104 protein-coding genes, 2 tRNA genes, 3 pseudogenes and 1 riboswitch (2 of these 110 cut by a window edge) are annotated in these 115,343 nt (G+C 67.3%); of the genes and pseudogenes, 48 read left to right on the top strand and 61 right to left on the bottom strand.

The window, feature by feature from the left end; translation table 11 throughout:
• Window positions 1–610: the 3' portion of a universal stress protein gene (locus ABZ909_RS01615; RefSeq protein WP_356995668.1), read on the top strand. Its footprint begins 236 nt before the window's first position; the window shows 610 of its 846 coding nt (coding positions 237–846); the start codon falls outside the window, past its left edge; its stop codon occupies window positions 608–610.
• 58 nt (window positions 611–668) lie between these two features.
• Window positions 669–742, top strand: a tRNA-Leu gene (locus ABZ909_RS01610).
• A 178-nt stretch (window positions 743–920) separates the two neighbouring features.
• Here ABZ909_RS01610 and ABZ909_RS01605 read toward each other — a convergent pair.
• From ABZ909_RS01605 to ABZ909_RS01590, 4 genes and pseudogenes are all read right to left on the bottom strand, one after another.
• Window positions 921–1,088: pseudogene (locus ABZ909_RS01605) on the bottom strand (site-specific integrase); the annotation flags it as partial.
• A gap of 65 nt (window positions 1,089–1,153) precedes the next feature.
• A complete protein-coding gene (locus tag ABZ909_RS01600) occupies window positions 1,154–1,564 on the bottom strand; it encodes a hypothetical protein (RefSeq protein ID WP_356995667.1) in 411 nt (136 codons plus the stop codon).
• Window positions 1,565–1,799: 235 nt separating this feature from the next.
• Complete coding sequence (locus ABZ909_RS01595; protein ID WP_356995666.1) at window positions 1,800–2,984, bottom strand: acyl-CoA dehydrogenase family protein; 1,185 nt, start codon at window positions 2,982–2,984, stop codon at window positions 1,800–1,802.
• Window positions 2,975–4,006, bottom strand: a complete 1,032-nt coding sequence (locus ABZ909_RS01590) for an acyl-CoA dehydrogenase family protein (RefSeq protein WP_356995665.1) — start codon at window positions 4,004–4,006, stop codon at window positions 2,975–2,977. The genes ABZ909_RS01595 and ABZ909_RS01590 overlap by 10 nt, the downstream gene beginning before the upstream one ends.
• A 605-nt stretch (window positions 4,007–4,611) precedes the next feature.
• Between ABZ909_RS01590 and ABZ909_RS01585 the strand changes: the two genes are divergently transcribed.
• Entirely contained in the window at window positions 4,612–5,793 is a 1,182-nt protein-coding gene (locus ABZ909_RS01585) for an acyl-CoA dehydrogenase family protein (protein WP_356995664.1), read from the top strand.
• A gap of 16 nt (window positions 5,794–5,809) precedes the next feature.
• A complete protein-coding gene (locus ABZ909_RS01580) occupies window positions 5,810–6,892 on the top strand; it encodes an acyl-CoA dehydrogenase family protein (RefSeq protein ID WP_356995663.1) in 1,083 nt (360 codons plus the stop codon).
• A gap of 63 nt (window positions 6,893–6,955) precedes the next feature.
• Here ABZ909_RS01580 and ABZ909_RS01575 read toward each other — a convergent pair whose 3' ends face one another.
• The 3 genes from ABZ909_RS01575 to ABZ909_RS01565 all read right to left on the bottom strand — a co-directional run bounded on the left by ABZ909_RS01575 (window position 6,956) and on the right by ABZ909_RS01565 (window position 9,703).
• Window positions 6,956–7,369: a secondary thiamine-phosphate synthase enzyme YjbQ gene (locus ABZ909_RS01575; protein WP_356995662.1), complete on the bottom strand. Its 414-nt coding sequence runs from the start codon at window positions 7,367–7,369 to the stop codon at window positions 6,956–6,958.
• A gap of 31 nt (window positions 7,370–7,400) precedes the next feature.
• Window positions 7,401–8,315 (bottom strand): NAD-dependent epimerase/dehydratase family protein, encoded by a 915-nt coding sequence (locus tag ABZ909_RS01570; protein WP_356995661.1) that lies wholly within the window; start codon window positions 8,313–8,315, stop codon window positions 7,401–7,403.
• 143 nt (window positions 8,316–8,458) lie between these two features.
• Entirely contained in the window at window positions 8,459–9,703 is a 1,245-nt protein-coding gene (locus tag ABZ909_RS01565; protein ID WP_356995660.1) for a M24 family metallopeptidase, read from the bottom strand.
• A gap of 121 nt (window positions 9,704–9,824) precedes the next feature.
• On the opposite strand from ABZ909_RS01565, the gene ABZ909_RS01560 reads away from it, so the two are divergent.
• On the top strand, window positions 9,825–12,560 hold the full coding sequence (locus ABZ909_RS01560) for an AAA family ATPase (protein WP_356995659.1): 2,736 nt from the start codon (window positions 9,825–9,827) through the stop codon (window positions 12,558–12,560).
• 14 nt (window positions 12,561–12,574) lie between these two features.
• On the opposite strand, the gene ABZ909_RS01555 is transcribed toward ABZ909_RS01560, so the two are convergent.
• The 8 genes from ABZ909_RS01555 to ABZ909_RS01520 form a co-directional block, all read right to left on the bottom strand.
• Window positions 12,575–13,387: a class I SAM-dependent methyltransferase gene (locus ABZ909_RS01555; protein WP_356995900.1), complete on the bottom strand. Its 813-nt coding sequence runs from the start codon at window positions 13,385–13,387 to the stop codon at window positions 12,575–12,577.
• Window positions 13,388–13,492: 105 nt separating this feature from the next.
• Window positions 13,493–14,485, bottom strand: a complete 993-nt coding sequence (locus ABZ909_RS01550; RefSeq protein ID WP_356995658.1) for an MBL fold metallo-hydrolase — start codon at window positions 14,483–14,485, stop codon at window positions 13,493–13,495.
• A gap of 161 nt (window positions 14,486–14,646) precedes the next feature.
• Entirely contained in the window at window positions 14,647–15,681 is a 1,035-nt protein-coding gene (locus ABZ909_RS01545; RefSeq protein ID WP_356995657.1) for an alpha/beta hydrolase, read from the bottom strand.
• A 46-nt stretch (window positions 15,682–15,727) separates the two neighbouring features.
• A complete protein-coding gene (locus ABZ909_RS01540; protein ID WP_356995656.1) occupies window positions 15,728–17,506 on the bottom strand; it encodes a long-chain fatty acid--CoA ligase in 1,779 nt (592 codons plus the stop codon).
• Window positions 17,507–17,604: 98 nt separating this feature from the next.
• Window positions 17,605–19,761, bottom strand: coding sequence for a 3-hydroxyacyl-CoA dehydrogenase NAD-binding domain-containing protein (locus ABZ909_RS01535; RefSeq protein ID WP_356995655.1), 2,157 nt, complete (start codon window positions 19,759–19,761; stop codon window positions 17,605–17,607).
• A gap of 5 nt (window positions 19,762–19,766) precedes the next feature.
• The gene (locus ABZ909_RS01530; RefSeq protein ID WP_356995654.1) at window positions 19,767–20,981 is read right to left on the bottom strand and encodes an acetyl-CoA C-acetyltransferase; all 1,215 of its coding nucleotides are present in this window, start codon (window positions 20,979–20,981) and stop codon (window positions 19,767–19,769) included.
• 103 nt (window positions 20,982–21,084) lie between these two features.
• Window positions 21,085–21,939: an SDR family oxidoreductase gene (locus ABZ909_RS01525; RefSeq protein ID WP_356995653.1), complete on the bottom strand. Its 855-nt coding sequence runs from the start codon at window positions 21,937–21,939 to the stop codon at window positions 21,085–21,087.
• 133 nt (window positions 21,940–22,072) lie between these two features.
• Window positions 22,073–23,071 carry an AraC family transcriptional regulator gene (locus tag ABZ909_RS01520; protein ID WP_356995652.1) on the bottom strand — a complete coding sequence of 333 codons (999 nt, stop codon included), beginning with the start codon at window positions 23,069–23,071 and terminating at the stop codon, window positions 22,073–22,075.
• A gap of 277 nt (window positions 23,072–23,348) precedes the next feature.
• Between ABZ909_RS01520 and ABZ909_RS01515 the strand changes: the two genes are divergently transcribed.
• From ABZ909_RS01515 to ABZ909_RS01505, 3 genes are all read left to right on the top strand, one after another.
• Window positions 23,349–23,762 carry a hypothetical protein gene (locus tag ABZ909_RS01515; RefSeq protein WP_356995651.1) on the top strand — a complete coding sequence of 138 codons (414 nt, stop codon included), beginning with the start codon at window positions 23,349–23,351 and terminating at the stop codon, window positions 23,760–23,762.
• Window positions 23,763–24,190: 428 nt separating this feature from the next.
• Window positions 24,191–24,985, top strand: a complete 795-nt coding sequence (locus tag ABZ909_RS01510) for a GntR family transcriptional regulator (protein ID WP_356995650.1) — start codon at window positions 24,191–24,193, stop codon at window positions 24,983–24,985.
• Window positions 24,986–24,996: 11 nt separating this feature from the next.
• Window positions 24,997–25,665, top strand: coding sequence for a YdcF family protein (locus tag ABZ909_RS01505; protein WP_356995649.1), 669 nt, complete (start codon window positions 24,997–24,999; stop codon window positions 25,663–25,665).
• 148 nt (window positions 25,666–25,813) lie between these two features.
• Here the strand turns inward: ABZ909_RS01505 and ABZ909_RS01500 are convergent, their stop codons facing one another.
• From ABZ909_RS01500 to ABZ909_RS01485, 4 genes are all read right to left on the bottom strand, one after another.
• Window positions 25,814–26,446 carry a YcnI family protein gene (locus ABZ909_RS01500; protein ID WP_356995648.1) on the bottom strand — a complete coding sequence of 211 codons (633 nt, stop codon included), beginning with the start codon at window positions 26,444–26,446 and terminating at the stop codon, window positions 25,814–25,816.
• 77 nt (window positions 26,447–26,523) lie between these two features.
• A complete protein-coding gene (locus ABZ909_RS01495) occupies window positions 26,524–27,228 on the bottom strand; it encodes a hypothetical protein (RefSeq protein WP_356995647.1) in 705 nt (234 codons plus the stop codon).
• Between the two features lie 63 nt (window positions 27,229–27,291).
• The gene (locus tag ABZ909_RS01490) at window positions 27,292–27,723 is read right to left on the bottom strand and encodes a copper resistance CopC family protein (RefSeq protein WP_356995646.1); all 432 of its coding nucleotides are present in this window, start codon (window positions 27,721–27,723) and stop codon (window positions 27,292–27,294) included.
• A gap of 286 nt (window positions 27,724–28,009) precedes the next feature.
• Window positions 28,010–28,573, bottom strand: coding sequence for a hypothetical protein (locus tag ABZ909_RS01485; RefSeq protein ID WP_356995645.1), 564 nt, complete (start codon window positions 28,571–28,573; stop codon window positions 28,010–28,012).
• Between the two features lie 270 nt (window positions 28,574–28,843).
• Here ABZ909_RS01485 and ABZ909_RS01480 point away from each other — a divergent pair, with 270 nt between their 5' ends.
• Window positions 28,844–29,503, top strand: coding sequence for a YcnI family protein (locus ABZ909_RS01480; protein WP_356995644.1), 660 nt, complete (start codon window positions 28,844–28,846; stop codon window positions 29,501–29,503).
• 73 nt (window positions 29,504–29,576) lie between these two features.
• On the opposite strand, the gene ABZ909_RS01475 is transcribed toward ABZ909_RS01480, so the two are convergent.
• From ABZ909_RS01475 to ABZ909_RS01460, 4 genes and pseudogenes are all read right to left on the bottom strand, one after another.
• Entirely contained in the window at window positions 29,577–29,735 is a 159-nt protein-coding gene (locus ABZ909_RS01475) for a hypothetical protein (protein WP_356995643.1), read from the bottom strand.
• 38 nt (window positions 29,736–29,773) lie between these two features.
• Window positions 29,774–30,028: pseudogene (locus ABZ909_RS01470) on the bottom strand (MspA family porin); the annotation flags it as partial.
• A gap of 96 nt (window positions 30,029–30,124) precedes the next feature.
• Window positions 30,125–31,771 (bottom strand): class I adenylate-forming enzyme family protein, encoded by a 1,647-nt coding sequence (locus tag ABZ909_RS01465; RefSeq protein WP_356995642.1) that lies wholly within the window; start codon window positions 31,769–31,771, stop codon window positions 30,125–30,127.
• Window positions 31,768–33,435, bottom strand: a complete 1,668-nt coding sequence (locus ABZ909_RS01460) for a CoA transferase (protein WP_356995641.1) — start codon at window positions 33,433–33,435, stop codon at window positions 31,768–31,770. The genes ABZ909_RS01465 and ABZ909_RS01460 overlap by 4 nt, the downstream gene beginning before the upstream one ends.
• Window positions 33,436–33,520: 85 nt before the next feature.
• Here ABZ909_RS01460 and ABZ909_RS01455 point away from each other — a divergent pair, with 85 nt between their 5' ends.
• The 4 genes from ABZ909_RS01455 (at window position 33,521) to ABZ909_RS01440 (ending at window position 37,249) form a co-directional block, all read left to right on the top strand.
• Window positions 33,521–34,705 (top strand): acyl-CoA dehydrogenase family protein, encoded by a 1,185-nt coding sequence (locus ABZ909_RS01455; RefSeq protein WP_356995640.1) that lies wholly within the window; start codon window positions 33,521–33,523, stop codon window positions 34,703–34,705.
• A 338-nt stretch (window positions 34,706–35,043) separates the two neighbouring features.
• On the top strand, window positions 35,044–35,640 hold the full coding sequence (locus ABZ909_RS01450) for an ATP-binding cassette domain-containing protein (protein ID WP_356995639.1): 597 nt from the start codon (window positions 35,044–35,046) through the stop codon (window positions 35,638–35,640).
• A complete protein-coding gene (locus ABZ909_RS01445; protein WP_356995638.1) occupies window positions 35,637–36,515 on the top strand; it encodes a metal ABC transporter permease in 879 nt (292 codons plus the stop codon). Before ABZ909_RS01450 ends, ABZ909_RS01445 begins: the two co-directional genes overlap by 4 nt.
• Entirely contained in the window at window positions 36,458–37,249 is a 792-nt protein-coding gene (locus ABZ909_RS01440) for an ABC transporter substrate-binding protein (protein WP_356995637.1), read from the top strand. The genes ABZ909_RS01445 and ABZ909_RS01440 overlap by 58 nt, the downstream gene beginning before the upstream one ends.
• Before the next feature lie 39 nt (window positions 37,250–37,288).
• On the opposite strand, the gene ABZ909_RS01435 is transcribed toward ABZ909_RS01440, so the two are convergent.
• The gene (locus ABZ909_RS01435; protein WP_356995636.1) at window positions 37,289–38,497 is read right to left on the bottom strand and encodes an MFS transporter; all 1,209 of its coding nucleotides are present in this window, start codon (window positions 38,495–38,497) and stop codon (window positions 37,289–37,291) included.
• Window positions 38,498–38,609: 112 nt separating this feature from the next.
• Here ABZ909_RS01435 and ABZ909_RS01430 point away from each other — a divergent pair, with 112 nt between their 5' ends.
• The gene (locus tag ABZ909_RS01430; RefSeq protein WP_356995635.1) at window positions 38,610–38,849 is read left to right on the top strand and encodes a zf-HC2 domain-containing protein; all 240 of its coding nucleotides are present in this window, start codon (window positions 38,610–38,612) and stop codon (window positions 38,847–38,849) included.
• Here ABZ909_RS01430 and ABZ909_RS01425 read toward each other — a convergent pair.
• The 3 genes from ABZ909_RS01425 to ABZ909_RS01415 form a co-directional block, all read right to left on the bottom strand.
• On the bottom strand, window positions 38,833–39,477 hold the full coding sequence (locus ABZ909_RS01425; RefSeq protein ID WP_356995634.1) for a sigma-70 family RNA polymerase sigma factor: 645 nt from the start codon (window positions 39,475–39,477) through the stop codon (window positions 38,833–38,835). The genes ABZ909_RS01430 and ABZ909_RS01425 overlap by 17 nt on opposite strands.
• A gap of 129 nt (window positions 39,478–39,606) precedes the next feature.
• Window positions 39,607–40,188: a hypothetical protein gene (locus ABZ909_RS01420; RefSeq protein ID WP_356995633.1), complete on the bottom strand. Its 582-nt coding sequence runs from the start codon at window positions 40,186–40,188 to the stop codon at window positions 39,607–39,609.
• A 168-nt stretch (window positions 40,189–40,356) separates the two neighbouring features.
• On the bottom strand, window positions 40,357–41,478 hold the full coding sequence (locus tag ABZ909_RS01415; protein WP_356995632.1) for a HoxN/HupN/NixA family nickel/cobalt transporter: 1,122 nt from the start codon (window positions 41,476–41,478) through the stop codon (window positions 40,357–40,359).
• 38 nt (window positions 41,479–41,516) lie between these two features.
• Window positions 41,517–41,648: riboswitch (cobalamin riboswitch) on the bottom strand.
• Between the two features lie 190 nt (window positions 41,649–41,838).
• On the opposite strand from ABZ909_RS01415, the gene ABZ909_RS01410 reads away from it, so the two are divergent.
• Window positions 41,839–42,207, top strand: a complete 369-nt coding sequence (locus tag ABZ909_RS01410) for a nuclear transport factor 2 family protein (protein WP_356995631.1) — start codon at window positions 41,839–41,841, stop codon at window positions 42,205–42,207.
• Window positions 42,208–42,361: 154 nt separating this feature from the next.
• Here the strand turns inward: ABZ909_RS01410 and ABZ909_RS01405 are convergent, their stop codons facing one another.
• The 3 genes from ABZ909_RS01405 to ABZ909_RS01395 all read right to left on the bottom strand — a co-directional run bounded on the left by ABZ909_RS01405 (window position 42,362) and on the right by ABZ909_RS01395 (window position 45,471).
• A complete protein-coding gene (locus ABZ909_RS01405) occupies window positions 42,362–43,228 on the bottom strand; it encodes an NAD-dependent epimerase/dehydratase family protein (RefSeq protein WP_356995630.1) in 867 nt (288 codons plus the stop codon).
• 110 nt (window positions 43,229–43,338) lie between these two features.
• Entirely contained in the window at window positions 43,339–43,755 is a 417-nt protein-coding gene (locus ABZ909_RS01400) for a nuclear transport factor 2 family protein (RefSeq protein WP_356995629.1), read from the bottom strand.
• 147 nt (window positions 43,756–43,902) lie between these two features.
• Entirely contained in the window at window positions 43,903–45,471 is a 1,569-nt protein-coding gene (locus ABZ909_RS01395; protein WP_356995628.1) for an MDR family MFS transporter, read from the bottom strand.
• A gap of 356 nt (window positions 45,472–45,827) precedes the next feature.
• On the opposite strand from ABZ909_RS01395, the gene ABZ909_RS01390 reads away from it, so the two are divergent.
• Complete coding sequence (locus ABZ909_RS01390; RefSeq protein ID WP_356995627.1) at window positions 45,828–48,560, top strand: AAA family ATPase; 2,733 nt, start codon at window positions 45,828–45,830, stop codon at window positions 48,558–48,560.
• Window positions 48,561–49,003: 443 nt separating this feature from the next.
• Window positions 49,004–49,315: a YciI family protein gene (locus tag ABZ909_RS01385; RefSeq protein WP_356995626.1), complete on the top strand. Its 312-nt coding sequence runs from the start codon at window positions 49,004–49,006 to the stop codon at window positions 49,313–49,315.
• Window positions 49,316–49,324: 9 nt separating this feature from the next.
• Here the strand turns inward: ABZ909_RS01385 and ABZ909_RS01380 are convergent, their stop codons facing one another.
• From ABZ909_RS01380 to ABZ909_RS01355, 6 genes are all read right to left on the bottom strand, one after another.
• Window positions 49,325–50,791: a peptide MFS transporter gene (locus ABZ909_RS01380; RefSeq protein WP_356995625.1), complete on the bottom strand. Its 1,467-nt coding sequence runs from the start codon at window positions 50,789–50,791 to the stop codon at window positions 49,325–49,327.
• Between the two features lie 134 nt (window positions 50,792–50,925).
• A complete protein-coding gene (locus ABZ909_RS01375) occupies window positions 50,926–51,930 on the bottom strand; it encodes a Ppx/GppA phosphatase family protein (RefSeq protein WP_356995624.1) in 1,005 nt (334 codons plus the stop codon).
• 104 nt (window positions 51,931–52,034) lie between these two features.
• Window positions 52,035–52,583 carry a DUF501 domain-containing protein gene (locus tag ABZ909_RS01370; RefSeq protein ID WP_356995623.1) on the bottom strand — a complete coding sequence of 183 codons (549 nt, stop codon included), beginning with the start codon at window positions 52,581–52,583 and terminating at the stop codon, window positions 52,035–52,037.
• Window positions 52,580–53,098: a septum formation initiator family protein gene (locus tag ABZ909_RS01365; RefSeq protein WP_356995622.1), complete on the bottom strand. Its 519-nt coding sequence runs from the start codon at window positions 53,096–53,098 to the stop codon at window positions 52,580–52,582. The genes ABZ909_RS01370 and ABZ909_RS01365 overlap by 4 nt, the downstream gene beginning before the upstream one ends.
• 243 nt (window positions 53,099–53,341) lie before the next feature.
• Window positions 53,342–54,628, bottom strand: coding sequence for a phosphopyruvate hydratase (gene eno, locus ABZ909_RS01360; protein WP_356995621.1), 1,287 nt, complete (start codon window positions 54,626–54,628; stop codon window positions 53,342–53,344).
• 324 nt (window positions 54,629–54,952) lie between these two features.
• Complete coding sequence (locus tag ABZ909_RS01355; RefSeq protein ID WP_356995620.1) at window positions 54,953–55,684, bottom strand: lytic murein transglycosylase; 732 nt, start codon at window positions 55,682–55,684, stop codon at window positions 54,953–54,955.
• Window positions 55,685–55,928: 244 nt separating this feature from the next.
• Here ABZ909_RS01355 and ABZ909_RS01350 point away from each other — a divergent pair, with 244 nt between their 5' ends.
• The 6 genes from ABZ909_RS01350 (at window position 55,929) to ABZ909_RS01325 (ending at window position 63,588) form a co-directional block, all read left to right on the top strand.
• The gene (locus tag ABZ909_RS01350; protein WP_356995619.1) at window positions 55,929–57,005 is read left to right on the top strand and encodes a TauD/TfdA family dioxygenase; all 1,077 of its coding nucleotides are present in this window, start codon (window positions 55,929–55,931) and stop codon (window positions 57,003–57,005) included.
• Window positions 57,002–57,991 (top strand): ornithine cyclodeaminase family protein, encoded by a 990-nt coding sequence (locus tag ABZ909_RS01345; RefSeq protein WP_356995618.1) that lies wholly within the window; start codon window positions 57,002–57,004, stop codon window positions 57,989–57,991. Before ABZ909_RS01350 ends, ABZ909_RS01345 begins: the two co-directional genes overlap by 4 nt.
• Before the next feature lie 270 nt (window positions 57,992–58,261).
• The gene (locus tag ABZ909_RS01340; RefSeq protein ID WP_356995617.1) at window positions 58,262–59,638 is read left to right on the top strand and encodes an alanine racemase; all 1,377 of its coding nucleotides are present in this window, start codon (window positions 58,262–58,264) and stop codon (window positions 59,636–59,638) included.
• On the top strand, window positions 59,541–61,067 hold the full coding sequence (locus tag ABZ909_RS01335; RefSeq protein WP_356995616.1) for a cysteine synthase family protein: 1,527 nt from the start codon (window positions 59,541–59,543) through the stop codon (window positions 61,065–61,067). The genes ABZ909_RS01340 and ABZ909_RS01335 overlap by 98 nt, the downstream gene beginning before the upstream one ends.
• The gene (locus ABZ909_RS01330; protein ID WP_356995615.1) at window positions 61,064–62,461 is read left to right on the top strand and encodes an MATE family efflux transporter; all 1,398 of its coding nucleotides are present in this window, start codon (window positions 61,064–61,066) and stop codon (window positions 62,459–62,461) included. Before ABZ909_RS01335 ends, ABZ909_RS01330 begins: the two co-directional genes overlap by 4 nt.
• Window positions 62,462–62,619: 158 nt before the next feature.
• Window positions 62,620–63,588: a phosphodiesterase gene (locus tag ABZ909_RS01325; protein WP_356995614.1), complete on the top strand. Its 969-nt coding sequence runs from the start codon at window positions 62,620–62,622 to the stop codon at window positions 63,586–63,588.
• A 514-nt stretch (window positions 63,589–64,102) separates the two neighbouring features.
• Here the strand turns inward: ABZ909_RS01325 and ABZ909_RS01320 are convergent.
• The 4 genes from ABZ909_RS01320 to ABZ909_RS01305 form a co-directional block, all read right to left on the bottom strand.
• Window positions 64,103–64,540 (bottom strand): hypothetical protein, encoded by a 438-nt coding sequence (locus ABZ909_RS01320; RefSeq protein ID WP_356995613.1) that lies wholly within the window; start codon window positions 64,538–64,540, stop codon window positions 64,103–64,105.
• Window positions 64,541–64,955: 415 nt separating this feature from the next.
• On the bottom strand, window positions 64,956–66,215 hold the full coding sequence (locus ABZ909_RS01315) for an MFS transporter (RefSeq protein ID WP_356995612.1): 1,260 nt from the start codon (window positions 66,213–66,215) through the stop codon (window positions 64,956–64,958).
• A 71-nt stretch (window positions 66,216–66,286) separates the two neighbouring features.
• On the bottom strand, window positions 66,287–67,462 hold the full coding sequence (locus ABZ909_RS01310; protein WP_356995611.1) for an FAD/NAD(P)-binding oxidoreductase: 1,176 nt from the start codon (window positions 67,460–67,462) through the stop codon (window positions 66,287–66,289).
• 26 nt (window positions 67,463–67,488) lie between these two features.
• Complete coding sequence (locus tag ABZ909_RS01305) at window positions 67,489–67,836, bottom strand: DsrE family protein (protein WP_356995610.1); 348 nt, start codon at window positions 67,834–67,836, stop codon at window positions 67,489–67,491.
• Between the two features lie 128 nt (window positions 67,837–67,964).
• Here ABZ909_RS01305 and ABZ909_RS01300 point away from each other — a divergent pair, with 128 nt between their 5' ends.
• Window positions 67,965–68,636: a metalloregulator ArsR/SmtB family transcription factor gene (locus tag ABZ909_RS01300; RefSeq protein ID WP_356995609.1), complete on the top strand. Its 672-nt coding sequence runs from the start codon at window positions 67,965–67,967 to the stop codon at window positions 68,634–68,636.
• Window positions 68,637–68,660: 24 nt separating this feature from the next.
• On the opposite strand, the gene ABZ909_RS01295 is transcribed toward ABZ909_RS01300, so the two are convergent.
• Window positions 68,661–69,149 (bottom strand): MarR family transcriptional regulator, encoded by a 489-nt coding sequence (locus tag ABZ909_RS01295; RefSeq protein WP_356995608.1) that lies wholly within the window; start codon window positions 69,147–69,149, stop codon window positions 68,661–68,663.
• 103 nt (window positions 69,150–69,252) lie between these two features.
• On the opposite strand from ABZ909_RS01295, the gene ABZ909_RS01290 reads away from it, so the two are divergent.
• From ABZ909_RS01290 to ABZ909_RS01270, 5 genes are all read left to right on the top strand, one after another.
• The gene (locus ABZ909_RS01290) at window positions 69,253–70,134 is read left to right on the top strand and encodes an NmrA/HSCARG family protein (protein WP_356995607.1); all 882 of its coding nucleotides are present in this window, start codon (window positions 69,253–69,255) and stop codon (window positions 70,132–70,134) included.
• Between the two features lie 54 nt (window positions 70,135–70,188).
• Window positions 70,189–70,599 carry a hypothetical protein gene (locus tag ABZ909_RS01285; protein ID WP_356995606.1) on the top strand — a complete coding sequence of 137 codons (411 nt, stop codon included), beginning with the start codon at window positions 70,189–70,191 and terminating at the stop codon, window positions 70,597–70,599.
• 628 nt (window positions 70,600–71,227) lie between these two features.
• Complete coding sequence (locus ABZ909_RS01280) at window positions 71,228–72,514, top strand: MFS transporter (RefSeq protein WP_356995605.1); 1,287 nt, start codon at window positions 71,228–71,230, stop codon at window positions 72,512–72,514.
• A gap of 115 nt (window positions 72,515–72,629) precedes the next feature.
• On the top strand, window positions 72,630–73,097 hold the full coding sequence (locus ABZ909_RS01275; RefSeq protein WP_356995604.1) for a hypothetical protein: 468 nt from the start codon (window positions 72,630–72,632) through the stop codon (window positions 73,095–73,097).
• Window positions 73,085–73,390 carry a transcriptional regulator gene (locus ABZ909_RS01270; RefSeq protein ID WP_356995603.1) on the top strand — a complete coding sequence of 102 codons (306 nt, stop codon included), beginning with the start codon at window positions 73,085–73,087 and terminating at the stop codon, window positions 73,388–73,390. The genes ABZ909_RS01275 and ABZ909_RS01270 overlap by 13 nt, the downstream gene beginning before the upstream one ends.
• 83 nt (window positions 73,391–73,473) lie before the next feature.
• Here ABZ909_RS01270 and ABZ909_RS01265 read toward each other — a convergent pair whose 3' ends face one another.
• Both ABZ909_RS01265 and ABZ909_RS01260 read right to left on the bottom strand, forming a co-directional pair.
• Window positions 73,474–74,430, bottom strand: coding sequence for a helix-turn-helix domain-containing protein (locus tag ABZ909_RS01265; RefSeq protein WP_356995602.1), 957 nt, complete (start codon window positions 74,428–74,430; stop codon window positions 73,474–73,476).
• Window positions 74,431–75,307: 877 nt separating this feature from the next.
• Window positions 75,308–76,171 (bottom strand): NAD(P)-dependent oxidoreductase, encoded by an 864-nt coding sequence (locus ABZ909_RS01260; RefSeq protein ID WP_356995601.1) that lies wholly within the window; start codon window positions 76,169–76,171, stop codon window positions 75,308–75,310.
• A 117-nt stretch (window positions 76,172–76,288) separates the two neighbouring features.
• On the opposite strand from ABZ909_RS01260, the gene ABZ909_RS01255 reads away from it, so the two are divergent.
• A complete protein-coding gene (locus tag ABZ909_RS01255; protein ID WP_356995600.1) occupies window positions 76,289–76,900 on the top strand; it encodes an ABATE domain-containing protein in 612 nt (203 codons plus the stop codon).
• Window positions 76,901–77,502: 602 nt separating this feature from the next.
• Here the strand turns inward: ABZ909_RS01255 and ABZ909_RS01250 are convergent.
• A complete protein-coding gene (locus tag ABZ909_RS01250; protein WP_356995599.1) occupies window positions 77,503–78,378 on the bottom strand; it encodes an NmrA/HSCARG family protein in 876 nt (291 codons plus the stop codon).
• A 106-nt stretch (window positions 78,379–78,484) separates the two neighbouring features.
• On the opposite strand from ABZ909_RS01250, the gene ABZ909_RS01245 reads away from it, so the two are divergent.
• The 3 genes from ABZ909_RS01245 to ABZ909_RS01235 all read left to right on the top strand — a co-directional run bounded on the left by ABZ909_RS01245 (window position 78,485) and on the right by ABZ909_RS01235 (window position 81,971).
• On the top strand, window positions 78,485–79,066 hold the full coding sequence (locus tag ABZ909_RS01245) for a TetR/AcrR family transcriptional regulator (RefSeq protein WP_356995598.1): 582 nt from the start codon (window positions 78,485–78,487) through the stop codon (window positions 79,064–79,066).
• A 421-nt stretch (window positions 79,067–79,487) separates the two neighbouring features.
• Window positions 79,488–80,939: an amidase gene (locus ABZ909_RS01240; protein ID WP_356995597.1), complete on the top strand. Its 1,452-nt coding sequence runs from the start codon at window positions 79,488–79,490 to the stop codon at window positions 80,937–80,939.
• 681 nt (window positions 80,940–81,620) lie between these two features.
• Window positions 81,621–81,971 carry a hypothetical protein gene (locus ABZ909_RS01235; RefSeq protein ID WP_356995596.1) on the top strand — a complete coding sequence of 117 codons (351 nt, stop codon included), beginning with the start codon at window positions 81,621–81,623 and terminating at the stop codon, window positions 81,969–81,971.
• Between the two features lie 475 nt (window positions 81,972–82,446).
• On the opposite strand, the gene ABZ909_RS01230 is transcribed toward ABZ909_RS01235, so the two are convergent.
• Window positions 82,447–82,911, bottom strand: a complete 465-nt coding sequence (locus ABZ909_RS01230) for a DUF6194 family protein (RefSeq protein ID WP_356995595.1) — start codon at window positions 82,909–82,911, stop codon at window positions 82,447–82,449.
• 63 nt (window positions 82,912–82,974) lie between these two features.
• Between ABZ909_RS01230 and ABZ909_RS01225 the strand changes: the two genes are divergently transcribed.
• On the top strand, window positions 82,975–83,715 hold the full coding sequence (locus ABZ909_RS01225; protein ID WP_356995594.1) for a MerR family transcriptional regulator: 741 nt from the start codon (window positions 82,975–82,977) through the stop codon (window positions 83,713–83,715).
• 135 nt (window positions 83,716–83,850) lie between these two features.
• Here ABZ909_RS01225 and ABZ909_RS01220 read toward each other — a convergent pair whose 3' ends face one another.
• Both ABZ909_RS01220 and ABZ909_RS01215 read right to left on the bottom strand, forming a co-directional pair.
• Window positions 83,851–84,198 carry a DUF397 domain-containing protein gene (locus ABZ909_RS01220; RefSeq protein WP_356995593.1) on the bottom strand — a complete coding sequence of 116 codons (348 nt, stop codon included), beginning with the start codon at window positions 84,196–84,198 and terminating at the stop codon, window positions 83,851–83,853.
• Entirely contained in the window at window positions 84,188–85,093 is a 906-nt protein-coding gene (locus ABZ909_RS01215) for a helix-turn-helix transcriptional regulator (protein WP_356995592.1), read from the bottom strand. The genes ABZ909_RS01220 and ABZ909_RS01215 overlap by 11 nt, the downstream gene beginning before the upstream one ends.
• Window positions 85,094–85,504: 411 nt before the next feature.
• Between ABZ909_RS01215 and ABZ909_RS01210 the strand changes: the two genes are divergently transcribed.
• Window positions 85,505–85,741 (top strand): hypothetical protein, encoded by a 237-nt coding sequence (locus ABZ909_RS01210; RefSeq protein ID WP_356995591.1) that lies wholly within the window; start codon window positions 85,505–85,507, stop codon window positions 85,739–85,741.
• 388 nt (window positions 85,742–86,129) lie between these two features.
• Here ABZ909_RS01210 and ABZ909_RS01205 read toward each other — a convergent pair whose 3' ends face one another.
• Window positions 86,130–86,510 carry a hypothetical protein gene (locus ABZ909_RS01205; RefSeq protein ID WP_356995590.1) on the bottom strand — a complete coding sequence of 127 codons (381 nt, stop codon included), beginning with the start codon at window positions 86,508–86,510 and terminating at the stop codon, window positions 86,130–86,132.
• A gap of 273 nt (window positions 86,511–86,783) precedes the next feature.
• Here ABZ909_RS01205 and ABZ909_RS01200 point away from each other — a divergent pair, with 273 nt between their 5' ends.
• Window positions 86,784–87,884: an alpha/beta fold hydrolase gene (locus ABZ909_RS01200; RefSeq protein WP_356995589.1), complete on the top strand. Its 1,101-nt coding sequence runs from the start codon at window positions 86,784–86,786 to the stop codon at window positions 87,882–87,884.
• 97 nt (window positions 87,885–87,981) lie between these two features.
• Here the strand turns inward: ABZ909_RS01200 and ABZ909_RS01195 are convergent, their stop codons facing one another.
• A complete protein-coding gene (locus tag ABZ909_RS01195) occupies window positions 87,982–89,412 on the bottom strand; it encodes a stealth family protein (protein WP_356995899.1) in 1,431 nt (476 codons plus the stop codon).
• Window positions 89,413–90,019: 607 nt separating this feature from the next.
• Between ABZ909_RS01195 and ABZ909_RS01190 the strand changes: the two genes are divergently transcribed.
• The 3 genes from ABZ909_RS01190 to ABZ909_RS01180 are packed head-to-tail and all read left to right on the top strand — an operon-like array spanning window position 90,020 to window position 91,385.
• The gene (locus ABZ909_RS01190) at window positions 90,020–90,499 is read left to right on the top strand and encodes a hypothetical protein (RefSeq protein ID WP_356995588.1); all 480 of its coding nucleotides are present in this window, start codon (window positions 90,020–90,022) and stop codon (window positions 90,497–90,499) included.
• A gap of 17 nt (window positions 90,500–90,516) precedes the next feature.
• Window positions 90,517–91,092: a TerD family protein gene (locus ABZ909_RS01185; RefSeq protein WP_356995587.1), complete on the top strand. Its 576-nt coding sequence runs from the start codon at window positions 90,517–90,519 to the stop codon at window positions 91,090–91,092.
• Window positions 91,089–91,385 (top strand): MTH1187 family thiamine-binding protein, encoded by a 297-nt coding sequence (locus ABZ909_RS01180; RefSeq protein WP_356995586.1) that lies wholly within the window; start codon window positions 91,089–91,091, stop codon window positions 91,383–91,385. The genes ABZ909_RS01185 and ABZ909_RS01180 overlap by 4 nt, the downstream gene beginning before the upstream one ends.
• Window positions 91,386–91,545: 160 nt before the next feature.
• Here the strand turns inward: ABZ909_RS01180 and ABZ909_RS01175 are convergent, their stop codons facing one another.
• The 5 genes from ABZ909_RS01175 to ABZ909_RS01155 form a co-directional block, all read right to left on the bottom strand.
• Entirely contained in the window at window positions 91,546–92,529 is a 984-nt protein-coding gene (locus ABZ909_RS01175) for a hypothetical protein (protein ID WP_356995585.1), read from the bottom strand.
• Between the two features lie 98 nt (window positions 92,530–92,627).
• On the bottom strand, window positions 92,628–93,314 hold the full coding sequence (locus ABZ909_RS01170) for a MazG family protein (RefSeq protein WP_356995898.1): 687 nt from the start codon (window positions 93,312–93,314) through the stop codon (window positions 92,628–92,630).
• Between the two features lie 229 nt (window positions 93,315–93,543).
• Window positions 93,544–97,161: a transcription-repair coupling factor gene (gene mfd / locus ABZ909_RS01165; protein ID WP_356995584.1), complete on the bottom strand. Its 3,618-nt coding sequence runs from the start codon at window positions 97,159–97,161 to the stop codon at window positions 93,544–93,546.
• Window positions 97,162–97,528: 367 nt separating this feature from the next.
• Window positions 97,529–98,176, bottom strand: coding sequence for a TetR/AcrR family transcriptional regulator (locus ABZ909_RS01160; RefSeq protein ID WP_356995583.1), 648 nt, complete (start codon window positions 98,174–98,176; stop codon window positions 97,529–97,531).
• A 229-nt stretch (window positions 98,177–98,405) separates the two neighbouring features.
• Window positions 98,406–99,020: a TetR/AcrR family transcriptional regulator gene (locus tag ABZ909_RS01155; RefSeq protein WP_354836545.1), complete on the bottom strand. Its 615-nt coding sequence runs from the start codon at window positions 99,018–99,020 to the stop codon at window positions 98,406–98,408.
• Window positions 99,021–99,349: 329 nt separating this feature from the next.
• On the opposite strand from ABZ909_RS01155, the gene ABZ909_RS01150 reads away from it, so the two are divergent.
• The 6 genes from ABZ909_RS01150 (at window position 99,350) to ABZ909_RS01125 (ending at window position 104,083) form a co-directional block, all read left to right on the top strand.
• Window positions 99,350–99,420: transfer RNA gene (locus tag ABZ909_RS01150), tRNA-Gln, on the top strand.
• A gap of 123 nt (window positions 99,421–99,543) precedes the next feature.
• Entirely contained in the window at window positions 99,544–101,046 is a 1,503-nt protein-coding gene (gene glmU / locus ABZ909_RS01145) for a bifunctional UDP-N-acetylglucosamine diphosphorylase/glucosamine-1-phosphate N-acetyltransferase GlmU (RefSeq protein WP_356995582.1), read from the top strand.
• A complete protein-coding gene (locus ABZ909_RS01140) occupies window positions 101,043–102,023 on the top strand; it encodes a ribose-phosphate diphosphokinase (protein WP_356995581.1) in 981 nt (326 codons plus the stop codon). Before glmU ends, ABZ909_RS01140 begins: the two co-directional genes overlap by 4 nt.
• Window positions 102,024–102,290: 267 nt before the next feature.
• Window positions 102,291–102,623 carry a hypothetical protein gene (locus tag ABZ909_RS01135; protein ID WP_356995580.1) on the top strand — a complete coding sequence of 111 codons (333 nt, stop codon included), beginning with the start codon at window positions 102,291–102,293 and terminating at the stop codon, window positions 102,621–102,623.
• 70 nt (window positions 102,624–102,693) lie between these two features.
• Entirely contained in the window at window positions 102,694–103,443 is a 750-nt protein-coding gene (locus ABZ909_RS01130) for a DUF4190 domain-containing protein (RefSeq protein ID WP_356995579.1), read from the top strand.
• A 1-nt stretch (window position 103,444) separates the two neighbouring features.
• Complete coding sequence (locus tag ABZ909_RS01125) at window positions 103,445–104,083, top strand: DUF2461 domain-containing protein (protein WP_356995578.1); 639 nt, start codon at window positions 103,445–103,447, stop codon at window positions 104,081–104,083.
• An 18-nt stretch (window positions 104,084–104,101) separates the two neighbouring features.
• Here ABZ909_RS01125 and egtD read toward each other — a convergent pair whose 3' ends face one another.
• The 5 genes and pseudogenes from egtD to ABZ909_RS01100 form a co-directional block, all read right to left on the bottom strand.
• Complete coding sequence (gene egtD, locus ABZ909_RS01120; RefSeq protein WP_356995577.1) at window positions 104,102–105,073, bottom strand: L-histidine N(alpha)-methyltransferase; 972 nt, start codon at window positions 105,071–105,073, stop codon at window positions 104,102–104,104.
• Between the two features lie 485 nt (window positions 105,074–105,558).
• Window positions 105,559–106,140: pseudogene (locus tag ABZ909_RS01115) on the bottom strand (hypothetical protein); the annotation flags it as partial.
• A complete protein-coding gene (gene egtB, locus ABZ909_RS01110; RefSeq protein WP_356995576.1) occupies window positions 106,140–107,483 on the bottom strand; it encodes an ergothioneine biosynthesis protein EgtB in 1,344 nt (447 codons plus the stop codon). The pseudogene ABZ909_RS01115 and the gene egtB, both read right to left, overlap by 1 nt.
• Window positions 107,480–108,772 (bottom strand): ergothioneine biosynthesis glutamate--cysteine ligase EgtA, encoded by a 1,293-nt coding sequence (gene egtA / locus ABZ909_RS01105; protein ID WP_356995575.1) that lies wholly within the window; start codon window positions 108,770–108,772, stop codon window positions 107,480–107,482. The genes egtB and egtA overlap by 4 nt, the downstream gene beginning before the upstream one ends.
• 135 nt (window positions 108,773–108,907) lie before the next feature.
• Entirely contained in the window at window positions 108,908–109,882 is a 975-nt protein-coding gene (locus ABZ909_RS01100) for a zinc-binding dehydrogenase (RefSeq protein WP_356995574.1), read from the bottom strand.
• Window positions 109,883–110,024: 142 nt separating this feature from the next.
• Between ABZ909_RS01100 and ABZ909_RS01095 the strand changes: the two genes are divergently transcribed.
• The 3 genes from ABZ909_RS01095 (at window position 110,025) to ABZ909_RS01085 (ending at window position 113,536) form a co-directional block, all read left to right on the top strand.
• Window positions 110,025–110,567 (top strand): TetR/AcrR family transcriptional regulator, encoded by a 543-nt coding sequence (locus tag ABZ909_RS01095; RefSeq protein ID WP_356995573.1) that lies wholly within the window; start codon window positions 110,025–110,027, stop codon window positions 110,565–110,567.
• A 46-nt stretch (window positions 110,568–110,613) separates the two neighbouring features.
• Complete coding sequence (locus ABZ909_RS01090; RefSeq protein WP_356995572.1) at window positions 110,614–111,801, top strand: aminotransferase class V-fold PLP-dependent enzyme; 1,188 nt, start codon at window positions 110,614–110,616, stop codon at window positions 111,799–111,801.
• An 88-nt stretch (window positions 111,802–111,889) separates the two neighbouring features.
• On the top strand, window positions 111,890–113,536 hold the full coding sequence (locus ABZ909_RS01085) for a fatty acyl-AMP ligase (protein WP_356995571.1): 1,647 nt from the start codon (window positions 111,890–111,892) through the stop codon (window positions 113,534–113,536).
• 28 nt (window positions 113,537–113,564) lie between these two features.
• Here ABZ909_RS01085 and ABZ909_RS01080 read toward each other — a convergent pair whose 3' ends face one another.
• Together ABZ909_RS01080 and ABZ909_RS01075 are read right to left on the bottom strand one after the other, a co-directional pair.
• Window positions 113,565–115,184 carry a peptide chain release factor 3 gene (locus ABZ909_RS01080; protein WP_356995570.1) on the bottom strand — a complete coding sequence of 540 codons (1,620 nt, stop codon included), beginning with the start codon at window positions 115,182–115,184 and terminating at the stop codon, window positions 113,565–113,567.
• Window positions 115,185–115,281: 97 nt separating this feature from the next.
• Window positions 115,282–115,343, bottom strand: partial view of a TetR/AcrR family transcriptional regulator gene (locus tag ABZ909_RS01075; RefSeq protein ID WP_356995569.1) — the 3' end only. Its footprint extends 508 nt past the window's final position; the window shows 62 of its 570 coding nt (coding positions 509–570); its start codon lies off the right edge, out of view; it ends in the stop codon at window positions 115,282–115,284.

Raw genomic sequence — 115,343 nt, 5'->3', positions numbered from 1 at the left:
CTCCCCCGGCCTCAGGGTCACCACCGAATTGGGCACCGGCGCCGTGGTCCCCACCCTCCTCGAACGCACCCATGACGCCCGCATGGTCGTGGCCGGCGCCCGCGGCGGCGGCACCCTGCGCCGCGCCCTGCTCGGCTCGGTCAGCTCCGTCCTCGCTCGCCGCTCCCATTGCCCGTTCGTCGTGGTCCGAGACGGCGTCCCCCTACCCCCAGACCTGCCCACCCGCCCCATCCTGGTCGGCGTCGACGGCACCAAGATCAGTGAGCCCGCCATCGCGGCGGCCCTCGAAGAAGCCTCGGTCCGCGGCGTGGCCGTCATCGCCCTGCACGCCGAAGGCGCCTCCGACGACCCCGAAATGGACGCCCTCGACGATTACGTCCTCGCCGAGAGCCTGGCCGGCTGGCAGGAGCGCTACCCCAATGTCCGCATAGACCGCCAAACCACCCACGACAGCCCCGAACGCTCCCTCCTCGAACTCTCCTCCAGCACCCAGCTTCTGGTGGTGGGCACCCGAGGCCGAGGTGGCTTCGTCAGCAAGGTCTTCGGCTCCACCAGCCAATCCCTCCTGCTCTCCGTCCAAACCCCCATCATGATCGCCCCCACCCCCTGACCCTCCCCCAAATACCTGCTACCAGCACGACCGAACGGCTCGGTAGTCTGACCCAGATGCCCCCGTAGCCCAATTGGCAGAGGCAGCGGACTTAAAATCCGCCAAGTGACGGTTCGAGCCCGTCCGGGGGCACTTAGGAAACGGCTGGTAGATCAGGTTTCTCGGCGTCTTCAGGATGATCTTCTCGGGTCTGTGTCCGCAGTATGTCCGCAGCAGACTCCGCAGCCGCATTCGTTGCGGTCGCGACGGCGTCGAGATCGTCGGCGAACAGATGCCCGTACAGGTCGAGCGTCAAGGTCGCGGTCTTGACGATCCATTCCTGGATGTCTTCGAACTCGATGTCTCGCAGGGGAACCGCGCGCCAGCGCGGCAAGACGGGGGTATCGAGCAGGGATCGGTATCCGGCGATGGTTTTCGGCTTGCGGAATTGCTTGGTGGCGAACCATTTTTCGGCGACGATTTTGAATGTCACTGCGCTACACCCGACCGGCCGTTCCTGAGTATTGCCGTTGCACCCCAGCGGATTGCGGTTCAGGACATGCTCTACCGGTGAAGCGGTTCGGTCTCGGGTTTGCCGTTGCCGGAGTCGAGGGTCATCTGGGTGAAGATGCCATTGACCGGGGTCGTCAGCTCGACCGTCACCGGCATCGACACTGTGTGTCCTTCAGCGCAACTCGGTTGGCAATTGTTGCGGTGCTCGGTACCGGTGCCGCGGGCGGAGCTGTCGGTCCAGCTGCTCCAGGTGATATCGGAGACGGAATGGTTGCCGTCGGCGCAGGTGATGATGATGGCCGACGGGCGGGTCTGCGGTTGCGAGTGGCAGTCCTTTACCTGGGCAGGATTCGCCGGTGTGGGGGTGACGGTCGACGGAGTGGAATTGCTGCTGCTGTTCGACGAGCATCCGGCCATCAGGGCCGTGGTGGCCACCACCGCGGCAATGCCGAGCACGCGCATAGTTCCTCCTCAATCGTCGAGAGCACTCGGGCGAGTGGTGTCAGCGCAATTTAGCTCGGTGTTCGCCAGATGGTGGGTAACGTCGCTCTGTCCCGTAACGACGGCGTGTCCACCATCGTCTGGACCACGCCGGAGCCCTGCGCTTCGAGGTCCGCAGCAGCCGCGCCGAGGTAGCCGGATCCGGGCTGGCCTCGGCGCGCACATCGGTGCCGGGGCGGCGAAGTCGATCTCCAGCCTAGCCCGCGCGGCTGTCGATACTCGGCGAGCGAGAGACCTTCGGCAAGCCCAGGCCGACCTCGGAAACCATATCGCGCATCACCTCGTTGACGCCGCCGCCGAAAGTGATCACCACGTTGCGTTTGGCATGGATGTCCAGGGCCTTAAGGGTTTTGGCGGTGTGAGGCTCAGTGGCGTCGCCGTAAGCGTAGAGAATGTCTTCGGCTATTCGAGCGATACGTTGGACGCGGGTGGTGTGGAAGACCTTGGAGGCGGCTGCATCTGCTTGGCTGGGGCCGTCGGGGCCGGTAGAGGCCACCACTCTCCAGTTCAGGATCGTGTTGAGGCGTAGGACGGACTGGATTTCGGCGAGTCCTTCTCGAACGTCGGGGCGGTCGGTCAATTGTTGTGCGACAACCCATTTGTGGATCAAGTCATAGATCGCCGCAATGCGGCCGGACGGTGACAGCATCACGCGTTCGTGATTCAGTTGTGAGATCAGGTACTTCACGCCCTGGTTTTCCTCGCCGACCAGCATCGAGGCTGGGACGCGCACATCCTGGTAGTAGGTGGCGTTGGTGTGGTGGGCGCCGTCGAAGGAAATGATCGGCGTGCACGTGAATCCCGGGTCGGTGGTGTCGACGATGAGTATCGACAGGCCGCGGTGGCGGGATTCGGGGGTGCCGGTGCGGGCGGCCAGCCATATGTAGTCGGCGGTGTGTCCGCCGGTGGTGTACGTCTTCTGCCCATTGACCAGGTAGGAGCCGTCGGGCTGCTGGCGGGCGATGGTGGTCAGGGAAAACAGGTCGGTGCCCGAGTCGGGTTCGGTGTAACCGATGGCGAATTCGATCTCGCCGCGTAGGATTCCGGGCAGAAAGCGCTGCTTCTGTTCCTCGGTGCCGTATCGCAACAGGGTCGGTCCGACGGTCTGGAGCGTGACCGAGGACAGTGGAATGCTGAAGCGCACCGCTTCCGACTCGAAGATCTGTTGTTCCAGCGGGCCGAACCCTCTGCCGCCGAACTCTTTCGGCCATCCGACACCCAGCCATCCGTCCTCTCCGAGCTGCCGCACGATCCGATGTGCGAGCGGACCGTGGCGGTCGAACAAGAGGGCGTAAGCGTCCTCCTCGCTGACGAGAGCGGAGAAATAGGACCGGATTTCGTTCTGAAGCGCCTTCTGGTCGGGGGTGAGATCTATGAACAATGCGTCGCCAGCCTCGTGAGATTGTGCCGCTCACCACCGCAATGGCGGACGACATCCTTGGTCGATGAGAAGTACCGGTGCATCGGGAACGTGGTGTCGACTCCCAGCCCACCGTGCAGGTGATGACACATCTGCATGGCCGCCCGGCCCTCACCGGCAAACAGGAACAGTCCCGCGTCGAGGTCCGCGCTCGGACGTCCACCGCTGTCGAGTGTCCAATCGCAGTACAGCGATATCGATTCCAGAGCGGTCGCGAGCACATAGACGTCCGCGATCTCCTGTGAGGCCGCCTGGAAAGTTGCCAGCGGTCGACCGAACTGCTCGCGACTGCCCAGATGGTCCGCCGTCAGCCGCAATGCACCATGGAGCAATCCGCTTGCGTAGGAAAGAAATACCGTGCGGTAGAGATCGGTGAAGACACCCACGGCATCGGTGCCGGACAGCAGCGGCGTCACCTTCACCGCATCCAGCGTGAATTGAGCGTCCGGCGGAGCCGTCGGCTCCGCCGTGGCCAAGGCGGTTTCGACGGTTGCGGCGGTGATACCCGGTTGCGCCAGGTCGACCAGCACCGGTCCACCGGTGGTGGGCACCAGCAGCCAACGAGCCTCCCCGCTGTGCTGCGCGGGCCCGAATACGCCGCTGATCAGATGGTTTTTGCCATCCAGTCGGGGCAACTCGCGCTCGCCCGCGGCTCGCACACACACAGCGGTGACGTCGCCGTCCATCACACCCTTGCACCAGTCGGAGACCTGCGGCTCCACCACCGCCCGGGACGCCACCAGGCCCGCGATGGCGGTGCCGAGAAAGGGGCTCGTCAGCGCGGCTCCGCCGAGTGCCCGTGAGACGATCCCGACCTCCACCGCCCCGAGCCCCGCGCCCCCGTACTCCTCCGGGATTGCGAGTGCCAGCAGGCCACTGTCGTGCAGCATGGGCCACACTTCGCCAGAACCCGGTCCGCGCGAGAGGATCCCGTCCATGGCTTCACGCACCGCGGATTGTGTGTCGTCGAATCCGAAATCCATCTGTTCGCCTTCTCGAGAGATCGATCGCCAAGCTGCTGCGGGTTCATGCCATGTGGTGCTTCGGCCGCACCGCGAGAATCACCTGGTCGATGCGCATGACCGTGTCGCCGTCGACGGTGCTGTGCCCGCTGAATCCTGGTTGCCGGCACGACTTCCGAGATCGGTCCTTTCCATGGCCCCGACGTTAAACACGACTTCGGCTTGTTTCCCACGGCTGGCAGGTTGTGGCCAAAAAATCGTCGGCGGAGTTCCCGGCGACGGCATCTTCCTGCTAGCTGCCCGGGCAAAGGGCCATCAAGGCAGCGGGATCGCGGGTTTCGACATAGTCGCGCGAATACAGCAGTCGCACCTGTCGTCCTGCGCTCAGTAGATCGGTGATCAACGACCGGCTGGGTCCGTAGAAGTTCGGCTGCAACCGAAGCGGATTCGAGTTGTCCTCCCCGATAGGGTGTATCGCCCGTACGGGTAGCTTGCTGACCGACCCCGGACCCGTCAACCGGACCGGTACTGCGAATTGGCAGGTTCCTGCCACCACCGAGCCTTGATCGGCCACAGGAACGTGTTCTAGTTTTGAACTGGAATATGTTGCAGACCAAGGGATCAGGATGCATATCGATTTCACCGAGGAGCAGCAGCAGTTGCAGAAACAACTGCGCGCCTACTTCGCCGATCTGATGACTCCGGATATCCGTGCGGCGCTGGCCGGTCCCGGTGGGGAATACGGTGCGCCCGAGGCCTACAAGCAGGTGGTGCGGTCTCTCGGCCGCGACGGCTGGCTGACCTTGGGCTGGCCGGAGGAATTCGGTGGCCAGAACCGGCCCACCATGGACCAGCTGATTTTCAACGACGAAGCCGCGGCGGCCGGAGTCCCGTTCCCGTTCCTCACGGTCAACACGGTCGGCCCGACCATCATGCGCTTCGGCACCCCCGAGCAGCGGGCCTTCTTCCTGCCTCGTATCGCGAAGGGCGAATTGCACTTCTCCATCGGGTATTCCGAGCCCGACGCCGGCACCGACCTGGCCTCGTTGCGGACGCGCGCCGTGCGCGACGGCGACGAATACGTCATCAACGGCGAGAAGGCATGGACCAGCCTCATCGAGTACGCCGACTACATCTGGCTCGCAGCCCGCACCGATCCGGACGCAACCCGCCATCGCGGCCTGTCCATTCTCATCGTCCCGACCACTGCGGAGGGCTTCTCCTGGAATAAAATTCACACGATGGCGGGACCGGGCACCAGCGCGACCTACTATGCCGATGTTCGGGTTCCCGTGTCCAATGTTGTCGGAGAGCTGAATTCGGGCTGGCCGCTCATCACCAACCAGCTCAACCATGAGCGGGTCGCGCTGACATCGGCCGCGCCCCTGCAGGAATCACTGCGGCAGGTGTGGGAATGGGCCGAGAACACCACCCGCGCCGATGGCTCGCGCGTGATCGACGCCGAGTGGGTTCAACTGCACCTGGCCCGGGTCCATGCCCATATCGAGTATCTGAAGCTGCGGAACTGGCGCATCGCGTGGGCGTCGGACTCCGGGGAGCTCGGTCCGGCCGACGCCTCGGCCACCAAGGTGTTCGGCACCGAATTGGCCACCGAGGCATACCGATTGCTCATGGAGGTGCTCGGCCGCTCTGCGGTGGTCCGCATGGACTCGCCGGGTGCGCTGCTGCGCGGCCGGATCGAGCGGTTCCATCGGTCGTCGCTGATCCTGACCTTCGGCGGCGGCACGAACGAGGTGCAGCGCGACATCATCGCCAAGACCGCGCTCGGTTTGCCCGTCACTCGCTGAAACACAGAGGATTCCGATGGATTTCACCTTCACCGAGGCTCAGGACGATCTGTCCGGTCTCGCCCGCCCACTGCTGGCCGACCGGTCGACCACGCACATCCCGGACGGCACCGGATTCGATCGTCCGCTGTGGGACACCCTGATTCGCGCCGGGCTGATCGAGGCGACCCTCCCCGCACCGATCGGCAATGGGTTCGGTCTGCTCGAACAGTGCACCGTGCTCATGGAACTGGGCCGAGTGGCCGCGTCCGTGCCCTACCTCACGACCGTCGCCGTGGCAGCCGCGACGATCGCCGCGTTCGGCGACGACGCACAGCTTCGGCGCTGGGTCGAACCGATCACGGCGGGACAGTTCACCCTCGCGGTCGCGCTGTCCACCGACGACGACCGCGTCACCGCGACCAGGTCCGCGACGGGCTGGCAGTTCGAGGGCCGCTACAGCGCGATCCCCGCGGCGGCTTTCGCCGATGCCGTCCTGCTGGAGGCGCACACCTCCGAAGGACCTCTGCTGGCCGTTCTCGATCGCGACACCGCCGGCCTGCGGATCACCGCGCAGCAGGTGGTCGACGGCGCCGACGCCGCTCTGCTGGAGCTCGATGCCGTCAGGGTGGACTCGACGAATGTGCTGGGCTCGCCCGGCAACGGCGCAGCAGCATGGGCACAGCGGCACGCCACTGTCGCCGTGTGCGCTTATCAGCTCGGCGTCGTCGAGCGCGCGCTGGAGTCGACAGCCGAATACGCGCTGACGCGTCAGCAGTTCGGCAAGCCGATCGGCTCGTTCCAGGCTGTCCGACAGCGTCTGGCCGACGCGCATCTGGATGTGGAGGCCGTGCGGTTGACCCTGTGGCAGGCGGCCTGGCGCGAATCGCAGGGACTGCCCGCCGACGCCGAGATCGCCACGGCCAAGTTCTGGGCGGCAGAAGCGGGCCACCGGGTCGCACACACCATGGTGCATGTGCACGCCAGTATCGGAATCTTCCTGGACTATCCGGTGCATCGATATTTCCTGGCGGCCAAACGCACCGAGTTCTTGTTCGGCTCGGCCACCGAACAATTGCGCACGCTGGCCACGGCCTTGACGAGCGCGCGTTCGGCATAACCTCCCCGTCGCCCCACAGGGGATTCGAGTCGTCGGAGTGCTACCGCTCGGCGAAGCGGATTGTCAGCCGGCCAGGAAGGACAACCGCACGTGCCGCACCGGGTTGTCGACATTGAGATCCACGATGGCGACCGATTGCCAAGTCCCCAGGGCCATTTCGCCGCCCAAGACCGGAATGCTGGCATAGGGCGCAACCAGCGCGGGCATGACATGCGAGCGTCCGTGTCCGCGGGAGCCGTGGGCGTGGCGCCAGCGATCGTCGGCCGGTAGCAGGTTCTGCAGAGCGGCGAGCAAGTCGTCGTCGCTGCCTGCGCCGAGTTCGATCAGTGCGATGCCTGCGGTCGCGTGCGGCACGAATACGTGAAGCAGCCCGTCACATCCCGTGGCCGTCTCACGCAGAAAGGCTGCACACTGCGAGGTGAGGTCGTGGACAACCTCGCGACGGCCCGTCTCCACCTCGATCAGTCTGCTCTCCATGGACACCATCGTCCTCCAGCGGTGCAGATTTTCAGGATTCTTCTACAAGCGACGCGCGCGATTCATCGCGAACGATGTCATCGATATCAGAATGCGTTGGCTTCCAGCCGATTTCGGCCATCGCCTTGGTTGGGTCGTTGATCAACACCGCAGGTTCCACTGCCGCCGAACGATGCTCGAGCGCAACAGGTCGGCCGGTTACCCGTTCCACCGCGGCAACCACGTCGAGCACACTCGTACCCCGTCCACTGCCGATGTTGTAGCGGGTAGCGGTACCAACGGGCGGGAGGTGCTCGATACATGCCACGAAGGCACGGGCCGCATCCATGATGTGCAGGTAGTCACGGACGGCGGTGCCATCACCGTTGACGATCAACGCCGAATGCTCGGATGCAGCAGTCAATGCGCGCGGTATCAGCCGACTCGAATCCCCGTCCGCGCCGCCCGCGATATTCGACAGCCGAACAATAACCGCCGCCAGTTCCTTGCTACCGGCGACGGCCTCGATGGCCAGCTCGGCCGCAAGCTTGCTGCCGGCATATGGATGAGGCGGCGCATCACCGATGTCCTCGGTCATTGGCTGAACATCCGGCGTGCCGTAGATGGCGCCGGTCGATGCGAAGACGATCCCGCGGATCCCCGCGTCGACCATGGCTTCGAGCACCGAGAGCGTCCCGGTGGTATTCACACGGAAGTAGCGCAATGGGTCGTCGGCCGATTCGCGAGCTCGCGTCAACCCGGCAAGGTGACAGATTGCGTCCACGCCGTTTACCGCGTCGCGGATCGCCTTGCCGTCGAGCAAGTCGGCCACCCGAACATCGGCTGCGCCTGGAATCGCCGGCCCATGAGCGCGAATCATCGCGACAGGCTCGTGCCCGACAGAATGAAGGGCTTCGACGACAGCACGACCGAGGTAACCGTTCGCTCCGGTGACAAGTACGCGCACATGGCCATCATGTCATCACGGAAGCAGCAGGTCGCGACGCTTCCGGGTGAGTGCGATACAGGCCGCTGCTGCGACGGCCACCAAGGCATCGACCGCAATCCGGTGTCGATGCCTTGGACAGCAGGGTAAAAGGCGTTCCGGTGTCACGGCTGTGTCCGCAGTAGATCGGTGGTGAGTGAATTCAGTTCCACCGCACCATTCGCGCCGACCACGACGGTGCCGCCGATGTTCGCGAGCCTGCCCCCGATGACACAGTTGGGTTCGAAAGCGAACACCATGCCCTCGGCCAGCGGCAGATCGCTGCCGATGGTCGGCACCTCGGCCAGCAGCCCATACTCGGCGGCCTCCGGCAGCTCGCGCATCCCGCGGCCGAAACCACACACGGTGCCATAGGGATTCATCCCATGCACCAGCGGATGCACATTCCAGCCGCCCGCCGCATCGAGGGGGGCCTGCATGGCCTCGACCACCTGACCGAAGGTATTGCCCGGCCGCAGCACGGCCAACCCGGCCTCGTAGGAAGCGCGCGCCACCTTCGCCGCCGCCTCGATATCCGGATGCACCTCACCCACGGCAATGGCCACCTGATGCTGAGATTCGCGCATACCGTACTGGCAGAACACCTCCGCCAAGATCACATCGCCGTCCTCGACGATCCGCGGCGCCTGCGGGCGGTAGGACCAGACCGGCGGACCCCAGCAGGCGAACCCGGGACCGGACTGGATGAGCATGCCCGGCGCGACCGTGCCCATCCGGAACGACGCCGACATGCCGGCCGCGTACACCTCGGCCTCGCTCACGCCCGGCGCGGCGATATCCAGCATCGCCGCCGCCATCGCCTCCCCGATCTCGGACGAACGCCGCAGCACCGCAAGCTCTTCCGCGGACTGGGTCAGCGTACGCAGCAGGAACGGAAACCACACCGGCTTGAAATTCACCTGCGGCAACTGCTGCAGGACCGCCGTCCACAGCCCATACGGCATGATCGGGTTGAAATGGAACGGCGGATACGGCTCCAAGCCGATCACCCCGACCGCCGACCGCTCCAGCCCGTGCTCCTTCAACACGTCCACGACACCCTGAGCATGCTTGGCCACCCGCATGTTCTGCGGTTCGGTCCAGCACGCCTCGCCGCGGCGACGGGCCTCGATGTGGTCGGCGACATGCATGGGCGACCACACCAGTGAGATCGGATCGGCGTCACGGGGGAAGACCACGATCGCGCCGGGACGCTCATTGGTGAAGTAGACATCCGGGGCGAACGGAGCCGGACCACCGTTCTCGTGTTCGCCATAGACCACCAGAGCATCAACGCCCTGCTCATCCATCAGCTCACGGGCCAACGCCCAACGCCGATCACGTTCGCTCAGCGAGTAATTCGGATACATACGGGTTCCTTCTCCAGGTGTGATTCGACCTGGCAGGAACGCTATATGCGGTATGGGACCGGAGGATTCAGTCGATCGACCTGTCTGGTACCGACCAGTTTGCTTAGGTAGGGTCCGTCGAGTGCTATACGGGCGTGCCGAAGAGCTGGCGCTGATCGATCAACTCCTGGCGGACGCACGTACCGGCCGCAGCGGGGCGCACGTGCTGAGCGGGCCCGCCGGCATCGGCAAAACCGCACTGCTCGACTACACCGCGGCGAAAGCCCAGGGACTGCGCGTGATTCGCGTGGCAGGCATCGAATTGGAAGCCGAACTCCCCTTCGCCGGCCTGCATCTACTGCTGCATCCGGTGCTGGACCGGCTCGACGCCCTGCCCGCACCGCAGGCCGCGGCACTGCGGAGCGCCTTCGGGCTGGCCCCGGCTGCACCCGGCGATCGCTTCCTGGTCGGCCTCGCCGTGCTGTCCATGCTGGCTGAACTGGCCGAAGACGGACCGGTGCTGTGCCTCGTCGACGACGCCCAGTGGCTCGACCGATCCTCCACCGAGGCACTGACTTTCGCGGCCCGGCGCCTGCACCACGAAGGCGTTCTGCTGCTGTTCGCGGTGCGCGGCGAAGCCCGGGAACCGGCCGGACTCACCGCACTCACCACTCGCGAACTGACCGGACTCGATCCCGCCGCCTCGGCCGCGCTGCTGGACGAGCGGTATCCCGAACTCGCCGCACAGGTGCGCGCCCGACTCCTGGCCGAAACCGAGGGCAACCCATTGGCCCTGGTCGAACTGCCCTCCGCGCTCAGCACCGAACAACGCACCGGCCACGCACCGGCCGGCTCCTACGACCTGGCCACACTGCCCCTCTCCACCCGGGTACAGACGGCGTTCGGCGCGCGGGCCGCACGACTGGACGACGCGGCCACCAGCCTGCTGCTGATCGCCGCCGTCGAGGAGACCGGCCGGCTCGAAATCGTCTTGGCCGCCGCGGCCGCCCACCACGCGGGACCCACCGAACTGGCAGCCATTGAGGACTCGGGACTGCTTGTGCGCCAAGGCAATCGGATAACCTTCCGGCATCCGCTGGCCCGCGCGGCCGTACTGGGCGCCGCACCGATGCACCGCCGGCTCGACGCGCACCGCGCGCTCGCCGAGGCACTGACCGCGAGCCGCTCCCCCGAGGCTGCCGACCGAGCGGCGTGGCACCGCGCCGCGGCCTCGACCGGCCCTGACGACGAGATCGCCACGGCACTCGAGACCGCGGCACTGCGGGCCGCCGAACGGGCCGACCACGCGCTCGCCGCCGCGGCCATGGAACGCGCGGCCGAACTGACCGTCGAACCGCACACCGCGGCGCGCCGCCTGACCTGCGCCGCCCACTCGGCGGCGACCAGCGGCGATCTGCACCGGACCGCCGCACTCGTCCGCCGCGCCTACCGCGGACCCGTCCACCAAACGGACGCGCCACGCCTGGATTACCTGCGCGCCATCGTCGAATCGGAATTCGGTTCCCGGCACCGGGCCGCCCGCATCCTGATCGACGCCGCCGGGCGGGCTCCGGCCGACCTCGTGAGCATGATGCTCGTCGACGCTATGCGCAATGGCGTGTTGGTCGGCGATGCCGAACTCACCGAAGAGGCCGCGACCCTGCTGCAACAGCGCACCGGCCGGACACCGATCAGCGAGGGAATGATCGGCATGGCCCGCATGCTGGGTGGCGACGACGAAGCCGCGCTACACCGGCTGCACGCCTGCGCGATGCACGCGCACTCCCACCCGGCGGGCCTCAGCCCGGACGAGCGCATGAACGCCGCCGCGATGGGCCTCATGACCGGCCTCGACGACGAGGCACGCGACCTGCTCACGACCCTCGTCACCGATGCCCGCGAGCAGTCCACACTCCGGCTGCTGCCGATGCGCCTGCACTACCTCGCCTCCGCGGAGTACGCCACCGGCCGCCTCCGCGACGCCACGGTCCACGCCGAGGAGGCGCTGACATTGGCCGACTCCATCGGACAGCACCACCAGATAGACGGCCTGCGTAGCATTCTCGCCTGGGGTGCGGCACAGATCGGCGACGAGCAGCGCTGCCGGGAACTCGCCGAACCCACCCTCACCGCCGCCCTCGATCGCGGCGAACTCGCCACCGCGCTACTGGCCACCACCGCGCTCGGGCTGCTCGACCTGGGCGCAGGTCGCTACGACCGAGTACTGGACCGCATCGAATCCGCCTCCCGCGGCCCGATGGGCAGCCACTACATGGCCGTCTTCTTCACACCGCTGCGCGTCGAGGCCGCGATGCGCACCGGGCAGCCCGCACGCATCGGCGAAGCTCTCGAACGCTTCCGCCGCTGGGCGGACGCCAGCCGATCACCGTGGATTCAAGGCGTTTACGCACGCTGCCTGGCCCAGACGAGCTCTGACGACGAGGCCGGAGCACACTACGCCACGGCGGTGCGGCTGCACGAGAAAGGCGGCCGACCCTTCGAAAGGGCCCGCACCCAACTGCTGTACGGGGAATGGCTCCGGCGCGCCCGGCACAAGACCGAGGCGCGCACGAGTCTGCGCGCGGCACTGGAGACCTTCGATCGAATCGGCGCGAGCGTCTGGGCCGGCCGAGCCCGGGCCGAGCTGCGCGCGACCGGCGACACCGGCCGGCAACCGGCCACCGCCTCGATACTGGATCTGCTTACACCACAAGAACTTCAGGTGGTCCGTCTGGCCGCGCACGGGCTGTCGAATCGCGAGATCGGCGCGCAGCTGTTCCTCAGCCCCCGCACCGTCGGCTACCACCTCTACAAGGCTTATCCGAAACTCGGCGTCGCAGTGCGGGCCGAACTACCCGCACTGGTCCATCAGCAGTAGCAGGACGGTCCGAGTCAGAACCGGTAGCGCAGGATGCGCGCGCCCTGACGGGACAGGGCGGTGCTGCGGGACATGGTCCGGGTGAGTCCCCGCAGGGGTTGCGGCCAATCGGCTACTTCGGGTGCGCGAGTGAGGAAGTCCTCGTCGATGAGGGTCAGCCCGGCGCCCCAGGATTCCGGTTCACGGGGGTCGTCGAAACCCGCCGCGGCGGTGATGCCGAGCGCCTTGATGGTGGGGTGGTATTTCATCGCCCACGCGGCGAAACGGGTATAGCCGTTGAGGGCTATCTCGCCGGTGCCGAAATGCGTTGTGAGAGCACGGGTCAGGACTTGGAACGAGCTGCCGGGCAAAAAGGGGATCAGCCCCTCGGCGACGATCATGGCCGGCCGGTCGCCCGGTATTTCCGCGAGCCAGTCCGTGGCGGTGACGTCCGCGCTCACGAGATGAGAGGGCTCCGGCAGGAATTGCGGACGCAACGCGACGACCTCGGGGAAGTCGACATCGTACCAATCGATTCCGGCGGTCGGCCGGCACCGGACCATTCGGGGATCCAGCCCACAGCCCAGGTCGAGCACCACCGCGTCGGGATGCGCGGCGGTGAAGGACCGCACGGCATCGTCCAATTTCTTACTGCGCAGCGCTGTTTCGTAGGTCAAGGCGGCCTTGATCTTCAAGGTGTCGAAGTCGTAGTCGATCCGATCCGCGATCTCCGCGGAGCGGGTGTCGCCGAGCATTGGGACGCGCAGCTTGCTGTCGAGGGCCTTGGCCCACAATGTGATCAGCAGGGTTTCCTCGAGCTGATTCAGAGTCAAACGGGTGCGTTGCATGGTCACGCGATACCTAACTTCTTACATGAGGGTGCGCCGCGGAATGTCGCGGAGCCGGTTCGATGCCTGCGGGGGCGGCGCCGATTCGGCCGCCCCGTCCACGAATCACACCGACTGGGACCGATAGGTCGCCAGCACATTGAGCCGGTGCAGATTCCGGCACAGCATGAGCAGGCCCTGGGTAGCGAACTCCACCGGAACCGCGTAATCACCGAGCGCGGCAATCAGACTCGGTGCCAGAGTCTCCGCCCACGGATTCGAGACCTGCGCCTGTGTCTGCTCCAGGGCCAGTCCCGCGGCGACCGCCACGGCGACCTCGTCCCGCAGCTGCTCCAGATATCCGATCAGCCAGTCGACCGCCTCGCGAGCATCGCCCATCGGCCCGTGCCCCGGCACCACGATCGCCATGTCCGGCAGTGTTTCCCGCATCTTCCGCAGGGAGACGAGATAGGGCTCGGGTCCGCCCTGCAGCAGCATCGGCGCAATGCCCGCGTGGCAGACGTAGTTGCCGGTCCACGCCGTGCGGGTATCCGGGACATACACGACGGTGTCACCCGGACCGTTACCAGGACCGAACTGCCACAGCTGCACGACGCGCCCGCCCAGATCGATCTCGGCGAAATCGTCGAACACCACATCCGGTGTACGCCAACGGGTCACCGCATCGAATTCCGCCTCCGCGCCGTACATGTTCCCGGTCCGCTGCCGCTTCTCATTGTCCAGATCGGACATGTTCTCCTTGTTCAGCCGCGACGAGATCACCATCACCTCATCCGGGAACGCGGCATTGCCGAAAGTGTGATCACCGTGGTAGGTCGTATTCACCAGGTACCGCACCGGCCGATCGGTCAATATGGCCGCCTGCGCCTGAATCCGCTCCGAAATGGCCGGCGTGATTCCCGCATCCACCACGAGCGCCGCAGCGCTGCCCACGATGACCCCGTTGTTGTCCTTCGGCGGCAGCGTCGCCATCAGCGCGACAACCCCATCCGCGAACCACTGTGCCCGATGCTCGAGCCCCACCGGTGACAGGTTCGGTCCCTGATATCCCTCGGGCCGCTCGCCGAGCTCCCGGTCCGGTATCACCTGGTCGGTCATGTCATTGCCTTTCGTCGAGAACGCAGTACCCGCTCGACGTTAGGAAAGGACCACGTCGCCGGAATCCGTCGAACGACTGGCAGCCAGTCCGGATACTCGGTTGAGCAGCAGCCCGTCGGCCCAGAAATAGCGCCACGCTTAGCCGACGATGTCCCGTTTGCTCAGCCGACTGATCGACCGACGACGCCGGGGGTGGCTGCGCGGTCGATTTCGGCGGTTATGGTGTAGGGGGCTTCGAGGGTGGTGCAGTGGCCGAGGCCGGGTAATTCCAGGCAGTAGGGGGTGATGCCGTTGGCGCGCAGCAGGTTTGCGATGCGGCGCGAGGCGGTGGGTGGGGTCAGGCGGTCGGCGGTGTCGACGATGATGGTGGTTGGGATGGTGAGGTGGGGAAGGCCGGCGGTTACGTCGAGGTCGGTCAGGACGCTGGGGGCGCGGGTACGGAAAGGATTGGGGCAGGACGCGATCAGGGCTTCGATGAAGGCTGTTTCGGCGTGGCCTGCGCGGGTCGTCAGCACCGTGTATCTGAACAGCAGGCCGAGCACTGTCGGATTCGGGATGGGGAGTCTGCCTATTGCGAAGTTCAGGAGGCGATTGCGGAGTGGGCGATCGAGTCCGGGGGCGGGCAGGATCTTGGTGCTTGCGGCGAAGGCGTCGGCGATGGTGTCGATCAGTAGGACCGAGCGGGCCTGGCGTGCGACGTCGTGCGGATGTCTGGCGGCCCAGGACATGATGGCGATGCCGCCGAGGCTGTGCCCGGCGATGGTTGCCTGTTCACCGGCGGGGACCACGGCTCCGAGGACGTAGGACAGGTCGTCGCCGAGGGCGTCGACGCTGAAGGGGCGGTTGCCCTGGGTGCTGCGGCCGAAGCCGCGCTGGTCATAGACCGTGACGCGGTAGCGGTCGGCGAGTTGGTTGATCTGGGGGTTCCAGTATTCGATGCGGCAGGCGTAGCCGTGGATGAGCACGATCCGGGGTGCGGAGCGAGGGCCGTACTCACGCACGTGGATTCGTGCGCCGTCGGCGGTTTCGACGGTGCCGGCCTCGTAGGGGATCGCCGGGTTCCGGAGCAGGCCGGGGGCGGTCTCGCCGTGTGCGAAGACCTCGGTGTCACCGGGGGTCGGTGGGAACAGGGTCCGGAAGGCCCGGGCCACTGCGCCATCGATTCCGAATTGGGCTCCGAGCTGAGTCCAGAACATCGCAATACGCTCCTTTGCGTACCGTGGCGTCAGCGGCGGAGGGCCGCTAGTACATGGCGTCGATGCGGTCGGCGTATCCGGCCGCGATCGGCTTGCGCTTCAATTTGGTGGTGGGCGTGAGGTATTCGCCGCCCGGTTCCCAGACGTCGGCGAGCACGGTGAACTTCTTGATCTGTTCGACCCGTGACAGCGTGCGATTCGCAGCGTCCACGCCGGCCGCGACCGCCGCACGGACGGTGGGATTCTCGGCCAGGCAGGCAACTGGTCCAGAAATGCCCTGCTGGGCAGCAAATTCCGCGACGGCCTCGGGGTCGAGGGTGATGAGCGCGGTGTTGTAGCGCCGCCCGTCACCGATGGTCACCACCGGTCCGGCGAACGAGATGTTCGCAGTGAGAGCGTTCTCGATATTCGACGGCGACATGTTCTTGCCCGCGGCATTGATGATGAGTTCTTTCTTGCGGTCGACGATCCGCAGATATCCCGCATCGTCGAGTTCGCCGATGTCCCCGGTGTGCAGCCAACCGTCGGAATCGATGGCCTCGGCGGTCTTCTCGGGCGCCTTGCGATAGCCACGCATGATCATCGGACCGCGGGCCAGCACTTCTCCATCCGCGCCGAGCTCGATCTCCGCGCCGGGCACAGGAGTACCGACGGTGCCGATACGGAGGGCATCGGGCCGGTTGATGGTGAGAGCGCAGGTGCCCTCGGTCAGTCCCCAGGCTTCGCACACCGGAATGCCCAGTCCCACGGCGAATTCCAGCACCTCGACCGGAATGGGCGCGGCCGCGGAGACAGCTACGCGCAGTTTGTCGATGCCGAGCTGCGCGCGCACCTTCGCGAGAATCGGCTGGGCCGCGGCGTACTGCAACCTCTCGATCAGATCGGGCTGCCGGCCCTCGGTATTCGCCCGGGCGATGGCACGCCCGGCTCCCAGTGCCCAGGGCAACAGCACGCGCCGAGCCGGCGATTCGGCCGCGACCTTCGCCTCCAGTCCGGCCTTGACCTTCACCCAGATGCGGGGCACGCCGAGGAAGAGTGTGGGCCGTACCTCGGTGAGTGCCGCGATGACCTGCTTCGGGTCGGCCACGTCCGTGATCCGCACCCCGGTCTTCATCGAGAAGTAGTGCGAGACCCAGCGATTGGCCATGTGCGCGTCGGGCAGATAGGAGATGACGCCGTCGTCGGGAGTCATGCCGCCGATCTGCTCCATGAGCTCGTCGATAACCCGCGCACTCGCCATCTGGTTGGCATGGGTGATCTCCACGCCCTTGGGCATGCCGGTGGTGCCGGAGGTGTAGACGATGGTCAGCACATCCTCCGGCCGCACGGCACGCCAGCTCGCCTCGAAGTCGAAATCCGCTGCGAGAGCGGCCTCCACGTCGGCCAGAGCGAGCACACCCGGTGCGGCGTCCAGGCAGACGATATGTTCGACCTTGCCGCCCAGCTGCATCCCGGACCGCACCTGCGGCAGGAATTGCGATTCGCAGATGACGACCTTGGCGTCGGCATTGTCGAACTGGTAGCCGAGCACCTCCGGCGGATTGGTGTTGTACACCGAGAACGGCGTGGCCCCGGTGTGCAGCACCGCCGTGTCGCAGAGATGGAATTCGGGCCGGTTGGTCAGCATGAGCGCCACGGTGTCGCCGCGCCCGACACCCAGTCCGGCCAGCCCGGTGGCGATCGACCGGACCCGTTCGGCGTATTCCCGCCAGGTGATCACGACCTCGTCGCCGGGTGTGCGGATCGCGACCTTGTCCGGATGGGCCGCCGCGGTCTGCTGGAATGCGGCACACAGGGTTTCGGGTGCGTTGCCCTGGCGATTCATCGTCGAAGTCCTTTCGTATGGCAGCCGGCGGGCCGACCGGGGAAAGCGGGTAGGGGCCGGGCGCGGGCGCGCGGCCCGGCCCCACCGCTGCCGCACGCCTATTCGGCGCGCAGGCTTTCGGGCAGGCGGAACCGCGCGCCGTAGCGCTGCGCCAGTTCGTCGGCGCGGGCGGCGAACGCGGCGCGCCCGCCCGGGTAGCCCGCGATGAACTGCCGCACGCCGCCGGTCCAGGCCGGGAAGCCGATACCGAAGATGGAACCGATATTGGCGTCCGCGTCGGAGGCGAGAACGCCCTCGTCGAAGCACTTCTGGGTTTCGAGCACCTGGATGAACATCAGGCGGTCCTCGAGATCCGCGAACGGAACCCGCAGCGTCCGATCGGTCTTGTACTCGTCGCGCAGGGTGTCCCACAGGCCGGTCCGCTTGCCGTCGGCGTAGTCGTAGAATCCTGCGCCGCCGAGCTTTCCATTGCGCTCGAACCGGTCCATGAGCGCGACCACTACCTCGCGCGCGACCGGAATCGACTCGGCGAGCGCGGTGCCCTCCGCCTCGGCCGCGGCGATGGTCTCGTCCATGATCTTGCGAATGGTGCCGAAGGACAGCTCGTCGGCGACCTGCAGCGGCGCGACCGGGTATCCGGCCTGGGCGCCGGCCTGCTCGATGGTGGCCGGGTCGATGCCCTCGGTGAGCATGGCCACGGCCTCGAGCAGCCACAGGGAGAACACCCGGGTGGTGAAGAACCCGCGGCCGTCATGGACGACGATCGGATACTTCTTGATGGCGAGGGTGTAGTCGATGGCCCGGGCCAGGGTCTCGTCCGACGTCTTCGCGCCGCGGATGATCTCGATCGGCTGCATGGCCTCGACCGGCGAGAAGAAGTGGATGCCGATGAAGTCCTCGCCCTTCTTCACCCCCTGCGCCAGCCCGGTGATGGGTAGCGAGGAGGTGTTGGAGCCGAGCACCGCGCCGGGTTCGACCAGATCCTCGATCTCCTGGAAGACCTTGTTCTTGAGCTCAGGGTTCTCGAAAACAGCCTCGACGACGAAGTCCACACCCGCGAAATCCGCGGCGTCGGCGGTGGGGTGGATCAGGCCGAGCAGCGCCGTGGACTTCTCCTCGGTGGTGCGCCCCTTGGCCAAGGCCTTGGCCTCGAGGTTCTCCGAGTACGCCTTACCGCGTTGCGCCGCTTCGAGACTCACGTCCTTGAGCACCACCTCGATGCCCGCCTTGGCGGTGACATAGGCGATACCGGCGCCCATCATGCCCGCACCCAGGATGCCGACCTTCTTGATCGGTTTCTTCTCGATGCCCACCGGCCGCGCCGCCCCGCTCTCGACCTGCTGTATGTCGAAGAAGAAGGCCTGAATCATATTGCGCGCCACCGGACTCTTGACCAGTGACACGAAGTAGCGCGACTCGATCTTCTGCGCGGTATCGAAGTCGACGAGCGCGCCCTCGAGCGCGGCCGCCATGATGGCGCGCGGGGCGGGCATGTGGTCATTGCCCTCGAGCTGCTTGTGCAGATTCGCGGGGAAGGCGGGCAGCGTGGCCGCGAAGGCCGGCGTGGCCGGCGAGCCACCCGGAATCTTGAAGCCCTTCACATCCCACGGCTGCACCTTCCGGTCCGGGTTGGCCTTGATCCACGCCTTGGCGGCCGGCACCAATTCCTCGGCACTGCCGACGATTTCGTCGATCACCCCGACCTTCAGCGCCTTGGCCGGGTGCATTCGCTCGCCCGTCAGCAGCACCTGCATGAGCGCTTGCTGAATTCCGAGCAGCCGCACCGCGCGCCCGATACCGCCGCCGCCGGGCAGCACCCCGAGCAGCACCTCGGGCAGCCCGATCTGGTTGCCGCGCACATCCGCGGCGATCCGGTGGTGGGTCGCGAATGCGAGCTCGAGACCGCCGCCCAGCGCCGCACCGTTGATGGCGGCCACGACCGGCTTGCCGATGGTCTCCAGTCGCCGCAGCTGCGCGTTGAACGCCGCGGTGACCGCGAGGATCTCCGCCGGTGCGGCCGGAACCAGCTGTTCCAGCAGCACATTCAGGTCCATGCCCGCGAAGAAGGTCTTCTTGGCGGAGGTGATCACGATGCCGGTGATGGCGTCGCGCTCGTCGTCGATGCGGTCGAGCGCGGTGGCCAGCGACGCCTGGAAGGCCTCGGTGATGGTGTTGGCCTGCTGGTTCGGGTCGTCCATGGTCAGGGTCACGATGCCGTCCGCATCGCGGTCCCAGCGAATAGTATTGTCGGTCATGGCTTTCAGACCCTCTCGATAATGGCGGCGACGCCCATGCCGCCCGCGACGCAGAGCGTGATCAGGCCGTAGCGGCCGCCGGTGCGCTCCAGTTCGTCGAGCACGGTGCCGACGAGAATCGATCCGGTCGCGCCCAGCGGGTGCCCCATGGCGATGGCGCCGCCGTTGACGTTGTACTTCTCGTCCGGAATCCCGAAGTGCGCCTGCACTTTCAGCGCCACCGCCGCGAACGCCTCGTTCATCTCGAACACGTCGATCTGATCGACGGTCAGTCCCGCCAGCGTGAGCGCCTTGCCCACGGCCGGAATCGGGCCCTCGAACATGAGCACCGGATCGGAACCGCTGGTGGCATAGGAGACGATGCGGGCCCGCGGCACCAGCCCGCTGGCCTGCCCGGCCTCCGCACTGCCGATCAGAACCAGGGCCGCGCCGTCCACGATGCCGGAGCTGTTGCCGCCGGTGTGTACGTGATCCACCTTCTCGACGAAGGTGAACTTCTGCATGGCGACCGCGTCGAAGCCACCGAACTCGCCGATACCGGCGAAGGCGGGCTGAAGCTTGCCCAGGTCCGCGATCGAGGAGTTCCGCCGGAGGTGCTCGTCGTGATCGAGAATCGTCACGCCGTTCATATCCTTCACCGGTACCACGGATTTGGCGAAGTACCCGCCATCCCAGGCCGCCGTCGCACGCTCCTGCGAGCGCACCGCGTAGGCGTCGACAACCTCCCGGCTGTACCCCTCGATGGTGGCGAGCAGGTCGCACGCGACACCCTGGGGAATGAAGTAGTTGTCGTACGCGGTGGCCGCGTCGTAGGCCATGGCCCCGTGGTCACTGCCCATCTCGACCCGAGACATGGACTCCACGCCGCCCGCGATGACCAGCTCCTCGAACCCGCCCCGCACGCTCGACGCCGCCATGCCGACCGCCGACAGCCCGGACCCGCAGAACCGGTTGATCTGCACGCCACCCACGGTGTCGGGCAATCCGGCCACGTTCACCGCGGTCCGGGCGATGTCCATGCCCTGCTCCCCCACCGGCGTCACACAGCCCAGCACCACATCCGAGATGCGGTCCTCGTCCAGCTCCGGGAACCGCACCCGCAGCTCCTCGATCAGCCCGACCACCAGCGAGATCGGCTTGACCTCGTGCAGCGACCCGGTGCGCTTGCCCTTCCCGCGAGGGGTGCGGATGGCTTCGAAAATGTATGCGTCAGTGCTCATTTCAATGTTCTCATCGCTGTCGTCGGTGGAATGCGGGCCCTGCGTGCCTTCGGTCCGATATGACCGAACACGCCTCGTTCGATGGTCTGCTCGACCGTCGCCATCACTGTTCTCCCGCCAGGCGGCGGTGGTACTTCTCCCGCTGCGCCTGATCCGGCGCGGTGAAGACGTCACCCCAGCCGAGTGCGTCAACAGCCGCCAGGCGCAACCGACCCGGCAGCAGCCGGGTGGCCTTCAGCAGCACGCCCATGGTGGCCGGCACGGTGATGGTCCGGGCGTCCCGGATGACCGCGGCGACGATTCCGGCCGCGACATCCTGCGGTTCTCGCATGGCCAGCGCGCGCGACCAGGCAGGTGGGCGGGTGCCGGCAGCCAGCTCGGTATTGATGAATCCCGGCAGCACCATGGTGACGCCGATACCCGCGGGATGCAGTTCCCGGTGCAGCGCTTCGGTGAAGCCGATGACGAAATGCTTTGTGCCGCAGTATGTCGCCAGGCCGGGCTCGCCGGTGAGTCCGGCAATGGAGGCGATGTTGACGATGTGCCCGCGCCCGCGTTCGGCGAACCGTTGCCCCGCGAGCCGGGAGCCGTTGACGACGCCCCGGATATTGACGTCGATCTGCAGCTCGGTCATTGCGGGTTTCTCGGCGAGGAATTCGCCGGTCGGCATGATGCCCGCATTGTTGACCAGCACGTTGAGCGGGCCCAGTTGCCGCTCGGCCGAATCCAGGAAGCCCGTGAAGGAGGCGGTGTCGGCGACATTCAGCGGCAGGCCGATCACGGCCGCGCCCACCGCATGCGTCAGCTCGTCCGCGGTGACCTTCGCCCGCTCGGCGTCGAGGTCTCCGATGGCCACCTTGGCCCCGGCCCGGGCGAACGCCTCGGCGGTGGCCCTGCCGATACCGCGCGCCGCGCCGGTGATGGCGACGACGGATCCGGCCATATCGGCCTGCGTCATTGCGAGTGTTCCTTCCATGCGACCGGTCCGGCAGAGCCGAACACGCTCTACCGATCGTCCGTCGCACAGCGGCCGCCACACCATGACCGCATCGCGCGAAATCCATGACCGCGGCGAGCATGGGCCGCGAAAGTTATTCGCCGCCGGATCGATACGCACCGGGCGGGCTGCCGGTCCACCGGCGAAAAGCGCGGCGGAACGCGCTCGCCTCGGAGAAGCCCAGGCGTTGCGCCAGGTCCTCGACCGACTCCTCGCCGCGGACCAGGCTGGCGACGGCGGCGTCGCGCAGGATCTCCTCCTTGATCCGGCTCACGGAGGTGCCCTCTTCACGCAGCAGGCGGCGCAGGTGCGGAACGCTCACGGCGAGGCGGGCGGCGATGTCCTCGGAGGTGGGCCACTCACCCTTCAGGCCGCGTTCGAGCACCCGTCGTACCCGTTCGCCGGTGCTCGGCTCATCGTCGCGGGTGGAGTACCAGGTCATCGGCATAGCGCGCACGAACTCCCGCATTTCGCGTTCGGTGCGCACGACGGGCAGGGTGAGCAGCTCGCTGTCGAAGGTCATGGCGGTCTGCCGGGCCCCGAAAATCGGTGTGCGCCCAAAGATCACGTCGTAGAAGTCGGCATGCGGCGGGGCGGGATAGGGAAACTCGATCGACCGCAGCACGATCCGGCGGCCGATGAGCCAGCCGACGAAGCGGTGCAGCATCGCCATCATCGATTCGGAACCCAGGTGCTCGGGATCGTCGAGGCGGCTCAGATCGATCTCCACGCGCGTGCGTTCCACTCCGAACTCGGCGGTGATGTCCGGGGCGCCGGACATCACCGCGGTGCCCTCGCACGCGCGGGCGATCACATCGCGCAGATCCTCGGCGTGGACGAGCGAGATGCCCAGCAGATTCAGGGTCCCGCGCGGTACTGAAGGTCCGAGCCCGAACAGCTCGTCCCCGGTGAGCTTCCAGACCGCCCGGGTGAGCACGGACATCTGATCCACGGTCGCCCGGGCCTGCGGGTTGTCCATCATCGCCGGAGTCAGCCCCGACGCCAGCACCAATGGCATGGCGTCGAGCCCACGCCGCTCGGCTTCCCGCAGCAGTCGCAGCACGAAGTGGATGGGAACGGTGCGCGCCGACACGGACACGAACCTAGCAACCCGGTCCGGCCAGGGGGCGCGGCGCGGCCGGACCGGCGCGACCCCGTTCCCGGTCAGCCGACCAGTAACTTGAGGTGAAAGTCTCAAAAGTTCGTCACGGTTGGTTTGCTATCCGCTATCCTCACTTCCGAGGCACCGCTGGAATCCGAAAAATAGTGCAGGCCAACGGTATTGAAATCGGCATGCGGGTCGATGGACCGGCTGGTTGCCGCGTCGTCGGTGCTTCGTGTGGTAGCCGCCCGGACAGCAAGGAAACACCGTGCACGCACGTTCCCTCGTCACCGCACTCGGCGCGCTCGCCGTCACCACCGTGCTGGCCACCGGCACCGCGGACGCGACCGCCACGCTCACCGTCGACACCGCCCGAGAAACCAATGGCAATGCCGTGATCGGTGTTTCCTACCAGTGCAGCGCCGGCCTCGGCGCGGAGCTGTCGGTAACGGTCCGCGCGACGCCCTACCTGGGCACGGGAGTCAACGGCAGCTCCCTCGCCCCGGTCAACTGCATCGGCCAGCCCCAGCAGGCGATCGTCACGGTGAATCCCGTTCAGCTGTTCGGCGAGTCGGCCAAGTTCCAATCCGGATCCATCACCGATGTGACGGTCACCGTACTCGACCTGACCCTGAATTCGCCTGTCACGACCACGAAGCGACGCTTCGATCACCTCGGCTGACGAAGCCGGGTCAACGCCTGCGCCGCACCGCCAGGACGATGGCGGCGAGAAGCGACGGGCGCACCCGGGGCGCAGGAACCACTACCGTTTTCGCCCTACATCCCATCGTGGGAGTTGTTCGCGACAACTCGCCCTGCCAGATATTCGGCTGCGGTCGACTTGCGCGGACAGGGCGGGTCGCATCGGGTGTGGATCTTCAAAATGCCTTCAGCGCGTTGGCGATCCAAGGGGTACACGTACCCCTTCTCGCAGTCATCGTGAATCCAGTTCCGCTCCCCAGCACTCGACATGACCATTCCTCCCGTTCGCAACGGCTCAATAGAGGTAGCTCTATCCGAGAATAGCCAAAGATGAGGCGAATATAACCGGTTCTATATAGCTCAAGACCTCACCCTCCCGATTACAGCTACTCTTATCGGCAACGATCCATGGAAGCGACCGGAGAGTCTTCGAGCGACATGAGCGGATACCGTGAGTTGGCAGCCAGTCTGCGCGATGCGATCGTGCGGGGCGAATACCTCCCCGGCACAACACTTCCCAAGCAGGAAGAAATCGCCGAGCAGTACGACGTCAACATCAAGACCGTCCGCCAGGCAGTGGGCCTGCTCGAAACCGAGGGATTGGTGACTCCGATCAGGCGACGGGGGACCGTCGTCCGCGAGCGCCCGCCGATGCGACGACTGGGCATGGAGCGGTACTCGAAGCAGAAGTGGAAGTACGGCGAAACCGTCGCCTTCATCGCAGACCGTGAAGCGTCCGGGCGGCCGTGGCAACAAACCGACCAAACGCAGACCGTCGCACTTGTCGAAGCCGATCCGGAAGTGCTGGAAGCCTATGGGCTGGAACCAGGTTCGCTCGTCTACGAGCGCGCCCGCACGGTGCGGGATGACGGCCGACCGACCCACACTCTCACCAGCTACTACATCCCGCGGATTGTCGAAGGAACACCACTGGTCGACCCAGCACCAGGGCCCGCCGGACCCGGCGGCGGCTTCTCGATTCTCACTCTGCAGGGTTTCGAACCCGACCACATGTCCGAAACGATCTTCGCGCGTATGCCTACCCCACAGGAAAGGGAGAGTCTGGAGCTTCCCACCGGTGAGCCCGTGATGATCCTTACGCGCCGTACCTACACCGCGAGTGATGTTCTGATCGAGTTTGCGCGTGGGGTACACGCAGCATCCCGCTTCTCATGGACATACAACTTCAAGCTGCCCGAGTAGAGGAGCATCCGATGTCCACGACGACCTTGCCGGCGGTGTACCGCTCGGACGTCGAAATCCTCTGGGACTACAACCAGATGCACCACGAGGTGCGGCGGGTCGACGTCGGGATCGGGCTCGGCGGCCATGACATCGGGGTCGCGGCACATGCGGCAAACCTCTATCACGCAGGCGTTTTCCCGCTGATCGTATTCACGGGGGCGAATGCGCCTACCACCGTGGACCGCTTCCCTCGTGGCGAGGCAGTGCATTTCCGGGAGCGCGCGGTCGAGCTGGGCGTGCCAGCTTCAGCGATCCTGGTCGAGCCCTCGGCGACCAACACCGGGGAGAACATCGATTTCGTCAGAGCGCTGCTCAGCGAACGCCAGAGCCTGGGCTCGGTCGAATCGGTGATGTTGATTTCCCGTCCGTACCAGCAACGTCGAAGCTATGCCATCTGCCGGAAGCGCTGGCCCGAGGTGGATGCGATCTGCGGGTCTCTTCCGCTTGCACTCGATGACTACGTCGCCGAGATCGGTGACGTAGATCGGGTGATCACCATGCTGGTCGGCGATACACAGCGCATCTGGGTCTACCCCGCGAAGGGCTGGGCGATCGAGCAGGACGTACCGGATGAGGTTCGGGCGGCGTATTCACGCCTGGTCGGCGCTGGGTTCGTCCGCCGATTGCTGCCCGAGTAGCAGACCGATGCATTCATAGCCATGAGGCATGGGCGGCATCAGGATTGGAACAGGCGTCGACCTCGGGCGGGAACTTCACCGTCGTCTGAGGTCGTGCCCGTGTCCGGTGACGGACACGGGCGCGACCTGGTACCTCGCGAGCGGATTCTCAGGCGCGGCGACGGGCCGCGAACGCGGTGCCACCGAGTGCTCCTATGGCCAGGGCGATTCCGATGCCACCGAGCCAGCGCGCGGTGGTGTCGTGGTCGGTGGTGGCCGCCGCGGCCGACTTGTGGTCGGAGCCCTTCGGCGCGAGATCCAGTGTAGGGACCGGACGTTCGGGTTCGGTGCCGTCCGGGTTATCGGCCTGATCCCATTTCACGACCTCGCCGTCGGAATAGGTCTGGGTGGCCGGGAACGTGAGGTGGTCCTGGTCGGGCAGATCGTCTGCGAGGACCTGGAACTGCTGGAACTGGCCGGGTGCGATGCCCGCGCCGGGATCGGCGGTCCAGGTGACGGCAGTGACCTTGCCGGCGGCGTCCTTGGTGATGACCGACTTCCACCCCGGAATCGGCTGGGCGTCGACCGACAGCAGGGACGGGAACTGAACGGTCAGTGCGGTGGTCGGGCTATTGGTGCCGGACTCGTTGGGGACGCGGAAGGTGAGGACCGCGTCACCGGACTGGATGGCGTCGGGGGCGGACACGGTGACGTGCGCGGAGGCGACGCCCGCACTGGCGAGGAGGGCGGCGGCGCTGATCGCGGCCGTGATGGCGGTCCGGGCAGCGGAGGAGAGGGCCATGGCAGGAAATCCGTTCGGAGGTAGCCGAATTCACCGTGCCCAGGTGTCCCGGCGACGCGGGACACCCGGGACGCGGATCAATTCTCGCTGTGGGTGAGGGTGTTGTACATCTGGATCAGGCTGACCACGGTCACCGGTGCGCCGATGGCGATGGTGCCGATGGCGGTGCCGAGCCCCGCGCCGACACCCGCGCCCGCGATGCAGCCGCCGGGCGCACCGACCAGGAACGCCGGCGGCATCAGCTCGGTGCCGACGATCGCACCGGCGATGCAGCCGCCGACAAGCCCGATGGCCGCGCCGAGCATGCCACCGATCGCGGTGGCCAGGCCGATCTGAGTGCCCGCCACGCCGAGGGCGTCGTTGAAGTCGTCCTGGGAGAAGATCGGCTTCAGGGCGACCTCGGCGGCGGGGGTGGCCTGCGCGGGGTCGGCACTCGGCGTGAGGGTGATGGTCCGGCCGTCCGCGTCGACCTGCGCGGCGATCGGCCAGTCCTTCTTGTCCAGCTGGTAGGTCAGCGGCATGCCGAATGCCAGCTTGCCGTCGGCGTCGAGCACCTCGAACTGGCTGCCACGCACATTGATCCGGCCGGCGTCGGTGCGCAGCACGACGGAGTGATCCACCACATTGGCGGTGTAGTGGATGCCGGGGACGATGTCGGTGCTGACGGTGCTGCCCGGTCGTTCCTGAGTCGCGGGGGCGTCGGCGGCGGCGGTGCCGGTGGTGATGGCGAGCGCGGCGACGGCGAGCGCGGCGGTGGCGGTGAACTTGTTCAGAGTCTTCATCAGGGGATGTCCTTCCTCGCGAACTTCGGTCCGCGAGACGAAAAGCTGTGGGGAGGAGGGGAACTACTGCTGCGGTCCGGTGCCGTCACCGGGCTGGGCCAGCGTGAACGTGCGCTGCCCCTCGATGCGGTGGCCGTCCTTGGAGGTCACGGTGAAGTGGGTGGTGTACAGCCCGGCCGGGCCCAGCGGGGCCAGATCGACGCTGAGCGTGCGACCGTCGACGTGCACGTCGCCGACGGAATAGGTGTTGCCGTCCGGACCGCTCACCGCCAATTCCGGATCTTCCACCTTCTCGTTGAAGGTGACGCTCACCTGCGGCGGGCCCGCTTGCAGCACTGCGCCGTCGGCAGGCTCGGCGTGCGTGATATGCGAGTGCGCGTCGGCCACTCCGGTGCCCAGCACGGTCGCGCCGATCAGTGCCGCAGCCAGCACCGTGAACGCGGGCCGCAGCCGGGGCAGCCCGCGACGGGGCCACGTGAATTTGTTGCTCGACAAAGCATTTCCCTTCCACACGCCGACCGGAACGATCGACGGCAGCATGAATCCGTCATTCGCGCAGCACGAATTGCCAATGGTCGATGAACGATCGACACCGCGCGATTTCGATATCAGTGCACAGAGGTCAATTACATACGGCCGGGGGATAATTTCTCACCGCGCGAATTACGCAGCCGTGAGCCGGACCGAAAATGGACGCACCGATATCCTTCCGGCGCGGACCACGTATCCGCGACGGGCACAAGGACAGCCTCCGATACGCGCGTACCCGGGCCTACCCGGATCAGAGCGCGGTCACGAAGGCGGAAGAGATCGGCGGGCCACGCCGGGAGATGGCGCCGAGCAGCAGCGCACCGGGCGGCCGGACGTGCGTATCGGGCGTGCGGACCAGCCGATCATCACCCGGCGCAAGCCATTCGAAGTGCGCGAACAACGACCAGACGGCACGCGATACCGCGGCGTAGATGCGCTCCACGGCGGCGATCAGCAATGCGGCGAGCACGGTGGCCGCGGCGTGTGCGGCCAGCATCGCCCACCCGGTGACGCCCGACCCTTCGACGGTGGCGTGGGAATGACCTGCGACGGTTGCCATCATCAGCGCATTGTGCGCGAGGAACTGCCCCGCTCCGAGCGCCGCGACGAGCCGGATCCGTCCACGCCCCACGGGAGATCCGACCGCCGCGCCGACGGTACCGCTGACCAGTAGAAGCAGTGTCAGCGCCGCCGAATGCGGCAGGTCACCCTCGAAGCCGTGGGCCGCTATGGCCAATAGCCCGCACAGAATTCCGGCCAGGCTGCCACGTATTCGGTCACGCGAAGGAGCGCCGGCACAGGCGAGCACAACCATCGTCGACAACCTTCACAGACAAGACCAGAGCCAGAATGGATTCGCGAAGACTATAACCGGTCCTCCAGAATTCCCGAAATCCCTTCCGCGACCTGAAATCAACTCGGCCGTAAAACCAATTCGCTTCTGAACGGAAGGGATTCGGCGGCCCGGCCCAACCGGTTCGACACCGGTCGGCGGGTTATAGATATCCGCTCTGAATCGTGACATAGGCTACGGAGAGCGCGAGGTTGTCTCCGATCCCGTTCAGACGAAGGAGTGACCGTTTCGATGAACAATTCATGGATATATCGAGCCGGGTTCACCGGCATCGCCGCGGCCGCGGCGGTCGTGATCGCGGCCGCACCCGCGGGTGCCCATGTCAGCGTCTCCGGGCCCGATGCCGCCCGGGGCGGTTCGGCCGTATTGACGTTCCGGGTGCCGAACGAGTCGGCCACCGGCAGCCCGACCACTGCACTGACCGTGCAATTCCCGGCGCTCACGGAGGTGAACACCCAGACGATGCCCGGGTGGCGCGCGGAGGTCTCGCGGAACGCCGACCACAAGGTCACCGGCGTCACCTGGACCGCGGACCCGGGCGGCGGCATCGGCCCCCGACAGTTCGGGTCCTTCGCCGTACTGGCCGATGGCCTGCCCGACACCGATTCGATCACCATGCCCGCCACTCAGACGTATGCGGATGGGCAAACCGTGAAGTGGGACCAGACGTCGTCGGGTGGCTCCGAACCCGAGAATCCCGCTCCGGTCCTGCAATTGGCCCCGAAGCCGTCCGGGGCGGCGGCCGACCACGGTGATGTCAAGACCGCGGCGCCGCAGTCCCAGTCGGAGAAGGACACGACGGCCCGCTGGCTCGGCAGCATCGGCATCGTGCTGGGTGCACTGGGCCTGCTCGGCGGCCTCGGCCTCGGAGTCGCCCGCCGCAAGTCCTGACGCGTTACCCGACCCCGCGCCGCGGCCGACCGGTACGCCCACCCGGGCACGTACCCGTCGGCCGCGCGTCTGCTCAGTGGCTGTGGCCGTGACGGGCCGTCGTCGTCGGAGCGGGCGGCCCGGAGTGGCCGGGAGCAGCCCACGAGCCGACCGTCCAGGCCGCACCGAACACGACCGCGAGCACGAGCACGAATCCAGCGATCCTGGGTTTGACGCCGAGCCGTGTACTCATCGCCGATTCCTCTCTGGCAGTCACTCGAGTCCGCTCGGTCACCCGAGACTGAAGGGCTGTCCCCAGAGCGTGACCCACGTCGTGACGTTATCGGTTTCCACCTCGACGTTCACGAACGAGCGGGCCTGGGCGTAGCCGCCGCAGCCCGACAGGCCGATGGTCTCGTCGGACCAGCTGACGCTGCCGTTCAGACCGTGGAATTCATTGCGCCAGTGGTGGATCTCACGGCCGAAGTCGTCGGGCTGTTCCAGATCCAACAGGTGGAAGGCCAGGGCCTGCCCCGGGCCGAGGGTCCTTCATCAACTGTGACTTGCGTTTTCCGGACAGTTAGTCGGATGCGATCGCCCCGGGTTCCCGGCCGTCGGGTGAGGTGGATCACCACATTATGTTCAGGCAGAACGGTTTTCGTGCGATTCCGCCATCCGCCGCAGGGCGCGGCGATCGACCTTCCCCGCCGGGCCCAGTGGCAGCGCCGGCAATGCGAGCAGGCGCTCGGGGAACTTGCGCGGTTCCAGGCCGCGCCCGGCGAGATGCTCGGTGAGATCGCGCAGGGTCAGCATGGCGGTGGCGGCGACGCAGGCGCACAACCGTTCTCCGTACAGCGGATCCGGCAGCGCCACGCAGGCCACGTCGGTGATGGCCGGATGGGTGAGGAGCAACGATTCCACCTCGGCCGGGCTGATATTGAGCCCGCCCCGGATGATGACGTCCTTGCTGCGGCCCACGATCGTCAGGTATCCGTCCGGATCGAGGACGCCGAGGTCACCGGTCCGGGTCCAGCCGTCGGGGGTGCGCAGCGTGCGATCCAGGTCGGCGTCGTGGACGTAGCACATCGGCGACATCGGCCCGCGGGATACGATCTCGCCCACCGATCCGGGTGGCAGGCTGGTGAATTCGGGGTCCACGACCCGGATTTCGGCGACGGCGGGATGGGGACGACCGGCGGTGGTAGCGCGTTCGGGCGGATCGTCGAGGGCGGTATGGCAGGAGACGCCGTCGGCGGATCCGTAGAGGTTGATCACCGGGCAGCCCAGCACCTCGCGACCGCGCACGGCGGTCGGCGTATCGAGGGTGGAGCCGCCGACCACCACCGCCCGCAGGCTCGACAGGTCCGCAGAGGCGATGGCCGGATGATCGAGCAGCATGCGCAGCATGGTCGGGACGCCGAGCAGATGTGTGGGAGCGGCCCTTTCGATCATGGCGAGCGTCGCGGCAGGCTCGAACCTGGGCTGCAACACCAGCGTCGCCCCCAGGGTGGCCAGGGTGACCGACGTGCCGCTGGAACCGAACGCCGAGGCCAGCGGAACCAGGAACATATTGCGCATGGTGGACGGGTCATCGTGTAGCGCGGCCAGCATGGCCCCCCGCCCGCCCGCCAGCGCATTGTGCGAGTAGAGCACCATTTTCGGTTCGGCCTCCGAACCGGAGGTGACAAGAATCCGGGCCGGGCCGTCGGGATCCACGGTCCGGGCGCGGAATTCGCACGCGTCGGTGGCGAGCAGGGCGTGCACGGGCACGCAGCCGCGCGCGACGTGCCGCCCGACGGCGACAACCGCGCGGAGTGCGGGCAGTTCGGCCGCCATTTCGCGGATGCGTGCGGCGCAGGGGAAGCCATTGTGTTCGGCCAGGGTGATGACGGCGACGGCTTCGGAGCGCCGTAGCAGGCTCGCCGCTTCCCGGCCGCCGCGTCCCACCGGGAAAGGCAGCACGACCGCCCCGAGCGCGGCAATGGCCAGGTCCGCGGCACAGGCGAGGCGTCCGTTCGGAAGCTGCACGGCGACAACATCGTCGGCGGTTACGCCCAGCCCGGACAGTCCGGCCGCGAGCCGCCGGGCCTGTTCATCGAGCTCGGCGTAGGTGACGGTGCCGTCGGCGTCGATCACAGCGGGCTTGTCCGGATGCTGTGCGCACCGCGCGGTGTACAGCGTGTAGATGTCGCGGCCGGGGTAGTACCCGGATCGAGCCCAGGAGTTCCGGAGCTCAGCGGGCACCAGGTCCGAATACCAGTGCGCGGCGGTCCTTTCGCTGCTGCTCACGAGATTCTCCACGGGGTGCCCAGGGCGGGGCAGCCGAATTCGTCGCGGCCGATCACCGAGGCGAAGCGCGCATCGGTGAGGAGGTCACCGAGATCGGTGGCGACCGCCACGGTGCCGGTCGTCCAGCCGTCCCCGTCGGGAATTGGCTGCCGATCCGCCATCTGCGGGCGGACGCCACAGCGGCGCAGCGTATTCGAGGCGCTCAACAGGCTGTTCTCGACTGCGGCACCGGTGCGGTCGCGCTGCCGCAGCAGCAGTCCGGCGACGGCGGCCTCCGCTCCGAGGATGCCGCCGAGCACGTCGAGCAGGGTCATCAGCGAGGGTGCGGGCGGTGCGCACGGCGGGCCGACCAGTTCCGCGAGGCCGGTGCGGGCCTGGACCATGAAGTCGGTGCCGGGCGGCAGATCGCCGAGGTCGAGGCCGGACCAGCCGGAGGTGTAGACGTGAACGATGCCGGGCGGCATGTCGGTGGCCGAGAGTTCCAGCACCTCTGCCTTACCGGGAGCCCAATTGTGCAGGAATACATCGGATTCGGCGGCGAGCGCCCACAGGCGCTTCCGGTCTGCGGTGGATTTGATGTCGAACTCGGCCGCCCGCTTGCGCCGGTTGAGGGCCAGCCAGCGCGACGACAGATCGCCGCTGCACGGCGGCATCTCGCGCAGCGGGTCGCCACCCGGCGGTTCGATACGGGTCACGTCGGCTCCGAACAGGCGCAGCAGGTGAGCGGCCAGCGGCGCTTGCACCCGGCGGCCCGCTTCCAGGACGGCGAGGCCGCTCAGCGGAGTTTCGAGGGTACCGTGACATCGATCCGGCTGGGCGAGCGGCGAATTCGGGACCGGCATCACCGTCCACGGCGCAGGCAGCGACTGCGGGGAGGGCGTATCGGATTCCGCCGCGCTGTACAGGCGGCACACCTGTACCCCGGAGTGCGCGGCGACCGCCCGGATCTGGTCGAAGGTGTGGGCGCGGGTGGTATCGTGCAGGTTCTCGGCGAGCGGCGCGGTCGCGGTGGCGTAGCGGAATTGGAAGGGGCGCCAGCCTTTTCGCAAGGCCCTGGGTTCCGCACCCAGCTCGGTCCAGAACGCACCCCATGGCTCCGGTTGCAGCGACTCGATTTCGAAGCGGATGCCGTCGGCGCTCGTGAACGGCGGGCCACCCGGGGCGAGGCCCACGGCTTCGGGATCGTCGGCGCCGGCCGCGGCCAGGTACTGGGATATCGACAGCAGGGCGGCCTCGGCGACGCTGGTCTCGACCCGGGCGAAGCCACCCGACGCGGCCAGCAGGCTTGCCAGCAGCGCGGTTCCGGCGAGAGCTCCTGCGGCGGTCTCGCAATAGTCGACCGAGAGTCCCCGAGGCCGACCGGCCCGGCGCCCGTTGACGTGCATTACCCCGCAGATCGCCTGCACGGCAGTCTCATTCGTGAGCGCCGGTTCGGTGAGCGGGCCCGCCCAATCCACCGTCAGCTCGCGCCGCGTGCCGTCCGGGAGGGCGAGGTGCGCCGTCGCCGCCACGCCGCGGGGCAGATCGCCGACGGTGACGGCTGCGCCGAGTGCGTCGAGGTGGATGCGCAGCACCTCGGCCGCCGCGCCGGACCCGCCGACGGTCGCGGTCGCGCCCGCGAGCAGAGGGGCGACCGCCGGTTTGGTTGCGTGTGTGTGCGACATTGCGCGCCTTCCGCCGGATTCGGGTGTGCAGTCAACGAGTCGGCCGGAAGGGCAGAAGAGTTCCGACAAATGGTTCGATCGGGACATGTCACCCGAATCACCCCCTGCATCCACGGCGTCCACGACCCTGCCGACCCGGGTTCGGGAATTCGTTGACTCCCAGGTCATTCCGGTCGAGGACGAGCTCGACGCCGATGACCGCGCGGCGTGGGCCACCCTGCGCGAGCAAGCCATTGCCGCCGGACTGTGGGCGCTGCCCTTACCACGCGAACACGGCGGCGGAGGCGTCCCGCTGACGGACTACCTCGCGCTCGCGGAGCTGGAGGGCCGCAGCGATCACGGGCCGGAGGCGCTCGGTTCCTCGGCGCTGCTCACCGTCCGCATGCTGGGCGCGCACGCGCATCCGGAGTTGCGTGCGCGCCTGCTCCCGGAGCTGGTGACCGGCACCGCCAAGGCGGCGTACGCCATGACCGAGCCCGGAGTGGCCGGGTCCGATCCGAGCGGACTGCGCACCACGGCAGTCCGCGACGGGTCCGGTGGATGGATCGTGACCGGCCGCAAATGGTTCATCACGGCCGCCGCCCGCGCCGACTGGGTGCTCGTCGTCGCCCGCACCGGCATGGATCTGCCCACCCGGCAAGCGTTCTCGATCCTGGCCGTACCGACCACCGTCGCGGGATTCCGGGTGATCCGAGAGGTCGACGTGCTCGGCGCGGGCGGCCAGCACGAGATCGAATTCGATCGGGTCCGTGTGCCCGGCACGCACCTGCTGGGCGCGGTCGGCGCCGGGATGGCGCTGGCGGCCGAACGGCTCGCGCTCGGGCGTACCCTGCGCGCGCTGCGGTGGATCGGGCAGGCCCAACGCGCGGTGGAACAACTCGCCCGCCGCGCGACCGAACGCCGACTCGGCGACGGCGTTCTCGCCGATCGCCAGCTGATCCAGCAGCTCGTGTTCGAGTCCGAGCTACAGCTCCGCTCGGCACGCCTGCTCGCCGCCGAGGCCGTCCGCCCGGTGGTCGCCGATGCCCTCGCCCATGTCGAGGTCGGCCTGGCCAAGACCGCCGCCGCCCGCGCCCTCGGCACCGCCGTGGATGCCGCCATCCAGGTCTACGGCGCCGAGGGCCTCACCGCCGCAACAGGTCTCCCCCGCCTGCTGCGCACCGCCCGCGCCGCGCGCATCCTCGACGGCGCAGACGAATTCCACATCACCGCCACCGCCCGCCGCCTCCTGCGGGACTACTCCGGCCAGGGTCTACCGCCCGCCAACTGACGCCCCACCCGCTGCGGCGATCGTCGGACCGTGGGAATCGTCCGCCGGCGCGAGAGCCGTTCACATCGGGACGAAGTCGCTTCGGCCCCAGGCGATTTGGGCTGACTAAAGCGCAACGCGTCGCCCTTCACCGAGGGGTGGATCGCGGATCGATCCATGTCGGCCTGCCCGGGTATGTCCGCGAGCGGCGGCGAGCAACGGACGACTACCTCGAAATCCCGGGAACGAATCGATTCGCGGCACGACTTGTGGATCGACGACGAGTGGAGCTGAGGGTGCGAGCGGGATCTAGGGTAGAGCTGACCGGGTTGTGCTGTGCGCACGACCGGCGGCCGGTCGTGCGAGACGTCGATCTGGTGGTCGAGCCCGGTGAGCGGGTCGCGCTCACGGGTACCAACGGGTCTGGGAAGACGACGCTGCTGCGTGCGCTGCTGGGGCTGCACCCGGTGTCGTCGGGTGTCATTGCCGTGGACGGGGATCGGGCGCGGTCGGCGCGGGATCGGGATCGCCGCCGCAAGGTCGCGGCCTGGATTCCGCAGCGGCAGGCCTCCGGCCGGTTTCCGCTGCTGGCGCGCGAATTGCTGGTCAGCAGTGGCGATCTCGGCGCGGCGCTGGAGGCGGGCGAGCGGCTCGGTGTGGCGGATTTCGCGGATCGGCCGCTGGACACGCTGTCGGGCGGTCAGTTGCAACGCATGTATCTGGCCCGCGCGGTCGGCTGCGTCGCCTCGGGCGCACGGCTACTGCTGGCCGACGAGCCCACGGCCGCACTCGATTTCGCCGGTCAGGCCGAAGCGGCCGAATTACTGCTGGCGCTCCCTGTGACCGTGCTGGTGGTCACCCATGATCGGGCGCTGGCCGACCGCTGTGATCGCGTGCTCGAGATGGCCGACGGCCGGTTGCGCGAAATCCCCGCTCGGCATGAGGAGATCGCGTGAACAGTGCCGCGAATTTCATGGACGTGTGGCAGCTGGCTCCGGTGCAGCGCGGGTTGTTCGCGCTGGTGCTGGGCGCGGTCGGGCTGCCGATCGTGGGCGTGGTCATCATCGGCCTGGACATCATGCCGGTGCGGTTCGCCATGATGCACGTGGCGCTGCTCGGCATCGCGGTCGGCATGCTGACCGGGCTGGACCCCATGCTCTGCGCCCTGGTGGCCTGCGGCGGATCGGGAGCGGCGCTGACGCCGTTGGCCCGCAGCCGCACCGGATTGTCCGGGGCCATGGGCCTTTTGATGAGCCTGTCCATCGCGGGCGCACTGCTGGTGCTGTCGATCTCGGGCGTCAACGCCAATGGCGCGTTCGAACTACTTTGGGGATCCATCCTGGCCACCCGCACGCCCGATGTGGTGCTGCTCGGTGTGCTCGCCGCAGTGGTGCCGCTGCTGTTCGTGCTGCGCCGCCGCCAGATCGGACTGCTGCTGCACGATCGGGAACTGGCCGCGTGCTCCGGTGTACGAGTGGACCGGCTCACCCTGATCCTGCTGGTACTGGTCGCGATCGCGGTCGCCGCCGGCATCCGGCTCACCGGCGCGCTGCTGGTGGACGCGCTGACCCTGCTGCCCGCCCTGGCCGCGCGACGGCTGGCGAATTCGCTCACCACCATGGCGATCACCGCAGTCGCGGTGGGCGTGGTGGTGAATATCGCGGGCTTCACGCTCGCGGTGGCGCTGGACCTGCCTCCCGGTCCGGTCCTGGTGCTGCTGGCGGGGGCGGTCGCCCTCGTCGTCCATGTGATACCCGATTGGAGAAGACGAGGATGGCCCTCATCCGACGAAACCGGCTCGCGCGCACCGCGATCGGTGCCATTGCACTGATCACCGGTGCGGCCGTTGCCACCGGCTGTTCTTCGAGCAGCGACCATGGCCACAACGGCCCGCATGTGGTGGCCGCGAGTTCGTGGGAAGCGGCGTTCGCCAAAGCCGCCGGGGCCTCCGACGTGACGGTCATCGTGCCCGCCGCCATCAAGCACGCCCCCGATTACGATCCCAAGCCCTCGGATCTGGCCACGGTCGCCAAGGCCGACTTCGTGCTGTACGCGCAGTTCGAAGGCTTCGCGGGCAAGATCAAGGACGCGGCCGGTTCGAAGGCCACGCTGATCGAGGTCAATCTCGACAATGCCAAGGACACCATGGAATCCGAGGTGCGCCGCCTGGGCGACCTGTTCGGCACGCGCACCACCGCCGACAAGTGGATCGTCGATTTCGAGACCGAGTACGGCAAGCTCGCCACCGACGTGAAGACCGCCTGGCCGGGCGGGCGGCCGCCGAAGGTGGTGCAGCAGGCGTTCATGGGCTTCGCTGCGCAGCTGTCCGGCGCGCAGGTGCTCGGCACCTACGGTCCGGCACCCATCACCCCGGGGCAGGTCGCGGACCTCTCCGCCAAGAATCCGCAGTACGTATTGGGCAATGAGCAGATGAGCACCGGTCAGGTGCTGCCCGGCTCGTCCGCCAAGCAGATCGATCTCACCAATTACCCCACGCAGGACCAGGATCTGCTCTCGGTCTACCGGGACGCCGCCGCCAAGCTCACCGCGGCGATGCACGGCTGAGCGGCCGGGCCGGGGTGGGCGGCGTGTCCGACGGGGCGATCACAGTTCGGCTGGATCGACCTTGCGCGCCGTCCGCGCGCGCCACCACCACGCCACCACTGCCGCCCCGGCGAACGCCCCCGATACCAGGGTCCACGCGGGTCCGTAGCGGCCGTCCGAGGCGTCCACCAGCGCACCGAAAATCGTTGGCCCGATGACGAATCCGGCGAAGAATCCCGCCGACACCACCGCCGAATCACGGCCCACCTGCTCGGGCGCGGCCGTCGCGATGACGGTCATCATCGAGACCGCGTTCGCCGAGACCGCACAGCAGCCGATGCCGAGCGCGCCCAGCCACACCCAGCCACTCCACCAGGTCCCGACGAGAATTCCCAGCGCCGCGACCGCCGCACCGAAGGCCAAGGGCCCCAGCAGGATCGCGGGAGTGGGCAGTCGGGACGACCACCGGGTCCAGCCCACTCGCCCGGCGATTCCGGCGATGCCGAGCACGGCGACCAAGGCGCTCGCCGCGCTCGCGGACAGTCCCAGCTGCTTGGCGGCGTACAGCGCGATATAGGTGTTGATCGCCGAGATTCCGGTCCCGAGCAGCACCGAGTAGCCGCACATCCAGCCCGCGTCGCCGTGCGGGCGTGCCACCACCAGTGGCGAAAGACGGGGCGGCTGTGGATCTTTCGCCACCGACAGCGCAGCGGCTGCCGCCAGCGCCGCTGTCGACGCCGCGGTGGCCACGGCCGCGCGCCAGCCCACCGCGCCCGCGATCGCCGCCAAGGGCAAGCCCGCGAGAAACGCGCCGAACTGCACGCCCGACTGCTTCCATCCGGCCACCGCACCGCGCGCGGCGGCCGGAACACGAGTTGCGATCAATTGATTCGTCGCGGGGTTGGCCAGGGCCTGCCCCAGCCCCGACACCGCGATCGCCGCCACCAGACCCCCGTAGCCCGGTGCCGCCGCGAACAGGACGAGGGCCAGCGTGGACAGCGCGAACATCCCGATCAGGCAGCGCCGGGCCCCCAGCGCCGCCACCATGGGACCGACGACCGGCGACAGTATCGCCGCCACCCCGAACCCGGCCGCCACCAGCAAACCCAGTTGCCCTGTGGCAATACCGAATTCGCCGACCAGCCGGGGACCCAGCGCGCCCAGCAGGAACAGCGGCAGCATCGATAGGGCCATCGCCGTGATCAGCAGCACCGTCAGCACCGAGCCGCGGATGGCCGTGACCGCCGGGGTTTCCGCGCGCACACTCACACCCGACAAGTCGAACGAGCAGCGGCCCCGGTTCCCGTGGATTCGGTCCGGGACTCGGCTCGCCGTCCGGCCCGCCGGGAACTTCGCTCCGGGCCTGCGCGACCATTGAGCCATGAGGTGCGAAACGATCCGCGAAGCGCTGTCCGCGCGAATCGACGGCGAACAGGAGCCCATCGCGGCCGGATCGGCCGATCGGCACCTGGACGCCTGCGCCGATTGCCGTTCCTGGTACCGGCACGCGGAATCGCTGCACCAGACGACGACAGCGACCCCGGCACCCCCGGTTCCCGACCTCACGGCGGACATCCTGCGACAGCTGCCACCGAACTTGCCGCTCAGCTCGGTCCCGTGACGATGGGCCGGTCGGGCTCCTTCCACGCGAGGACCAGGGATTCCCGGGCACGGGCCACCCGGGAACGGACGGTTCCGACCGGACAGCCGAGCGCCTCGGCCGCCTCCGCGTAGGACAGCCCGAGCATCTGGGTGAGCACGAACGCCTCCCGGCGGTCGTCGGGTAGACCACGCAAAAGGTCTGCGATGGCGAGCATTTCGGGGAAATCGGAACTGTCACGCTCGCAGCGCTCATCGATCGCGGTCTGCCAGTCGCCGGGTGCCTTCTTCGGACGCACCGAGGCGCTTCGGATCCGGTCCACGACGGTGCGCCGGGCGATGGACAGCAACCAGGTTCGCGCCGAGGATCTGCCGGCGAAACCGGGCAGGCTGCGCAACGCGCGGAGATAGGTCTCCTGGGTGAGGTCGTCGGCGGATTGCACATCGGTCAGATGCGCCATGAAGCGCCAGATGTCGCGCTGGGTCCCGCGGATGAACTCTTCGAGGGCGCCGCGGTCGCCACGACCGGCGGCCAGCGCGAGCGCGGTCAGCTGATCATCCGCCGAGACCGCGAGGCTGTTCGGGGCCGCGTTCGCCCGGATGAGGCCGCGCGCAGACGCTGACGCGGAAGGGATTAGGTGCATTGCCAAGCCTTCGATTACAGACGCCACAGCAATGAGACGTCGATCGGAATCGGTCGCCGCACGATCAGCGGCACACCGCGAAGGGGGCGGTCGATCAGTCACCCGTGGGCGAATTCGCCACCGGCAGTGAGCTGTTCAGACCTGGAATGCACAAGCGGGCGGGCCGCGACGAGCCAGTACATGCCGTAGCAGGGTTTCCGATGGCTTCGGAACCCGGTGTTCCTCCATCCGCCCGGCCGGCAGACCGGCAGGCACACTCGGATGGAGATAGACGAGCAGCATCGGCACGAAAAAGCGCGCGTACAGCGCACGCAGCAATGCGAACAAGGCCCGTTCGCCGCGCCACAGCCAGATGCCGCAGAACATCGCGGCCAGTGAGTGCGCCGCGATCATCGTGATCGACCCGGCGCTCGCGCCGTCGCCCATCCCACCGCCGTGGTTCATCTGGCCGCCCGACATCGGCGCGAGCCCGAACCACAGATGCAGGACCACCTGCATACCGGCCAAACCACCGACGATGGGCAGCACACCCCACTGCCGATCCGCGAAAGCCCATGCCACCGCGGCGGTCGCGGCGCACGCCACTACCAGCGCTGAGAACGACAGCCCGTGCCCGACCACGTGACCGTGCCCAGCGGCCGACACCGCGACGGCGATCACGGCGAAAATCGCCGCCCGCACGGCACGCGACGCCGGGGTCACGAGTGGGTCGGTCATGGCACGCTCCATCGTCGCATCACCACGCGAACGCCTGTGCCAGAGGGCTTCTCGACCTCATGTCATCCCATGAATGCAGTGTCGGGATCGGGCACACGTCGATAGGACGGCTCAGTCCCCGCCCGGGTTCAGCACCACGATGCGATCACCTCGGCCGACAGGCCGGATTCACTCCGACTCGGCCGAGTTCCAGCGCTGCTCGACCTTGGCCCAGCGCCAGTAGGCGACGGCGATGATCCAGGCCAGCACGAACAGGCCGACGATGCCGAAACCGACATTGTTGAGGTTGATTCCGGCGATCCAGTCGGTGATCGGGTTGACGAAGTCGGCGTCGTCGTGGAGGACGGTTATCAGTTCGATGGAGCCGACGATCAGCGCCACCGCGATCGACAGGGCGGTGATGGTGAGGTTGTAGTAGATCTTGCGGATCGGCTCGGAGAAGGCCCAGTCGTAGGCCACGTTCATGAACAGTCCGTCGAGGGTGTCCATCAGACTCATGCCCGCGGCGAACAGCAGCGGCAGCACCACGATCGCGTACCAGGGCAGTCCGGCGGCGGCGCCGGAACCGGCGAGGGCCAGCAGGGCGACCTCGGTGGCGGTGTCGAAGCCCAGCCCGAACAGCACGCCCACCGGATACACCTGCGCCGGCCGGCGCACCGCCCGCATGACCGGGCCCAGCAGCCGGGCCAGCGCACCGCGGGCCTGCAGGGCGGCCTCCAACTCCTCGGCATCGAACTCGCCGCGCCGGGTGCCCTGGAACACGCGCCAGATCCCGATCAGCGCAACCACATTGAGCAGCCCGATCAGATACAGGAACGATCCGGACGCCACCGTCGACACCATGCCCAAGGTCTTCCGGGTGGGCGAATCCTCATCGACCAGCTCGCCGACCACCCGCGCACCGGCCACCACCAGCGCGGCCAGCACGAACACGATCGTCGAGTGACCCATGGCGAACCAGAAGCCCACCGATTTGGGCCGCTGCCCATCGGTCATGAGCTTCCGGGTCGTATTGTCGATCGCCGCGATGTGGTCCGCGTCGAACGCATGCCGCAGGCCGAACGCGTATGCGGTGAAACCCAATCCGACCCCGAACACCTGCGACCCGAGCTGATAGCTGTGCGGCGCCACCGCCCCGAACAGTAGCCCGAACGCCACCACATGGATGGCCGCGACCACCCCGAGCAGCACTCCCGCCTCGATCCAGTCCCGCCGCGACCAGTCGTGCAGGACATGCCGCAACCGACGGCGCGCGGGGACAGCGGAATTCGAACCAGGATCGACAGACATGCGCGCAGAGACCTTCTCGGGGAACCCGCGTCCCCGTACGTAGGGCTGTGACGACGCGAGGTCTGACTCCCGTACCGCCGCAGCGGCCCGGACACAGTGGCGCGACCGTCCCGGATTCCCACCGGGTTCCCACCATCGTCACAAAATGTTCGCCTGACTATACAGAGCAGCGCCGACGGCCCCGACGTCCAGCGGTGCCGCGCCCGAATGACATCGGATTCGTGGTGGACCGTCTACGAACGACCGGGGAGCCACAGTGCGGGCAGACCGGTCGTGAGTACTTAATGACGACAGATTCCCAGGTCCGGCGTTCTTCATAACGTTGTCCTCATCAAGTTCACACCAGCAAGGAGAACCGACATGAGCGACATCAACGAACTCGTCCAGCGCTACCTCACCGCCTGGAACACCACCGACGCCTCGACCCGCGCCACCATGGTCGCCGAGTTGTTCACGGACGACGCCGAATACACCGACCCGCTGTGCTCGGTCCGTGGGCACGCCGGGTTGGACGCCACCATCGCCGCCGTCCAGGCGCAGTTCGCCGGACTGGAGTTCAGCCTGGGCGCCCCGGTCGACGCCAACCACCACATCGCCCGCTTCACGTGGCACCTCGGCACCCCGGGCGCGGAACCGCTGGTGATCGGCTTCGATGTCGCCGCCATCGCCGAGGACGGGCGCATCGAACGCGTCTACGGCTTCCTCGACAAAGTCCCCGCCGGGGCTTGATCGTTGCGCCGCAAGCAGTTCGAAGGCGCGGCGGTAGGCGACTGCCGGAACTCCGGCGGTGGGCGACTGCCGGAACTCCGGCGGTGGGCGACTGCCGGAACTCCGGCGACGCCGGGTGTCCGCTCGATGCGGGCGGCCACCCGGCAGACGTTGATCAGCGGTAGGAACCGGCGCTCAGGTCGGCTGTTGCGCTGGGGCCCTGCGGGTTCCAGCCGAGGTCGGCGCGGGCGCCCTTGCCGGTGATGGATTGGCTGAGGGCCAAGGCTTCGGCGAAGGGAGCGCCCAGGGCGGCTTCCGCTTCGGCGAGGGGCCAGATCACCGGGTCGCCGGAGACGCCGGCGGCCTGGGCCGCAGCGGTGGCGAGGTCGAGCACCGAGACGGCCGGCTCGGTGATGGCGTGCCAGATGGTGCCCGCCGGAGCCGCTTCGACGACCTTCACGAAGAGGTCGGCCAGGTCGTCCACGTGAACGGTGGGCCATACGACAGTGGAGTCGGCGACGACGACCGGCGCATTGTGCTTGCGGGCGAGATCGACCAGGAGAGCGGGGATTCCGCCATTGCGGCCGTGCACGATGCCGGGACGGATGACGGCGGCGCGGACGCCCGCATCGGCAAGAGCGAGGACCTGGCGTTCGATGACCGGGCGGTAGCCGACGATGGGAATGGGGTTGGTAGGCGCGGATTCGTCGGCGCCATCGGTCGCGCCGAGGACCCAGACGCCGCTGGTGTAGACGAAGGGCTTGCCGGTGCCGCGCAGCGGGTCGGTGAGGGCAGCAATGGCGGCGGCGTCCACGTCCGCGTCTCCACTGGGGGTGGCGAGGTTGACCACGGCGTCGATATCGGGGGTGACAGCGGCGGTGAGGGATGCCGGATCGGCGAGATCGCCTGTGCGCGTCTCGAATCCGGACTCGCCCTCCTTACCGGGCCGTACCAGTGCCACCACCTCGTGACCCAGCCCGGTAAAGCGTTCGGCGACCGCGGAACCCAGGTAGCCGCCGGCCCCGATGATCAGTACTCGCATGAATCTTCTCCTCCATCTCGGCCGTGCCGGCCGTCTTCACGACAGCCTCGTCGGCCGCACTGGTATTCCGCTGTCAGCGGGCGCCCGCTCGATTACCCGCGAACAGCACGTCAATTACCGGCGAACAGCACGCGATTCGCGTATGCGGTGTCGAAATACTCCCGGGCTTCCGCGATTCGGCCGTCGGCGACGCGGAAGGCGATGACGACATCGTTGACATACTCCGCGCCCGCCACGGTGGTCGCCCGGGTGGTCCACTCTGCCACGGCGCGGTCCCCGTCGGCGATCACGCCGCGCACCTCCTGGCTCATGGGTTTGGTGGTGTCGAAGCGCGCCAGCATGGCGGGCAGGAAACCGTGGAAGATCTGGTCCGGTCCGACCCAGGTGCCCGAGGTCGGCAGGTCCCCGGCCAGTGTCCAGGTGGCATCGGGCGCGAAGAACTCGCTGCGCCGCTCGACCGCCTCGCCGCCCCGCAGGGCGCGAATGTAGTTCTCGATCACCGTCCGGGTCTCGTGTGTGGTGCTCATGCCATTCAGTTCACTGGAAATCCCGAGCCCGACCAAGGGCCGGCTCACACACTCAGCGATAAAGAACGCTTATCGATGCAGAGCGCCGGACCGCCGACACGAAAAAGCGCCCGCGGCGTTCGGCCGCGGGCGCTTTCACGCTCTTTGTCAGTCCTTGACCAGTGCGACGCCGGCGGCTTCCAGGGCCGCGACGCCGGCGGCGTCCAGGGCCACGACGCCGGCGGCGTCCAGGGCCACGACGCCGGCGGCGTCCAGGGCCACGACGCCGGCGGCGTCCAGGGCCTCAGGCGAATCCTCGACCGGCTCCGGCGATTCGGAGCGGTTGGGCAGCAGCACCGCCATGACGATGACGATCAGCGCCAGCGCAGCGGAGACCGCGAAGGCCAGCCGCATGCCGGACAGGTGGGCGTCGAGCGGGTTACCGCCGCCATCGGTCAGATGGGTGGCCCGTGACGTCATGACCGTCACCACCAGGGCGGTGCCGAAGGCCGCGGCCACCTGCTGCAGCGTGCCCAGCATGGAGCTGCCGTGCGAGTACAGGTGCATCGGCAGCGCGCCCAGGCCCAGGGTGAACACCGGCGTGAAGGCGGCGGCCAGCGACACCATCAGCAGGATGTGCAACACCACCAGCACCGGATACGGCGTGGTCAGCGAGAGCTGAGTGAAGCCGACGAGGGCGGCGGTGATGCCGATCGCGCCCGGAATCACCAGGATGCGGCCGCCGAACCGATCGAACAGCCGGCCCACGGTCGGGCCGAGCAGACCCATGGCCAGACCGCCCGGCATGACCAGCAGACCGGTCTGCAGCGGGCTCAGGCCACGCAGGTTCTGCAGGTACAGCGGCAGCAGGATCATCGAGCCCATCATGGCCAGGAAGGCCACGGCCATCAGGACCAGCGCCTTGGCGTAGGTGCCGGACAACAGGATTCGCAGATCCAGCAGCGGGCTGCCGTTGCGCTGCAGGGACACCTGGCGGAACACGAAGACGGCGACCAGGGCCACACCGCCGGCGACGATCAGCACCGGAGTGAGCGCGCTGCCCGCGCCGAACTTGCTCAGGCCGTACACCAGCCCGCCGAAGCCGAGGGCCGCGAACGCCACGCTGAACCAGTCGATCGAACCCGCTTGCGGCTCACCGACGTTCTCCAGCTTGCGCAGTCCGAACCAGGTCACCACCGCGGCGATGGGCAGCACCAGCGCGAACAGCCAGCGCCACGAACCGATCTGGAGCACCAGGCCGGAGATGACCGGGCCCATGGCCGGGGCGACCGAGATGGCCAGGGTGACATTGCCCATCACGCGACCGCGGTCGTGCTCGGGGACGACCGTCATCAGGGTGGTCATGAGCAGCGGCATCATGACCGCGGTGCCGCCCGCCTGGACGACCCGGCCGATCAGCAGCACCGCGAACGACGGCGCGAGCGCGGCCACCGCGGTGCCGAGGAGGAAGACACCCATCGCGAGGGAGTACGCGCGCCGGGTGGTGACGCGCTGCAGGAACCAGCCGGTCACCGGGATGACCGCCGCCATGGTGAGCATGAATGCCGTGGACACCCACTGCGCGGACCGCTCGGTCACATGAAGATCCGTCATGAGCCGCGGAATCGCATTGATCATGATGGTCTCGTTCAAGATCACCGTGAAGGTCGCGAGCACCAGCAACCGGATGACCGTTGGCGTCCGCTGCTTGGTCGAGCTAGCGGATAGATCGGGCATCGGAAAACCTCCGGGGGTGTTCGTATTCGAGGGGGTGACGCGGAGTCGGCGACGGTGCCGTCCGGGGGGCCATATCGATGCAGACGGGTACAGGTCGCTCAACTCATCGGTCGCCGGACAGTATTCCGGCAGGGTCCGACAGAATTCATCCGATTATCGGGTGAACCGCGGCCCCATAGCATGCTGAAAGTGTGCTGTTACCAGCACTTATCGAACTCGGCAAAATCATCGAGTGAGGCAGGTCACGTTTGAGTGGACGTGAGCTCGGATCGGCCCCCGGATCCGGAACCCGCCATGATGGGGGGATGCCCCGCCGCGATGGCGCGGTCACGGGGCGAAAGGGTGTGAGAACGACCGTGGCCGAACACATTCCGCAGCTGCGTGGACGCGAGCACGAACAGCAGGCGCTCGACACCCTGATCGAGGGTGCGCGCGACGGGCACAGCGCGGTGCTGGTGCTGCGCGGCGAGCCCGGGATCGGCAAGACGGCATTGCTCGGATTCGCCGCCGCGCAGGCGGACGGCATGCGGGTGCTGCGTGGCATCGGCGTCGAGGTCGAGGCCGAATTGCCGTTCGCCGGACTGCAATTGCTGCTGCGTCCCGCCCTGGACCGGCTGCCCGGCCTGCCGGAACCGCAGCGGGCGGCGCTGGCGGGCGCGCTCGGCCTCGGTCCCGGCGGATGCGAGCCCATGCTCACCGGTCTGGCGGTGTTGTCACTGCTCACGGATTACGCCGACGGCGCCGGGCTGCTGGTCGTGGTCGACGACGCGCAGTGGCTGGACCGGGCCTCTCAGGACGCGCTGCTGTTCGCGGCCCGGCGGCTGCAGGCCGAGGGTGTCGCCATGCTGTTCGGCGTCCGGGAGGGCGAGGGGTCGTTCGAGGCCATCGGGCTGCCCGAGCAGCGATTGACCGGTCTGTCTCACGAGGCGGCGGCGGCCCTGCTGGATGAGCACGCGCTCACCCCGGCCGTGCGCTACCGGCTGCTGGCCGAGGCGCGCGGCAATCCACTGGCCCTGCGCGAGCTGCCGCTGGCGATGGCCGCCGAATCGACGCCGGATCTCGCTGCCGGCGCGCTGCCCCTGACCGATCGGCTGCGGCTGGCCTTCCACGGCCGGATCAGTCGGCTGCCGGAGCCGACCCAGACCCTGCTGACCGTGCTGGCCACCGACGAATCCGCGGAGCCCGCCGTCGTGCTGCGTGCGGCGGCGAGCCTCGGAGCGAGCGTCGACGATCTCGCACCGGCGGAGGCTGCCGAACTGTTGCAGCGCGGGAGCGGCGTCGAGCTGTCGATCACGTTCCGCCACCCGCTGATTCGCGCGGCGGTGTACCAACGCGCCCCGCTGGGACAGCGATTGGCGGTCCACCGCGCTCTGGCCGAGGCGCTGGACGCGCCCGAGCAGGCGGATCGGCGGGCCTGGCATCGCGCGGCGGCGGCCCTCGGTCCCGATGCCGAGGTGGCGGATGCCTTGGAGCGCAGCGCTGTTCGAGCGCGCGAACGCGGCGGGCACAAGGCGGCGGCCGCCGCATATGATCGGGCGGCCCGACTCAGTGATCGGCCCGAGGATCGGACGCGACGTCAGGCGCTGGCCGCCCAGGCGGCCCTGGAGTCGGGTGATCTGGGGCGGGCGGCCGAGCTGGCCCAGCGCACGGCCCGCGAAGTGAGCTCGGAATCGTTGCGCGCCAGTCTTTCCCAGGTGCGGGCGCTGGCCCTCTTCTGGCAGGGCAAGTTTCCGGATGCGCACCGGCTGCTGATCGACGCGGCGACGAGCATAGCGGCCACCGAACCCGCGCAGGCGGCGGACATGCTGGTGCAGGCCATGCACACCGGGTGGTATCTGGGCGAGGCCGACTTGCGGGAGGTACTCGAACACCTTGCGGACCTGCGGTTGCCGGATACGCTACCGGTGACCCCGGCGGTGCGGTTCATCAGCCGGATGTTCGGGCGTGGCCCGGGCCAGCCCCTGGCACTGACCGACATCCTCGGCGAAATCCGTTCCCGGGGAGATGTTTCCGACCAGGTCCTGTCGATCCTTTGCGGCACCGCGCTCGCGCGCGGGCAGGACGGGCCCGCCTTCGATCTGGCCATGTCCCTGGAGGGCAAGCATCGCGCCGCCGGCGCCGCCGGGCGACTGCCGACCGTCCTGTTCTTCGCCAGCGAGGCCGATATCTTCACCGGCCGCCTGCGCGACGCACGCACCGCGACGGTCGAGGCCCGCGACCTCGCCCGCGACACCGGCCAGCAACAGTGGGTGCGCCAACTCAGCAGTGTGCTGGCGCATTTGGACGCATTGCGCGGGGATGAGGACGGGTGCCTGGCGCAGGCCGAGCTCGGGCTCACCGGGGATACACCGGGAGCGATCGCGCCGGGCGCACCATGGGCGCACTGGTCGCTGGGACTGCTCGACCTCGGGGCCGGGCGAGCGGAATCGGCGCTGTCGCGCTTCGAGCGATTGACGAAATCGCCTTTCGATCACCATATTTGCGCCACCCGGGCGGTGCCGGATCTGGTCGAGGCCGCCGTGCGGATCGGGGCCCCGGAGCGCGCCGCGGCGCCTTTCGCGAACTTCGCCGGCTGGGCGGAGTCGGTGGGACAGGAATGGGCCGATGCCCTGGTGCTGCGCTGCCGCGCGCTGCTGGATGACCAGAACGCCGAAGATCTGTACGCCAAGGCGCTCGAGCTGCACGACCGCGAGGCTCGTCCCATCGAATTCGCCCGTACCGCTCTGCTTTACGGGGAATGGCTGCGCCGCGCCCGCCGCAAGGCCGAGGCGCGCACTCGATTGCACGACGCCCTCGAGGTCTTCGAGCGGCTGGAACTGGATCCGTGGGCCAGGCGCGCCCGCCACGAGCTGACCGCGGCCGGCGCACCGGATTCCGATCCCGGCCCGTCCCGCAGTACCGCGACCGGCCTGACCCCGCAGGAATTGCAGATCGTCCGCCTCGCCGCGCAGGGACTGTCCAACCGCGACATCGCCGCGCAGCTGTTCCTGAGCCACCGCACCGTCGGCTACCACCTCTACAAGGCGTACCCGAAGCTCGGCGTCACCTCGCGGGGCGAGCTGAAGGATATTGCCGCACAACTTCATTGATCATCGCGACTGGCGGGTCATGCGTTGATGAACTCGAGCAGGTCGTTGTCGAGCTGCCCGGCGTGGGTGGCATTGGAGCCCGTGCCCGGCGGCGGGGTACTCGCGGTGGCTCGCACCGGGCAGCAGCTCGGCGGCGGTAGGTGAGGTCCGACTGCTCGGGCGACACCTCGGTGCCGCGCTGCTCGGCGAAATACAGCTGTGACTGCCGGGCCATCCACTCGAGCCGGTCGGTGCGGATGCGGTGCAGCATGTCCTCGAGCACCGCCACCGGAGCGCCGCTCGGGTTGTCGTCGGTGAGCTTCAGGAACGGCAGCATCGAGCTACGGATGCGTTTCGGCCGCCCATTCCCCCACCATCGGCCGAAGCGTCGGCATACGATTGGCAAACCAGTCGGAAAAGGCCCGGTCAGCCGGATTCGACCGGGAGACAGTCAGGAGTCACCAATGACAAAATTCCTGGTGATCTACAAGTCGGACCAGTCCGCTCGCGAGCAGATGGCCCAGACCACCCCCGAAGCCCAGGCGGCGGGCATGAAGGCCTGGATGGACTGGGCCGGTCGGGCGGGGTCGGCGATCGTCGATCTCGGATCGCCGCTGGGACCCGGATCCCTCAACGCCGACGGCCGGATCGGCGGCTTCTCCATCCTGCAGGCCGACTCCAGCGAAGCACTTCAGGAGGTACTGAAGGGCCATCCGCACACCGAACGGGGCGGCACCATCGACATCTACGAATTCCTGGCCATGCCGGGCATGTGACGACGGGAGTTAGTGCACGCCCTCCATGTGGCGGCTGATCCAGGGGGCGATGGTCCAGACGATCGCGCCGACGGCCATGGCCACCAGACCGGCGACGCCGAAGTACACCAGTTCGTGGGACGGGTCGTAGAACTTGGACAGCACCCCCGACATCGAGGTGCCGATGCCGACCGAGAAGAAGTACAGGGCCATCATCTGAGCGCGAAAAGCGTTGGGGGCCAGCTTCGTCGTGACCGAGAGACCGATCGGCGAGAGCATGAGCTCCGAGACCGCGAACGCGCCCAGGATGAAGAAGACGATCACGAACGACACCGACTTGCCGTGGCTGCCCGAGAACAGGGTGAACAGCAGGAAGGCCGCGCCCATCCCGATCACGCCCAGCGAGAACTTGCGCGGAGTGCTCGGGGAGCGCATGCCCAGGCGGGTCCACATGATCGCGAACAGCGGCGACAGCGCGATGATCCACACCGGCTCCATGGAACCGATCCAGCTCGACGGCGCGGTCCAGCCGAAGATGGACCAGTTCATGCGCTCGTCGGAGTACACCGCCAGCACCGTGAAGATCTGCTGGAACAGCGACCAGAACACCGCGTTCGCGACGAACAGCGGCATGTAGGCGCGCACCCGGGTGCGCTCGATCGGGGTCACCTTTTCGCTGGTGAGCATGATGGCGAAGTAGGCGATCGAGGCCACGACGATCACGAAGGTGGTGGCGTCGGGCAGGTTGGACAGGGTCACCAGCCTGGTGGCCCAGGCGATGGCTACCACCACGAGGATCGCGGCGAAGGCCGCCACAACCTTGGGAATCGCGGTGCGCGGCAACGGGTTCGGCACATCGCGGCCGTGCGCGCCCAGGTTCTTGCGGAATATGACGTACTGGGTGAGGCCGATCGCCATACCGATGGCGGCCGCGCCGAAGCCGTAGTGGAAGCCGACGTGATCCTGCAGCAGGCCGGTGATCAGCGGACCGGCGAAGGCGCCCAGGTTGATCCCCAGATAGAACAGTGTGAAGCCGCCGTCCGCACGCGGATCGTCCTTGTCGTAGAGGGTGCCCAGCAGCGAGGAGGCATTCGCCTTCAGGCCACCTGACCCCAGCGCGACCAGCACCAGACCGACGCCGACACCGGGCAGGCCGGGCAGGACGGCCAGCGCGATATGGCCGGCCATGACGACGACACCGCCGTAGAAGACGGTGCGCTCCGAGCCGAGCAGACGGTCCGCGACCCACGCGCCGAGCACGGTCGACAGATAGACCAGACCGCCGTAGGCACCGACGATGCCGGTGGCGGTGGACTTGGCCATGCCGAGGCCGCCGTCGGTGGCCGTGTAGTACAGGTAGTAGCCGAGAATCGTGAGCATTCCGTAGAACGAGAACCGTTCCCACAATTCGACACCGAACAGATTCGCGATACCGATGGGGTGGCCGAACAGGGTCCGTTCGGTGACCGGTTTCACGTCGTGAGCTACTCCAGACATACCCGCGACCCTCCCATAAAGGGCAATCCAGCAGCAACCTCAGAAATTAACCTACGTCACAAATTGCCGAGGAAATGTTCAGGATGCTCGGGCCGAGGGACAAATATCCCGCAGACGCTTGACAAGCGGTCCGATCAGGCGATTGACAGTGCGATGCCGTCCAGGATGTCGTGTTCGCTGACAATCAGCTCGCGAATCCCGGCACGCCGCGCCAGCTCATCAGCAAGCACTTCGGCTATTACCGCGCCACCGCCGATCACATCCACCCGGCCCGGATGCATGGGCCCGAGCGCGGCCCGCTCGTCGTGGTTCATGCCGATCAGCCGATCGCACACCTTGCGCAGGTCGGCCAGCGGCAGGCGGGTGAGATGCACACGGTCCGAATCGTATTCGGGCAGATCCAGCGACACCGCGGCGATCGTGGTCATGGTCCCGGCCACACCCACCCAGGTGTGCGCCCGCTCCACCGGCACCACGCCGAACGCCTGTGCCAGCCGCTCCGACGCGAAGAAGCGCGCAGAAGCGACCTCCTCGCGGGTGGGCGGATTGCCGTGCAGGCACCGCTCGGTGATGCGCACGCAGCCGATATCGGCCGAGTACGCCGCGTGCACACCGGCCGCATCACCCAGTACCACCTCGGTCGACCCGCCGCCCAGATCCACCACTACGAAAGGCCCTGCGGCACTGGACAGTTCACCAACAGCTCCGGCGAAGGACAGCCGCGCCTCCTCGTCGCCGCTGATGACCTCGGCCTGCGCCCCCGGCACCACCCGGCCCAGCTCGACGCCGGTCATGGTGAAGAAGTCCTCGCGGTTGGCGGCATCGCGCATGGCGGAGGTGGCCACCATCCGCACCCGTGTCACACCGTGCTTCAGCATGAGGTCGACATAGTCGCGCAGCGCCACCCGAGTGCGTTCGATCGCTTCGGGATTCAACGAACCCGTGGCATCCACGCCCTGGCCCAGTCGCACGATCCGCATCTCCCGATGCACATCGGTCAGATGCGGCTTACCGTCGGCGTCGCGTGCGACATCGGCGATCAGGAGTCGGATCGAGTTGGTTCCACAGTCGATGCCCGCGATCCGCTCGTGCGCTTCCGCACCGGGGGCCGCACTCCGCGCGAACTCTGCCTTGCTCATCCCTGACCTCTGAATTCGACTGGTTCTGAACACATCTCGCCGACCAGACCACCTCGGCGCTGCACGACCGATGGAGGGCGGTCGTCAATCCGGGCGCGGCCGGCTCACTCGCCGGCAGGCTCCGAATCGGTGCGGTACTCCTCGTATTTCGGCCAGTCCGCCGGAATGGCGGTGCCGCGCAGGCCGTGGTCGGCGGCCAGGGCGACGGCCTCGTCGCCGAGGGGGTTGAGGCCCGGGCCCTTGGCCAGGGAGTGGGCGATGAGGACGTGGAGGCACTTGACCCGGTCGGGCATGCCGCCGCCGGCGAAGTCGGTGCCGAGGTCCTCGATGGCATTGCGCTCGGACAGGTAGCTGTCGTATGCGGCGCGGTATGCGGCGGCGAGTTCCGGGTCGCGGGTGAGGCGTTCGGACATGTCGCGCATCAGGCCGGTGGTCTCCAGACGGCTCGCCTCGGCGGTCAGGCGCGGATCCGTCAGGTAGTACAGGGTCGGGAAGGGGGTCCCGTCCGGGAGCTTGGGCGCGGTCTTGACCACCGCGGGCAGGCCGTCCGGAGTGCGGTAGGCGATGGCGAGCACGCCGCGCGGAGCCCGGCCCAGTTGCTCGGCGACGATCGCGAGATCGCGCTCGCCGGGGACGTTCTCGGCTGCGGTCACCTGGGTTGTCCTTCCTCGGTGGGTGCGGGCGGCGGGGGCGCCGGTGCGGGTGGCGGGGTGGGAGCGGGGGCGGCGACGGGCTGCGGCGAGGAAACGCTGTGCCACAGCTGCGTGTACCAGGGATCGGGCTCCCGGGGTTTGGCGGGCTGGGTCGGGATGGCCGGCTGCTCGATCTCGGGGATCTGCACGATGTAGGGCGTGTCCCCCGGCATCACCAGACGCAGGCGGTCCCGGGCCTCGGCCTTGATGTAGTTCGGATCCTGTTGCTGCGCACGACGATCGCGCAGGTTCACGACCTCCTCCTCCAGCTGGCGATGCTGAGCTGCCAGCTCGGAGGCGTCCGAGCGCTGCGTGAAGTAGGTGCGCAGCGGCACCGCCAGAGTGAGCGCGAGCCCCGCCAGCACGGCGGCCAGCAGCACCGCGCGACCGGTGGACAGGCCGAGGATCTTGCGTTCGTGCCGTTCGGATTTCGCGGCCGCCCTGGGGGCGGTGCGACGCTTGGGAGCCGGCTTCACGGAGGTCGTGCGGCTGCTGCTCGAGCTCGAAGATTTCGCGGCGGCACCGGATTTCGGGACGGTGGCGGATTCGTTCCGCTTGCCGCCCGAGGCGCTCTTGGCGCGAGCGGAGCGCGACGGGCGCCGGTCACTTCGTCCTGCCGGACTAGTTCCGCGCGCCCGTCGCTCCGTCATCTCACACCTCGAAATTCAGTAGTAGTCCCAACTCTCGGAGGCCGGGTCGGGGCTCGAGCTACCGATTATTCAGCCTTCGAACGCGAATCGCGGGAAGGCGGCGTCACCGGCGTAGCGCGCCGAGTCGCCCAGGGCGTCCTCGATGCGCAGCAGCTGGTTGTACTTGGCGACGCGCTCGGAGCGGGCCGGGGCGCCGGTCTTGATCTGGCCGGAGCCGACCGCCACCGCCAGGTCGGCGATGGTGGTGTCCTCGGTCTCGCCGGACCGGTGGCTCATCATGGTCTTGTAGCCGTTGCGGTGGGCCAGCTCGACCGCGTCCAGGGTCTCGGTCAGGGTGCCGATCTGGTTGACCTTCACCAGGAGTGCGTTGGCCGCGCCCTTGGCGATGCCCTCCTCCAGGCGGTCCGGGTTGGTGACGAACAGGTCGTCACCGACCAGCTGCACCTTGTCGCCGATCTGGTCGGTCAGGGAGACCCAGCCGTCCCAATCGTCCTCGGACAGCGGGTCCTCGATCGAGACGATCGGGTAGTTGCCGAGCAGGCCGGCGTAGAACGCGGCCATCTCGGCGGCGGTGTGCAGCTTGCCTTCGAACTTGTAACCCTCACCGGTGGTGTAGAACTCGGTGGCGGCCACGTCGAGCGCGAGCGCGATCTCGCTGCCCAGCTTGAAACCGGCCTTGTCGATCGCCGAGGCGATCAGGTCCAGGGCGGCACGGGTATTCGCGACCGACGGCGCGAAACCGCCCTCGTCGCCCAGACCGGTGGACAGGCCCTGCGCCTTGAGCACCGACTTCAGCGTGTGGTAGACCTCCGCGCCCCAGCGCAGCGACTCCTTGAAGGTGGCCGCGCCGATCGGGGCGATCATGAACTCCTGGACGTCGACGCCGGAGTCGGCGTGCGCGCCACCGTTGAGGATGTTCATCATCGGCACCGGCAGGACGTGGGCGTTCGGGCCGCCGACGTAGCGGAACAGCTCCAGGCCCGAGGACTCGGCGGCCGCGCGGGCCACCGCGAGCGAGACACCCAGCAGGGCATTGGCGCCCAGACGCGACTTGTCCGGGGTGCCGTCCAGATCCAGCAGGGTCTGGTCGACGGTGCGCTGCTCGACGGCGTCGAGACCGATCACGGCCGGGGCGATCTCGTCGAGGACACCCTCGACGGCCTTCTGCACGCCCTTGCCCTGGTAGCGGTCGCCACCGTCACGCAGCTCGACGGCCTCGTGCTCACCGGTGGACGCGCCGGAGGGCACGGCCGCACGGGTGAGGGTGCCGTCGTCGAGAGCGATCTCGACCTCGACAGTGGGGTTGCCACGCGAATCCAGGATCTCGCGAGCTCCGACCTGTTCGATGATGGCCACGAAACGACACTCCTTCGGCTGCTGACTCGGCAGGTCGCACGGCGAACCCGTGCGCTGACGAGCCTACTGTGCCGGGATCGCGCCGCCGCATCCCCCCATCGGCGCGCCCGCAAGATATACACACTCCCCGACCACTACGACCACACACCAACTACTACGACCACACACCAGGTTCGCGGCGCGTCTCGTTCTGGACTGCGGCTGGAATAGACCTCCGCCTTGGAGCGGGGGAGCGAAGCGGAGGAGGGAAGAACGAGACTTTCAGCGCCGCGAACCCGCCCGGAGCGAAGCGGAGGGCAAATTGAACACAGAGCGGAGGGCAAATTAGACCCTGCGGCCCACGCTGTAGGCGGCGGCGCGGTAGCGGACGGTGTTCATATAACTGGTGGACTGGTTGTAGGTGAGCAGCGCCTGCTGCCAGCCGGGTGCGCCGGTGAGGTCGCCGCCCATGGCGCAGAGGTAGCGCGCGGCGGTCAATGCCGCATCGTCGATATTGTCCGGATCGATCTTCCCGTCGCCGTTGGCGTCCACACCCCAGCGCTGCCAGGTCTCCGGAATGAACTGGAACGGGCCCATCGCCCGGACATACACCGATTTCGCCTCGGTGGAGCTCGCGTCCAAAATCCGCGCGCGCCCGGGCGAACCATCCAGTGGCAGCCCGCGAATCGGCGGCGACACCGCCCCGTCATCGGCGATATGCGATCCGCCGTGCGTGCCGTGCTGACTCTCCACGCTCGCGATGCCCGCCAGCGTGGTCCAGCCGATCCCGCACTCCGGCTTGGACCGCGCCATCACTGCCGCCGCGTATCCGTAAGCCTCCAGGGCCAGCACCGGAATGCCGGTCGACCCGTGCTGTTCCTCCGCCCAGTCCTGCAGCTGAATCGCGGTGCGCCCCGGCGCATCCAGGTCGATCGGCGGCAGCGGTGCGCCCGCGCCCGGCGGCATGTCGTCCGGGACGGGTGTGAGATTGCTTGTCCCGCAACCGGTCAGCAATAACAGCGCGGTGGCCGTGCCCAGCAGGCCGGCGCGGGTCAGCGGGGCCCGGAGGCCGGCCATTCGGATACGCACCCCATTCATCATCCAGATGGATCGCAGTGGAGGCGAACACCGTGAACACGGTTCGCCCGGGTCGGCGGTAACGATCGTGTTCGACCGGCCTCCGCGCGGGAATCCCATATCCATCCGCTATTTCTACGACACGCCCTTAGGTAAGGCTTGCCAAAATTCTGCGGGGGTAATACCGTCTGTCGCCGAGCCAAGATCACCATGCCACCGCCCAGCCAGGAAGGCCCTCCCGTTGGTGAAAAGCGTTCTCTCCGAACGTAGTCAGCTCCATCCCGCTCAACTCGAACGACGCGACCTGCCCGAATCCGCAGCCCGGGCAGTGCGCCATCTCGCCGCTGAGATCGCCGTCACAGTCGGGCGCTGTCCGGAGATCGCGACCACCCTCTCGCACCCGGTCCTGCTGCGCCACATCGACGCCAAATACGAACGGCTGCCCGACGCGGTGCACGAGGCCATGCGGCCGCCCGCCACGGCGGCGGGCGTGGCGGTCATCGGCCGGCTTCCGGTCGACGACGAGGAATTCGGGCCGACGCCGTACAACTGGCAGGAGGCGACCGAACTGGCCGGAACCCGGTCACCACGGTCCGGCTCCTTCCAGCTCGATGTCGTCATGCTGCTGCTGGCACGGTGCGCCGGTGAACCCTTCGGCTGGGAGGGCCAGCAGGCGGGACGGCTGGTGAACAACATCGTGCCCACGCCCGGCCACGAGCACGAACAGTCGGGGGCCAGCAGCACCGCGCTGCTCAGCCCGCACACCGAGGACGCCTTCCACCCGGACCGGGCCAACCTGCTCATGCTCGGCTGCCTGCGCAATCCCGACCGGATCGCGACCACCGTGTCCTCGATCCGGAAAGCGGAACTCGATGCGGCGCAGCGGAAGATCCTGAGCACGGCGCGACTGCCGATCCTGCCGGACGTCTCCTACGGCACCGCCTTCGGGGACACCCCGGCACCGCCGATCGCCACCCTCGGCGACGATGCGGGCGGGACCACACTGCGTTTCGATCCGGCGTACACCCCCCTCGACCATGCCGACGACGAATTCCGCAGCGCCTACCGGCATTTGACCAGCGAACTCGAAAGAGTGTGCGTCGCCGCGGCTTTGGCGCCCGGAGAACTGCTCCTGGTGGACAATGACGTGGTGGTGCACGGGCGGGTGCCGTTCACCCCCCGCTACGACGGCACCGACCGCTGGCTCAAGCGCGTCAATATTCGCCTGCCCCAACGCCGCCGCGATGCCGAGGCCGGGGAGGACGGCTACGGTCAGCGCGTGGTGGCACCGTTCCGCACGACCCGAGGACAGAACACGTGAACTGCCGCCCCACCCCGCTCCGCGTACTCAGCCGCAGCGACCTGGCCGACGTCCCGATCTCTCCGGCCGAGGTGGTGCGGGCCGTCGAAGACGCGTATCTCGCACTGGCGGGCGGGGATTCGGACAACCCCCGCAAACTCAGCGTCGCCCATCCCGACGGGTGGTCGGTGGCCTACGCCATGCTGGGGCGCGACGGGCGGCGCCGGGTGGTGGCCATGAAGACCAGCTACAAATTCGACCCGCACCACGACAGGTCGAACAAGCGGTATTTCACGACGATCTCGCTCTACGACGACGCCACCGGAAGCCCGATCGCGCTGATGGACTGCGCCCGCGTCGGCGCCCTGCGCACGCCCGCGGTCTCGGCACTACTGGTGCGCGAATGCGCCCGGCCGGGAGCACGCAGCGTCCTGCTGATCGGCACAGGCACCCAGGGCCGCAATGCGCTACCCCACCTACTGGCGGCGAATCCGCAGCTGAACCGACTCATGCTCTACGGAACCCACCCCGAAGGATTGGAAGCGGTGTATCAGCAACTGCTGCACCATCATCCGCACGCCGAACTCGACATCGTGAGCGACCCGTACGCGGCGGCGCGCGAAGCGGACATCATTCTCGCCACCGCCGGACCCGGCACCCTGGTGGCGATAGAGGCCAAGGACCTGGCGCCCGGGGCGACCGTGGTACTGGTCGGCTACGGCCTGGCACCCTCCACCCTCGTCGAGGCCGACCGCGTAATCGCCACCAGCGCAGAACAAATGGCTTTGACCGGTACGGATATGGCAGGCCCGGACGGCCGACTACGCAAGGTCGACGCCGAGCTGCCCCAAATCCTCGACCGTCGCGAGGCGGGTCGGCTCACCGACGACGAGAAGATCTTCGTGTACAACAGCGGCCTGGTACTCACCGATATCGCGGTCGCACATGCCCTGGCCAACCGTGCCATTGCGGAGGGACGCGGCACGGAGGTCGCGCTGTGGGACTGACCGTCGCGGCAGATTTCTGAAATGTTCGCATTCGCTGCGAAATTTCACGTTACAGCCGTTGTCTTTGTTCATATGCGTGGCACGAACTTGAGATAACGTCTCACGCAACATTCATACGGGTTGGCTATCGCCGCCCTGGCCGGAGACCGGGGCTGGGGGTCCGCTGCGAGGTATGGCCGGTGCCACCCGCAGCAACCGAAAGGGAAGACGCTGTCCCCCACAGCTCAAGCCGCACCAGTTCAGGAAACCAACGCCATCACCGCCCTGCCGATGCGGACCGACCGCATCGAATGGGAGGAACGGCTGCTGGCCGACGAAGAACTGCTGCGGCACATCGCCGACAAGATCAAGGGTCCATTCCACGTCATATACCCGGACCAGGTCGTCGAGAACATTCGCGCATTTCAGAAGGTATTCGCCAACAGCGAGGTCAAAGGACGCATCTATTACGGGAAGAAGGCCAACAAGTCCGCCTGCGTCGTGGCGGCGTGCGCCGAGGCCGGGGTGGGCATCGACGTGGCCAGCGTCGATGAGCTGACCACCGCGGAGGCCGGCGGAATTCGAGGCCCGGATCTGATGGTCACCGGTCCGCACAAGTCGGATGAACTGCTCACCAGGGCCGCGAAAGCCGGTGCCCTGATCGCCGTCGACAGCCTCGGCGAACTCGCTCGGCTGAGCGAGCTTTCCCGCCGGGCCGACAGCAATGCACCCGCGCGAATCGTCATGCGCGTCCTCCCGCCGAGCTCCTCCAGCCGCTTCGGCATGACCGCCGAGGAGCTCGATGCGGCGCTGCCCCGAGTGGAAGCCATGCTGGTTCGCTTGGAGGGCTTCAGCTTCCATCTCGGTGGATACGAGGCCGCGCCGCGGGCCGAGCTCGCACGAGCGCTGGTCGAGCGCTGTCTCGACGCCCGCGAGGCGGGGCACCCTGCCGACACCATCTCCATCGGCGGAGGCTTCGGTGTGAACTATGTGAGCGCCGCAGCGTGGAATACCTTCTCGCGCAGCGTGAATGCCCTTTGGTTTCAAGGCGGACGAATCCCGCGCGGGGAGTCCTATCCGTACCACTGCGCCGCACCGGGACCGGAGATGCTGAAGAATATCCTCTCGCACGGCAGTCTGGGAAATATCCTGCGCGAAAAGCATATTCGCCTCGCGATCGAACCGGGACGGGCCCTGCTGGATCGAGCGGGCAGCACCGTCTTTCGCGTCCAGGGCCGAAAGACCCGGGTTGCACACGGACTCCCGTACGACATTCTGACCGTCGACGGCACCAGTTTCAGTCTTTCCGAACAATGGTTCGACAGCGAATACCTGCCCGACCCGGTGCTCTGGCCGGAACGTGCCGGAGCCGAGACCCCGACATGCGTCGGCGGCGCCTCGTGCCTGGAGTCCGACATGCTCAGTTGGCGTCGGATTCCCCTGCCCCGCGCTGCCGAGGTCGATGATCTTCTCGTATACCCCAATACCGCCGGATACCAGATGGACAGCAACGAATCACGATTCCACGGATTGCCGATACCACCGAAGATCGTCTTGCGCGACAAAAAAGATGGGCGACAATTCACATGGGCGTGCGAGAAGGATCCGCACGGGCCCGAAATCTGTCAGCACTGCTCCAGCACTCACCCTGCGCTGCACCCTTCCTAAGGAGAGGCCCGCTATGCCGGTTATCGCCAGGCACGTGTCTGAGCTGATCGGGCAGACACCGCTATTCGAGCTCGCCGTCAGTCCCACGACCAGGACGCGTCTATTGCTGAAGCTCGAAACCATGAATCCGACGGGCACCGCCAAAATTCGGATGGCCCGGGCCATGGTGCTGGATGCGGAACAGCGCGGACAGCTGCTTCCGGGCGGCCATATCATCGAATCGACTTCCGGGAATACGGGTTTGGGGTTGGCGGTAGTGGCGCGGGAACGCGGGTATCGATTCACCGCGGTGGTCGACCACCACGCGTGCTCAGCGAAGTTGAATGCCATGCGCGCGATGGGAACCGAACTCGAGTTCGTTTCCGATGGTGACGACGAGGGCCTCTCGACCTCGGCTCGGGAGGAACGCGCGGCGCAGATGGCGCAGGAGGAAGGACCCGGCGCCTTCTTTCCCGCACAGCACGAGAACCCTGCCAATGGCGTCGGGTACTACGCGCTGGCCGAAGAACTGCTGGAGGTCCTCGAGAAGATCGATGTCGTCGTCGGCGCGGTCGGTACCGGCGGCTCGCTGTTCGGTACCGCCCGTGGTCTCCGTGACCGTGGCTGTGAGCCCAGACTGGTCGGAGTCGAGCCCGAGGGCTCCATCGCCTTCGGTGGTCCGGCGCACGACTATTGGCAGTCCGGGACCGGGACGCCACTGGGAGCCGCACCCGGAATTCACGTGGAGCAGGATCTGCATCTGATCGAGGAGCGAGATCGGGTGAAGGTCTCCGACGTCGACGCGTTCGCCACCGCCCGGGCCTTGGCCGCCGAGGTCGGGCTGCTGATCGGCGGTTCCTCCGGCAGTTCGGTGCACGCGGCCCTGACCCGGCTCGAGGAGTATCCGGACTTCTCCACCGTCGTCGTCATCATCAACGACGACGGGGAGAAGTATCTCGACACCGTGTTCGACGACGGGTGGATGAGCGACCGCGACCTGATCGATGTGGAGCGCGAGACCAAGATCGTGGAACTGCTGCGGGCCTACGCACCACCGCGCCGCCCGGATCCCGGCGAACTCACCCTGCGGCGTCACATCCATCGGGCGTTCCCGGACAACTTCGCCGTCGAGAAGGGACTGACCGGGACACACCTCGACGACTACGTCGATATGAAAGTGCCGCAGGCCAAGTGGGCTCGTGTGCTGCACCGGGCTGGCATGCCGGCGCACGAGATCGGAGATCTACTCGCCACCGCCGACGAGAGCGGCCTCGTCCAGGCGCTCGAAAAGCACAGGAATCGCCTGATCGATCAGGCCGCCATGATCTCGGAGGCGCTCGCGAGTATGCGAGGAGTAGGGCAGGAGCGGCCCACCACGCACACCATTCCGCTGCCCGGCTCCGCGCTCGCGGACGCGAACGCCGACGCGGACGGAGCTGCCACGAAATGATCGGGGCGCTTCGGCAATCCGATGGGCGGGCGCTGACTTCGCTTGCCACACCCATCGCTTTGACCCAGCTGGCTCAAGTTGCGGTGTCCACCACGAATATTGCGTTGATGGGGACGCTCGGGGTGCGGGAGGTGGCGGCGGGTGGCTTGGCGCTGGTGTTGTTCAACCAGATTCGGACCATGTGTGTGGGGTTGATTACCGGGACCGGTAATCAGGTGGCGACGGTGGTGAGCCGGGCCGAGAAACACGGGCGGGAAGCCGAGGGAGAGGTTCGGGAGGTGGTCCTGTCGAGCTTCCTGATCGCGACCGTCGCCGGATTGCTCGGCGGCGCACTGCTCATCGGGCTCGGATGGGCGCTGCGATGGCTGGGGCAGGATGCGCAGGTGCTCGCGCAGGCGCGGCCGATGATGGTCGCGCTGGCGCCGGGACTGGTGCCGTGCCTGTGGTTTCAGGTGTTGCGGCAGTACACCGTCGGGATGCAGCGGCCGCAGGCCCTGCTGCTGGTGACACTGGGGTCGGTGATGCTGAATCTGGCGTTCGCACTGACGTTCATACACGGCTGGGCCGGACTGCCCGAACTGGGGCTGACCGGGGTCGGCGTGGCCACCTCGCTGGTTTTCCTGATCACCTTCGGGGTGTTCTGGGCGATGGTGCGTCGGGATCCGAAACTCGGTGCGACACTGCCGGTTCGAATGTGGCCGGTGCATGCGGCGACGGTGTGGGAGGAGTTGCGGCTGGGGACGCCGATCGCGCTGACCTACGGGTCGGAGGCGGGCATGTTCTCGGTGCTGGCGCTGGTGATCGGGAGTCTGGGGGCGGCGGCGCTGGCGGCGCACAATATCGTCTATCAGATCGTGTACATCGTGTTCCAGGTGGCGATCGGGCTCTCACACGGGGCGTCGATCCTGGTGAGCAAGGCGGTGGCGCGGGACGAGTTCACGCACGCGCGGTCGGTGGCGTGGCTGGCGCTGCGGTGCGTGGCAGTGGTCGCCGGCGTCACAGGGGTCGCATATGTGCTGGCGCCGGACTGGGTGCTGCGGCCGTTCCTGGCCGACAATGATTCGGCCACGGTGACACTGGCGCACACGCTGCTGCTGATCGCCATCGTCCTGCAGTTCTTCGACGCTGCTCAGAACATCGGGGTCGGGCTGTTGCGCGGGCTCAAGGACACCAGGGCCGGGTTCCGGCTCTCGCTTGTCGGGTACTGGGGTGTGGGATTGCCCACGGCGCTGCTGCTCGCGTTCCCCGCGCACCTGGGCGCGGCGGGCGTCTGGTGGGGTCTGACCGCAGGTCTCGCCATCACCGCTGCCCTGATGCTGCGCCGCTTCTTCACCCTGCTACATGCGCAGGAGCAGGCGAATCCGCGAGTGCTGGCCGGTAGCCTCGGGCATTAGCCCGACACCCAAATCTCACCTTCCCGCAAGCATGTCGTCACTGGGCGCGGGCAACCTGAAAGAAACGGGCTTCGCTATTCTGGCGACGAATTCGGCAAGCGCAGTCGACAGGGTCGGCAAGCCTAGGGCGCACACCACCAACGCCGGGGAGGATGTCCGTGCACATCTCGCGAGTCGCCGAGTATCCGAGGGCAGATCATGTCCTGTTCCATTTCAGCGACACCCATCTGATCGCAGCCGACGCCGAGCTCTACGGGGCGGTCGACGCCGAGGCGCGGCTGACCACGCTGCTCGGGCAGGCCGAGGCGAGCCGCATCGCCCCGACCGCCATCGTCTTCACCGGCGACCTCACCGACCAGGGCGAGCCGGGCGCATACCGCAAGCTGCGGGATCTGGTGGAGCCGTGGGCCGAACGGATCGGCGCACCCGTGGTGTGGGTCGCCGGCAACCACGACGATCGGGCGGCGCTACGCGAGGAACTCCTCGACGCAGTGCCTTTGAACGACGCGGCTTCCGGCGCACCGTTCGACGCCGTGCACATGTTCGACGGGTTGCGCGTCATCGCCCTCGACACCACCGTCCCCGGCCACCACTGGGGCGAGATCACCGACAACCAGTTGGCCTGGCTGCGTGAGGTTCTCGCCGAACCCGCCCCATTCGGCACCGTACTGGCCATGCACCACCCGCCCATCCCCTGCGTCCAGGACCTGGCCGTCCTGGTCGAGCTACGCGACCAGCGCCGCCTCGCCGACGTCCTCGACGGCACCGACGTCCGCGCCATCCTGGCTGGGCACCTGCACCTTTCGAGCGCCGCTACCTTCGCCGGCATCCCGGTCTCGGTAGCCTCGGCCACCTGCTACAGCCAGGACATGGCCGCCGCCGAAGGCGGCCAACGCGGCCGCGACGGCGCCCAGGCCTTCAACTACGTCCACATCTACCCCGACACCATCGTCCACTCGGTAGTCCCCATCGGCCACGGCCCCACCGTCGGCAACCCCGCCGACCCCACCCAGGCCGCCGCCAAACTCGCCGACGCCGGCATCATCATCCCCCCTGCGGCCCGCATCCCACACGTCCTCCGCCGCCGGACCGAGGCCCCCGAATCCGACGGCGAGACAGTCCTCTGACAGAGAACCCCGCGGGAGCCGAAACCCCTTCAGACTGCATCCAATTCGCCACCGCCCCTGGTTCCCGACCGCCAGTGGTGGTGCGCGTTCAGACCGGTTGATCTTGCTGCCCGTCCGCGCATGGCAGCGCACTGTTCTGCCGTGACCCGCGCGGTTCCAAAGGGCTGCGGGGCCCGCGCATCGTCAAGCACTGAACGTGATCATGGGGCTGGAGCCGGGCGCGATGGCCTCCCAGCTCATCCGCCGGGACGACGACGCTCGACTTGTTGAATGCTGCTGCACAGCAGGGCATTTCAATGCTACTGATCGTCGATGACGCATAATGGCTCGACCTGCTCAGCATGATGGCGTTGAGGTATGTGGCCCGCCGGTGGGCGGGCAACGGCGGGCAGCTGCTCGTCGCGGTGCGCTCGGATGCCGATGATGGATTCACCCGCAGCCGGTTTCGTGTCCATGACCTGCCGCCGCTGCACGGTCTGACGCGGCTCGAGGCGGCGCGGTCGTACCGTGAACCTCAGCCGGTGAAGGCCGCGCGGCGACGCCAGGTCCAGCGCAGTAGACCCACCCCTACCGTCAGGGTGATCACGTTGATGCCGAGCTCGATCAATCCGCCTGCGCCCGAGCGCCACCAGATGCCGTTCTCGAGATCGTAGAGCGCGTCGAGGCTGAACAGGTAGATCGCTGACCCGCCGCCTGCCAGCAGCCACAAAAGGGCTGTGGCGTGGCGTTTGATCAACGCGATGGCAGCCGCGATCATGCACACCGCTAGCCAGGCGTCGGCCAGCGGGAAAGCGTTCTCGAATTCGATGTACGCGGGGCGTTCGTTGCTGGCGACCGCGCCGCGGGCGGTGAACCAGAGCACCCAGTAGGCGATCAGGATGAGCAGGCTGGCCGCGAGCACCATGAGCACCCGATTCCTGGACTGGTCGCTGACCTCGAGCTGTGCCGACACGCCCGCCATTGTGGAACGTCGAAACTCGCGTGAAGATCGAATCGGCGATATTGGCTGGCGTTCTGCGGGCATCGCGCTCGCCACCTGAGAACCCAACTGCCGCGGCTTCCGAGTACCGAGACGGAGACGATCTCCACTGCGGAATACTCAGAAAGCCCACGGTCCAACACAAACGCACTCTCGAGCCGCACACCGCGCCGACCGAACCGGCCAGCGCAGATAGGCCAGTGGCCGGAACCCGGTGCGGCGCAGAGCATCCGCTACTAGCCGAGTTCCGCGCATCTGTTCGTGAGGGTCGAGGGGCACCGAGTGGGAAGTCGGCTGAGTGTGCTCGTCTTGTTCGGGCAGTGTCTCGGGTGCCGATCCGCAGCTCGTGGCGGTGGTGATTGCGCCGTTGGCTGCGGTTGCGGCGGGGTCAGGGATGTCGTCGTGCGGTGAGTGCGGCGGCTGGGACGACCGCCAGGGCAAGCAGGCCGCCGGCGAGGGCCAGGGTTGGGTAGCTGGTGGCGGCGACGATGAGTCCGGAGCCCATGCCGCCGGTGGCTCCGGCGATGGCGATGGAGACGTCCACCGCGCCTTGGGTTTTGGCGCGTGTGGACAGTGGCACGGTGTCGGTGATGATGGCTGTGCCCGCCACCAGGCCGAGGTTCCAGCCCAGCCCGAGCAGCGCGAGCGCGACCGCCAGCAGAGTGATGGAATCACCGGGTGCGAGCGCCGCGAGTACTCCTGCGGCGAGCAGCGTTATTCCGGATGTAGCGGCGACGGGTAGTCGGCCGTAGCGGTCGACAAGCCAACCGGTCAGCGGGGAGGGGAGGTACATGGCGCCGACGTGCACGGCGATCACCGCACCGGCGGCGGCGGTGCCGTGCCCGTGGGCGAGCATGTGGACCGGTGTCATGGTCATGATCGCGACCATGATCAGTTGCGTCAGCGCCATCACGAACCCGCCCACGGCGATGCCCTTGGCGGAATTATCAACGGGCGCAGGCTCTGCCGTGGTAGACGCGGAGTCCGTCGCGCCGAGCTCGCGGGCCAGCAGCAGGGGGTCGGGGCGTAGCCAGGTGGCGAGCACGAGCGCGGCCAGGGCATAGGCGAGCGCGGCGAGCAGGAACGGTCCGGTCAGATACGGGATGCCTACGGTTCGGGCCAGGGTGCCGGTGGGGGCGGCGAGGTTGGGTCCGACGACACCGCCGAGGGTGGTGGCCACCAGGACTGTGGACACGGCTCGGCCGCGGTGGGAGGCGGTGGCCAGGTCGGCTCCGGCGTAGCGGGCTTGCAGGTTGGTGGCGGTACCCGCGCCGTAGACGAACAACGCGCCGAACAGCAGGATCGGGTTGTCCAGGACGGCGGCGGCGATCACGCCGAGGCTGCCGATCGCGCCGATGAGGTATCCGGCTGCGAGGCCGGGGCGGCGTCCGCGGGCCTGGGAGAGGCGCCCGACGGCGATGGCGGCGAGTGCGGAGCCCGCGGTGAACAGTGCGCTGGGTAGTCCGGCCAGGCTGGTGGAGCCGAGCATGTCCTGTGCGAGTAGCGCGCCGACGGTGATCCCGGCGGCCAGCCCCGCGCCGCTGAGGATCTGCGCGGACACCAGTGCCGCGAGGACACGGCGTTGCACTCGGGCGATGTCAGGGTCGATGTGGGGTTCGGAGGTGGTGCTGGTGGCGTTGTGGGACACGCGAGGTTCTTTCACAGGCAGGGGTGATCCGGGCGCGCTCACGGAGGACGTGCCCGGTCGGGGTGGTGAGGTCAGGAGCGAATGTTCCAGCGGACCAGCCAGTCTCGTTCCTGCTGCTCCTTCTCCCGGTGAGAGGCCGCTGACGGTTCGTGCAGGCTCACTTGCGGTGCGGGCGGGGCCAGGAAGTTGCCTTCGCCCTTGGCCGCCAAGCCGTCTCCGACTTCCACGTAGCACGCACCCTCGCCGGTGAACCGGGTGTCCGGTGCGTCATAGCCCAGGTAGCGAGCCACCTGGTGAGCGGCGACCTGGCCTTCGGCTTCAGCGAAGATCGCCGCCTTCGGCAACGGCTTGCCATTGGGCAGCATCAGCGCGGTGCTGTCACCGACCGCGAACACACCCGGGACCGTGGTGGCCAGAGTGGCGGGATCGACCGGGATCCACCCCGCCGGACCGAGACCGGTCGAGGCCACCGCTGCGCCTGGGGTATGCGGTGGCACGACAGCCAGCAGGTCGAAGGATTCCCTTGTGCCATCGGTGAATTCGACGACCCGCCCCTGCGGGTCGACGGCGGTGGCGGACTGGCCGCCGTGGAATCCGATGCCCTGGGCCGCCATCATGGCCACCAGCGCATTGCCGACGTCGGGGCCGGCTACCGGCATCGGCAGCGGGTCGGGGGTATAGACGTCGACTTTCACCGTGCCGCTGCTGAATCGCTCGCCGAGCTGGTCGGCGAGCAGGAACGCGGCCTCGAAGGGTGCGGCCGGGCATTTGAACGGCGCCCCCGCGACCAGCACCACGATCCGCCCCGATTCCAGTGCCTCGATGCGGCGGTGCAGGTCGGCGGCCCCGTCGACGGTGTAGAACTGGTCCGCCACCCCGGTATCGAGGGCTTGGGGCAGGCCCGGCAACCGCGAGGAGTCCAGGCCCGCGCCCAGCGCGATCACCACTGCGTCGTAATCGATGTTCCCGACCGGTCCGCAGTTCACGGTCCGTGCCTCGAGATCGATGCCCGCGACCTCGCCGGTGATCAGGTCCACGCCGGGCAGTGCCGCCGCTGTCGGGCGGACGGTGATCTGGTCGGGGGTGCGCCAGCCACGCATCACCCACAGCATCGACAGTCCGAGGCTGCCGGTGAACGAACGGTCGACCAGCACGATCCGGTCCTCGGCGGGCAGGACTTTGCGCAGTTCGGCGGCGGTGGTCAGCCCGCCCACGCCGGCGCCGAGCACAACGACGGTCTTGCTCATGAGCCTGGTCTCCTCTCCTGTTCGGGTCAGACGTTGATGACCTGGTCGGCCCAGGTGGTCCATTCGGCCAGCTCGGCCATCGAGGAGCGGTGTGCGCCGTCGATGAGCTGGTCTTCGTTCATGCCGCGGGCGTCCATGCACGCCCCGCAGTTGCCGATCTCGCCACCGTTCTTGGTGAGCGCGGTGGTCATCTTGGCCAGGTTGTAATAGCCGTTGGGGACCTTCTGCCCGGCGGTGACGGAGATGACCGCGTCGGCGAAGTTGAACACGCGCACCGCGTGCCCGGCCTCGAGCATCTGCCGGGCCCAGCGGATGCCGTTGTAGGTGCGTTCGGTGCCGTAGGGCGGGTCGTGCAGGACGAAGAGGTAGTTCACGGGAGTTCTCCCTGATCAGGTCGACAGTGGTCGAGTCGGCGTGCGGGCAGCGAATACAATCGACGCATACGATGTTATTCCAAAGAATTATGGAATAGACTATTCCAAAGAGTATTGGAGAAGCAAGCGTGAGTGAGTTGTCCGGTCGCAAGGCGGCCCTGTTCGACGAGATCGCCCGCGTCGGCAAGGCGCTGGGCAACGGCCGCCGCCTGCAGATTCTCGACCTGCTCGGCCAAGGCGAACGCACCGTCGAGGCGATCGCCACGACCACCGGCATGAACCTGACCACCGCGTCGGCGAATCTGCAGGCGCTCAAAGCAGGCGGCCTGGTCGAGGCCCGCCGTGACGGAACGCGCCAGTACTACCGCCTCGCCGGAACCGACGTCGCGCGACTGTTCGCCCTCGTGCAGACCGTGGCCGAGGCCCACCTCGCCGACGTCGCCGTCGCGGCCGCTGCCGTGCTCGGCTCCCCCGAGGACGCGATCAGCCGTGACGAACTCCTCCGCCGCCTCGATACCGGCGAGATCACCCTCATCGACGTCCGACCACACGAGGAATACGACGCCGGGCACATCCCCGGCGCAATCAACATCCCCGTTGCGGAACTGGCAGCCCGCCTCGCCGAATTGCCCGCCGACCGCGATATCGTCGCCTACTGCCGCGGAACCTATTGCGTCATGGCACCCGACGCGGTCCGCATCGCCCAGCAGGCAGGACGCGAAGTGAAACGCCTCGATGAGGGAATGCTGGAGTGGACACTGGCAGGCTTGCCCGTCGACCGCACCCTCACCGCAAGCTGATCGAGCACCTGCCGCAGACCGGAGTCAGTTCGAGGCGCCGGGCTTGTTGCCGGTTCGCAGGTATTCGATCTGAATCTGGCTGAGCTGCTGGGCTTTTCGCATGTGACGGATGATTGCCTCCAGCTCGGCGTCGGTGTGTTCGCAGAGCATGGCTTGCCAGCCTTCGCCGAGGTCGTCCCAGACCGCAGTCACGCGAGCGACCCGTTCGGGAACCGGGGTGACCAACACGCGACGGCGGTCGTGCATATCGGGCACGCGGGTGACGTAGCCACCGCGCTCGAGCCGGTCAACCAGGCGAGTAGCCGAGCCCGTGGTCAACCCGGTCATGTCGGCGATCTGTTTCACCGTCAGCGGTTCGGGCTCAGCGGTCAGCAGGCTCAGACCCTGCAGATCCGTGGGGTGCAGTCCGAGTCGGTCGGCGACAGCCTGGTTGAACAGCGTGTACGCCGCCATGTAGCGGCGCGATTCGTTCGACAGTTCCTCATACAGCGCGCGCCGGTGCTCGGATGTCATCCAGATCACACTCCCAATTAGCTGCGTGACGCAGCGATGTTCGGCAACTTACTGCGTGACGCAGTTAATGCGTCACACAGTAGATACTATCGTGGAGGATCCCATGCTCACCATCGCGGTCACCGGCGCCACCGGCGCCCAGGGCGGCGCCACCGCCCGCGCCCTGCTCACCAAGGGCCATCAAGTCCGCGCTCTCACTCGCTTCCCGGACTCCCCTGCCGCTGTCGCCCTGCGCGAACTCGGCGCGCAGATCCGCTACGCCGACTTCGACAACCCCGAACCCCTCGACACCGCACTATCCGGTGCGGATTCGCTGTTCGCGGTCACCACCCCGTTCGACACCGACACCACCGTCGAAATCCGCCACGGCAAGACCCTCATCGACGCCGCGGCCACCGCCGGCCTCGACCACATCGTCTACACGTCCGCCGCGCACGCCGACCGCGACACCGGCGTCCCGCACTACGACAGCAAGCACGCCATCGAGCAGCACCTGCGCGCCTCCGGCGTGCCCTGGACGATCCTCGGTCCCGCCGCATTCATGGACAACTACGCCACCGGCTGGACCCTCGACGGCCTGCGTGCGGGCACCTTCGCCTGGCCCATGCCCTCCGACCAGCCCCTCACCCTCATCTGCGCCGAAGACATCGGCGCCTTCGCCGCGCTCACCCTCGACCGGCGCGGCGAATTCCTCGGCCGCCGCATCGACATCGCCGCCGACGAGCTCACCCCCGCGCAGATCGCCACGGCGCTGGCCGATGCCATCGCCACTCCCGTTGCCCATCAACAAGTTCCACTCGCCTACGTGCGCAGCCGCTCCGCCGATCTGGCCGCGATGTTCGAGTACTTCACCACCGAGGGCCTCGACGTCGACGTCACCGGCCTGCACCGCGACCACCCCGACCTCGGCTGGCTCAGTTTCACCGACTGGGCCGCGCGTCAGGACTGGCCAACCCTCCTGGCTGCCGCACCCGCTGGCTACTGAACCCGCCCAGCACTTTCCACTCGCATCAACTCGCGCCCGCACCAAGGAGTTCCGTTGAAACCCATCGGCTACTGGCTCAACCGCGCCGACCACGCCTTCACCACCCACATGAACACCATGCTCACCGAATTCGGGCTCACCCGAATCGCCTGGCAGGTCCTCAATGTCGTCGCCGACACCGCCGACGCCACCGACACCGACATCCACACGGTCCTGGCGGCCAACGCCGACCGCGCCGCACTCGACACCGCAATAGCCGCCACCCTCACCGGCCACTGGACCACCCGCCCCGAACCCGGCCGCATCGCACTCACCGACCACGGAAACCGCCGCCTCGCAGCGGTCAGCGACCGCGTCACCACATTCCGCGCCCAATCCATGCACGGCATCACCAGCGACGAATACCGCACAGCGGTTTCCGTCCTCGAACGCATGACGCTCAACGTCGAAGCCGCCACAGCCTGACACCGCCGACAAATGCACTATCCTGCCGCATGCCGCGCTGACTGAACCGGCCCAGCGCGAGCGCTCCGAAGATCAACGGGCTGAAGGCATCTCACCTGACTGGGCCCGCCGGCTGTGCACGGAAATTCCTGTGGTCCCGATGGGGCTGCACAACACTGGGCCCGCACCGAATGCAGCGCGTTTCTTCGATCGCAGGACCCTGCTACCGCTCCTGTCGAGTGGCTTGGTCGAGGCGGCGTGATCACCCCGGCCTCCAGCCCACGACCCTTCAGTTCAGCAAAGTCGAGATCGACTGCACCACAGTCGATCCTGTCTATGGACACCGCTGGGTGCGCAATCGGCACTGCAGGATTCGCGGCGGCACACTGCATCCGCTCATGGTTGACCGCGCCGACAGAACCGGCGAGCGCGGACCCTCGGAAATCAACGGGCAACGGTCATCTGAGCCCGCCGACCGAACGTCGTCAGTGCACGGTAGCCGCATACTGCGCTGATCGAACCGGCCAGCGCGGGGCATCGGAAGATCAACTGGCCGTGCCGATCCGAGGCCGGCGGAACGTCCGCAAGTGCCGGCGTGCGGGTGTTGGCGTGCTGACCTGTCGCGCCCGGCCGCGATAACGTTGGGCCGATGGAGCGCACGGCCACCGCGACAACACGCCTCGGGGCGGATTTCGGCAGATTGTGGTCGGCCGTATCTCTTTCCGGCGTCGGTGACGGGGTGACTCAGATCGGCGCCAACCTGCTGGCCGTGTCGATCACCCGCAACCCGATCGCGGTATCGGGACTGATGATCGCCCAGATCACCCCGTTTCTCGTATTCGGGCTGCCCAGCGGAGCCTTAGTCGACCGGCTCGACCGGCGCCGACTCATGACCATCGCGACGGTCGTCCGCATCGCCGTGCTCGGCACTGTCAGCGCCGCCGTCGCTACCGATTACGCGAGCCTGCCGCTGCTCTACATCACCTTCTTCGTGGTCGGCTGCGCCGGTCTGGTCTTCGACAACGCCTCCACCACAGCTATTCCCGGCCTGGTCGCACTCACCCAACTCGAACGCGCCAACGGACGCCTGCAAGCCACCCGATCGGTCACCGAACAAGTACTCGCCCGTCCCCTCGGCGTCGCCCTGTTCGGAATCACAGCCTGGACACCGTTTCTCGTCGACACCGTAGGCCTCGTCGTGGTCGCCATTCTGGCAGGCACGCTACCGGCCACCGTCGATCGCCGCGACCCAAGCGGCACCCGGCAGCACCTCACTGCCGCGGTCGTCGTCGGTGCGCGGTGGTTGTGGCGAAACAGCCTGGTCCGCACACTCACGCTCACCGTGGGACTGTCCAATATCGGCCTCGGCGCGATCTTTTCACTGCTGGTCCTGATCGCCCGTGAACGACTCGGCGTCGGCAACACCGGGTATGCCGTGCTGCTCCTCGCCGCCGCGCTCGGCGGCGTCTGCGGCGGCCTCGCCGCACCCCGCATCATCGCCGCACTCGGCCCAGGCACGACACTGCGCGTAGGACTGCTCATCGAAATGGCCTCATACGTCGGAATGGCACTGACCCACAACGCCGTCGTTGCCATGGCCATCCTCATCCCCTTCTCCATCCACCTGTCGGTGTTCACCACCATCGGATCCTCACTACGACAGACACTCGTGCCACCGGAGCTTCTCGGCCGAGTGCACGGCGCGTACCGCCTCGTCGGCGCGACCGGCCTGTTCCTCGGCGCAGCCATCGGCGGACTGCTCGCCAGCCAATTCGGCCTTACGGCACCCTTCTGGATGGGACTCTCCTGCGCAGTGGCGTTCACCCTGGCAGCCTGGCGAAAACTCAACAACCACACCATCACCGCCGCCCGAACAGCAGCCGACAAAAGCCGCGCAGACCGAACCGGCCAGCGCAGGCAGTCCGGGGTCAACTGACCACGCCGATTCGGCACCGGCCAACGCACGCATATGCCGATGGGCAGCTGAGATAAGAGGTTCCATGCCGGGAAACTGGTTGCCAATTGGAAACCGGTTCACATATGGTCGATCTATGCAGGACGCGCAGACCCCAAAGCAGGCACTGGACATCGCTGCCGCTACCACTCGGCAGGCGCACGAGGCTGCCGCGCTGCCCAGTTGGCAGCCTGTCGCGGCCGGTGTGTCGGGAGCGCTCGCTGCCCTGCTGCTCTGCACGCTGGTCGCCGACGGCATCGGCAGACCGTTCGGATGGATCATCCTGATCGGCGGAATCGGCTCGGGCTGGGTGTATTTCAGACTTGTGCAACGGCAGCGCCGGACTCAGCATGCCCGCGGCATCGTCCCGCTCCCGATGGCGGAGTGGAAGCAGAACATGGCACTGCTGGTCGCGATCCTGGTGGTGCCGCTGGTCGGCCACGCGAGTTCCGGCTCGGACGGATGGATCCGAGTGGCGTCCAGCGTCGTCATGGGCGGATGGATCTGGTTCGTGCAGGCACGACCGCGAATCCTCTCCTGGAAGACCCGACCGTGGAAGCGCTGAACGAACTGTTCGCCTCCCTACCGCGCCTGAAACTCGTGGCATTCCTCGACGGTTGCGCCGAAGCGGAATTCCTCGTCGTCGCAGACATGTGCGACCTCAACAAATCCACCCTGTCCAAAGCGATGACCACGCTGGAGAACGCCGGATACCTCGATGTCACCAAGGGCTACGTGGGCCGCAAACCGAGAACCTGGCTCGCCCTCAGTCCCAAGGGTCGCACCGCCTACCATGCTCACCTCGCCGCCCTCACTGCGCTCACTCGCAAGGGCGGGGAGGCCACGCCGGAATCGTGACCGAATCTCAAAACCCTCGGCCGGGGAGCGATCTGTAGCCGATTTCGATGCATCGCGAGGATTACCACAGAGGAGGGATCAACCTAGTTGCTTCGTTGCCGTAGCTGGCCAGGAGAAGCATGGTATCTGTCCCGGCAGGCCTTGTTGAAGACCGACAGAGTCGAAAAACCGCTGTCGTAGGCGATATCGGCGATGGTTCGGCGTTGATTCCGTGGATCGGAGAGGCGTGCCACCGCCCGTTCGAGACGGGCGGTGAGCAGGTAGCTATGGGGAGTAGTGCCCGCCAGGCGCATGGCACGTTCGAGCTGGCGGCGCGTGATACCGAGATCTTCGGCGACGGTTTCCGCAGTGACCCGCGGGTCATCGGAGCATCTGCGGATGTGCAGGCGCGCATGTCGGGATATCGCGGCCAGTTTCGTGTTCTCCGGGGCCCAGCGTTCGTCCAGAGCACCGGCCAGCAGCCCGGTCCAGTGCGTGCTGATCGTCAAGAATTGGGTCGCCGTCATCGTGTCGCCGTGGCGGTCGAGCTGTTCGGTGAGCGCAAGAACAGACCCGAGCAGCGGGTCGTGGGCGTCCAATGCCAGATGCGGCGGCCCATCGGGAGACAAGCACAGTGTGTTGGCAGGAACGTTCAGAATCCAGCTCCGCACATGGTCGGCGTGGGAAAGCACCATGCGCTTACCCCAATCGACGACGCCCATCTGACCAGGCCGCAGCAGCACTCGTGTGCCGTGTTGCTCGATGCCGAGGGTTCCGCTGCGGGGGATCAGCAATCGGGCGCTGCGGTCGCCGTCCGCCTCGACCTCGGCCGGCGTGCGTTCGTAGGAAATCTCGGTGGATTCGAACTGCACATTCTGGAAGTCGCCCAACTTATAGCCCGCCAGGCGCTGAACCCGTAGCGCGCCATCGAAGTTCGGCCAATCGCTGAACTTGACCCGCGCTCCGCCCTGATTGATGGAAACCTGCTCGCGCCAGTACGCCGGTCTGTCGTCCTTCGGCACCTCGGATGTGGTGTCGCTTGTCAATTCCAGCTCAGACACCTGCGTCACCCCTCAGCGTTGTCGCAATTCCGGAAGAGGTTCGTCGCAAATCCGGTCGACCCGAATCTATACGCGCACTTAACCTTTGACTAAACGAGTCGCTCGCCCGCTGCTCGACGAAATCGAACGCGAACAGGGCTGACCCGCACCGTTGTCGATCTTGCTGATCTACGAAGGGGGTAGATCAGCAACACCTCACCTTCGCTCGCTCACGCGGGCGCACCCACCGGCCGCGCCTTCACGCGCTCTCGGGCCAGGCGCACCTCACCGGCATCGATGCCCGGCGCCTCGCGATCCATCACCTGCGCTCGACGCGGGTGATCTTCGAGCTCGGCAGACCCGCGAGTCTGCCGAGCTCCGGCTCCGTGAGCACCGCCGGGCGCCGTCGACGTTCGACGCCGCGATGCGGGAACGGTTCCCCGCTTACGCCGCGGAGAGATCTCACTAGCCATGGCGTATGGGAACCATTGCTGTACAAAACATCCGCTATTGCCGCTGATCGCGCTGACCGAACCGGCCGTGCCGACATCGGGAGATCCAAGAGGCTGTAGTACGACCGTTGGCGATGATGTGCGGATCGTTTCGCAGGGCTGACGAGTCACGTTGTGCAACAGCGATTGTCGAACTGCTGACGGTGATGGCCGAGGTGGCTGGGGCTCGGACTCGTCGGCGTGCTGTGCTTGCCGAGACCGGGTGCAACCCTGGCGAACGTGCAACACGGCCAACCCGATTTGCTGGGCACCTTGGCTAGAGCTCTGAGGGCACGACGTTGGTGACGCCGTCGCGTAGTCGTGTAGCGGGTGGTCGGTTCCCGATTGCGGTGTGGGCGGTGGTAGTTGTACGCCAGGCCGCGCTCATGAGCATTGCTCGTCGGTAGTCACCGTGGCTGCTGTTCCACGATGACCGCCCAGTCGTCCGCCCCGTGACCCTCGGCGATGGCCTGCTCGAAGACAGCCCGCAGCATCTGACCGATCGGGAGCGGAATGTCGTGGTCTGTCGCCGCCTGGAGTGCGAGGTGGAGATCCTTACGGCCCAGCACCGTGGTGAATCCCGCTGGCTGGTAACGCCGTTCGGCGATCATCGACCCGTAGCCGGCGTAGACGGCTCCCGGGAAGAGTGTTGAAGTCAGCAGGTCGACGAACTGCCCGGAGTCGACACCGGCGCCTTCCGCGAGGCTGACGGCCTCGCCCAGCGACTGGATCGCGCAGGCGATCAGGTAGTTCCCGAGGATCTTCACGATGTTGGCCTGCTCCGGACGGTCGCCGAGTCGCCAGGTCCACGAGCCGATCACGTCGAAAAACGGCTGCACGCGGTCGATCAGCGCAGGCTCACCGGCCGCAAGGATGTTGAGCGCTCCGGCTTCGGCGACCGGAACACGGCCGAAGACCGGTGCCGCGACGTACCCGACACCATGCTCGGCATGCGCTGCGCCCGCCCGGCGAGCCAGATCAGCGCTCACTGTTGCGAAGTTGACGTGAACGGTCCCGCCCGTGGTTTGAGCGAGGACGCCGGAGTCGATGAAGGTCTCGGCGACGGCCTGGTCGTCGGACAGGACCGAGAAGACCACCGGCACGTGCATGGCCTCTGCGACTGAGTTGGCACGACGGGCACCCGCCGCCACGAGTTCATCTGCAGGCCCGTCGGAGCGGTTCCACACCACGACGTCGTGGCCGGCTTTCAGGAGGTTGCGTGCGATGGGTCTTCCCATGGCTCCGAGACCGATGACCGCGATGCTGCTCATGGGACACCCCTTCCTTTGAACCGTCTAAGGAGGTTCAAGAATGCCATGGAGCTACGATTCATGTCGAACCGACCAAGGCGGTTCAAGAGGCTGATGTTGCTCGCTGTGGAGGCTGGAATGACCGAGGACGTCCGTCAGGTGTTCCGAATGGACAACGAGGTCCTGGCGTTCCGGTTCACCGCCACCGTCAGCGATCGCGCCGGCATGGCGACGCGAGAGCGACTGGATACCCCGGCACGACTGAAGTTGTGGCTGCTGGCCGCAGAGTTCGACGTCGCAGACGTGTCGCCGACCGATCTGAAAGCCGCCGTCGAACTGCGCGAGGCAATTTACCGGATCGGTTCGGTGATCGCCGCAGGTGAAAAGCCAGATTCCGGGGATGTCCGCACCCTCAATGCGGTCGCTGCGGCCGGGCACGCGAAAGCCGCACTGGAACACGGCGAACGCGCAGGATGGCACCTGACGAAGACGGCCCCTGTCAGGGACGCCCTCGGGGTCCTGGCCACAAACGCCATCCATATCCTTGGGGGCCCCGACCGCGGCCGCGTCAAGAACTGCGAAGGCCCCGGATGCGCAGGGCTCTTCCTCGACACCAGCCGTGGGGTCAACCGACGCTGGTGCTCCATGAACACTTGCGGCAACAAGGTCAAGAAGTCACGGCTCGCCGCGAACCGACCCGACAAAGCCGCGATCAGGCCCGTCGACAACGTCATGGCCCGCAACAGCTAGTCGGCGGCAACCGGGGCTGACACCAGACTCGAACTGCGCGATCTAGTCGAACATCCGATCTTGCCGCATACCGCGCTGACCGAACCGGCCAGCGCGGGTGCGCGGAAGGTCAATGGGCAGGGGTCATCTGAGCCCGCCGACCGGATGTCGTCAGTGCACGGTAATGCCGCTACCCGCGCGGTTCGAAGCGTCCACACGGCAGCCTGGAAATCAACGGCCTGAGCGACTCGCAACCGCCGGCAGTGCGCGCTCATGCCGAGTTCCGTGCGACCGGTGCAATCCCTCACAATCCGGCGTAGAGCAGCAATTTCACGCCAATTCCTCAGCTGTAGTGCATGTTTAGAACAGTTGGGTTGGCCGTTGCCCGCATGGCAGCACACTCTCCTGCCGCATGTCGCGCTGACCGAACCGGCCAGCGCCAGGCATCGGAAGATCAACTGGCCGTGCAGATCCGACGCCGGCGGACCGTCCGCTAACTAGCCGAGTTCAGTGCGTTCGATCGCTATCCGTTGTTCCCACAGCGTTGTGCGCGCGCATGTAAGAGCCTTCGGCCATGGCCTGACAGCGGAAGATCAACCCGATGAGGTCATTTCGGGTTGTGGTCAGGGTCGCGGATCGAGTAGTGGTTGGATCAGTTCCGCTCCCTGGCGTTGCAGCCAGTTCCGCATGCTCAGCAATCCTGGGTGCAGCGAACGCAGTTCATCGATGTCGACGTGGGGAACACTGCCGTCTCCACTGTTGAACAACTCGTAGGCGCGGGCGAACCGTTCGTTGATACTGCGTAGTTCCTCGATCGAGCGTTGGATATAGGGAACTTCCCTGCCGACGGTGGCACTGACATGGGCGGCGACCTCGGGGGGCGTCAAGACGTCACCGACCAGCTCCAGCGTGCGGCCTTGATAGTTGTCCGGGTTCTGCAACGCCAGTGCGGTGAAAGCGCCGATGTCATCGAGCGCGATGAACTGCTGACGTACGTGGGGGGCCGCAGCGGTTCGCAGTGCACCGTCGCGAATCCCGACGGTGGCCGACTGCGTGATCAGGTTCTCCATGAACGAACTCGGTCGCAATACTGTGGCCGAGACACCTGACGCGGTGATGTACTGCTCGATCTCCCATTTGGCCGACTGGCCACCGCGATCGGCACCCAGACCCGAGCTGTAAACCAAATGCCGCACTCCATGTTTCACGGCTGCATCGGTGATCGCCTTGCCTGCCTTAACCTCGTCCTGCTCCGGAGACAGCGGTCCGGGGTGCACGCTATACACGCCGTAGGCGCCCTCGACGCAGCGATCGATCGTTGCGAGATCCTCCAACGAACCCGCCACGACCTCCACGCCGGCATCGGTCAAACGTCGAGCTTCGATGCTGTCGGGACGGCGAGTCAACGCGCGCACTCGCCAGCCGTCAGCGAGCAGCCGGGACGCGACCGCTCCTCCCTGCTGTCCGGTCGCGCCAGTGACGAATACAACCTGGTCCATCGCTATCCTCCCCCAAATCGAAGTCGTCTAAACGGAGAACTTTCTCCAGTTGGGGAGCATACGGAGAGAGTTCTCCGGTTCGCAAGATCGGAGTTACCATCGACCGATGAGTGGCAAGGCCGAACCGACCAGCAAACCGTTGCGCGCGGACGCTCGCCGCAACCGTGACCAGGTATTGGCCGTCGCCCGCGAGATGCTGGCGGCCGAGGGCTGCTCGGTCTCTTTCGATGAGATCGCGCGCCGCGCCGGGGTTGGCGTCGGCACCGTGTACCGGCATTTCCCCACTCGCACCGCGTTGTTCGAATCGGTCGTGGTCGGCCGTGTCCAGGAGTTCACCGAACGAGCACGCACACTGGCCGCCGACGACACCGCGGCAGACGGGGCATTCGACGGTTATTTCGCCTACCTGGTTGGCGAGATCGCACACAACCAGGCGCTGTGCGAAGCCCTCGACCACGGCACCAGAACCGCACTCGCGATACCCGACCAGTTATACGACGAGTTCAATCGATCGTTCGAAGACGTTCTCGCACAGGCGAAAAAGGCAGGAACGGTAAGAGCGGACGTCGACGGCACCGACGTGCTCGATCTGCTCATCGGAACCGCGACAGCGGTCCGCCGCGCACAGCCGCGCGGTTCGGCGAACCAACTGATCACACTCGTGCTCGACGGGCTCCACACCCGATAACCGACCACCACGCAGTGTCGATGGATCGCGCGCTTGCACCGAGTCCGCTCGAACTTACCGGGTTATTGAGCGATGCCTCGCGCAATCTGATGAACGCACTATTCTGCCGCATACCACGCTGACCGAACCGGCGCGCCGACACCGAACTTGCCATGCGCCGGCACGCCAGCGGTCGGACGAATCGTCTTTCAGCCCGAGAGGAACATGACGCGTACTGAGATATCTATCCCGTTGTGCGAAACGGCATTTCATGGCCTGTGCCAATGGCACTAGCCCACTGCCAACACCATGACCTGCGGTGGGCCACCTCTGATGACGGATCGAGTGCGTGACAATGCCGGTGAAGGGTGGCCCGTTCGGCCTTCCCGTTGTGCGAAGCGGCATTTTATGTCTTTTGCGGCGGGCCAATAACGTCGGATTCATGGAGTGGAATTTTCAGTCGGCCGAAGAGCTCGCGGCTGCTTTGCGTGACGGTGCGGTGACCTCGGTGGAACTGACCGACGAGGCGATCGCCCGTATCGAGCGGGACGACAAGGCGATCAACGCGATCTGTGTGCCGGACTTCGATAATGCACGGGCTGCCGCGCGCGATGCCGATCAGGCGCGCGCCCGCGGCGAGGACCGGCCGCTGCTGGGTATTCCGGTGACGGTCAAGGAGTCCTACGACATCGCCGGGCTGCCCACGACCTGGGGCATGCCGGAGCACGCGAACTATGTACCGGCCGAGGACGCGGTACAGGTTTCGCGGCTGAAGGCCGCCGGCGCGGTGCTGCTCGGTAAGACCAATGTGCCGTTGATGCTGCGAGATATCCAGAGCTTCAACGAGATCTACGGCACCACCAACAATCCGTGGGATCACGACCGCACGTCGGGCGGGTCGTCCGGCGGTTCGGCGGCGGCCCTGGCATCCGGGTTCGGCGCGCTGTCCATCGGCTCCGACCTCGCCGGTTCGTTGCGCACCCCCGCGCATTTCTGCGGCATCTACGCGCACAAGCCGACACTCGGGCTGGTGGCGGCCCGCGGTATGGTCGCGCCGCCCGCGCCGGCACTGCCGGTCGATCTCGACCTCGCCGTCGTCGGTCCGATGGCGCGCACCGCCCGCGACCTCACGCTCCTGCTCGACGTGATGGCCGGACCCGACCCGCTGACCCACGGCGTCGCCTACGACCTGGCTCTGCCGCCAGCGCGCCACGAGCGGCTGGCCGACTTCCGTGTCCTGATCATCGAGGACCATCCGCTCATTCCGACCGGATCGGCGGTGCGGGCGGGCGTGAACCGGGTCGCCGAGGCGCTCGTCGACGAGGGCGCCCGCGTCGAACGGCACAGTCCGCTGCTGCCCGATCCGACCGAAGCGGCGACGCTCTACATGCAGCTGATGCTGTCGAACGCCGCCGCAAGTCTTTCCGTCGACGTGTACGAACAGCTGCAGACCCACGCCGCCGCCCTGAGCGCGGACGACCGGAGTCTCGATGCGGCGCGGCTGCGCGGCATGGTGCTCAGCCACCGCGACTGGGTCGGGGCGAACAACCGTCGCGAACTCCACCGCCACGGATGGCGGCAGCTCTTCGCCGAGTTCGATGCCGTGGTATGCCCCATCACGCCCACTCCCGCCTTCCCGCACAACCACAACGGAGGTCTGGAGAACCGGCACATCGACATCGACGGCGTCGAGTACCCGTACTTCGACCAGCTCGTCTGGGCCGGTATGGCCACCATGCCCGGCCTGCCTGCCACCGCCATCCCAGCGGGCCGGTCACCAGAGGGCCTTCCGGTGGGAGTGCAGCTCATCGGTCCGATGTTCGAGGACCGCACGCCGCTGCGGCTGGCCGAACTGCTCGAGCAGAAGATCGGCGGCTTCCAGGCACCGAAGTAACACGCACCACCGGGTGTTCACCCAGGACGAAGCGCCCGCAGAATCGCAACCGACCACAACGAACCGAGAATCGTTGCAGAAGTCCCGCGCGGTCCGAGTCAGCCATGCGCCCTAGCGGAAATCAACGCACCGAACTCATCTCGGCTCGAAGCCAGTTCGCCTGATCGATCGCCGAGTAGCACCTCTTGGAGGCGATTTCGGGCAAATCGCTTCCAGGGTGTGCGACTCGATGGCTGGGCTGCAGGCTAGTTGGCCGATGAACCCACTGAACTGCCGCGACCCGGGCGTTTCGGAGCGGCCACCAGACAGGCCCGAAGATCAACGGGCTGAGATCATCTCGGTCCGCCGAACGCACTGACATGCCGGTCGGCCGGGTAACACTATCGCTCGGAGAAAGTCTCCGCCCACGCCGCAGACTCCGATTCCTCGGCAGTGCCGGGCACGCGTCTGCCGTTCTTGGGGTTACCCACGCGCCCACCCGGCCGGGCCTGTCCCGATCTGCCGAGCGCCACGCCTGTCGGCCCCCGCTCCGTGAATCAGGAACGGGGGCCGAAAAGGTCATAGGCACAAAGCCTTTCATAAGACAGTCGCAAGCGCGCTCCGGTTCCATTCGTCAGGGACCGAACATCTTCTACTCCAATGGAATTCACACTCCAGAAGAGTGCAACGGAGGGGTACTCCATGAAAATCTCATTCGCCGCCCGCGCTGGACTCGCCAGCGCCGCGATCGCTGGGCTCCTGCTCGCGGCCGCACCAGCCCGCGCGGCTGGGCCGGTTCAGAACGCATGCCTGGTGATCGAGAACGAGACGTCGGACGGCGTGACGGTCGTCGTGCAAAATCTCCTGTTCCAGGGAGAAAGCTGGAAGATCGGCCCGAACGTAACCACCATCCTGACAAACGGCAACGGCAATGCCATCGCAACCGCCGACGGCGACTGGAGCATCCAAGCTCCGTCCGGCACCTGGCGCTACGAATCCGATTGGGACCGGGACCGGGGATGCAATGGTTCCTGGGTCTACACAGTGTCGTGACGCCACGAGATCTGAGCCGGTACCGTGATCCCGCCGGACGGCAGCCTGTGTTGACGCGGTCGATCGATCCTGACAGCAGTGGTGCAGCCCCAGCTTCTCGCCCTACTGGACGCACTATTCCGGCATCCCGTGCGGGCCGAACCAGCCAGCGCGGGACCTCGGAAGATCAACGGGGCCTGGACATCTGGCGTCGGCCGAACGCACCATCATGCCGAGTTCCGTGCGACCGGTGCAATCCCTCACAATCCGGCGTAGAACAGCAATTTCACGCCAATTCCTCAGCTGTAGTGCACGTTTAGAACAGTTGGGTTGGCCGCTCATGCCCGCATGGCAGCGCACTCTCCTGCCGCATGCCCCGCTGACCGAACCGGCCAGCGCGTGTGCGGCTCGCCGACAGCTGTCGCACGCCGATGCCCTCGGGGTGGATTCCGAGCTTGTTCGTCCGTCGCAATGAGAGGGGGCGGCTGCGCATCTGTCAGTCGGATTCGGTGCGGCGGTCGTAGCGGGCGCGGGCTCGATCGTGGGCGTTTCGGAGCAGGTTTCGGATTGGGGCCTCGGTTCGGGGGCCGGGGTTCACGACGGCGAGCCAGGCGGCCGAGGCGTAGATCGGATGTGGGATCAGGGTGTCGGTGGTGCTCGGGTCGAGGGAGCCTGATTCACGGGGAGTGTGGCCTGTCCACTCGATGAACTCGTCCCTCGACGTGTTGATGTTCAGCCGGAACGTGTCGGGCCGGTCGAGCTGGGAGGTGGTGTCGTCGGGGTAGTCCTTCGTGATGAGGGTGGCGAAGGGCTGGACCGTGGTGGGGGTGATGCCGTCGGGGGCGTAGTAGAAGAAGTAATCGCCCCAAGCGATTTCGGGGGTGCCGTCACCGGGGGCCGGGTGGAGGGTGAGGACGCCGCCGAGGGATTCGATGTATCCGGCCAGGTCTTCGATGGTCATGAGTTACAGCGTTACATTGAAGTGCTTGTGTGGACTTTTCCCTGGATATAGGGAGGTGGAGAGTTGCGAAGTCGCAACTCGGGCCGATTACGGACCGTGGATGTGGCGCGGCTTGCGGGGTGCTCGGTGCAGCAGGTCCGCAACCTGGAGAACGAGGGTGTGCTGCCGCCGGCGATCCGCACGGACGCCGGCTACCGGATGTACGGCGAAGCTCATCTGTGGTCCGCGCGGGCGTACCGGAGTCTGGCGGCGGGCGCGGGGCCGGGGGTGGCCAAGCAGATCATGCGGGTCGCGCAGGCGGGAGCCGTCCCCGATCTGCTCGCGCTACTGGATGCGGCGCACGGACGGCTCGACGGCGAGCGGCGGGAACTCGAGATCGCCAGGGCGGCAGCCAGGTTGATCGCCGAAGAACCCATCGGGGATGAGCGGCCCTCGGACGAGATGGGCGTGACCGAGTTGGCGGAGGCGCTGGGGGTGCGGACCTCCACACTGCGGCACTGGGATGCGATGGGGCTGGTTGTGCCCGGACGCGGAGACAGCCGGGGCGCGCGCAGATACGCGCCGGCCGAGGTGCGAGATGCGCGGATCGTGCATCAGTTACGGGCCGCGGGGTACCGGATTCCACAGTTGCAGGAGTTGATGCCGCAGTTCCGGAGTGCGCGGCGGTGGGACGCGGTGATGGCCGGGCTGGCCGCGCGGGACAAGAGCATCGAGAACCGGTCCCGGGCGCTGTTCGAGGGCACAGCGGCACTCAGCACGGCCATTTCGGCGGCGACCGATGAAGAAAAGGTCGACTTCTCCTGAAGTACAGCCGGTTTCGGACTGACCGAACATGCGCCCGCCGCGCTACCGGCAACGGCGGATCCGCCACGTCACCGCCATCCATTCTGAGATTCCGCCACGAATTCTGAGTGCAAGGGGAACAGCGAAAGGTTCTGTTCAGCGGTCGAATTCCGCGTTGGCGATGCCCTTGTTGAAGGCGGACCATTCGGCAGGGGTGTAGTCGAGGGTGGTGCCGTGGGGGTTGGTAAGTGTCGCACCGCCAGCGGAGATGGTGACAGACAGGTGGTCGCCGAGTTGACCGGAGTTGCCGCTCAGCACCAGATCCAGGAAGGCGGGCCAGAGTTCGGGGGCGATCGCGAGCGTCGGTTGATCGTGAGACGGGCCTGTGTACTTGCTGTCTCGGATCAGTACACGGTCGGTGCGGTGGGCGACCTCTACACAATCCGAGCCGCCCTGGCTGTAGCTGGATTTGAACCATTGAGCGACGGTCGAGTCAGCGTTCACTCTCATGTCTCCTTGCTATTTCTCGCAGAAAGTCGCGGCTCGGGCGGGTGTCCAGGCTCGCCTGTTGAAGCTTGAGGAATGCCTGGCGGAACCTCAGCACATCGGTGCGCTTCTCGAGATAGGCGCTACCGGCGTAGCCCTCGCAGTAGACCTGCGGAGGTTCCAAGACGTTGTTGCCGCGGGCGGATCCGCCGAAATCCATGATCGTGAACGGTGGCAGCGCAGCGCCGAGGGGCAGTCCCGCCCGGAACGGCATCACTCGGATATCGATGTTGTCGCACGTACTCATGTCGGCCACGTGCCGGCACTGTGCCGCCATCACACGATTGTCCCCGACCACCGTGCGTAATACGTTCTCGTGCAGGACTACTGATACCTGGGTCGGACGCCGCGAGCGAGTAAGGATGCGCTGCCGCTGTACACGGACCCGCACCCGGCGTTCCAGTTCGTCGTCGCTGTCGTCGAGGAAGAAGGCCCGGTCGACGGCTCGCGCGTAGTCCGCGGTCTGCAGCAGGCCATGCATGATGAGCGGTTGGAAGATCGTCAAAGCCGTTGCACCGGACTCTAATCCGACGTAGAGGTTGGCCCATGCCGGAATGAGGTCACCATAGCCGTACCACCACGATTTCGCCGGTGCCTGCTCGGCGAGCCCCTGCGCGACAGCGGTATTCGGGTCGCTCAATCCGTAGGCTTCGCAGAGAGCCAGGACGTCGTTGACCCGCACTCTCCCAGTCTCACCTCGTTCGAGGCGGCTCAGTGTGGGCCGACTCCATTGCACCAGCGCTGCGGCCTCGTCCAAGTTCATGCCAGTTGCCGTGCGCGCATCTCGTAGTAGCCGACCGAGCTGCCGACGCGGCAAGGTGGTGCCGGTGTCTTCGGGCTCGTGGTCCGCCATCCGTCCGTCCTCTCATCCGGCCGATGCGTTCCTCTCATTTTGAGAGGAAGAGTATCCCTCTCATGAGAAGTGAGATGCGGCTTCGCGCTGATTTCAGGAATTCGGCGGCGGGTCCGGCCCTGTGACGCGACCGGGGGCATCGTCTGCTCATCGCTACGACCGTCCGATTGAGCGAGGGCTGACGTAATGCTGTGGGACATCTGGTTTTTACTTCTGATTGCTGTCATTGGACCGACACTTCTCGCCGTCGCGCGGTGGGGGTTCACCGATGCTCGGTCCGCTGTACCGGGCGACTCGCTCCTGGTCGCCGGCGGCTTCCCCCGCGTACCTCTACACAACCGCCATCGTGTGCACGGTAGGCATCGTGCGCGGTGATGACGTGCTCTTCTCCCGTTCACCCAATCCGAGGCGATGATGACCAACCCCTATTTCGCGCCCGCCGATCCACCTGAGCCCGACCGGATGGCCTCGCTGCGCGATCATCCCGCCTGGCATGCCAGGCCCTCGCGCGGCGAGATATTCACCGATCGCGAGGTCGAAGCTCTGCTGCGCGCTCATAACGAAACATGCGAGCAGGCTGGATGCGCGCTACGCCGACACCTCGTGGGCTTGCGCGACCAGCGCGAGCAGGAGGCGCAGCGACCATGATCCGGCTGCCTGATTGGGCGAAAGCAGGTGCGCCCGTGCGGTTCCGGATGACTGGAAGGCACGATACGGACTGCACCATCGCATCGGTCACGTCAACCGGACGAGTCACGCTCTGTAATGGCGAGTGCTTCGCCCCGACCCACCTGACATCCGGAAGTTGCGATGCCACACGCTATTTCGAGAAGTTCAACCGCCTGTCAGGAGTGACGAAGTCCGTCCGTAAAGCCTGACGCCAGGTGGCTTCGGGCTACTCCGGACTCGACGGACGTCGCGGAGATCCTCGACCGGGGCTCCAGTGCTACCGGGACGCGTCCTGTGTTCCGAGGTCATCACATGCCGATGGGGAGCGCGCCGAGGGCACGCTCCCCATCGTTCATGGTGTCGGAATTCAGTCGATCTTGACGCTGAGACCGTAGTCGACGGTGCTGTGGCTGGGAGAGGAGACCACGAGCTGGTAGGAACCGTTGACCGGCAGGGTGACCGAGGTCCACTGGCGCTGGTAGGACAGGGTTCCGGTGGGGCCGGTGATGGTGACCGTCGCGTCCGACCAGTAGGGGGTGGCGTCGACCACCATGACCTGGCCGCCGCGGGCGTCCACCTGGTACGTGTCGTGGCTGAAGCCGGTCAGGCGGCCGCTGACATAGCCGTTGTCGGTGTCGTAGGCGAAGTAGATCTGGTGCACATCGTCCGCGGAGGCAGGGCCGGCGCCGAGGATGGTGGCGGTCGAGGCGGCGGCGAGGACGGTGGCGGCGAGGAATTTCTTTTTCATGCTGCCGAGGGTGGGCGGCGGCACCAATCAGATTCCAACCGAACACTATTGGCGCATATCAGCGCCACCGCTCGACGGCCGGCGCTCTCGCGGTAGCGGACTCGTATGGAGGACACACCCATCTCGGGGTTGGAGGTCCTCACACCGAGGTACTCGCGCCGTTGTTGGAACGTGGAATCCCCTGCAACCGGCACGAACAGCTGCGGCCGCCGCTCTACCTTCGGCATCCAGGTTCGGGCGGTGAGGCTCGGCACCTGCAGGAAGGACATCCAGATGACCACGAGCAACCGGATGCGCGTGCGCATCGCCGCCGCGATCATGGGCGCGGTCGTGGTGGCCGGTACGCACAGCGTGAACGCCCAGGCCACTACCCAACCCACGATCCAGGACCTCGTCGACGCCATCGACACCGGTGTGACCACCGCCGGCAAGGCGCTCGCGGACACCGGCATCTCCAGTGCGCCGCACTCCACCATCCCGACCGGCAACGGTCCCGAAATGACCGACGCCGCGGCCACGTTCACCTTCTCCCTCGCCAACGAGAACACGGCCCCCGCCGGCGCCAACGACTGGAACTGCAAAACCAGTGCGGCACATCCCGATCCGGTGGTGCTGCTGCACGGATCCTGGATGAACGCCTTCGACGGGTTCGCCTACCTGTCACCCAAGATCAAAGAGGCCGGATTCTGCGTGTTCGCACTGAATTTCGGCCAGGAGGGTCTGCTGCAGCAGGGCGGTCTGGGCGCGCTGCTGCCGGGCGTCAATGGCATTGCGCCCATGGAGGAATCGGCCAAGGAGGTCTCCACCTTCGTCGACAAGGTGCTCACGTCGACCGGCGCACCCAAGGTCGACATCATCGGGCACTCCCAGGGCGGCACCGTCGCCGACCAATACCTGAAATTCGACGGCGGCGCCGGGAAGGTCGACCAGTTGATCACCTTCGGCGCCACCCACCACGGCACCACCCTCGACGGCATCGCCACCCTGGGCCGACGTCTGACGGACATGGGTTTCAACGCACTGGGATTCAGCCAGCTGCTGGTCGGTCAGGGCCTGATCGAGCAGGTCTCCGGATCCAGCTTCTACTCGACCCTCGACGCCACCGGCGACACCGGCGACACCGTCCCCGGCGTGCACTACACCAGCGTCGCCACCACCCACGACGAGATCTCGACCCCGTACAACGCCACCTTCCTGACCGCCGGCCCCGGAGCGACGGTGAACAACGTGACCCTGCAGGACAACTGCGGTATCGACCTGTCCGACCACCTGTCGATGATGTACTCCCCCCGGGCCGCGTCCATCGCCCTGCACGCCCTGGACCCGGCCGGCCATCCGAACCTGGTCTGCACCTTCAACCCGTACGTGCTCTGAACGACCGCCCGGGTTCATCGCGCGAGCTGCGCGCAGAACCCGGGCCCGGTCCGGCACCGCCCACCGGACGGCTGAAAGTCGTTGTCCCCCGGACGGGTCAGGCCGCGCCGGACTCGAAGGCCGTCATGGTGCCGATGGTGGCATCCGGCTTTTCCCAGGGGGCCGGATCCGGGAAGTACGAATCCAGGAATTCCGAGACGGCGCGGACCCGTTCGGCCTCCGGGACCTCCGGGAAACTGCCGTCATTGAGGCAGAAGAAATCTACGTTGCGGCGTTTGGCCAGGCCATCGAGGAGGGCCAGGCCCGTGTACATGGTGGTGTCCACATAGCGCATCTTGGCGGCCTCCTGCGGAACCGCGCGGCCCGTGAGCAGGGCGTAGTAGTGGTACAGAGAATTCGTCACCGAAATATCGGTAGCGGCCCGGAAGCGGCTGGCTCGGGTGCGCGCGAAATCCTCGGCGAAAACCTGCTCCATTTCCAGGAGCACACTGCGCCGCAAGGGAACCGGCGTGTGCTCGAGGTGGCGGGTGATGACGTGGCCGAAACGCTGGGTCAGCAGGTCGCGGTTGACACGGGCCGCGTTCTCGAAACCGCTGCGGCGTTCGTTGTTGGCGCCCGGGCCGATTCGGGTGCCCGCCTCGATATAGCGGCTGATCCCCGCGGGAGTGAAGAACATGGACGGGCGCACGGGGCGGGCGAAGAACATGTCGTCGTTCGAGTAGAGGAAGTGCTCGGACAAGCCCTCGATATGCTGCAGTTGACATTCGATCGCATGGGAATTGAACACGGGCAGGCCGCTGATGTCCGAGAAGTGGTCCACCGCACGGACAATGGTGACCTTCGGGTCGTCGGCCAGCCAGTCCGGAATCCGGGAATCGGTGGCGATGAAGATGCGGCGGATCCACGGCGCGTTCTTGTGCACCGAGCGCAGGGCGTAGCGGAGTTCGTCGATCTGGCGGATACGGGCGTCCGCCTCGTCGCCCTCGCCGACCACCACCTGCGCCATCATTCCCGCACGGCGGGCGCGGAACTCGGGGTCGGTGCCGTCCACCCACGAGAAAACCAGGTCGATATCGAACCCGACATCGGTCGGGTTGGGGGTGAACATCCCCGCCAGGGTGGGCCAGCTGGCGTCGTAGAGCAGCACGGTGGCGGGTTCCACGTCGGCGACGTCGAAGACCATTCGGGTCAGGGCATTCGGGCGCGGGCACTCGACGGTGTCGCCGTGGTACTCCCACAGCTCGAGCTCCACGTGATGGGCCGGGTCCAGGTCGCGTCCGAGGCGGAAGACATTGTGCGGCTTCTCATTACAGGAGAAGCCGGCGACCATCGCGGCCCCCAGCACCCGTCTCAGGGCCGACCGGTGACCGCTGTCCACGGCCAGCACCAGCCGATGGTCGGCGTCGCGCACCAGTACGAACGGCACGTCCGCGGCGGCCAGTTCGGCGCGCAGATAACGCAGATCGTCGATGACCGCATCCGATACCACCAGATTCGCCGCGGTCGCGCGCCCCACCATCTCCACCATTTCCGGCTGCTGCCCCGGACCCAGATCCACCATCACCATCTCCGATCTCTTCGCGCTGTTCACCTCACATCTGCAGCCCCGGATCGGCGCGACCGGACGCCCGGGCGGACCCGGTACCGGCAGCGCCGTGAAATCGGTTGGGCAGTCAGAAGAACGGAGCGGACAGGGTGGTGCGAGGTGTATTCCACGGTCGTCGCTGATACGGCCGGAATCCCATTCGCACTCACCTCACTCGTTCACATGGCGCGTGCCGCGCCTTTTTGGAAAAGCTGCTGCGTTTCGTCGACGCCCGGATGGGCGGACGATCTTCACCGGGCGGTCATCGGCCGGCTACTCGCATGACCTCGTTCAGTCGAGGGACTGTAACGAATGATGCAACCGTTATCGCTTCTCGTCAATCTGTTTCCCCGCAGGTCCAGCGGTGTTTTCACAGACGTAACGGACGAACCTCGCGGAGCCGGCACGCCGCGGGCCCCGATCGGACGCCAGCGGGCCAGCGCGGCAACGGCATACACTTGCGGCAGCACAGTCCAGCCCGCTGTGCGGAGCCGATGGTGAGGTGACGCGGATGGTAGCCGAAGCGCGGGAACGTCAGGAGCCCTCGACAGTGACGCAACCGGACGACACCGAGACGACATCACATCCGACCGACCACCCCGAATTGGACGCCCTCCCCGAATGGCCTCAGGACACCATCGCGGTCCTCGTCACCACCGACCCCGCACCGCACGCCATCCCGGTCTCCTGGCCGGTGCGCGCCGGTGATCGCCGAATCCTGCTCAGCCTCAAGTCCGATCGCGGCTCGCTGGCGCGGCTGCGGGAACGCCCCGATATCGCGCTGCTGATCCTGGGTGGCGGCAATGTGGCGCTGTGCGCCCGCGGCACGGCCAAGGTGATCGCCGATCCCATGCCGGACGCGGACGATTATGTGGCGGTGGAATTGACCGTCGTAGTGATCGACGACCATCGGCAATCAGCATTCGCGGTCGCCACGGGAATTCAGCGCACCGTCCTCGATGACAGCGAACTACGCTATCTGGAGAAACGCGTCGCGACGCTCAAAGCGATGGCGGCCGACCGCAACTGAGTATCGAAGGAGACCGTGTGTCTGTCAGCTTGGCCAAGGGCGGAAACGTTTCACTGTCAAAACAGGCCCCCAACCTGACCAAGGTCGCGGTGGCGCTGGGCTGGGACGTGCGCACCACCACCGGCGCCGATTACGACCTGGACGCCAGCGCACTGGCCTGCGGATCCAACCAACGCGTGCTCTCGGACGCGCACTTCATCTTCTACAACAACCTGCGCTCCCCCGAGGGCACCATCGAGCACACCGGCGACAACCTCACCGGCGCGGGCGACGGTGACGACGAAGTGATCAATGTCGACCTGGCCGCCATGCCGCCGACCATCACCAATATCTTCTTCCCGGTCTCCATCCACGAGGCCGACGTCCGCCGCCAGTCCTTCGGCCAGGTCCGCAACGCCTACATCCGCGTGATCGACGCCGTGAACAGTTCCGAACTGGCCCGCTTCGACCTCACCGAGGATGCCTCCACCGAAACCGCCATGGTCTTCGGCGAGCTCTACCGCCACGGCCCCGAATGGAAGTTCCGCGCCATCGGCCAGGGCTACGCCTCCGGCCTGGCCGGCATCGCCCGCGACTACGGCGTGAACGTTTGATCATCGCCTTCTCCGTGACCCCGCTCGGCGTCGGCGAGAACGTCGGCCGCGCCGTCGCCGAAGCGGTCCGGATAGTCCGCGCCAGCGGCCTCCCCAACGAGACCAATGCCATGTTCACCACCATCGAGGGTGAATGGGACGAGGTCATGGCCGTCGTCAAACAGGCCACCGACGCCGTCATGGCGGTGGCTCCCCGCTGCAGCCTCGTACTCAAGGCCGACATCCGCCCGGGCGTCACAAATGCCATCAAAGCCAAGGTCGAAACCGTCGAACGGTATCTCGCCGAGGAGTAGGCGTTATTGCGCTGTTCCACACCAACACTGACTACGGCTGATTTCCGCGTCCTCGCCGATGGAGCGGGTCTCGATCATTGCGGTGCGGACAATGCTCGACAACCCGTACCGGCATACAGCTACCTGATTCGAACGCCGACGGGGCCCGGCCGATCCGCGGTCAGGAAATGCGTTGGCGGAGCCAGGTGGGGATTTCGTCGCCGGCTCGGGGGTAGGTGGCGAGTTCGCGGCGGCATTCGTCGGGCTCGGGGATGGGGAGCCAGTCGGGAATTTCCTTGAAGGACAGGGTGAATTCGGCTTTGGTGGAGGCAGCGCGGAGGACGACCTGGCCGCTGAGCCAGGTGCCGGTCATCTGGTCGTAGCAGACTTCCTTGAGCCGGTTGAGGAGGGTGAGGATCTCCTCGGAGGGCTGGAGCTCGTCGGTGTGATCGGCGTCGGGGTCGGTCAGTTCCAGCTGGATGCCGGCGTGGCCGTCGTCGCCGACCCGGGAGAACCACAGGACCGCGAGGTTCCAGCCGATGGGGAGCGCGTCGGTGAGGGCGCTCACGAGCGCGCTCTCCACCATGTCGCGATCGGGTGAGCGGGGCGCGGCCGGCGGCGCGTCGGCGGGCGCTTCCTCGACGGCACGCACCGACAGACCGGGATGATGCTCCCGCATTACGTCCACCACCGTCGGCACTGGCACCGGCAGCCGCTCGGCCACGATGAACAGCCGGCGGTCCGGATTGCGGCGCATGGTCACATCGCCGAGTGCCAGTACGCGGTCACGGAATTCGGCCGGATCGCGCAGCACCACCTCGGCGAACATCTCCGCGCGACCGCCCTTGCGCAGCCGCCCGATGCCCAGCCGCACCCGCTCCACCTCGGCCCACGCCACATGCGGAAACCCGCGATAGGTGAAGCCCTGATCGGTGACGAGCAGGGTCGGCTGCGGGCGAAGCAGATCCTCGAGCATGGCGTACACCCCGAAACCGAACACCGCCATGGCCAATCCGCCGAGCACACGCATGACCGGCTGCTGATTGCCGTCGAACACCACGAATCCGGGTAGCGCGGCCATCAATAGGAAGAAGACCAGCGCGATGATCGCACCCGTTCGTGGCGGGTAGTACTCGGTAATCGATTCGCGCCCCGAAGCATGCACCCCTCTGACGCTAGCCGAAACGAGCCGAAGGCAACACCGCCGTTATCACCCGGCATCGCGACCGCGACGCCCGATCCGTCCGCGGCGCCGGATCCCGTTCAGCCGCAGGGCCAGTACCGATGCCAGTCCGCGGCGGCCAACGCGCGCCGCTCGCCCCGGTCGATTTCGGCGGCATCCTCGGCGGCGCGGATGGCGGTGGCGAACGCGAGAGTGGCCTTGCGCAGCCGCTCTTCGGCACTGTCCGGCCCGCCGAGCTCCACGACACGCAGAGCGCCGGGAATCAGCTCCTCGGGTAAACCCGCCTTGATAGCTCGCGAGCGAACCTTCTCCGCCAGGGCCAGCGCGGGCTGCGCCATGGCAATGCCGTCCAGGCAGGAGCGCCGCGCCTTCTCGGCGGATTTGCGCTCCTCCCAAGCCTTTTCCTGCGCCGCGATCTTGTCGACGACCGCCGCGGCCGGATCGATGCCGTATTCGCCGGGGCCGTGCTCGCCGATCAGATGCGGACTGCGGTGCACCAGTTTGGAAACCAGCGCCGCCGCCACGTCGGCGACGGTGAATTCCCCTGCGGCCTCGGCGATCCGGGAGTGGAACAACACCTGCAGCAGCAGGTCACCGAGCTCCTCTTTGATGGTCTCGGCATCCTCGTCCTGAATCGCGTCGAGCAGCTCGTAGGTCTCCTCCAGCAGGTACGGCCGCAGCGAATCATGCGTCTGCGTCACCTCCCACCCGCCGAAGTTCCACAGCCGGTCCATCACCTCGACCGCCTCGCCCAAGGCCGCGGTCATCCGCGCGATATCCGCCGCGGATTCGGCCGCCATCGCCTCGAACCCCGCCTCGCCACGCACGAAACCGCCTCCCGCGCTGGGCTGTTCCGAGCCCCGCCGGACCGATTCCGCTCCCGCCCCGTTCCCGGTACTCATCACGCCACCGGAGCCGCGGGCCGGACGCACGACGCGATCGGCGAGACGGCCCGCCTTACGGACGCCCGTGTTGGGCTTGCGTTCGTCGGACGACTCATCGGGGAGCCAGTACCTCCGGGGCGACCTTGACATCCACTGCGCCCGGTGCCTTTCCATCGAGGGCGAGCAGCAGATCCGCGACGAACTGGAGCACCCGCACGTCACGGACGCGGGCCGCGCCGACGCTGTCCTCGACGCGCGGCAGCGGCAGCTGGACGATGCCGGTCGCCGGGCGGTAGGTGGCGTTGGGGTACAGCCGCTTCAGCCGCAGCTGCTTGGAATCGGGGAGCTGCAGCGGCGACACCTTCAGAGTGGTTCCGGTGACGCCGATCTCGGCAATGGAGTACTCGCGGGCCAGCAGGCGCAGCTTGGCGACCGAGACCAGGCGGCCGACCTCCACGGGGAGCGGTCCGTAGCGGTCCACCAGTTCCTCGACCACGGCCGAGAGCGCCGAATCGTCCTGGGCGGCGGCGAGTTTGCGGTACGCCTCCAGGCGTAGGCGGTCGGAGGCGATGTAGTCGGGCGGGATGTGGGCGTCCACCGGCAGATCGATGCGGACCTCCTTGACCTCCTCGTCCACCGAGATCGGACGGCCGTCGGCGGCGGCCCGGTAGGCTTCCACCGCCTCGCCGACCAGGCGCACGTACAGGTCGAAGCCCACGCCCGCGACATGACCGGACTGCTCGGCGCCCAGCACATTGCCCGCGCCGCGAATCTCGAGGTCCTTCATGGCCACCGCCATGCCCGCGCCCAGATCCGAGTTCTGCGAGATGGTCGCGAGCCGATCGTAGGCGGTCTCGGTGAGCGGCTTCTCCGGCGGGTACAGGAAGTAGGCGTAGCCGCGTTCCCGCGAGCGGCCGACCCGCCCGCGCAGCTGGTGCAGCTGCGAAAGGCCCAGGGCGTCAGCGCGTTCCACGATCAGGGTATTGGCATTGGAGATGTCCAGCCCGGTCTCGATGATGGTGGTGCACACCAGCACATCGAATTCGCGCTCCCAGAAGCCCTGCACGGTCTTCTCGAGCATGTCCTCGTTCATCTGCCCGTGCGCGACCACCACCCGCGCCTCCGGCACGAGGTCGCGAATCCGCTTGGCCGCCTTGTCGATCGACGACACCCGGTTGTGCACGTAGAACACCTGGCCGTCGCGGAGCAGTTCACGGCGGATGGCCGCGGCCACCTGCTTGTCGTTATAGGCGCCCACATAGGTGAGCACCGGATGCCGCTCCTCCGGCGGGGTGAGGATGGTCGACATCTCGCGAATGCCGGCGAGAGACATCTCCAGCGTGCGCGGAATCGGCGTGGCGGACATGGTCAAGACGTCCACGTGGGTGCGCAGTGCCTTGATGTGCTCCTTGTGCTCGACGCCGAAGCGCTGCTCCTCGTCGATGACGACCAGGCCCAGGTCCTTCCAGCGCACCCCGGTCTGCAGCAGGCGATGGGTGCCCACCACGATGTCGACATCCTTGGTGGTCATGCCCTCCAGGATTTCCCGCGATTCGGCCGCATCGGTGAAGCGGGACAGGCCCTTCACCACCACCGGGAAACCGGCCATCCGCTCGGTGAAGGTCTGCAGATGCTGTTGCGCCAGCAGCGTGGTCGGCACCAGCACGGCCACCTGCTTGCCGTCCTGCACGGCCTTGAACGCCGCGCGCACCGCGATCTCGGTCTTGCCGTAGCCGACGTCACCGCAGATGACGCGGTCCATCGGGACCGCCTTCTCCATATCCGATTTCACCTCGGCGATGGCAGAGAGCTGATCGACGGTCTCGGTGAACACGAAGGCGTCCTCCATCTCCTGCTGCCACGGCGTATCCGCGCCGAAGGCGTGGCCGGGAGCGGCCTGCCGAGCGGCGTAGAGCTGCACCAGCTCGGTGGCGATCTCGCGAACCGCCTTGCGCGCCTTGCGCTTCGTATTGGCCCAGTCGGAACCGCCCAGCTTGGACAGCGACGGCATCTCGCCGCCGACATAGCGCGACAGCTGATCCAGCGAGTCCATCGGCACGAACAACCGGTCCCCCGGCTGGCCGCGCTTGCTGGGCGCGTACTCGATGACCAGGTACTCGCGGCGCGCGCCACCGACGGTCCGCTCGATCATCTCCACGAAGCGGCCGATGCCGTGCTGGTCGTGCACCACCATGTCGCCGGCGGTCAACGCCAGCGGATCGACCTGGTTGCGCCGGCGTGCGGGCAGCTTCTTGCCCTCGCCGGGTGCGGTGACCCGGTTGCCGGTGAGATCGGATTCCGCGATCACCACCAGCTTGGCGTCATCGAACACGACGCCGTCGTGCAGTGACCCGCACAGCACGCCGACCAGTCCCCGCACCGGCTCGGCACCGGCCTCCAGCGCCGCCGCGGGCACCTCGGCATCGGCGAGCCGTTCCAGAATGCGTTGCGCCGTACCGTGTCCGGCCACCACGATGACCGCGCGGCCACCGGTCGCGACATGCGCGCGCAGCGAGGCGAAGATGGTGGCGACCAGCTCCTCCGAACCGCGCGCGGAGGCGGCGGCCAGCACCGGCAGCGCGATCTCGTTCGGATCGTCGGCGGCCAGCGGGCTCAGCGTCCACCAGGGCAGGCCGCGCCGCTCGGCATCGGCGTGCACCACATCCAGACCCCGGTAACCGGAGGCGGCCAGATCCAGCCCGTGCGCGCCCAGCGGAGCGGCCCCGCCGAAGGAGGCCGCCGTCCACGACGCCTCCAGGAATTCCTGCCCGGTGCGCACCAGGTCGGCGGCGCGGGTACGGACCTTCTCCGGATCACACAGCAGCACATGGGTTTCCGCGGGCAACGCGTCCACCAGCAGCTGCAGCTCACCGGGCTGCAGCACCGGCAGCAGCGCCTCCATGCCCTCCACCGGGACGCCCTGGGAGATCTTCTCCAGCATCTCCACCAGCGCGGCATCGGCCGGATTCTCGGCGGCCACCTGGGCGGCGCGTTCCCGCAGGGCGTCGGTGAGCAGCAGTTCCCGGCACGGCGGCGCGACCACCAGGTCGATCGGCACCTCGTGGATCGAGCGCTGGTCCTGCACCGAGAAGGCGCGGACCTCGGAGACCTCGTCGCCCCAGAACTCCACGCGCACCGGATGATCCGCGGTGGGCGGGAAGACGTCCAGAATGCCGCCGCGCACCGCGAACTCGCCGCGCTTGCCGACCATGTCGACCCGCTCGTAGGCGAACTCCACGAGCCGCGTGAGCAATTGGTCGAAGTCGAACTCGGCGCCGCGGCGCAGCACGATGGGCTCGATCTCCCCGAGCCCCGCCGCCATCGGCTGCATGAGCGAGCGCACCGTGGTGACCACCACCCGCAGCGGACCCGCGCAGCCCGGATCCTCCGGATGCGCCAGCCGGCGCAGCACCTGCAGCCGCCGGCCGACCGTGTCCGCGCCCGGCGAGAGCCGCTCGTGCGGCAGCGTCTCCCAGGACGGGAACAATGCGACCGTGTCGCCCAGCATCTCCGTCAGCTCGACCGCCAGATCGTCGGCCTCCCGCCCGGTGGCCGTCACCACCAGCAGCGGGCGGTGCCCGGCAATGGTCGACGCCACGAACGGCCGCACCGCCGATGGCGCGACCAGCATCGCCGACGCCCGGCCGATCAGGCTCGCGACCTGCTCCAGCGCGGCATCGGCACCGGCCACCGCAGCCAGTCCCGCCAGAGGTGGACGTTGGGTGGTCATGGGGCAGACTCCTCAGCGCAGATCAGCGTTTCAGATAGCCAACCGAGTCTAGTCACCCACGGTGACAGCTTCAGCACGCAGACGCTTCTCGGCCCCCGGACGCCCCGGCCGTGCTTGGATGACGGAATGTCGTATGCGGCCGATCCGCGGGTGGACGCCTACATCGACGCCCCAGATCATCGCCGACAACCGCGCGGGCGGCCGGCGAAAACTCGAGGGCGAGCAGACCGTCCCGAGCCCGGCGCCGATTTCACCGACCGGCCTGGGGCCGGAGTAGCCGATTCGCGAAACCCGCTGCGCCGCAGCACTGCTCGCTACATGCTCACGCTCACTGCCCGGTACTCACATCACTGCACCGTGCACAGTCTCACTGCACGTAGCGACGCAGGCGCCGAGCCGCGAATTCGCGGAAGTAGGCGACCTTCTCCTCGGGCACGATGCTCGGCAGCAGGAAGTACCAGGCCCGTTCCATGCGGGTCGCCATTTGATCGATGGACTCGGTGCTGACCGCGACGATATGGACGCCGGTGGTCATCTCCTGCAGCAGCATGCCGATGGTGTCGGGATCCAGGTCGGATTTGAGGTCCCCCTGGGTGATCGCGCGTTCGGCGAGCAAACGGTGCGTCTCACCCCAGGTCTTGGCGATATTGTCGCCGGTCGCGCCGCGATAGTCGCCGATCTGGTGGGTGAGTTTGAGCATCGCGCCCACCATCGGGTCGTTCATGGTGAGGTCGGCGACCACATAGGTGATCCCGATGCACGCCTCCAGCGCCGGCACCCGCGGATCGAAGAATCCCTGGCATGCGCTGACAAGTCGCTCGTTGCCCTGATCGACGACCGCGCGCGCCAGTTCTTCCTTGGATCCGAAGTGAAAGTACAACGCGCCCTTGGTCACATTCGACTGCGCGATGATCTCGGACAGGGACGCGTTCGCGTAGCCCAGTCGTAGAAAGACATCGGCCGCGCCTGCGAGCACGGAATCGCGAGTGATCTCCGCACGCGCCTGCCTAGCCATCAGAGCCGCCTGTCATCAAACCAGCCATCCTGAAGTAGACCGATATCCCGAAGTTGACCGACATCACAGTTCGAACAGCACTCGAAGGATGGGTGAACCGTACCACCCGGCTGCGCGCAACCAACCGATTCGAGCATTCGACCCATCCTCCTTCGCAATTCGCTGGTTAACTGTCCAGTTCTGCCCCGCTAGGACAGACATATCAGACCTGAATTCAAACCGCCGGGTTCTATAACCCCTTGCCGCTCGGCCATTCCGACGCCAGCTGGGGTTCGGCCTCCAAATGAGTGAGGCCGTTCCAGCACAGGTTCACCAGGTGCGCGGCCACCACTTCCTTGGACGGCTGGCGCTCGTCCAGCCACCAGGTCGCCGCCGTCGCAACCATTCCCACCAGCGCCTGCCCGTACAGCGTCGCCAGCGTCGGGTCCAGCCCGCGGCGCTCGAAATCCCCGGCGAGAATGTGCGCCACCTGATTCACGGCCTCGTTCAACAGACTCGAGTAGGTGCCCTCCGCGGCCGACACCGGCTGATCCCGCATGAGGATCCGGAAGCCGTCGGTGCGCTCCTCCATATAGGTGAGCAACGCCAGCGCCACCTGCTCCAGCCGCACCCGCGAACGGTTCTGGGTGAGCGAGGAGGTGATCATCTCCAGCAGCGTCGACATCTCCCGGTCGACCACCACGGCGTAGAGCCCCTCCTTGCCGCCGAAGTGCTCGTACACCACCGGCTTCGACACCTGAGCCCGCGCCGCGATCTCCTCGATCGAAGTGGCGTCGTACCCCCGCTCCGCGAACAGCGCCCGGCCGATCTCGATCAGCTGCTGGCGGCGCTGGGTGCCGGTCATGCGCGCCCGCGGGGGCCGACTGCCCTCACCGCCCGTCATCGCTACCGCCTCCCTACTCCGCCGTCAGACCGCTCATAACTGTTCCAGACTCTCCAGGAGAATGCGGCCAGGGGGCACTCGCCGTCCGTATTCGCCAACGTAACAACTGATTTGTCTCGATCGGGGTAACTCCTGGGGTACGGGGTGAGTCCGTTGCGTCGTAACCGCCGGTCCGCGGCGCGAACCGGCCCCGCACGTGACTCGTCGGCAAGAAACACGGAGAGGCGGGGGAGCACAGTTCGACGTAGAGGCGTACTTCATGCGAGGATCAGACCCGCATGAAGCGTCAATCCGCCGTGGTGTAATGGCAGCACAACTGATTTTGGTTCAGTTTGTCCAGGTTCGAGTCCTGGCGGCGGAGCTCGCGAGCAGGGTCGATATGGTGGGCCCCGCACAGAATCGCTGACCACGCTGTGGGTGCTGACCCACTGTGGCCCAGCACAACCTGACTCAGCACACGATGACCGGCAGCCGAGGGAGATCCATGCCACAGCAGACCGCCGTCGTCGTTCTCGCCGCCGGAGCCGGAACCCGAATGCGGTCCAAGACACCCAAGGTGTTGCACCCGCTCGCCGGTCGGAGCATGCTCGCCCACGCGCTGCATGCCGCGCACGAGATCGACCCGACTGCGCTCATCACCGTGATCGGCCACGATCGCGAACAGGTCGGCGACGCGGTCGGCAAGGTGGGAGCCGAACTGGGCCGCCAGATCACTCTGGCGGTGCAGGAGGAACAGCGCGGTACCGGGCACGCCGTGCAGTGCGCGCTCACCTCGCTGCCGGAGAACTTCGCCGGCGACGTCCTCGTCACCTACGCCGACGTGCCACTGCTGGACGGACACACCCTGCACGCGCTGCTCGACGAGCACCGCAGCTACTCCGACGGATCCGCTGTCACCGTACTGACTTTCGAGCCCGAGGACCCGAACGGCTACGGCCGCATCGTGCGCGACGCGCAGGGGCACGTGCTGGAGATCGTCGAGCACGCCGACGCCACGCCGCAGCAGGCGGCCATCACCGAGGTCAACTCCGGCGTCTACGTCTTCGACGCGGCCGTGCTGCGAATCATGATCTCGCGCATCGATACCGCCAACGCCCGCCACGAGCTGTACCTCACCGACGTGCTCAAGCTGGCCCGCGAGGCCGGGCACCCGGTGCACGGCGCACGGCTGATCGATTCCGCCAAGGTCACCGGCGTGAACGACCGGGTCCAACTGGCCGCCGCGGCCCGCACCCTCAACCGCTACATCCTGGAACGGCACATGCGCGCCGGGGTCACCATCATCGATCCGGGCAGCACCTGGATCGACGGCAATGTGGTGATCGGCCGCGACTCGGTCATCCGGCCGGGCGTACAACTGTTGGGCGACACCGTGATCGGCGAGGACGCCGAGATCGGACCGGACTGCACGCTCACCGACGTGACCGTCGGCGACGGCGCCAAGGTGGTGCGCACGCACGGCGAGAAGTCGAGCATCGGCCCGGGCGCGAGCGTCGGACCCTTCGCCTATCTGCGGCCCGGCACCTCGCTCGGCGCGGCGGGCAAGATCGGCGGCTTCGTCGAGACCAAGAACGCCACCATCGGCGCGCACTCCAAGGTCCCGCACCTCACCTATGTCGGCGATGCCACCATCGGCGAATACAGCAATATCGGCGCGTCCAGCGTTTTCGTCAATTACGACGGGGTCAAGAAGCACCACACCACGGTCGGCTCGCACGTGCGCACGGGCAGCGACACCATGTTCGTCGCGCCGATCACCGTGGGTGACGGCGCGTATTCAGCGGCGGGTACTGTACTGCGCAGAAGCGTTCCCCCGGGAGCGCTCGCGGTGTCGGGTGGAGCACAACGCAACATTGAAGGCTGGGTGCAGCGCAATCGCCCCGGCACCGATGCAGCCCGCGCGGCCGAAGCGGCGCTCGCGGCTCTCCCGGATCCGCCGGGAACCACCGAGATATCCAACGAGCAAAAGGATGGCGAACGTCAGTGACCGCGTTCTCTACCGATAACCAGAAGAATCTGATGCTGTTCTCGGGGCGCGCTCATCCTGAGCTCGCCGAGGCGGTGGCCAAGGAACTCAACGTTCATGTCACTCCCCAGACCGCGCGCGACTTCGCAAACGGTGAGACCTTCGTCCGGTTCGAGGAATCGGTCCGCGGCTCCGATGCTTTCGTGCTGCAGAGCTTCCCGGCCCCGCTGAACCAGTGGGTCATGGAACACCTGATCATGATCGACGCGCTCAAGCGCGGTTCGGCCAAGCGCATCACCTCGGTGCTGCCCTTCTACCCCTACGCCCGTCAGGACAAGAAGCACCGCGGCCGCGAGCCCATCTCGGCCCGCCTGATCGCGGACCTGCTCAAGACCGCGGGCGCGGACCGGATCATCACCATCGACCTGCACACCGATCAGATCCAGGGCTTCTTCGACGGCCCGGTCGATCACATGCACGCGCAGGTGCAGCTGGCCGAGCACATCCGCAACAACTACGACCTGTCCAACATCACGGTCGTCTCCCCCGACGCCGGCCGCGTGAAGGTCGCCGAGAAGTGGGCCAACTCGCTGGCGGACGCGCCGATGGCGTTCATCCACAAGACCCGCGACCCGCTGGTCCCCAACCAGACCGTCTCCAACCGCGTGGTCGGTGAGGTCGAGGGCCGCACCTGCATCCTGATCGACGACATGATCGACACCGGTGGCACCATCGCCGGCGCGGTCAAGGTGCTCAAGGAGGCCGGCGCGGGCGACGTGGTCATCGCCGCCACCCACGGCATCCTGTCCCACCCGGCCGCCGAGCGTCTCGCCGGCTGCGGGGCCAAGGAGGTCGTGGTGACCAACACCCTGCCGATCGAAGAGGCCAAGAAGTTCCCGACGCTGACCGTGCTGTCGATCGCCCCGCTGCTGGCGCAGACCATCCGCGAGGTCTTCGAAAACGGTTCCGTCACCGGCCTTTTCAACGGGAACGCATAACCGGAACTCTCGTAGGCCCGCAGGGACCTCGTCCCTGAACCGCAACGGCGACCGGGGCTCCGCCCCGAACACCGACAGCGCAGGGCTTCGCCCCGAACCTCGGTTGCCACGCATCGTTCACAGCAGCGCCCCTCCCGCTTCCGGGAGGGGCGCTGCTGCGTGAAATGGGGACGACAATGGATGTCCGTTTCTGAAGGTAAGCGGTAGCGTTGGATCGAAACTCGAGGTTGCTACTGGTGCGCTGACTGCGCGGAGAGGTGGTGCCGAATGGCCGGCCGGCCCGACGAGGACGATGCCCGCGTGATGGACGAGATCTTCGACACCGATCAGGTCTTCGACAGCGATGTCGACAACCTCGACTACGACCTCGGCGACGACGATCAGGAGGACGAGATCCGCGAGTACACGCGGTTCATCACCGATCCGCCCGAGGACCTCATCATCCGCAATCGCGAGAACGACGACACCGGAAGGCTCGGCATCGGAGCCGAGCTCGACCAGGAGTGGAGCCGCCGGCGGCAGCGCGAGGAGTTCGTGGCCGAGGACGACCGGCCCGCGGAGGTCGCAGCCATGGAAATCGTGGAGGAACTCGGCGATTAGGACTGTTGCGTAGCACGTCCCGCAGAGGGATATCCGTGAAGAGGCACACCACGATCGAGGAGGGCGCGACATGAGCACGCCGCCGCACGAGCCCGGCAGGCCGTCGGACGAATCCGGCACCGGACCGGCCGACATGTTCGAGAAGGAATCCGACACGCCGCCGGAGGACACTCCGGAAGAGGCCTCGGACGCACAACCCACCGGCGCACCGCCCGAAGACGATGTCACCACCCGGTACATCCCGGGCACTCCCCCACCTCCCGGTCAGCCCGACCCCACACAGTTCAATCCGGCCGCACAGTTCGAGCCGGCCCCACCGGCCGAACCCACACCGGCCCCGCCGCAGTATCCGGCGGGCGGGGTGTACGGATACCCGCCACAGGGCGAGCAGCCGCCGGTCGCCTACCCGGGCGGCGGGTTTCCGCCCTACCCGAACGCTTCCTACCCCCAGGGTGCCCAGCCTCCGTACCCGCAGCAGTTCGGACCCGGTCAGCAGCCCTACGGTCAGCAACAGCCGTACGGTCAGCAGCCCTACGGACAGCCGTATCAGCCCTATCCCGGTGGCGCGAATTTCGGTGCGCCGCCGCCGCGCAGCGGGCCGCAGACCTTCTCGATCATCGGATTCGTCTGCGCGGTCATCGCGCTCATCTTCTGTCCGCCGCTGTTCGGCATCGCGGGCATCGTGCTCGGCGTGATCGGGCACGGCAAGGGCGAGCCGCTGGGCAAGTGGGCCGCGGTCGCCTCGGGTGTGGCGCTGGTTCTGGGCATCATCATCGGGGTCGCGATCTACGGCTCCGGGGTCATGCCGAACACTAATTGACATGACCGCATTTACCGGATTCCCGCTCGCCGGACTCGACTTCTACGAGGATCTGGAAGCCGACAACAGCAAGACCTTCTGGACCGCCCACAAGCAGGTGTGGGAGGAGTCCGTCCGGGATCCGATGAAAGCCCTTGTCGCCGAGCTGGAACCGGCCTTCGGCGAGGCCAAGATCTTCCGGCCGTACCGGGATGTGCGCTTCGCCAAGGACAAGTCGCCCTACAAGAATCACCAGGGCGCGGTGGTGTACAGCGCGCAGTACTCCGGATGGTACGTCCAGATCAGCGCGGCCGGGCTGCGGGTGGGGGGCGGCATGTACGCCGCCGAGACCGCCCAGCTCGCCGCGCTGCGGGTCGCCATCGACGACGAGGTGCGCGGGACGGAACTGGAAGGGCTGATCGCACAGCTCGTCTCGGCCGGATACCAGATCGGCGGAGACAAGCTGGCGACCAAACCCAAGGGCTACGACATCGATCACCCGCGCATCGACCTGCTGCGGCACAAATCCCTCACCGCCGGAAAAGATTTCGGCGCGCCCAAGTGGCTGAGCACCCCGCGCGCCGCCCGAGAGGTCCGGGCGGCATGGGAGGAGATGCGGCCGCTCATCGAGTGGCTGGCGGCGGTGACGGCGCAGAAGTAGCCGCCACCGCCCGCGCACCTACCTCCGCTCGGCGAGCACCAGGGCGAACCGCTCGGCGGGATCGGTCCACACCCGCTCGGTGGTGAAACCGGCTGCGTCCAGCTCGCTTTCGAGGACCTCGCGGCGGAACTTGGCGGAGATCTCGGTGCGCAGCTGCTCGCCCGCCGCGAAATCGACGGTCAGGCCGAGGTCCGGGATGCGGACGGTCATGGTCTCGGTGGCCTCCAGGCGCATTTCGATCCACTCCCGCTCGGCATCCCAGATCGCGACGTGCCGGAACTTCTCCGGTTCGAAGTTCGCGCCCAGCCGGGTGTTCAGGACATGCAGCACATTGCGATTGAATTCCGCGGTGACACCCGCGGCATCGTCGTACGCGGGGACCAGGACCGCCGGGTCGATGACCAGGCCCGCGCCGAGCAGCAGCTGCTCGCCCGGTTCCAGGACATCCCGGATGCCGCCGAGGAATTCGGCGCGCTCGGCGGGGATCAGGTTGCCGATGGTGCCGCCCAGAAAGGCGACCATGCGACGGCCGCCGCCCGGCAGGTTGTCCAGCGTGGCGGTGAAATCACTGACCACGCCGTGCACCCCCAGGCCCGGGAACTCCGCGGCCACCTCGTCCGCCGCCATCCGCAGCGCCGAGACCGAGACATCCTGCGGCACATAGCTCTTCAGCGGGCCCTCGGCCTTCAGCGCGTTGAGCAGCAGCCGGGTCTTGGCCGCCGATCCCGCGCCGAGTTCGACCAGCACCTCGGCCTGCGCGGTCCGCGCGATCTCGCCCACCACCCGTTCCAGCAGGGCCCGCTCGGTGCGGGTCGGGTAGTACTCGGGCAATTCGGTGATCTTCTCGAACAACTCGCTGCCGCGCGCGTCGTAGAACCACTTGGGCGGCAACCACTTCGGTTCCGCAGACAGCCCCTGTCGCACATCCGCGCGCAGCGCGGTCGTCAAATCCTCGTCGGTCAGATGAATTTCCAGCGTAGCCGCAGTCATAAGCCAGCCCTTCCCATCTCGATATCCAGTGGTTCCACCGACACCCGCCCGTCCCGTACGCTCACCAGCTGCCGATCGGCAACCAGCCGCCACCGCGGATCGTCATCGAACGGTTCCGAGGCCACCACCACGAACCCGTCGGCCTCCAACACCGACAAAGAGTGATGCCACGTCGTCCCCCAGATCCCCGCCCCATCCCCCACCAGCAAGTTCAACCGCGCACGGGGCGACCGCGCCAGCACCGCCCCCATCACCAAACGCAATACCTCCCCCGGGTCTCTCGCCCCCGCACCATCGAAAGCCTCGTCGTGCGAGCCTTCCGAGGTTGTGGCCGCCCCCCAGGTCCGGACCTCCGGCGCTGCACCGGAAGCCGAGGTGACGTTGATCGACGACCCGAACGCCACCGTCGCGCCGAGACTCCGCGATTCGCCGATGCCCGAATGGTCGACGCCCACTGTGGTGCCGCCACCGCCTTCGAGCAGTCCGCGCAGGATCACCCATAGGGCGGCGGAGTCGGTCAGGGACTCCGCCTCCAGGAGCGGTGGCGAATCGAATTCGGCGGCAACCGCACTCAGCACCCGCCGCCAGTCGGGGATAGCGCCGTTGTGGCTGAAGGCCCAGCGGCCGTGGGTGAACGGGGCGCAGGCTGCTCGCTCCACCGGCATTCCCACTGTGGCGGAACGAATTGCGGCCAGGACTGCTCCCGACCGGATCTGCGGCAACACCTCGTCGACCGCCGGATCCGTCCAGATCGGTGCCGCACTGCGATACCGGCTGACCACCGGATCCGCTCCCGCGGCACCGGATCCCGCCTGAACGCCAACAGATTCCGCCGCAGCCCGGATATCCGCCGCCGTGCCGCCGTGCCAGATGACGCCGGGTCCGTGGTCGGGAGCGGCGGCATCGGCGTGGTGCCACCAGGCGACGCCGAAACCGTCGGCGTTGATGGTGCCGCCGCCGCGCATGTCGCGCGGGGCCCAGGATTGGGTGCGCAGGGAATTCGGGCCACGGGTCAGGAGAACCCCTACCGGGGTGGGTGGGCCCAGGTAGGCGAGGTGACGGCACATCAGCGCTCGTCCGATCTCAGGTCCCGGGCGAGCCGGAAGCCGGCGAAGATCTGGCGGCGGATCGGGTGGTCCCAGTTGCGGAAGGTACCGCGGCAGGCGACCTGGTCGGCACCGAACGAACCACCGCGCAGCACCCGGTAGTCGCCGCCGAAGAAGACCTCGGAGTATTCGCGGTACGGGAAGGCGCGGAAACCCGGGTAGGCCTCGAAACCCGAAGCGGTCCACTCCCAGACGTCGCCGATCAGCTGATGGACACCGGCCGGGGACGCGCCCGCGGGGTACGCCCCCACATCGGCCGGTTCCAGGTGGTGCTGGCCGAGATTCGCCAGGGCCTCGGTGGGATCGATATCGCCCCAGGGGTATCGGTGGGAGCGGCCGGTGGCCGGATCGAAGCGGGCGGCCTTCTCCCATTCCGCCTCGGTGGGCAGGCGCTTGCCCGCCCAGTTCGCATAGGCCTCGGCCTCGAACCAGCAGACGTGCACCACCGGCTGGTGGGCGCGCAGCGGCTGCATGGTGCCGAAAACCCGTCGCCACCAACGGCCCCCGGCGTCCTGCTCCCAGAACTGGGGCGCGGTCAGCCCGGCCTTCACGCGGTGCGCCCAGCCGCGCTCGGACCACAGCTCGGGCCGCTCGTAGCCGCCGTCGTCGACGAAGGCCAGGTACTGCTCGTTGGTGATGGGCGCGGCGTCGATGGCGAAGGCGTCGACGTGCACCGGGTGGGCGGGGCGCTCGTTGTCCAGCGCCCAGGGATCGGAGTCGGTGCCCATGGTGAATTCGCCTGCGGGAACGACGACTTCACCGGCGACCGCCACCCGCGCAACGGGAGTGGGCGGGGCGGACAGCACCGCTTCGCCGGTCCGCAGCTGGTGAGTGGCGAGCATGGTCTCGTCGTGCTGCTGCTCGTGCTGGGCGATCATGCCGAAGGCGAAACCGTCGTGGACCAGGTCATTGCCGCGTAAGGGGCTGCGGTCCAGCACATCCCACACCTTGTCCCGTACGGTGCCGACATAGTCGCGGGCCTGCTCCGGATCCAGCAGCGGCAGCGCGGGCCGGTCCGCCCGCGCGTGCCGGAAGGCGTCGTAGAGGTGATCGATGTCCTGCCGCACGGGTTCCCGCCCGCCGACATCGCGCACCAGCCAGAGTTCCTCCTGGTTGCCGATGTGTGCGAGATCCCAGACCAGCGGGCTCATCAGCTTCGAGTGCTGAGCCACCAGTTCGGCCTCGTCGACGCACTCGGTCAACCCGATGGTCCGTCGGCGCGCCCGCTCGAGCGCGTCCGCGATCCGTCCGCGCAACGACTCGGTCTCCGCCCGATCCGATCCCGGCAGATGCTGAACAGTCATGAGAGAACTTCCGATTCTGTCGGGGTGCGGCCGCTGCGACATCGGTCGGCGGCGGCGGCCAATTGCTTGGCCGCCTCGGGCGTGGCGGAATGCGCGGTGGCCAGGTCGAGCAGGGCCACCGCGGCGGCCCGCAGCTCCGCGTCGGCCAGCCCGCGGCGCGCGGATTCGGACCAGAGATTCGCGGTGGAGGCGGCCAGAGCCGTTGCCTCCGTGATGATTCCGGGATCGGACAGCAGCGCGTCGATGGCATGCACCGGCACCGACCACCCGTCGCCCGGCTGCGCGTCGAGGTAGCGGACCTCGAGGTGCCCGGCCGCGCGGACCGGCGGGAACAGGGTGGTGAGGTGATAGTCCAGATCCGCCCGGTCCGGGCGGCGGCCAATCTCCTCGTCCAGCGCCCCGCACAGCCAGTCGGCGAAGGTGGCCCCGGGCGGGGCCGACCAGTCACCGGCCTGCGGGTCCATCGACCGCACGCACAGCAGCGGCACGTCCAGCGCCCAGCGTGCGTACCCGGCGATCGGATCGTCCCAGTCGTGCACGGGCGGCCGGGTGCGGAGCTGGTCGAGCCGCTGCCAGGCCCGCATGCGCTGGGAGGCCCAGTCGCCGGGCGGGGCGGTGTGCAGCCCCGGTGAGCAGGCGAAAGCGGCCAGCAGGGCGGGACCCATGGCGTACAGGACCTGCCAGCGGGCGGCGATCTCGGCGGGATTCGCGCCCGCGTCGACGCTCACCTGGGTGGCGGCGGTATTGCACATCATGAGCGCACCGAACGGACCGATGCCGGCGAAGGACCGTTCCATGGCCCGGTAGCGCGGCAACTGCAGCACACGAAGCGGCCGCCGAGTCGAGTCGGCGGCGGCGGAAATAGTTCGGATTTCGCGGGATTCGAGCAGCTCCCGCAGGCGTATCGCATCTGCCCGCAAGCGCTCGCACAGTTCGGCGGCGGTGCCGAACGGGGCACTGGACAGTTCGATCTGACCGCCGGGTTCGAGGGTGACCCGGCTGCCTCCCGGCAACGGAACGGCCGGGGAATCGGGGGAAATGGACCGTGGCGCATACGGTCCGAGAGCGTCCGCGAGGACCCTCTGGTCCGGACGCGAGTTGGTCGCCGAAAGTTCACCTTGCGCGGTGAGCCACTCCAGTTCGGCGCCGATGAGCAGCGGTGGGCCCTGTTTGAAACAGACTTTTCCGACATAAGCCTCGGCGGCGGCGCGTGACGTGAATTCGCCGCCCGGCTCAGATTCGGCCAGGCCACTGTGCAGCACATCGGTCGGTGACGCCGTGACAGCCATTGCCAACCTCCGTCTGATGCGGTCGCCGCTGCGGATCGCACGGCGACCCAAACAAGAGTAGCGAGCGACTGTGACAAGAAATCTGACGAAATAGAGAACGCCTGCAGAGGAACAGCCGATTCCCCACCGCCGCTGTCAGGGCCCCACCGAGAGCACGATGGCCCCGACATTGCGGCGTTCCTCCAGCTCACGGTGCGCATCCGCGGCCCGTTCCAGCGGATGGCGGGCATGGATCCGGGGCCTCAGCTCACCACGGCCCGCCGCGGCCAATGCCCATTCGGCATCGTCGCGCTGCTCGGCGTCGGATTTGCGGAAGACGATCCCGAGCGGCCCGCTGACGGTCAGGCCACGCGTGCCCAAGGTGAGCGCGTCCAACTGCGGCCAGGCCCCGGAGGCGAATCCATACAGACCGATTCGCCCGCCACCATCTGCCGCCACCGTCAACGCCGCCTCGCCGACCACGCCGCCGACCGCGTCCAGCACCACGTCGACACCGCGCCCGCCGGTCACTTCCCGGACGCTCTCCGGCCAGTCCGCGACCGTGTAATCGACCACCGCGTGCGCACCGAAATCCGCTGCCGCGGACACCTTCTCGCTGCTCACAGCACCGATGACGGTGTTTCCAGCCGCCCGCGCCGACTGCACCAGCACCGACCCGATCCGGCCCGCCGCCGCGGTGACGAGCACCGTCTCACCCGCGCGCACCCCCATGGCGGACAGCAGCCCGCGGGCCACCGCACCGGCCTGGAAGACCGCCAGGGCCGTGTCCATCGCGAGCCCGCCGGGCACCGCGAAGGTGTACGCGGCCGGGGCCACGGCGTACTCCGCGTAGCCGCCCGACTGCCCGGCCGTGGTGGCGACCACCGTCGCCCCGAGCAGGGATTCGTCCACCTCCGGGCCGATTCGCACGACCTCCCCGGCGACCTCGATGCCGGGAATCCAGGGCAGGGGCCGGGGATATCGGCCCGACCGGACGATGACGTCCCCGTAGATCACGCTCGCCGACCGGACCGCGATCTTGACCTGCCCCGCACTCGGTTCCGGCTCCGGGACCTCCGTGAGGCCGAGCACCTCCGGTGCACCGAATCGATCCGCCCGCACAGCTCGCATGGCCGCGCCCCTTCCCGCACACTGAATCCGAAGTGAGACAATCTGTCTCGCTTGAAACAACTGGTCCAGTCTCCGAATCCGGTCGGCCCCCGCACAAGGATCAACCGAGCCGGTATGTCCCGACCGAGACAAGGAGTCGAAAGTGTCTCAGCCGAATCTGCGGGTCCGCCGCACCCGCGCGTTGCTGCGCGAGGCCCTGGTGGACCTGATCGAGGAGCGGGGATTCGACCGCGTCACCGTCGGTGAGCTCACGGCCCGGGCGATGATCAGCCGGGCCGCGTTCTATCGGAACTATCGCGACAAATACCAGCTGGTCGAGCAGATCTTCGACGAGGCGTTCGCCGAGCTGACCGCGGCCGGCAGCGATCGGCCGCCCGGGCAGCGCTGGCAGGAATTCCTCGCCCACATCGACGCCTATCACCGGCTGTACGGCGCGCTGCTGGGCCGTCGCGGCAGCCCCTGGTTCGCCGACCGCATGCGCGCGGCGCTGGCGGCCATGGTCGGTGAGCATCTGCCCGGGCAGGGCGGTGACGCGCTGGCGCCGGCCGTCGTGTCGGCGATGTTCCTGCAATCGATCGTGTGGTGGCTCGACCACGACCGGCCGTACCCGCCGGCGGAGCTCGCCGAGCGCTCGGCGCCGCTGATCGGCGCGGTGCTCGAAACCGCAGGCGGCGCAACGGGGTAACGCGGCTACCCGGTGGGCGCTCGACGCGGTGGATAGGGTCGAACGTGTGAGAGACAACGCCACACTGGATATCGCCCGTCTGCGCGCCGACACACCGGGGTGCCGGAATCAGGTCTTTCTCGACAGCGCCGGGTCGTCGCTCCCCCCACGGATCGTCGTCGACACCGTCATCGACCACCTGCGGCGCGAGGCCGAGGTCGGTGGCTACCGCGCCGCCAACGAGCGCATCGACGACCTGCACGGCGTCAAGACGGCCATTGCCGAACTGATCAATGCCGACCCGGCCGCGCTGGCCCTCAGCGACAGCGCCAGCCGCTCCTGGAGCGACTTCTTCTACTCGGTCCCGCTGAGCCCAGGCGACCGCATCCTGATCTCCGGCGTGGACTACGGCAGCAATGCCATCGCGGCCCTGCAGCGCGCCCGGCAGACCGGCGCGGTCGTCGAGGCCATTCCCAGCGACGGCAGCGGGCAGCTCGACCTCGACGCCCTGGACGCCATGATCGACGAGCGCGTGAAACTGGTGTCGCTGGTGCATGTTCCGACCAATGGCGGCCTGGTGAACCCGGTCGCCGAGGCCGCCCGCATCGCGCACCGGGTGGGTGCGCTGGCGCTGCTGGACGCGTGCCAGTCGGCCGGTCAGCTGCCGCTCGATGTCGCCGAACTCGACGTGGACGCGCTGTCCGCCACCGGCCGCAAGTGGCTGCGCGGCCCGCGTGGCACCGGCTTCCTGTATGTGCGGCCCGACCTGGCGCTGAGTCTCGAGCCCGGCCGGCTCGACCTGCACAGCGCCGAATGGATCGCTCCCGACGACTACGTGCTCTCACCCCACGCCGGCCGCTTCGAATTCTGGGAATGCTCGGTCGCGAGCCGCCTCGGGCTGGGCGCGGCCGTGCGCTACCTGCTCGACCTGGGCCCGGCGCAGGTGTACGCGGCGATCGCCGAACGCGCCGAGTACCTGCGCAAGGCCCTGCAGGAGATTCCCGGCGTCGAGGTACGCGACCGGGGCATCCAGCACGCGGGCATTGTGTCCTTCACCGTCGACGGCCTGGAACCGGTCCAGGTGCGCGATCGGCTGGCCGCGGAGGCCATCACGGTGACGGTCAGCCATCGCGGCTCCACGCTACTGGATATGACTGCCAGAGAACTGAACTCGGTGGTCCGCGCCTCCCCGCACTGCTTCGTCGGCTACGAGGACCTGGATCGCTTCGTCGGGGCGGTCAGAGCCTTCGTCTGACCGGCCCCCAAAACTCCGAAACGGTTAACAACCCGCACCGGGCGCGAGGATTATTTGAGGTGTTGGTTCGGCATTTGAGGAGTCGATCGTGAGCCGATTCACCGACGAAATGTATGCCACCGCCCGCGTCTCCCGGAGAGGGCTGGTGACCGGTGAACCGGATGCGCCGGTGCGGCACGACTGGGGCCGGATCCATGACATCGCCCGCCACATGGCCGGCGGCCTGGCCGAAGCCGGAATCGGCCCGGGCGACGCGGTGGGCGTGCTGGCCGGCATGCCGGTGGACATCGCGCCCGCCTGCCAGGCGGTGTGGATGCGCGGCGCCTCGATCACCATGCTGCACCAGCCGACCCCGCGCACCGATCTACAGGTGTGGGCGCACGACACCGAGACCGTCCTGGGCATGATCCGGGCGCGGGCGGTCATTCTGGGCGCGCCGTTCGAGATCGCGGAACCGCTGCTGCGCGAACGCGGTATCACGGTGGTGACCATGGCGGCCATGCGCGCGGGCGAGCCGATCGAGCCGGTGCCGACCGGCGAGGACGATATCGCCCTGCAGCAGTTGACATCCGGATCCACCGGGTCGCCCAAGGCGGTGCAGATCACGCACGGCAACTTCGCCGTCAATGCGCACGCCATGTTCGATCGGGTGAAATTCCAGCTCGACGACGACGTGATGATCAGCTGGCTGCCGCTGTTCCACGACATGGGCATGGTCGGATTCCTCAGCGTGCCCATGCAATTCGGTGCGGAAGTGGTGTGCGTGACCCCGCTGGACTTCCTGACCCGCCCCATTCTGTGGGCCGAATTGATCTCGAAGTATCGCGGAACTGTCACCGCCGCACCGAATTTCGCGTATTCGCTACTGGCCCGCCGATTGCGCAACGCGGCCGACGGTTCGGTCGATCTGAGCAGCGTCCGCTACATGTGGAACGGCGCGGAACCCGTCGAGGCCGACACCATGGACGCGCTCGCCGAGGCCGGAAAACGCTTCGGCCTCAACGCCATGGCCCTCACCCCCGTTTACGGCATGGCCGAGACCACCCTCGCGGTCTCCATCCCCGATCCGGGCCTCGGCCAGGTCCTCGACATCGTCGACGCCGACCTGCTGGAGGCCCTCGGCAAGGCCGTCCCCATCCGCGATCCGGAACACCATCACGGCGGCGTGCGCCGTCTGCCGACCCTCGGCCACCTGGTCGACAACCTCGAGGGCCGGGTCGTGGACGCCGAGCGCCGGCCGCTCCCGGTGCGCAGCGTCGGCGTCATCGAATTACGCGGCCCCGCAGTCACGTCCGGCTACCTCACGGTGGACGGCTTCCGCGCCGCGCAGGACCCGCAGGGCTGGCTCGACACCGGCGACCTCGGCTACTTCACCGAGGACGGCCTGGTGGTGGTGTGCGGCCGCCTCAAGGACGTCATCATCATGGCGGGCCGCAATATCTTCCCCACCGATATCGAGCGAGCGGCCCTGCGCGTCAAGGGAGTTCGCCCCGGCAATGCGGTAGCCGTGCGCCTCGACGCCGGGCAGAAACGCGAAAGCTTCGCCGTCGTGGTCGAATCCAACGATCACCAGAATTCCGAGGAGGTCCGCCGCATCGAGCACGACATCGTGCACGCGGTCTTCTCCGAGGTCGGGGTCCGTCCCCGCAGTGTCACCGTTCTCGGCCCGGGCGCGCTGCCCAAGACCTCCTCCGGCAAGCTCCGGCGCTCGGCCACTGCCACCCACCTCGGCTGAACTACCCCGGGATGGGCTGCGGCACCGGCTATTCCGTTCCGGCGACCAGGAGTTCGAGGGTTAGCTTCGGCATCTCCTTGGCGATGTACTGCAGCCGCCACTTGTCGCTGAACAACGCGAGCAGCACACCGTCGGTGCGGGTGAAGACCTCGACGCCGCGCTGACGGTTCAGTTCTTCCGCCGATTCCGCATCGGTGCGCCGGGCCAGCTGGTATGGCAGGTGGTCGAGCTGGGTCTCGACATTGAACTCGGATTGCATTCGGGCCGTGACGACTTCGAACTGCATGGGGCCCACCGCAGCCAGCACCGGCGACTGGTCACCGCGGGCGTCATTGCGCAGCACCTGCACCACGCCCTCGGAGTCGAGCTGGTCGATGGCCTTGCGGAACTGCTTGTACTTGCCCGCGGTCTGGGCCCGCAGCGTCGCGAAGTGCTCCGGTGCGAAGGACGGGATCGGCGGGAACTCGACCTTCTTGTCCACGAACAGAGTGTGCCCGGGTGCCAACGCGGTGGCGTTGACCAGACCGACCACATCACCCGGATACGCGGTGTCGACCGTGGTCCGCTCGCGGCCGAACACCGTCAGCGCGTACTTGGTGGCGAAGGGCCGCCCGGTCTGCGCGTGGGTCACCACCATGCCGCGCTCGAACTCACCGGAGACGATGCGCATGAACGCCAGCCGGTCGCGATGCGCGGTGTCCATGCCCGCCTGCACCTTGAAGATGACGGCGCTGAACGGCGCGGTGGTCTCGCGCGGATCGCCCTTGATGTCCTTGCGGCCGCGCGGCGGCGGCGCGAGCTCGACGAGGGTGTCGAGCAGCTGGCGCACACCGAAGTTCAGCATGGCGGAGGCGTAGATGACGGGCGAGGTGTGCCCGGCCAGGAAGAGTTCCTGATCGTGGTCCTGCCCCGCGGCCGAGAGCAGTTCGCTCTCCTCGGCGGCGGTGGCCCACACATCGCCCTCGCGCGCGACGGCCTGCTCGGGCGTGAAGTGCTCCTCGGGGGCGATGGTCGCGCCGCCCGCGGTGCGGGTGAAGTGGATGTACTCGGTGGGCGCGCCCTCCTCGCCGCGGCGCAGCAGGCCGCGGAAGTCGCCGGCGATGCCGACGGGGAGGAACAGCGGGGTGGGGGTCAGGCCGATGCGCTCGACGATCTCGTCCAGCAGTTCCAGCGGCGCCTGGCCCGGGCGGTCCCACTTGTTGATGACCGTGATGACCGGGATGCCGCGATCGCGCGCGACCTGAAAGAGCTTGAGCGTCTGCGGTTCCAGGCCCTTGGCGGCGTCGATGAGCATGACCGCCGCGTCCACCGCGGTGAGCACGCGGTAGGTGTCCTCCGAGAAGTCCGAGTGGCCGGGGGTGTCCACCAGGTTGATGACGCAGTCGCCGTACTCGAACTGCAGGGCGGTGGAGCTGACGGAGATACCACGCGCCTTCTCCATCTCCATCCAGTCGGAGACGGTGGACCGGCGGCCGGCCTTGCCGTGGATCGCGCCCGCCTCGGAGATCATCTTGGCGTGCAGCGCCAGCGCCTCGGTGAGCGTCGATTTACCCGCGTCCGGGTGGGAGATCACCGCGAAGGTGCGCCGCCGCGCCGCCTCGTCGGCCAGCCGACCGGCGGTAGCTGAGGTGGCAGTCGGGGAACTCACGGGGGACTCCTTTTGCGCGGACGAGGCAACCGCCCCAGGGTACGCGACCGGCGCCTCTGCTCGACCGGCCGGTCCGGCGCACTCCGGGTCCGGCGCGCTATTCGCAGGTTTGCCCTGCGAGGTGCCGGGCGACGGCTCGGGCGACCAGCGCTTCGATAT

This window comes from Nocardia sp. NPDC046763 (assembly GCF_040645495.1).
Taxonomy (GTDB): Bacteria; Actinomycetota; Actinomycetes; order Mycobacteriales; family Mycobacteriaceae; genus Nocardia.
Note: the sequence above shows the minus strand (reverse complement) of the source record. Positions and strands in the feature narration are given on the sequence as shown.

Bases quoted from the DNA above. Each gene is read 5' to 3' on its own strand.
- ABZ909_RS01600 (WP_356995667.1), bottom strand. From the start codon at position 1,564: ATGCGCGTGCTCGGCATTGCCGCGGTGGTGGCCACCACGGCCCTGATG.
- ABZ909_RS01590 (WP_356995665.1), bottom strand. From the start codon at position 4,006: ATGGATTTCGGATTCGACGACACACAATCCGCGGTGCGTGAAGCCATG.
- ABZ909_RS01585 (WP_356995664.1), top strand. From the start codon at position 4,612: ATGCATATCGATTTCACCGAGGAGCAGCAGCAGTTGCAGAAACAACTG.
- ABZ909_RS01580 (WP_356995663.1), top strand. From the start codon at position 5,810: ATGGATTTCACCTTCACCGAGGCTCAGGACGATCTGTCCGGTCTCGCC.
- ABZ909_RS01575 (WP_356995662.1), bottom strand. From the start codon at position 7,369: ATGGAGAGCAGACTGATCGAGGTGGAGACGGGCCGTCGCGAGGTTGTC.
- ABZ909_RS01565 (WP_356995660.1), bottom strand. From the start codon at position 9,703: ATGTATCCGAATTACTCGCTGAGCGAACGTGATCGGCGTTGGGCGTTG.
- ABZ909_RS01555 (WP_356995900.1), bottom strand. From the start codon at position 13,387: ATGCAACGCACCCGTTTGACTCTGAATCAGCTCGAGGAAACCCTGCTG.
- ABZ909_RS01550 (WP_356995658.1), bottom strand. From the start codon at position 14,485: ATGACCGACCAGGTGATACCGGACCGGGAGCTCGGCGAGCGGCCCGAG.
- ABZ909_RS01545 (WP_356995657.1), bottom strand. From the start codon at position 15,681: ATGTTCTGGACTCAGCTCGGAGCCCAATTCGGAATCGATGGCGCAGTG.
- ABZ909_RS01540 (WP_356995656.1), bottom strand. From the start codon at position 17,506: ATGAATCGCCAGGGCAACGCACCCGAAACCCTGTGTGCCGCATTCCAG.
- ABZ909_RS01535 (WP_356995655.1), bottom strand. From the start codon at position 19,761: ATGACCGACAATACTATTCGCTGGGACCGCGATGCGGACGGCATCGTG.
- ABZ909_RS01530 (WP_356995654.1), bottom strand. From the start codon at position 20,981: ATGAGCACTGACGCATACATTTTCGAAGCCATCCGCACCCCTCGCGGG.
- ABZ909_RS01525 (WP_356995653.1), bottom strand. From the start codon at position 21,939: ATGACGCAGGCCGATATGGCCGGATCCGTCGTCGCCATCACCGGCGCG.
- ABZ909_RS01510 (WP_356995650.1), top strand. From the start codon at position 24,191: ATGGAAGCGACCGGAGAGTCTTCGAGCGACATGAGCGGATACCGTGAG.
- ABZ909_RS01505 (WP_356995649.1), top strand. From the start codon at position 24,997: ATGTCCACGACGACCTTGCCGGCGGTGTACCGCTCGGACGTCGAAATC.
- ABZ909_RS01500 (WP_356995648.1), bottom strand. From the start codon at position 26,446: ATGGCCCTCTCCTCCGCTGCCCGGACCGCCATCACGGCCGCGATCAGC.
- ABZ909_RS01495 (WP_356995647.1), bottom strand. From the start codon at position 27,228: ATGAAGACTCTGAACAAGTTCACCGCCACCGCCGCGCTCGCCGTCGCC.
- ABZ909_RS01485 (WP_356995645.1), bottom strand. From the start codon at position 28,573: ATGGTTGTGCTCGCCTGTGCCGGCGCTCCTTCGCGTGACCGAATACGT.
- ABZ909_RS01480 (WP_356995644.1), top strand. From the start codon at position 28,844: ATGAACAATTCATGGATATATCGAGCCGGGTTCACCGGCATCGCCGCG.
- ABZ909_RS01475 (WP_356995643.1), bottom strand. From the start codon at position 29,735: ATGAGTACACGGCTCGGCGTCAAACCCAGGATCGCTGGATTCGTGCTC.
- ABZ909_RS01460 (WP_356995641.1), bottom strand. From the start codon at position 33,435: ATGTCGCACACACACGCAACCAAACCGGCGGTCGCCCCTCTGCTCGCG.
- ABZ909_RS01455 (WP_356995640.1), top strand. From the start codon at position 33,521: ATGTCACCCGAATCACCCCCTGCATCCACGGCGTCCACGACCCTGCCG.
- ABZ909_RS01440 (WP_356995637.1), top strand. From the start codon at position 36,458: ATGGCCCTCATCCGACGAAACCGGCTCGCGCGCACCGCGATCGGTGCC.
- ABZ909_RS01430 (WP_356995635.1), top strand. From the start codon at position 38,610: ATGAGGTGCGAAACGATCCGCGAAGCGCTGTCCGCGCGAATCGACGGC.
- ABZ909_RS01420 (WP_356995633.1), bottom strand. From the start codon at position 40,188: ATGACCGACCCACTCGTGACCCCGGCGTCGCGTGCCGTGCGGGCGGCG.
- ABZ909_RS01415 (WP_356995632.1), bottom strand. From the start codon at position 41,478: ATGTCTGTCGATCCTGGTTCGAATTCCGCTGTCCCCGCGCGCCGTCGG.
- ABZ909_RS01410 (WP_356995631.1), top strand. From the start codon at position 41,839: ATGAGCGACATCAACGAACTCGTCCAGCGCTACCTCACCGCCTGGAAC.
- ABZ909_RS01405 (WP_356995630.1), bottom strand. From the start codon at position 43,228: ATGCGAGTACTGATCATCGGGGCCGGCGGCTACCTGGGTTCCGCGGTC.
- ABZ909_RS01400 (WP_356995629.1), bottom strand. From the start codon at position 43,755: ATGAGCACCACACACGAGACCCGGACGGTGATCGAGAACTACATTCGC.
- ABZ909_RS01395 (WP_356995628.1), bottom strand. From the start codon at position 45,471: ATGCCCGATCTATCCGCTAGCTCGACCAAGCAGCGGACGCCAACGGTC.
- ABZ909_RS01385 (WP_356995626.1), top strand. From the start codon at position 49,004: ATGACAAAATTCCTGGTGATCTACAAGTCGGACCAGTCCGCTCGCGAG.
- ABZ909_RS01380 (WP_356995625.1), bottom strand. From the start codon at position 50,791: ATGTCTGGAGTAGCTCACGACGTGAAACCGGTCACCGAACGGACCCTG.
- ABZ909_RS01375 (WP_356995624.1), bottom strand. From the start codon at position 51,930: ATGAGCAAGGCAGAGTTCGCGCGGAGTGCGGCCCCCGGTGCGGAAGCG.
- ABZ909_RS01355 (WP_356995620.1), bottom strand. From the start codon at position 55,684: ATGGCCGGCCTCCGGGCCCCGCTGACCCGCGCCGGCCTGCTGGGCACG.
- ABZ909_RS01340 (WP_356995617.1), top strand. From the start codon at position 58,262: ATGCGGACCGACCGCATCGAATGGGAGGAACGGCTGCTGGCCGACGAA.
- ABZ909_RS01335 (WP_356995616.1), top strand. From the start codon at position 59,541: ATGGGCGACAATTCACATGGGCGTGCGAGAAGGATCCGCACGGGCCCG.
- ABZ909_RS01330 (WP_356995615.1), top strand. From the start codon at position 61,064: ATGATCGGGGCGCTTCGGCAATCCGATGGGCGGGCGCTGACTTCGCTT.
- ABZ909_RS01310 (WP_356995611.1), bottom strand. From the start codon at position 67,462: ATGAGCAAGACCGTCGTTGTGCTCGGCGCCGGCGTGGGCGGGCTGACC.
- ABZ909_RS01295 (WP_356995608.1), bottom strand. From the start codon at position 69,149: ATGACATCCGAGCACCGGCGCGCGCTGTATGAGGAACTGTCGAACGAA.
- ABZ909_RS01290 (WP_356995607.1), top strand. From the start codon at position 69,253: ATGCTCACCATCGCGGTCACCGGCGCCACCGGCGCCCAGGGCGGCGCC.
- ABZ909_RS01280 (WP_356995605.1), top strand. From the start codon at position 71,228: ATGGAGCGCACGGCCACCGCGACAACACGCCTCGGGGCGGATTTCGGC.
- ABZ909_RS01275 (WP_356995604.1), top strand. From the start codon at position 72,630: ATGCAGGACGCGCAGACCCCAAAGCAGGCACTGGACATCGCTGCCGCT.
- ABZ909_RS01260 (WP_356995601.1), bottom strand. From the start codon at position 76,171: ATGAGCAGCATCGCGGTCATCGGTCTCGGAGCCATGGGAAGACCCATC.
- ABZ909_RS01255 (WP_356995600.1), top strand. From the start codon at position 76,289: ATGACCGAGGACGTCCGTCAGGTGTTCCGAATGGACAACGAGGTCCTG.
- ABZ909_RS01250 (WP_356995599.1), bottom strand. From the start codon at position 78,378: ATGGACCAGGTTGTATTCGTCACTGGCGCGACCGGACAGCAGGGAGGA.
- ABZ909_RS01245 (WP_356995598.1), top strand. From the start codon at position 78,485: ATGAGTGGCAAGGCCGAACCGACCAGCAAACCGTTGCGCGCGGACGCT.
- ABZ909_RS01240 (WP_356995597.1), top strand. From the start codon at position 79,488: ATGGAGTGGAATTTTCAGTCGGCCGAAGAGCTCGCGGCTGCTTTGCGT.
- ABZ909_RS01235 (WP_356995596.1), top strand. From the start codon at position 81,621: ATGAAAATCTCATTCGCCGCCCGCGCTGGACTCGCCAGCGCCGCGATC.
- ABZ909_RS01230 (WP_356995595.1), bottom strand. From the start codon at position 82,911: ATGACCATCGAAGACCTGGCCGGATACATCGAATCCCTCGGCGGCGTC.
- ABZ909_RS01215 (WP_356995592.1), bottom strand. From the start codon at position 85,093: ATGGCGGACCACGAGCCCGAAGACACCGGCACCACCTTGCCGCGTCGG.
- ABZ909_RS01210 (WP_356995591.1), top strand. From the start codon at position 85,505: ATGATGACCAACCCCTATTTCGCGCCCGCCGATCCACCTGAGCCCGAC.
- ABZ909_RS01205 (WP_356995590.1), bottom strand. From the start codon at position 86,510: ATGAAAAAGAAATTCCTCGCCGCCACCGTCCTCGCCGCCGCCTCGACC.
- ABZ909_RS01200 (WP_356995589.1), top strand. From the start codon at position 86,784: ATGACCACGAGCAACCGGATGCGCGTGCGCATCGCCGCCGCGATCATG.
- ABZ909_RS01195 (WP_356995899.1), bottom strand. From the start codon at position 89,412: ATGGTGGAGATGGTGGGGCGCGCGACCGCGGCGAATCTGGTGGTATCG.
- ABZ909_RS01170 (WP_356995898.1), bottom strand. From the start codon at position 93,314: ATGACCGCGGCCTTGGGCGAGGCGGTCGAGGTGATGGACCGGCTGTGG.
- mfd (WP_356995584.1), bottom strand. From the start codon at position 97,161: ATGACCACCCAACGTCCACCTCTGGCGGGACTGGCTGCGGTGGCCGGT.
- ABZ909_RS01160 (WP_356995583.1), bottom strand. From the start codon at position 98,176: ATGGCTAGGCAGGCGCGTGCGGAGATCACTCGCGATTCCGTGCTCGCA.
- ABZ909_RS01155 (WP_354836545.1), bottom strand. From the start codon at position 99,020: ATGACCGGCACCCAGCGCCGCCAGCAGCTGATCGAGATCGGCCGGGCG.
- glmU (WP_356995582.1), top strand. From the start codon at position 99,544: ATGCCACAGCAGACCGCCGTCGTCGTTCTCGCCGCCGGAGCCGGAACC.
- ABZ909_RS01135 (WP_356995580.1), top strand. From the start codon at position 102,291: ATGGCCGGCCGGCCCGACGAGGACGATGCCCGCGTGATGGACGAGATC.
- ABZ909_RS01130 (WP_356995579.1), top strand. From the start codon at position 102,694: ATGAGCACGCCGCCGCACGAGCCCGGCAGGCCGTCGGACGAATCCGGC.
- ABZ909_RS01125 (WP_356995578.1), top strand. From the start codon at position 103,445: ATGACCGCATTTACCGGATTCCCGCTCGCCGGACTCGACTTCTACGAG.
- egtD (WP_356995577.1), bottom strand. From the start codon at position 105,073: ATGACTGCGGCTACGCTGGAAATTCATCTGACCGACGAGGATTTGACG.
- egtB (WP_356995576.1), bottom strand. From the start codon at position 107,483: ATGACTGTTCAGCATCTGCCGGGATCGGATCGGGCGGAGACCGAGTCG.
- egtA (WP_356995575.1), bottom strand. From the start codon at position 108,772: ATGGCTGTCACGGCGTCACCGACCGATGTGCTGCACAGTGGCCTGGCC.
- ABZ909_RS01100 (WP_356995574.1), bottom strand. From the start codon at position 109,882: ATGCGAGCTGTGCGGGCGGATCGATTCGGTGCACCGGAGGTGCTCGGC.